Genomic DNA, 92164 nt, shown 5'->3' with positions numbered 1-92164 from the left:
GACTTGTTCGACAACGGCCAATTTAAAGGATAGAGGGTAATCGCGTTGCGTGCGTTTAACGTACTGGTTCATCACATTTTCCTCATAGTACGAGTTAAATGTGTCAACGCTATTTAGGACGGGTCAATGCGTATTTAAAGGGGAAACTCTCGGTGGTCTCCCTCCCGCTAACTCCATGTGTTCGGTCACTGACTTTGATTATCAAATCAAGTATCAGCGCGCTTTTGAAGCGGTGTTGTGCTACATGCCTGCGGTAGCGATTTACAGTTTTCGCCGCGCAGCATTTGAAAATTTGGGGCTAAAGGATAATGACATAATCGCTTACTCAGCCCCGGCAACACCTAAGCTTGAAGCCATTACCGCGAACAGCACTACACCTTACATCACCGCTTTTACCGACTTGCGCAATGGGCCGGTTGTTCTGGAATTACCCGCAGCGGGAAGCGATGGCAGCCTGTACGGGCAGATAGTGGATGCCTGGCAATTCACCATTGCCGACGTTGGCCCGGCAGGGCTTGATAAAGGCAAAGGGGGCAAGTTTTTATTAACTCCGCCAGGCTATAAAGAGACGGTGCCTCCCGGTTATATCCACATCCCGTCGCCTAATTACCGCGTTGCTTTCGCTTTCCGTTCCGTACCTGTTGCAGGCAAAACTTCGCAAGATGCCTACCATTATTCAAAACGCCTGCGGATGTACAATTTATCGCAAGCGGATTCACCGCCCACGCAGCGCTTTGTCGATCCCATTAATGACCGTTACCCGACGCTGCCCTATTACGATGAGCGACATTTCAAAGACCTGCATGCGATAGCCAGCGTAGAGCCTGTGCGGGAACAGGACAAAATCATGATGGGCATGCTTTCTTCGCTGGGCATTAAGCAAGATGAGGCTTTTAATCCCGATGAAAAAACCACAAAAGCATTACGTCAGGCGGCCATTGATGCCTGGTTTTATCTGCAAAACTGGTTCGATAATATTCCCAAAGACAAGCTGTACTGGCCGGACAGGCATTATGCGTCTCTGCTGATGGCCGATAAAAATAAAACATTCACCTTCGTCTACGACGATAAGACCGACATTATTGAACGGGCCGCAGAGTATTTCTGGTGTACTTATATGCCGAAAGAACTGACCGACTCTCCCGCGACGCAATATCTGATGTCGATGGCTGATAAGAATGGAAACCTGCTCGCGGCGGGTAAGTTATATAAAATTAATATCCCTACCAAAATGCCGGTTAAACAATTCTGGGCATTAACCGTTTATAACCGTGACACCATGTCCTTTATTTACAGCCCATCAGAAAGAACCACCTTGTCCTCGTATGACATGGACAAAATGAAAAAAGAAGCCGACGGCAGCGTCAATATTTACGTCGGGCCGCAAGCCCCTCTGGGGCTGGAAAATAACTGGATACCCACCAGCGGGAAGCGTCCATTACCCGCGATGCGCTTTTATGGTCCAACTGAAGAACTCAACAATAAAACGTTTAGGTTGAATGACTTCGAGTTAGTCAGCCTGTGATTCATACAAAACCAGACATCACTGAACATATTTACCTGAAAGGAAATGCCAATGATTAATCTAAAACCTTTAACTAAAGCGATCCTGTTGACCGGATTGCTCGGTACTTCTTCCCTCACGCTGGCACAGACCCAGGCGCAAACCTGGCATGATCCTTTGCTGACATTGCAGGGCACGCCGGACGTGGTTAACAAAGGCCTTGATGTTGACGGTTACAGCTCGGCAATTTCTGCCTGGAGTTGGGGATACCCGATCGTGCGTATGGAACAAGTAGTGCGTGATTACACCAACGTGCCATCACCAAAACCGGCAACCAGTTACCACGCACCTCTTAACCAGATTGGCTGGGCGACGGAACTGGCGACACCTGACGCAAAAGATATGCCTACCGCCAACAACGACACGCTGTACATGAGCGCAGTGGTCAAGCTGGATGAGCCTTACATCCTCACCGTTCCTGATACGCAGGATCGCTATTACGTGGTTGATGTATTCAATATGTGGCAGGAGCTGGAGCACTACATCGGCAGAAGAACCACCGGCACGCAGGCGGGGAAATTCGTCTTAGTCCCACCAGGCTGGAAAGGCGAGCTGCCCGCCGATGCGAAAGTACTGCATGTTTCAACCAACAAAATCTGGCTGTGGGGGCGTTTGCGCGTCAAACAGGGCGAGGACATGGCGCCTCTTCATCAGCTACAAAATGAATTTAAACTCACTTCACTTAGCGGGAAAGTTTATTCCGACACCCTGCCGCCGCTGCCTGAATTGAAAAATGATGGCCTCGATTTCTTCCGCCTGTTAGCCGCTGCGATAAAAGAGAACCCGGTCAAACCTGAGGATAAAGGTTTGTTCGGGCAGTTCAGTCGTATTGGCCTGACGGACAGCGGATTTAACCCTGAAACTGTGCCAAAGGTGATGACAGATGGCGTGAAGCGCGGCCTGGCAGATGCGCCAAGTGTAGCGGCTTCAACGTTGACCAGTACCTCCGAAGACCGAAACGGCTGGAGTTACGTGCGGGGGCTGGATTCCTTTGGCTATAACTACCCACTGCGTGCGTTAGTTTCCGGGCCGTACCTTGGTGGACAGGGTGAGAAAGAGGCCGTCTACCCTATCCGCTATAACGACAGCGAGAATCAGCCGCTGACAGGGGCTAATGATTACACCATCAAGCTGCCGAGCGAGCCTCCGGTGAACGCCTTCTGGTCAATCACCATGTACGATGCCAAAACCAAAATGCTGGTTAACAACGAGCTGAATCGCTACAAAGTGGGGACCGACACGGAAGGCCTGGTTAAGGGTTCTGATGGCAGTATTACTGTTTCTCTTAGCCACAAAAAACCTACCGATCCGAAGGTAAACTGGTTACCGGCACCTGAGGGCAACTTCTATCTGCTATTCCGTATGTATCAGCCGAAGGACGCTGTCATGAAGAATGAATGGAAACTACCGCAGGTGACAAAAAGTCAATGATGATAGTTGGTGTTGATGCAGTGTAAATCCCTCAGAGACAGGCTGAGAGAGTCGCTGTGTAAGGGTCCGTAATATCTTTAATTACGGACCCTTTGGGCTGACTTGTTTTCGAGTATACAGAGTCTGCCAGCAACAACGCTTTCAGACTGCGCTGAGCATGAAGCGGACTTACGCCACTTGCTAAATGAGCTAAAGAACTAGAGTCGTGCAAACATAATTTATTTGTATCCATAAGTGGTGAAATGTAACTCCTTGGTTATATTTAAAAAATAGAAATGGTCAGCGACCATTTTTATTATTTGAATTAACGAATGATTTCCAGAAGTAATTATTCGGTAAGGCTAAGTAGTTAGAAGGTTTTCACATGAGGGATTCAAATGAGACTTACGTTGATCGTCAAAAGTCTTGCACTGGCAGGGTTACTCTCTTCCAGCGCACTGACACCTTTGTTCGCGCAGGAAGCACCAAAAGGTGCCACCGCTTCAACAAAGCAAGCTAACGATGCACTTTATAACCAGCTTCCTTTCTCCGATAACACCGACTTCACGAATGCTCACAAAGGCTTTATCGCCGCTTTACCTCAGGACGTGATTAAAGGCGAACAGGGAAATGTTATCTGGAACCCGCAACAGTATGCATTTATCAAAGAAGGGGAAAAATCCCCTGACACTGTAAACCCGAGCCTTTGGCGGCAGTCTCAGTTGATCAATATCAGCGGTCTGTTTGAAGTGACTGAGGGTGTTTACCAGATCCGTAACCTTGATTTATCCAACATGACTATCATTGAAGGTAAAGAAGGGATTACCGTCGTTGACCCGCTTGTTTCAGCGGAAACAGCAAAAGTCGGCATGGATTTGTACTTCAAAAATCGCGGTAATAAACCTGTTGTCGCCATCATTTATACCCATAGCCACGTTGACCACTATGGCGGCGTGCGCGGTGTGGTCGATGAAGCGGATGTGAAATCCGGGAAGGTCAAAGTTTATGCGCCAGCAGGCTTCATGGAAGCAGCAGTAGCGGAAAACATTATGGCGGGCAATGTCATGAGCCGCCGTGCCAGCTATATGTATGGCAACCTCCTGAAACCTGAAGCCACCGGCCAGGTCGGCGCAGGTCTTGGCACCACCACATCAGCGGGTACCGTGACGCTGATTGCACCAACGAATATCATCGAGAAAGATGGCCAGAAAGAAGTCATTGATGGTCTGACTTACGATTTTATGTTGGCGCCGGGTTCGGAAGCCCCGTCTGAAATGTTGTGGTTCATCGAAGAGAAGAAACTCATCGAAGCCGCAGAGGATGTGACTCACACTCTGCACAATACCTACTCGCTGCGCGGCGCGAAAATTCGTGAACCACTACCATGGTCAAAATACATCAACGAAGCCATCGTGCGTTGGGGTGACAAAGCCGAAATCATTATGGCTCAGCACCACTGGCCGACCTGGGGTAACGAAAACGTTGTTGGCCTGCTGAAAAGCCAGCGTGACCTGTATCGTTATATCAACGACCAGACCCTGCGGATGGCCAACGAAGGCCTGACACGAGATGAAATTGCTGCCAACTTCAAACTACCCGACAGCCTGGCGAAAACCTGGGCTAACCGCGGTTATTACGGCTCCATAAGCCATGACGTGAAAGCAACCTATGTGCTGTATCTCGGCTGGTTCGATGGCAACCCGGCAACGCTTGATGAATTACCGCCGGAAGAAGCGGCTAAGAAATTTGTTGAATACATGGGCGGTGCCGATGCGATTCTTCAGAAAGCGAAAATCGACTTTGACCAGGGTAACTACCGTTGGGTTGCTCAGGTAGTGAGTAAAGTGGTGTTTGCCGATCCAAATAATCAGAATGCGCGTAACCTGGAAGCGGACGCACTGGAGCAACTGGGTTACCAGGCGGAGTCTGGCCCATGGCGTAACTTCTACCTGACCGGTGCTCAGGAGTTGCGGAATGGTGTGGTTAAAGGACCAACACCGAATACCGCAAGCCCGGATACCGTTCGTGCGATGACACCAGAAATGTTCTTCGATTTCCTGGCGGTACATATCAACGGTGAAAAAGCGGGTAATGCCAAGGCGGTATTTAATATCGACCTGGGTAGCGACGGCGGTAAGTACAAGCTGGAGCTGGAAAACGGCGTGCTAAACCATACGCCAAATGCTGAAGCGAAAGACGCTGATGCCACGATTGCTCTGAACCGTGACACGCTCAATAAAATCATCCTGAAAGAAGAAACCCTGAAGCAGGCTGAAGATAAAGGCGAGGTTAAGGTCACAGGGAATGGTGCGAAGCTCGATGAGATGCTGGGCTATATGGACAAGTTCGAGTTCTGGTTCAATATCGTAACACCATAAATAATGCCCCTGCGGCCCCAGTGCTGCAGGGGACTTACTTCAGGTAATGCCATGCGTCTTTCATACTCGATTTTGCCTTCAATATTATGCCTTGGTTCCTCTTATGCCTATGCCGCGCAAGACCATGCCCCGGATGCAGCACAGGCAAATAACCCTCTGGCGAATATGACTGCATTTAATATGCAGAACTATTACATCGGGGATGTGAGCGGTACGGACCAGGATGCCAATCAGTTCTGGTTCCGTTATGCGCAGCCTTTTTCATTAGGCGATAGCAAATGGCTATTACGGGGTTCATTACCGATTAATACCTATCCGGTTGCGCCTGGCGGTGGTCATAAAACAGGTTTAGGTGATCTGAACTTATTTGCGTCATGGCTTATTGATACCGGCAATCCGGCAGTGAGTTTTGGTTTCGGTCCGCAAATTACGGCGCCGACAGCAACTGAAGATGCGCTGGGAACAGAGAAATGGTCTGCAGGTCTGGTTAATGTGCTCTTCGATGCCAGCTCGCCAAAATTCCAGTACGGTTATTTGGCCTCATGGCAGCATAGCTTTGCCGGAGAAGACAACCGCAGTAATGTGAATCTGGGCACTTTACAGCCATTTTTATTCTATCAGTTGGGTGGCGGCACTTACCTGCGAGCGGCCCCTATCTGGGTCTATAACTTCCAGAATGACGGCTACAGTATTCCGATGGGGTTAGGTGTTGGGCAAGTTATTAAACAAGGTAAAACTGTTTATAACTTCTTTGTGGAGCCTCAAGGCTCGGTTGCAGACCGTGGTCCAGGACAACCTCACTGGCAGATTTTCTTCGGATTAAACCTTCAGTTCATGAATTAATCCTTTTGTAGTTAATTCTTTTATTCGAACCAGCTTGGGTCAACGCCAAATTAACGGCATGCAAATTCCGCGGCTAATAGAAAGTAGTGTTGACCTGCTGCCATGTAACTTAGCAATGTCTGCTGTTGGCACGCAGCGGACAGATGCTCGGCGATTATGGTCTGAGTTCAACGGGTCGATGCAACGCTATCATTAATCAAGGGGGACGTTGCCATGAAACGAAGAACTCGAATTAACTACACGCCAGAACAGAAAGCGATTATCTGGGACAGATATAAGTAAGGAGATTCCCTGCATGATATCGTCCCCATGACGAGCAATCTATTTCAGTTAATAACGCCCTAGCTCTGCTGTTACCAAGCCTGTTGCTTCAGAACAAATGCCGAGTACATTCTGCGATGAGCAGACGTTTGGGTTAAGAAAGAGGATATCCAGACTTACGCTACGTATCAGCTGTTACAAACGCGTTAATCTTGTTGATGATCTCTGAGGTATCCATATAAACATACTCCATTACACCTAACCAGATAATGTTACTTTTATCAAAACCTTGATAATGAAACTGGTATTTAAGCCCTGGAGCACAGACAAGCAAATCAACCTTACGGGCAATCAGTACTTCAATATCAGACTCCGTGTCATCTGGGACCACCTCCCAAAGCAACCCCTTTCTGTCGAGCTCTCTTTGCAACGCTTTGATAAACTTCTCGGTAAGAAAGTAAGGAAAATATCCGCCTTGTAACGGCGAACGACCTAACATTGGGCTTGGGCGATGGATAAAGTAAATCGTTCTGTTGGCCATAAGTCTCCCTGAAAACACGATTCTTTAATGCTGCGTCTTCCATTTTATGAGCTTTGAGATTTTTTTTTCAATATCCAAGTAGCTTTATTGGTTAATTGCAGTTACCTGATAAAGGGCCAGTTAATGTTATGTAACCACTCTTCTCCAGCATAAGGCTGACTCCCTTCAACGCTACATTGACAGACAGCTTTTGGCACTCACCAGCCCACCAGGCAGAACCACGTCGTCTATGAGAGACAACTGATTGTTTCCGATTTAAATCGCACAACATGGCTGTTCATATGATCTCATTCAGTCGAGTCAAATAGCCCTTAGCTAGTGCTTTCAGCCAGGCCATAACGTCAGCATCAATAATTCGCGTGCGATATATATGAAATCGTTTGAGAAAGGGTAATGTGATGATTTTAATCCATAATAATCAAACTTCAGGTGTACAAAACCTCACCGCTTCAGATATGTTACTCCCTGACACCCACACTATTCAGAGGGCTTCCGATGACCGATTTCGTTTTTTTCAAAAAGGGTAAACAAATCACCGCACTGGAAAAATCAGATGCTGATGGTGCTGCTCAGCTTGCAAATCAGGGCTATGAAAAACAGTTTGAAGAAATAGACGCGCCCGATCCTGAAAAAGCTCTTCTTCGTTTTGTAGATATCCGAAATGAAGAGGTCGTGACAGGGCATGCCTTCACAACAGGTGCCGTATTCAGTGCTATCTGCAGCGTATTTCTTAAATAGCCTTCATCCGGCGGTTTTTCACCTGACGTCGTCATGAGGTTTATTGCCATAAAGCCTCATTTAACGAAACGTGAGTTACTAATTGTAGTGTTTTACTAAAAGTGGCCACCGCATTACTTCAACGTGAGTCCAGGGCGTTAACGTCCGCTCACAACACGAAGCAGACTGCCAGGCGTTACAGTCCGCTCTGAGCGAAAGATGACTAAATTGTCTAATCACTTATCCAATTCGGTAATTGCCAGCTTAGCAACATTTAGTGCAATTGATGTTGCATCATTACTTTCGAGGGACCATGTTGTTGAAAGCCCACACCATGCAATTATCCATTTCAGAAGACGATCTCTATCTAGATCTGCCGTCTCGGCAACAATACTTAACCGCTGTTTAAATATCGCCGGTACAGTCGCGACACGAGGCACTGGATTACCAAGATCCGGATTAGTGAAAATATTGGCAAAGTCGAATCCCCGTTCCCCTATTAGTCCTTTTGGGTCAATGGCCAACCAGCCAGACGTTTCAAAATCAAGCACGTTACCGTGATGTAAGTCACCATGTAATGCAACCACATCACGTGGAGAAGAAAGCAATTCTTCTAAGATTTCTGCGCAACGTGTCAGGACACCACCATACTTCAGCGCTGCTGGTTTTAGAGGGTAAAACCACTCATGTAGTGATGTAAGCTGGGGTAATGGTTTTTTTGGGAATGTATGAAGCCTGTTCGCAGTAGTACACAAAATACGACAAGCTACATCGTCCTGTCCTTCTCGTGACATCGCTGACAGTGACGCGGTACCTGTAGCTCTTGAGAGAAGAATGGCTTCATTTTCACGTGCAATAACCTGCGCTGCGCCATTTCCTTCCCACCATGCCATTAGTGCATTACCGGATTGTTCATCCTTATCATCCGTAACTTTTAACATGGCTTTAATACCATGTGTTGCTGTTTTAACCGGGAATAACTGTGACGTATGAGTGATGAATGGGGTGCCATCAGGAATGAGATTCCAGCGGTTTAGCCAAGGATTTAACTTGAACGTATCCATAAAACTTTCTTTAGTATCCTAATAATCAAAGCGAGAAACAGACATGCATTCATGCATTTTAACCCAAAGGTGATTAGCTTTCCTGGATGCTGTTTTAAGGCAACGCCCGCTTCACGCCCTGTCAACTCAGACCTCCATGGACTCAAATATCTCCAGAGCATCATCTACTTCAATACCCAGATAGCGGACATAGCTGCTCAGGCCAAAAAATTACAAAATTTTGACTTAGCTCAACACTTTTTTACCAACGAAGAGCTATTTATTTGCCGTTAAATCATATCGTCTCAATACAACAAAAAAGGAGGAATGATGATGTTGACCTATGATTGCTACCGTAACGCTATCACAACTGGCAGCCGTGTTATGGTGTTCAATAAAGGTCTGACTGGTGTTATTAAGACCATTCACGGCGAAGGTAAAACAGCCGAACAAATTCGTCGTTCTGAATGTGTTGAAATCGAAGGTTGCGAAGGTGTGTTCTGCCCGATGGAGTTGGTTAGACTTGAACTTCACTGATAGGGCTTATCGAGTCAACACATTGCTTTTACAAATAAGATAATCCTGAAAACATATTGTTTAAGGCCACCGAATTGGTGGCCTTTTTTGAATTAGGCAACAGAGCATCGACGTTTTAAATATTCCTTTCTAATCCGGGTGATTTATTGCTTCACCCATACCAATTGATCAACTTTGAAGCCCAGGCTGCGCGCAGTGTTCAGGTAATCCTGCTTCACCGCATCCGGAATGGTTGGTGTACGCGACAGTATCCACAGATAGTCACGGTTCGGACCACTCACCAGCGCGTACTGGTACTCATCATCGAGCCTTATCACGTTATAACCGCCGTAGAACGGACCAAAGAATGAAACCTTCAGCGCGGCGGTTGTAGGTGCACCGGTGAATGAGGCTTTCCCTTCACTCTCATTCCAGTTGTTGTTAATCGGATCATAGCCACGATTGAGCACGCTAATAGCGCCATCGCTGCGCGTGCCATAGGTGGCAGTGACCTGCTCAAGGCCTCGTTCGAAGCGGTTTTCAAGGCGAGCGACTTCATACCATTTGCCAAGATAGCGGTTGGCATCAAAGTTCGTTATCGGTTGAACGCCTTTCGGTGGCGTGGGAGATTTACAAGCAACCAGTGTCAGTGCGATAGCAACGCCGGTTACAACGGGCCATAGCTTCATAAGACCTCCTTTCATCTGCGCGGTTGGAAGTAAAGTGTAGTGCAAACACCCTGCTCTTCATTCAGGCTGCAAATATTCGTAGTATATTGAGAATATTCTTTGTCATCAGGTGTACCTCATGCCCTATTCCATCGGTGAATTTGCCCGGCTTTGCGGGATAAACGCGACCACATTACGCGCCTGGCAGCGTCGTTACGGTTTAATCAAACCGTTGCGCACCGATGGCGGGCACCGCTTATATAGTGATGACGATGTCCAGCAGGCGCTTAAAATTCTCGACTGGGTGAAAAAGGGAGTCCCCGTCAGTCAGGTGAAGCCCTTATTGGCCCGTCCGGAAGCTCGCCGCACAAGCAACTGGCTCACCCTTCAGGAGAGCATGTTGCAGAAGTTGAAAGAGGGAAAGATCGAATCTCTGCGCCAGCTGATTTACGATTCGGGCCGCGAGTATCCGCGTCCGGAAATGGTGACCGAAGTATTGCGCCCGCTGCGCAGTAGAGTCTCAGCCAACATCCCTGCAATGATGACGCTGCGCGAAATCCTCGATGGCATCATTATCTCCTACACCTCGTTTTGTCTCGAAGGTGATAAAAAAGCGCCGGGGGATAATTACCTCATCACCGGCTGGCACCTTAGCGACCCATGTGAAATCTGGCTCGAAGCACTTAAACGTACGGGCCAAGGGTATCGCATTGATGTGCTCCCCGTGGCGCCTGCCATGTTGGCACCCGAGATCTTCCCTGAGCGAAACTGGCTGCTGGTCACCACCGGAAAAGTTACCGCTGCCCGCAAAAAACAGATCGAAATTTGGCAGCAGCAGGTCGTTTCGCTCGACGTCATTCCACTCTAAAACCTTTCCCCCCCACCCGTTCCCTTTCCATGATGAGCAGCCGTAAAAAGTTGCGTATCTGGCATGTCTTTATAAAAAACCCATCAAACCAGGTAAAAACAGACATTGATAATCAATTGAAATAATTGATAAATAAAAACACCATCACCACAAAATTGTACAAACATTAGTAATTGTCTAAGTTTTACTTATAAGATTACATCACGTTTTCTACATCCTGGGTGAGACTCATGAGCACAATGCCATCCGTCATCGATCGATTTTTTGATTACTACCCCCCCTGGATAACCAATCGCCTCTGGCGCTAGCGGCGCTACACGCAAAGAGTTGTAAGAGGATTACACCATGAACACTAAACCTATCATTGGGATCAGCGGATGTTTAACCGGCTCGGCAGTCAGATTTGACGGCGGTCATAAGCGTATGGGTTTTGTCATGGACGAGTTGTCTCAATGGGTGACCTTCAAACCCGTCTGCCCCGAGATGGCCATCGGCCTGCCCGTTCCGCGGCCGGCGCTGCGCCTGGTTCAGACTACCGAAGGCGATATCCGGATGCGCTTTAGCCATGCCCCTCACGATGACGTGTCCCAGAAAATGGCCAAATTCGCGGACTCCTGGTTACCACAGCAGGCTAATTTGTCCGGCTTTATCGTCTGCGCGAAATCGCCGAGCTGCGGCATGGAGCGGGTAAGGCTGTATGACGAAAAAGGGAATCGTGGACGCAAAGAGGGAGTGGGTCTGTTTACCGGTGCACTACTGGAAAAATTCCCGTGGCTGCCCGTAGAGGAGGATGGCCGCCTGCATGACGCTGTGCTGCGGGAAAACTTTGTCGAGCGAGTCTTTGCCCTGCACGAATTGAACACTTTACGGGCCAGCGGCCTGACTCGCCGCGCACTTCTGGATTTCCACAGCCGCTACAAACTCCAGTTATTGGCGCACCACCAGCCGGGATATCGAGAAATCGGGCCTTTCGTCGCCTCGTTGCACGAATGGGAAGACCTGGATACTTTCTTCGTCGAATATCGCGAAAAGCTCATGACCATCCTGAAAAACCCCGCGTCACGTAAAAATCACACTAACGTACTCATGCATATTCAGGGCTACTTCCGTAAACAACTGAATACTCGCCAACGCGGGGAGCTGCGCGACGTGATCCTTCACTACCGTGATGGGCTGTTACCGCTCCTCGCCCCACTGACCCTGTTGAATCATTATCTGGGCGAGTACCCAGACAGCTACCTGCTGACGCAAAACTACTTTTCCCCCTACCCCGAAAATTTATGTCTGCGTCTGTCGGTTAACTGAGCGCTTAACGAAATATTCGCTATGGCTCAACGGTTCGGCGTAAAGCCCAATGGCGGCCTATGGTGCAATTTGATGCCCACGGATGGGTAAAACGACATTTCCATTCACATTGACAGTAACTTACTTTCACCGCGCATCTTGTCGGTGCCAGCGTCATTCATCCAGGGTACAATCCCCGCTGTTTTTTAACCGAGCAACATCAAGGAGAGTGCATGTCTATCACGGCAGGTTCTGTGTACCGTGACACGGGGAATTTTCTACGCAATCAGTTTGTTACTGTCCTACTGATCGCTTTACTTTGTGCCTTTATTTCGGTTGTGATCGGTCACGCCTTTTCACCCAGCGACGAGCAAATGTCTATCCTTAGTGAGGGAGATAATTTATCGAATAGCATGGGGCTGTTTGATCTTGTGCAAAACATGACACCTGAGCAGCAGCAAATGTTACTTAAAGCCTCTGCGGCATCGACATTTGCGGGTCTGATTGGAAATGCAATCCTTGCGGGTAGTGTGCTGGTTTTAATTCAGATGGTGAGTGCCGGGCAACGCGTGAGCGCGCTGCGTGCGATTGGTACATCGGCTCCTGTATTGCCTAAGATCTTTATCTTGATGTTCCTGACAACCTTCCTGGTGCAAATCGGCATCATGCTGATTGTGGTACCGGGCGTGCTGTTAGCAATTCTGCTTTCATTCGCGCCAGTTATGGTTGTGCAGGATAAAGTAGGAATTTTCCAGTCGATGCGCGGCAGTATGCGTCTTGCCTGGGGAAATATGCGCCTTGTTGCACCTGCAGTGATTAGCTGGTTACTGGCAAAAACTGCACTCCTGATGCTCGCATCTTCATTTGCAGCACTGTCACCTGCGGTTGGCGGGGTGGTAGCAAATACGATAAGCAACCTGATTTCTGCTGTGTTGCTCATCTATGTATTCCGTTTGTATATGCTGGTACGCCAATAACACTCACTTACTCCTGAACCTCTAACTGAAGGTTCAGGAGTCATTTTACGGAACAGATTATGAAGCAGTTTCTCGACTTCCTGCCCCTGATTGTTTTCTTCGCATTCTATAAAATGTACGACATTTATGTGGCCTCTGGTGCGCTGATCGTCGCCACCGGTTTTGCATTGATCTATAGCTGGTATAAATTCCGCAAGATAGAAAAAATGGCGCTGATCACCTTCCTGATGGTGGCCGTTTTCGGCGGCCTGACGCTGTTCTTCCATAATGATGAATTTATCAAATGGAAAGTCACCGTGATCTACGGCCTGTTTGCTGCCGCACTACTGATTAGCCAGTTGGTGATGGGAAAACCGCTGATTCAACGCATGTTGGGCAAAGAGATCTCTCTACCGCAAGGTGTATGGTCACGGTTGAACGTTGCATGGGCGTTGTTTTTCATCGTCTGTGGCGCACTGAATATTTACGTGGCGTTCTGGCTACCACAAAGCGTTTGGGTCAACTTTAAAGTGTTCGGCCTGACGGCGGCGACGCTGGTATTTACGCTGTTGAGCGGTGTTTATATCTATAAGCACATGCCTCAAGAAGAGAAGTAAATTAAAATTTTTTTATCATTAATATCATATAGATAGATAAAAAAATAAAGACTGAATCAAACAAAAGACACGCTATCGTGTACACATTGCAAATAGTGTTTCTTTTTTGAGCAGGCATTAGCGCAAGGCGGCATTCGTCATCTTGCGCTAATTTTTTTGCCCCACCCATGCCCCATCACATTACCGGCACATCGTCGAACTCTCCAATCCTGGTATCGTCAGTAACCACGTCACGGAAAATGATAACGCCCTGCATTTTTATACTGAGATTGCTCCGTATGATTTCCAACCAGTAGAAGTGAACACCCTACGATAATGTCGCAGATGAACTGCTAAGGTTTGCAGAAAGTTGAACCCTTGATATCGGAGTTGCACTAACGTAGGCACCATTTTCAAATGCATTAATTACACTCATAACTCCTGTATCACCAACGCCCATTGTCGTCGGGGTATTTAGTGAAATTTTAATTTTAGAATCCCTGACCCGCCCGATACGACTTGCCAGATGGCACACCGTTGCAACACCTTCAATATCTGCGTTCTGCACCAGGCTGTTATTGCTCGTAACGCCAAGTCCTTCAGCACCAATGGACATACCAAGCTTAAAGCGTCGAGAGGTAAATCTAACCCTCACACCTAACGCTGCACTGACAGACAGTGCAACATGCTCCCTTTCTGAATAATTTCCGTCTGCCTCCATGTGTGCATTATCAACATTTACAAACATGGCCCCACTGATCATCAAGCACCGGCATGTAGACTCCGTTGTGACTTGCTTCAAAGCCATCTCCTGTGCTTGGATATCGTGACGACGCCGAGCACCTGGCGGATATGCAGGCCGAAGAGTTCAAAAAAGTTGTATTTGATACGCTGAAAACCATTTACAGTAAGGATAAATAAAAGGTTTTTCACTGAGATTTATTCTTACCGAATGGGGATTGAATGAAAAAAATTTTGCTAATTTCTGCTGCCGTATTTGCCTTGGCCGCATGTACCACTACGACTGAGATAAATCGTGGGGAAGGTAAAAAACAGTTCTTGATTGCCTGTGGCGCATCCACTCCATGGAGCATCTGCTATGACAAGGCCAATGAGGTTTGCCCGTCAGGCTATAACGATGTATCAAAATCTGGTGGCTTCAACCGCAAAGAATTAACAGTAGAATGCATAAAATAAGAACATTATAAAATTCAGGTGATAGCAATGAAAAAGATTTTGATTACCGCTTTCGCTGCAATAGCGTTAGCTGGTTGCGCCACGAAAGGCACTCGCATTATGAACATTCAAGCAAAATGTGATGCCGTTAGCCCTGAACCGCAAGACTTCTATAATTTTGTTACCTGCATGAAGTCAGGCATTGCGCAGGATGAAAAACTAGCATCAACGCCAGTGGTCATTAAGTACGTCACAATGGCAGATCGCCTTTCAGCGCGAGCCAAAGCGGGTGATATTTCTCTTGCAGAAGCGCAGTGGGAACTTGACGGGTATTACCGCCAGGCCAATCCACGCGCCCGCCACCGTCGTGCGCCTAAGCCATTACAATCCGTTCAGCAACCGGTTCAAGTTGACAAGCAAGTACAACAATAAAATTAGAGATAGATATGAAATATTTAATGATAGCGCTACTTTCACTTTTATTAACTGCGTGCACGACTGGCGAGAAGATTGGCGATTTGTCACCTGGAATGTCTCGCGAGCAGGTAATAAAAACTCTCGGTAAACCTGATGGTGACGCGGTTAATGGTAAGAATGAACTTCTAACTTACTCTAATCGCCTTATGTCAGGATGGGGTTATGACCGAGCTGATTACAAAGTCGTCCTTGAGGACAATAAAGTCGTGCAATACGGCGCTGATGTAATTCGCCAGGATAATGGAGCCGCTGCAGCAAGAGCGCTTACGGCTCAGCAAAGTCTCTTAATTTGGCAGCAACAGCAAGCATTACAGCAACCAAGAAGTACCACGACAAACTGCTCTCAGTTCGGTAACAATGTGACCGGTAATAGCTACTAGCCGTCCGTGGCTTCATTTATTCAGTCGCTTCCGATTTGGCACCTTGCGCCACTGCGTTCACATGGCGCATTTCCTCACTGACGTTTCGCTCAAATGCACTGCTATCCTTGGGTGTATTGGCAAGCTTTAGCATTGCGTTACGTACCGGCTTGCTTTCGTACAACCTTGCAAGAACGCCAAAACCACCCGCTACGGCAGCCACTTTGGGATTTGCGATAGTTCCCATGCCAAGAATATATTTACTGTTCTCGAGCACACGTTGATAAATCCAAAATTAACGTGTGCTTTTTTTGAATCTTCCAGATGCAAAAATGCCCCGGTGATTACCGAGGCATTGTCATTAAAATTCTGCTTTCAAACATAATTAATGATGGTCGTCATATTGGTGCTCAATCACCATCCCTTCTGCCACGCTGGCAACGTGACGTGCGCGCGGATGATATGCCGCGACAGGCGCTGGAGCCGGGGTGACGTATACTGTTTGAGGCGGCGCGGTTGTAACGTTGATAGCCTGAGAAACAGTGACTGAAGAAGGCACTACCACCACTTTATATCCGCTCGGAACATCTACAGTGACATTTTGCGCCATTGCTGAACCAATCCCGCCAATCATAACAACTGCCAAAAGAAGAAACTTTTTCATATAAACATTAACCCACGAAATAATTAGAGTATGTAATACGCCGAAGGGAGCTTAAATAAACGGATACCGCTCTTTTGTAGGAGCGAGAGTGATGCGGATAGTAGACAGTTTATCAATGTGATTATTAGCTTTGTGTGCTTAAGGTTTTTCACTCATTATTAGCATATATAAACAGTGCTTATGGACATATCCAGGCACAAACCCATACGAGCCATGGGGATCACAAATGTGATAAATTGCTGATATAGCACCATAAGTGCAAAAGCAATGGCCATGCCCGCTGCAAGCGAATTCAATAACGATGAAATCCATGACTACTTTTTGGAAAGTGATATGACTCCACAAGACACTCCCGCAGGCGAACTGGTTCTGCGCACACTAGCCATGCCGGCGGATACCAACGCCAACGGCGATATTTTTGGTGGCTGGCTGATGGCGCAGATGGATATGGGCGGCGCGATTATGGCCAAAGAAATTGCCCAAGGCCGTGTGGTAACTGTCCGTGTTGATGGGATGACGTTTCTTAAGCCTGTCGCCGTTGGTGATGTGGTGTGTTGCTACGCCAATTGCATCAAACTCGGAAATAGCTCCATTACCATTAACGTGGAAGTATGGGTGAAAAAGGTCTCGTCTGAACCGATTGGCCAGCGCTATAAAGCGACAGAAGCCATTTTTATCTATGTTGCTGTCGATAATGACGGTAAACCGCGCCCTATTCCGCGCTAAGTTAGTTTTCAATAAAAAATGCGCCGAATGGCGCATTTTTTATTATCTTTGACCTGATTCAGCTTTTTAAACCACGATTTTCCAGCATCGGTTCGTTGTATGGCGCATGCCCTCGCCATTCGTTATACAACGCTTTCAGTTCCTGACTATTTCCACGCGATAAAATGGCCTCACGGAAACGCTGGCCATTTTGTGCCGTTAGCCCGCCCTGTTCCACAAACCATTGATAACCATCATCGGCCAACATTTGTGTCCAGATATACGCGTAATAGCCCGCCGCATAACCTCCACCAAAGATATGCGCGAAGTAGCTACTGCGATAACGCGGAGGAACGGTTGGCAGATTAATGTACTCACTTTCCAGTGCATGGGCTTCAAACCGCGCCACATCATCCACCGTACTTCCGTCCGGTAAACTGTGCCAGTTCATATCCAGTAGTGCTGCGGCAAGCAACTCTGCCATGTCGTAGCCTTTGTTAAAGCGGGCGGCACGAAATAGCTTCTCTTTCAATGCATCAGGCATCGCCTCGCCAGTTTGATAATGGCGTGCGTAGTTAGCAAACACCTGGGGTTGGCTCGCCCAGTGTTCATTGATTTGCGAAGGGAACTCCACAAAGTCGCGCGGCGTATTCGTCCCAGAAAGTGTTGCATAGCATTGGGTCGCAAATAGCCCATGTAACGTATGACCAAATTCATGGAATAACGTCACCACATCGTCCCAGGATATAAGCGCGGATTCACCGGCTGCCGGTTTGTTGTAATTGCAAACGTTGTAAATCACCGGAGCATTATCCAGCAGCGTGGATTGTTCAACAAAGTTGCCCATCCATGCTCCGCCACCTTTACTGTCGCGAGCAAAGAAATCGCCATAGAACAGCGCCATGCCGCGCCCGTCTTTATCAAAGATTTCCCACACGCGCACGTCATCGTGATAGACAGGGATATCAAAACGCTCGACAAAATTCAGACCAAATAGCTGGCTGGCTGCCCAAAAAACACCATTGCTTAGAACATTGTTCAACTCGAAGTAAGGCTTAATTTGCCCTTCATCAAGGTCGTATTTCGCTCGTCTGACTTGCTCTGCGTAGAATGCCCAGTCCCATGCTTCGGCTTTAAATCCACCCTGTTGTGCGTCAATCACCTGCTGAATATCCACAAGTTCGCGTTGCGCACGTGCGGTGGCTGCAGGCACGATGTCACGCATGAATTGCAGTGCTGCTTGCGGCTTTTCTGCCATTTGGTCGGCAATTTTCCAGGCCGCATAATTCTCGAAACCAAGCAATTGCGCCTGTTCTGCACGCAGTATGGCCAGGCGCGCGACAATAGCTCGCGTATCGTTGCCGTCATTTTGCTGAGTGCGATCCCAACCCGCTTTAAACAGTTTTTCGCGTGTCTGCCGGTTTTGCAGTGATTGCAGCGCGGGTTGTTGGGTGAAATTAAGCAATGAAATTAAGTATTTTCCATTCAGCCCCTTAGCACTGGCATGTTGTGCTGCAGATGCAATTTCTGCCGGCGTTAAGCCCGCCAGTTGCTCTACATCGTCAACCACCAGACCTGCGGCTTTATCTGCTGCATGCAGGCGATTATTAAACTGGCTACTAAGCTGGGCGGCTTCTTTATTCAGCACCTTAAGACGTGCTTTTTTCTCATCACTTAATGTTGCGCCCGAGAACCTAAAACTCTGCCAGACAACTTCAACTAAACGCCGCGATTCTTCATCAAGCCCTGATGAGTTGCGGTGTTGGTAAACGCTATCCAGACGCTCAAACAGCAGGGTATTAAGGCGCATTTCATCAGCAAGCTCTGCCAGTTCTGCGGCAAATTCTTCATCCAACTGTTGCAGATAATCGTTGGTGTGCGCAGATGTCATGGCAAAGAAAACGTTGGTTACTCGCCCTAACATCTGCCCGGTTTTTTCCAGCGCAAGGAAGGTATTTTCAAAAGTGGGTGCCGCAGTGTCATTGGCAATCGCCGCTATTTCTGCGCGCTTGATGCGTTTAGCTTCGTCAAATGCCGGACGATAGTGACTGTCCTGAATGTCATCAAAGTGAGGTGCCTGGTAAGGCAATAAACTGATGTGGTAGAACGGATTTTCCATCTGCATTCTTTAATTCCTGCTGACCGCAAAACTAATTTATAGCTCAACTCGCTACCTGATACACAGCAATAATCTCGGCGGTAATGGCCACGGCGATTTCTGCCGGGAGTTTCCCTTTCACATCCGGCAACCCCACCGGGCAACGCAAAGTGTTCAATTGCTGTTCAGTAATCCCTTTTCCCGCCAGCCGATATTCAAAGCGTTGCCGTTTGGTTTGCGAACCAATCAAGCCCAGATAGCGGTAATCACCACGTTTAAGTATTGCTTCGGTCAGTTCAAGGTCACGCGGATGGTGGTGGGTCATCACAATAAAATAGCTTTGTGCGGCCGCCGATTTCACCGCATCCAGTGGGTCTTCAGCCTGCCAGGTAGTTACCCCTTGGGGAGCCGCTGAAAACATATCAGGTCGTTCATCTACCCAGGTGATGTGACAGGGTAACGTTGATAATAATGCCACCAGCGCTTGCCCTACATGACCTGCGCCGAAAACCATGATTTGTGGCTGCGACTGAATTAACGGTTCAAATAAAACGGTGGTCATGCCGCCACAACACTGCCCTAGCCGCGCTCCAAGATTAAAATGCTCGGTATGCGGAGCTGTAGCCTGCTTTCCCAGCATCTCACGTGCCATCGCAATGCACTGGAATTCAAGATGCCCGCCACCGATAGTCAGGAAGCTCTGATTTCGCCCGACAATCATCTTCGTGCCGCAATTTCTCGGCACTGAGCCTTTGTCAGCCAGCAGCGTGAGTAATACGCACGGTTCGCGGCGATCGTGAAGCTGCATCAGAATGCTGATCCATTCATCATTCATGGCACCTCCTGACAGCCCCAGAAAACACGTTCTGGTGTTGCGGGTGCATCAAGGCGCGGGTGTTTCTGGTAATCCGTGACACTCGCCACAGCATCTTGCAAAGCGCACCACACTGAAATTCCTAACATAAATGGTGGCTCACCCACGGCTTTGGAGCGATAAACCGTGTGCTGCGGGTTGGCATGATTCTCCAGCAACTGGACTCTGAAGTCGGCTGGCGCATCGCTGATAGCCGGGATTTTGTAACTCATCGGGCTGTCAGTCAGCAGCCGCCCTTTTTCATCCCATACCAGCTCTTCACATGTCAGCCAGCCTGCGCCCTGCACAAACCCGCCTTCTATTTGGCCAATATCCAGCACCGGATTCAGAGAGTTGCCAACATCATGCAGAATATCGGTGCGTAGCAGACGATACTCGCCAGTTAATGTGTCGATAACCACTTCTGAACACGCCGCACCATATGAGAAGTAATAGAACGGTTGCCCACGCCCGGCGGCGCGATCGTAGTGGATACCCGGCACTTTGTAGAAGCCCGTGGCTGCAAGCGGCACTTGGTTTAGCCACGCAAGATTCGCGATTTCAGTAAAGGTGAAATGGTGGCCTGGCACTTTGACCACGCCATTGCGGAATTCCACCTGGTCAGCGGTGCATTTGTGCAAGCCGCATAGCATTTCCACCAACCGTTCTTTAATCATCAGCGCCGCAATTTCGGCGGCTTTGCCATTGAGATCAGCACCCGACGACGCCGCCGTTGGCGAGGTATTTGGCACTTTCCCCGTATTGGTTGCCGTAAGCTGAATCTGTTCCACAGGAATTTGCAGCACTTCGGCAACCACCTGTGCCACTTTGGTATTCAACCCCTGTCCCATCTCCGTGCCACCGTGGTTAAGCTGCGCAGTGCCATCGGTATAAATCAGCAACAATGCACCTGCCTGGTTGAGAAAACTGGAGGTAAAAGAGATGCCAAATTTGACCGGCGTAAGCGCCAGGCCACGTTTTAACACAGGGCTAAGGCGGTTGAATTCGCTGATTTGTTCACGCCTGGAGTGGTAATCGGCACTCGCTTCAAGCTGGCGGGTGATTTCCGGCATGATGTTGTGTTCAACAGTCTGATGATAGTGCGTGACGTTTCGCTCAGTATCGCCGTAGTAATTACGTTTACGCACTTCCAGCGGGTCAAGACCGAGTTCACGGGCAATGTGATCCATAATCTGCTCAATGGCGACCATGCCCTGTGGCCCGCCAAACCCGCGATATGCCGTATTGGAAGCCAGATTCGTACGACAGCGGTAGCCCGTTATTCTCGCATCGCCCAGATAGTAGGCATTATCGGCATGGAACATGGCGCGATCGCAGATCGATCCTGAAAGATCCAACGAGTAACCGCAATTAGCCGCCAGATCGATTACTACCCCATTGAGCATCCCTTCATCTGTAAAACCAACATCGTAGCGGACAAAAAATGGATGCCGTTTACCGGTGATACGCATATCGTCACGACGTGAAAGACGCATTTTGGCAGGTCGGCCGGTTAATGCCGCAACCAGTGCTGCATGGCAGGCAATGCCCGCAGCTTGCGTCTCTTTGCCACCAAAACCACCGCCCATTCGGCGCATATCAACAGTGACTTTATTCATCGTTACGCCTAGTACTGACGCCACGAGTTTTTGTACTTCAGTGGGGTGCTGAGTCGACGACCAGACCGTAACGCAGCCATCCTCCCCCGGTTGCACCACAGCAATTTGCCCTTCGAGATAAAAGTGTTCCTGCCCGCCGATATGAAATTGCCCCTGAATACGATGCCCCGCGCAAGCCAGCGCTCGGTCTGCGTCACCACGCTGATGAACGTGTGGTTCTTGCACGTATAGCTCGCGGCGCAAGGCTTCTTCGACATCCAGCACCGGCTCAAGAACTTCATATTCAATGACCGCTTTGAGTGCCGCGGCACGCGCCGCCTCGGACGTTTCCGCAGCCACAGTCAGAACAACCTGGCCATGGTATTCAACCAAATCTCGGGCAAATAGCGGGTCGCCAGGTGCCAATGGGCCAATATCCAGCTCGCCGGGTACATCCTGCCAGCTAAAGACTCGCACCACGCCAGCAATGGAGTAACACTCGGTAGTGTCGATTCTGGTAATTCGCGCATGAGCATGGTGGCTAAGAACCGGGCACAGATACAACATGCCCGGCAATGTCAGCTTGTCGTCAATGTATTCAGCTTTACCACTCACATGCTTATCGGCGCTTTCATGTTTACGGCTCTTACCCGCCGCACCACTCATCTCACGTGAAAATTGCTCGATTAATGCCTGCTCTGAAAGGCGCACCGGGTTAGTTGACATAGTTTTGTACCTCCAGCACATAACCGGATTCGGTTTGTTGCAACAGCAAACGCCTCAGCAGATTTTGCGCAACAGTCAAACGGTAGCGCCCAGAACCCCGGAAATCAGTTAACGGCTGGAAGTCTGCGGCCAATGCATGACATGCCAGGTCTAATGTTTGCTGGGTGAATGGCAAACCAGAAAGAGTTTGCTCAGCGCTTTTAGCCCGCACCGGCACCGCAGCCATGCCGCCAAATGCCAGTTTCGCACTTGTCACAACGCCATGATTAAAATGCAGGTTAAACGCGCCAAATACCGTCGAAATATCATCATCCATACGCTTTGATATTTTCCACGCGGCAAATGTCGGGGAGATAGCAGCACGGTCAATCAGCACCGCACTGATAAATTCACCGGGCTGCAAAGCGGTTTTACGATAGCTCAGGAAAAACTCATCCAGCGGCAATATGCGTACGGTTTCGCCGCAACGCAGCTCAAGTTCAGCACCCAGAGCCAGTAACATCGGTGCACCATCGCCTATGGGCGAGGCATTCGCCAAATTCCCTGCCAGGGTGCCGTGGTTGCGAATTTGCGGAGAGGCAAAACGATCAAGCACCTGTGCAAACGCCGGAATCAAAGGTTGTAAGATGTCCTGACATGCCTGCAACGTTGCCATCGCACCAATACGAATCTGGCTTTGCGTCACCGTAATCGTCTTAAGCTCGTCAATCTGGTTAAGCCCGATAATCAAGGGCAGTGTCTGATACTGCTGGGTAATCGTCAGAGCCAGATCGGTCCCCCCTGCCAGTAATCGTGCCTGAGGATTTTGCTGATAAAGTCCTGCCAACTGGGTAACTGTTTTAGGTAACAGGCAACGGTTGGATTTTGTAAGTTCTCCCACACCCGTTGATTGCAGCGCTTTTAATCGCGATACAGTTTGCGGCTCAGTCTGCGTGAACTGATCTTGCGTGGTTGCGCAGCTTTGCTGCATGGCGTCAATAATTGGGCGATAGCCAGTACAGCGGCAAAGATTTCCCGCAAGACTCTTTTCAATCTCATGGCGCTGTGCGGCTGTGTTCGATTTTTGCAGCGCAAATCCCGACATAACAAAACCTGGAGTACAAAAACCACACTGTGATGCATGACAATCGGCCATCGCTTGCTGCACCGGGTGCAACTCATTGCCTTGCGATAAATCTTCCACTGTCACCAACTGTTTGCCAGCAAGTTGGCTGATGAGCGTGATACAGCCATTTGCCGTCTGGTAACGCATGTTCTCACCGTCTACTTGACCGAGAACTACCGTACAAGCACCACAATCACCAGATGCACATCCTTCTTTGCTGCCGCAGCGCTGTTCACTGCCGCGCAGCCAGTTCAGCACCGTAGTATTCGGGTCCACATCATCGAGGGTTTTTAACGTTTGATTTAGCAAAAATTGAATCATGCTGCGACCTCCAGCGTATCTCGCTGCCACACGCATTTGCCGTTGACCCAGGTGTGCCAGATGTTGCGATCGTCGCCAAGCGTCATCAGCACGAACAGTTTTTCGTAAATGTCGCGGCTATTTGCGTGGCGCATCTTCTGTAGCGGAGATACAGCCAGGTCGAGAACCACGAAGTCGGCCTCTTTGCCGGGTAAGAAATTGCCAATTTTGTCATCGAGATCCAACGCATGAGCTCCGCCAAGAGTTGCGTGATAAAACGCTTCGCTGGCACACAAACGGTAGCCCTGAAGTTGCGCGACTTTGTACGCCTCAGCCAGTGTTTGCAGCATATTAAAAGTCGTGCCTGCGCCAACATCGGTACCAATACCCATCCGAATCCCTCGGTCATGGCACTGCTTTAAGTTAAACAAGCCACTCCCGAGAAACAGGTTAGAGGTTGGGCAAAAGGCGATTGCTGACTCGGTTCGATGCAGACAATCCCACTCGCACTCCTGCAAGTGGATGGCATGCGCAAAAACGCTGCGTTTGCCCGTCAATTGGTACTGGTGATAGACGCCCAAATAGCTTTCGGATTCCGGCCACAGACTTTTTACCCAGGCGACTTCATCGCTGTTCTCACTAAGATGAGTGTGCAGCCAGGTATCGGGAAATTCTTCACGTAACGTTTGGACCGCTGCGAGTAATTCAGGTGATGAGGTTGGAGCAAAACGAGGCGTCAGCGCATAGTTCAGCCGCCCTTTTTTGTGCCAGCGTTGAATAAGCTCACGGGTTTGCAGGTAGCTTTGCTCGGGTGTTTCCGTGAGATAGTCTGGCGCGTTACGATCCATCATCACTTTACCGGCAATAAGCCGCATCGAGAGATGTTCTGCCGCGCTAAAAAGTGCATCGACCGATTGCGGATGCACGGTGCCAAATACCAGTGCCGTGGTCGTACCATTACTCAGTAACTGGCTAAGAAAGAAGGCTGACATTTTTGCCGCATGCGAACTATCCTGATATTGGCTTTCAACCGGGAAGGTATAAGTCTGCAGCCATTCCAATAGTTGTTCACCATAGGCACCAATCATTTCAGTTTGCGGATAATGCAGGTGGGTATCAACGAAGCCCGGAATAATCAGCTTACCGCGATAATCAATGTAATCATTTTCAGCACGCAGATGGCTGCGCCCTTCTTCCCACGGTAACAACGCGACGACAGTGCCTTCATTAAGAAACAGTACTGCATCTTCGTGATGACGAGCATTAGCCAGTAATTCGTCCGGATTCGTCCCGGTTTGAGTAATATCGAAAAACTGACCGCGTAGCGCTTGCGTGTAATTAACTGTCATCGCCGTACCTGTAATTGGTTTGTGAAGAATGAGTTAATAGTTGCAATGTTGATGCCATGTTGGAATTTAGATTTAATCATTTTTATAACAGTAGCTTAGGTCACACACCCTCTTGCTGCGCAACATTTATGCAACTTTTTAGCATGCAAACGATTGCCCACCCATGCAACCGGTTGCCTTTTGGTATCATGAGCTGGATTGTTAAAAATTGAGGAATTGCCCGCACCAACAAGTTGCACTGACATGGCCTTGTTGCACCACTAATGCACAGGTGCTGCCATACTAAAGTTCAATTATCACTAACAGCCTTAGCGTGCTAAGGTATTGCGACATAAAAAGCGTTGAGGAACAGTGAGATGATTATTCTGGTAACCGGCGCCACTGCCGGATTTGGTGAGAGTATTACCCGTCGTTTCGTGCAACAGGGCCATAAAGTGATTGCCACTGGTCGCCGTCATGAACGTCTACAAGAGCTTAAAGAAGAACTGGGCGATAGCATCATTACGCTGCAACTTGATGTTCGCAATCGCGCGGCTATCGAACAAGCGATGGAGCAGTTGCCTGCCGAATGGCGCAATATCGATATTCTGGTTAACAATGCAGGTCTGGCGCTGGGCATGGAGCCTGCACATAAAGCCGACCCGGATGACTGGGAAACGATGATCGATACCAACAATAAAGGTTTGGTCTATATGACTCGCGCCGTGCTGCCTGGCATGGTTGAGCGTAATCGTGGTCATATCATCAATATTGGCTCTACCGCAGGTAGCTGGCCATATGCCGGTGGCAACGTCTATGGCGCGACTAAAGCGTTCGTACGCCAGTTCAGCCTGAACCTGCGAGCAGATCTACATAAAACCGCCATCCGTGTGACGGATATTGAGCCAGGTCTGGTGGGTGGTACTGAGTTTTCTAACGTGCGTTTTAAAGGCGATGACGGCAAGGTTGAAAAAACCTACGAAAATGCCAATGCGCTGACCGCAGAAGATGTCACTGAAGCTGTCTGGTGGGTTGCCACTCTACCGAAGCACGTCAACATCAACACGCTTGAGATGATGCCTGTTAGCCAGTCGTTTGCAGGACTGAGTGTTCACCGCGAAGGTTAATCACCTAGCCCATACCCACAACACGCTTCTGGGTATGGGCGATCGTACAAATAAATGTTAAATTTGCACGGCTCATCAACGATAAGAAAAAATTCATGTCACCGTCAAACTTGCTCAACCCCACACAACCTGTAAACCAACAAATCTACCGCATTTTGCGTCGTGATATTGTTCGTTGCTTAATACCGCCTGGAACGCCCCTTTCTGAAAAAGAAGTGTCGATACGTTTTGAAGTATCACGCCAACCGGTGCGAGAAGCATTTATTAAACTGGCTGAAACCGGGCTGGTACAAATTCGCCCGCAACGTGGCACTTACGTAAATAAGATTTCTGTAAACCAGGTAAAGAATGGTTGTTTCGTCCGTGAAGCAATTGAACGTGCCGTGGTGAAACGTGCAGCGAGTATGGCAACAGATGAACATCTGTATATGCTTGAGCAGTTATTAAACCAGCAACGAACCGCGATTGATCGCAATCAGATGGATGATTTTTTCCAGTTAGACGATGAGTTCCACCAGCAGTTAGCTCTGGTGGCCGATTGCAGCCTGGCGTGGGACACCGTCGAAAATATCAAAGCGACCATGGACCGTGTGCGTTATATGAGCCTTGATCACGTCACACCACCAGAAATGTTGCTTTCACAGCATCACGATATTTTTGAGGCGCTTAAACGCAAAGATGAAGAGAGTGTGGATCAGGCGATGCATCGCCATCTGCATGAGATTAGCCAGTCAATACTGTTGATTCGCAACGAAAAGCGCGACTGGTTTAGCGAAGAGTAATATCTCGCCCGTTTCCGGGCGAGTTTAGAACTTTATATTTAGAACTTAGCAACCGTCGCTTTCGCGCCGTTTTCACGCAGTGCCAGATAAGACTCAGTAACCTGGGCTACGAATTTTTCGTTAGCAGGTAAATCTTCACCAAAGATTGTTTTTAGCCCCAGCAGAGCTTTAACACGGGTTTCCCCTTCCTGGCTTGCGCTAACCGCTTGCTGGATTGCAGACAGCAGCGGGTCACTGACTTCGATTGTATTGCCCTGCTCGTCTACACCGCCAACGTAACGCATCCAACCTGCAACACCCAGTGCCAACAGATCAAATTTGCTGCCGTTTGCCAGATGCCAACGAATGGAGTCTAACCAGCGCTGTGGCAGTTTCTGGCTACCATCCATGGCGATTTGCCAGGTACGGTGGCGCAGTGCCGGGTTGGTATAACGAGCTATCAATGAATCGGCATATTTCGCCAGATCAACACCCTGCACTTTCAGCGTTGGCGCTTGTTCTTGCAGCATTAATGCGTGCGCAGTACGACGATAGTTCTCATCCAGCATGCATTCAGAAATGTGCTGATAACCCGCCAGGTAGCCGAGGTATGCCAGGAATGAGTGGCTGCCGTTCAACATGCGCAGTTTCATTTCTTCGTATGGCAGAACATCTTTAACCAGTTCCGCACCGGCTTTTTCCCACTCAGGACGACCAGCGACGAAGTTATCTTCGATGACCCACTGGCGGAATGGTTCGCATGCGATAGCCACAGGGTCAGCTACACCCGTCGCTTTTGCTACTTGCTCCAGTGTTTCTGCAGTCGCAGCCGGAACGATACGGTCAACCATGGTGGATGGGAATGTTACGTGAGTTTCAATCCACTCCGCCAGCTCTGGGTTAATTGCCTGAGCGTATGCGGTGATAACGTTACGGGTTACGTGGCCGTTTTCTGGCATGTTATCGCAGGACATCACGCTAAACGCAGGCAGACCTGCCGCTTTACGACGAGCCAGCGCTTCAACAATTACACCCGGCGCAGATTTCGGCTGCTGCGGATTGGCCAGGTCGTGTGCAATTAATGGATGATCCAGCAAGATAGTGCCGGTTGCCGGAGTATGGCAGTAGCCTTTTTCAGTCACGGTTAATGAGACAATCGCAACTTCAGGTTGAGTCATTGCGGTAAATACCGCTTCCAGGCCATCAACCTGAGCGTGAATGGCATCTTTCACCACACCTACAACGCGGCAATGCCATGCGTCGGCTGACATTTCAGCCACGCTATAAAGGTTGTCTTGCTGTTTCAAATCAGCAATTTGCTGTTCGCCACCAATCAGGTTGACTTCGCAGTAACCCCAATCGCTACCATGTTCATTTGCCAGGATATCGGCGTAAACCGCCTGATGAGCGCGATGGAATGCACCGAATCCAAGATGAACGATACGGGATACCAGTTTGCTACGGTCGTATTGTGGGAGAATAGCTTTTGCAGATAAGAGCTTGTTTTCCATTTTAAAACTCGCTGAGTAGTTAACTTGGGGACTGCCACAGACTACCTGACATGGTAGTCTGCATATTGATTTGCATTAAACTTTAGTGCTTTTGGTATGACATAACAATAAAGGTGTATAACAACTCACGCTTTGGTGTTTAAACATGCAATCCCTTTACCACGTGATTAACAGGTGCGGGTTCGGCAGCATCTTCCAACAAGCTCAAATCACGGTCTTTCACCTCCGGCATGAGTACTGCCGAAATCAATCCAATTACAGAATAAGAAATCATCATTACTACAATTGGCCACCAGGAATCAGTCATATTGACGAAGATCCCCGCCAGCACCGGGCCAAAGCCGACAGCCACCAGCCCCCCCGCCTCTTTAGATATGGCCATCCGCGTAAAGCGATTACGCGAACCGAACATTTCCGCCATGGTAATGTTTTCCAGAGCAAACAGCCCCAGAACCGCCACGTTATGAATAATAATGATCGAGGCCATAATCACATTCACGCTATTACTCTTGTCCATAATCATCGACAACATCGGATAGGCGAGAATAATCGACGAAATACTGACGATAATATAAGGAACACGGCGGCCTATTTTGTCGGACAGCCAGCCGAGGAATGGAATGGTAAAGAAGCCAATCACGGAGCTTATCATCAGGGCATCAGTTGGCACGCTTTTCTCAAACAGCAGTGTTTGCACGAGGTAACCGGCGAGGAAGGTTTGAATTAACCCAGAGTTACCCGCCTGACCAAAGCGCAAGCCTGTAGCCAACCAGAAGGATTTGCTGGTGAACATTGCTCCCAGAGAATGGGTATTATCAGTTGCTTGTTTAGCCGCAGACGCAGTTCCCGTTTCTTCGTTTACTTTTTCAAATACCGGGCTTTCTTTCAGATTCATTCGCAACCAAATAGCAAAAATCATCACCACTACACTTGCGAGGAATGGCACACGCCAGCCCCAGGCCAATAACTCTTCTTTCGACAGGAAGAAGAACATGATAGCCCAAATGGCGGTTGCCGATAATGTGCCGCAGTTGGTCCCCATGGCTACCAGTGACGAAATAATGCCGCGTTTACCTTTTGGCGCATATTCAGCGAGCATGGTTCCGGCACCGGATATTTCAGCACCTGCGCCCAGGCCCTGAATAATACGCAGTAGAACCAGTAATAACGGGGCGAAAATACCTATTTGAGCGTACGTCGGTAATACGCCAATTAATGTTGTGCAAATTCCCATCATGGTGATGGTAATAAACAACACTCTCTTACGGCCAATGGTGTCACCCATACGGCCAAAGAAAAAGGCACCGGCGATGCGCGCGATATAACCTGCGCCGTAAGTTCCCATCGCCAGAATCAGCGCCATGGCAGCGGATTGTTCAGGGAAAAAGATTTCATGGAAGACCAGTGCTGCCCCGAGGGAATATAACTGGAAATCCATAAATTCCAGCGCTGTTCCTAACCAACCAGAGACGGCGGCTTTAATCAAATCACTGGTGCTTCTTTCAGGTTGTGTATTATCAAGTTTAGTTATTGTATTCATTATTATGTTCTCTGCTATTTGTCGTTGTAGGTACAGCAAATATGCGGGTACAGATTTTAGGACTTAGAACTTCAATAAGACCTTGCAGCACTTCCTCTGGTCTTTCTCGAAGAGTTCCATGGCTTCAAGCACCTGCGTGTAGGCGAGCTGATGAGTGATGAGTTTCTCCGGCTGGATCTTCTTTTCAGTCATCCAGTTAATGACCATTGGGAAGCGGTTGCTGTTAAGGCGCGAACTATAAATAGTCAGCTCTTTGCTAGTTATGGCCTGCTGGCTAATGACACAAGGTTCGGATGAAAACCCCATAATTCCGATACGGGCAGCGGGTGATGCGAGGGTTATCGCTTCCGGTAAAATTGACGGATGACAGGCCGCATCAATGATCAATGTCGGGCGAATACCGAGCGCGTCCAATTCGTTTTTTAAATCACTTTTCGCGTTGTTAATCACCCAATCGGCACCGTTTGCTTTCGCCATGGAGAGGCGTTCGTCAATGCGGTCAGCAACAACTATTTCTTTCACGCCGTATACGCCGCGTAAAGCCTGTATAGAGGTCAGTCCCATCGGGCCTGCGCCGTAGATAAGCACCGTATCCAACGTGCAAGGTTTCATCTGCGAGCAAATATTTGCCGCAATGGTAAAGGGTTCAACCATGGTCGCTTCATTATCGGGAATGGAATCAGGCACGACGTGCGCGTTTTGAGCTGGCAGCGTGATGTATTCACTAAATCCGCCATCACGATGCACACCAATGACCTGAAGTTCAGCGCAGACATTGGGCCGCCCTACCGCACATGGATAACAATGACCGCAACTGACGACAGGATCACCGACTACACGTTCACCGATGCGTGTTTTTTCAATGCCTTCTCCGACCGCATCAATGTGGCCGAAAAACTCATGCCCAATCACACGGGGATATCTGGCAAAAGGATTATGGCCGCGATAAATGTGAACATCAGAGCCACAAATCCCGGCGCATGTAACACGTATTCTTACTTCTCCTGGTAACGGTTGTGGAATGGCACGTTCTTCAATCACCAGTTTTTCTGGTTGCTGTATGGTTACGCTTTTCATGTTTGTCTCTCCTGTTACCAATTCCACAATGTGCCATCTTCAAGGCGAGCGACCGGCAAATAAGCGGGTTCGTAGGGATATTTCGCTGCCAGTTTTTCATCGAACTCAATGCCAATACCTGGCTTATCGCCTGGGTGCATATAACCGTTATCGAACGTCCAGTTATGCGGGAATACCTCCAGCATTTGCTCGGAGTAACCCATATATTCTTGCACGCCAAAGTTAGGCACCCATAAATCAAAGTGCAGTGCAGCGGCCATGCAGACAGGTGAAAGGTCAGATGGCCCATGTGCACCGGTGCGCACCTGGTAGAGCGAAGCAAAATCAGCAATGCGGCGCATACCCGTAATGCCGCCGGCATGGGTAATTGTGGTGCGGATGTAATCAATAAGCTGCTCTTCAATAAGCTGCTTGCAGTCCCAGATGCTGTTAAATACTTCACCGACAGCAATTGGCGTGACGGTGTGCTGCCGAATCAGACGGAAACACTCCTGGTTTTCGGCTGGAGTTGGGTCTTCCATCCAGAACAGACGATGTTCTTCAATGCTTTTACCAAAGCGTGCGGCTTCAATTGGCGTCAGGCGGTGATGCATGTCGTGGAGTAAGTGTTCGTTGAAACCAAATTTGCTGCGTACGGCATCGAACAGCTTCGGCGTGAAGTCGAGATATTTTTCCGTTGACCATAACTGTTCTTCTGGCCAGTCGCCTTTGGTTGCCGGTTCGTAAGACAGCCCTTTGCCTTTTGCCATGCCGTAGGTGGTTTTCATGCCCGGAACGCCACACTGCACGCGTATTGCTTTGAAGCCCATTTCTTTATGGCGCGCGTAATCTTCCAGCACGTCATCGATAGAATGACCAGTGGTGTGGCAATAGACCATGACGCCTTCACGCGATGCCCCACCGAGCAATTGATATAACGGCATGCCAGCGGCTTTAGCTTTGATATCCCACAGCGCCACGTCGACTGCTGAAATCGCGGACATAGTTACTGGCCCACGGCGCCAGTAAGCGCCTTTATAGAAGAACTGCCAGATATCTTCGATACGGTGCGCATCACGGCCAATTAGCTGTGGGCATACGTGATCTTTTAGATACGATGCAACCGGTAGTTCACGGCCGTTTAAGGTGGCATCACCCAAGCCTGTTAACCCATTGTCCGTGGTGATTTTTAGCGTGACAAAGTTTCGCCCTGGGCAAGTGACAAATACTTCTGCTTTTACAATTTTCATTCAGGTTCCCTTACTACACGGTATTCAATGAGTGTGAAATTAACCCTTGAAATACTACCATACAAGTATGCCGATCGAATTTTGGCGGACTGAGTCACAATTATTTTGTGACTCTTGCAAGGAGTTACATCAGAGATGCGGGGGGAATTGAGTGATTTTTAGATAAAAAAGAGAAGACTAATCAGCCCCGGCGCCAACCAGCAACAATGATCAACATGCCGCAGAATGCGACTGCGGCACCAACCCAGTCATAAGTACTTAACTTGACGCCATCCACCCAACGTAACCACAGCAAAGCGGTCACAACGTACACCCCGCCGTATGCGGCATAAACGCGCCCACTGGCAGCTGGATGTAGGGTTAATAACCAGACAAATAACGCAAGGGAGAAGGCGGCGGGGATCAGCAATAGCGGGGAACCTTCGCGCTTTAACCACAGCCACGGTAAAAAGCAGCCGATGATTTCAGCAAGAGCAGTGGCAAAAAAAAGCACGGTTGTTTTGATCATATTGAACAATCTCTGGGATAATGAGGTCAATAATGGGTCGTCTGGTACGTACCCCACTCCATAATTTATTTACTTTAATAAGTCGGGCTTCACCCTAAAAGGAAACAGCAATGAACACAATCCTTCGCAAACGTCTCACCATGGCAACACTGCCGTTGGCGTTGCTGCTGAGTGCATTTGCGTTTGTTCAACCACTCCATGCTCAGACCAATAAGCTGATCATTGAATCTGGTGACAATGCGCAGACTCGCCAGGATGCGGCGATGGACAAAGAGCAATGGAATGACACACGCTCTCTGCGCCAAAAAGTGAACAAACGCGCCGAAAAAGAGTGGGACAAAACCGACACGGCTTTTGATGCCCGCGATAATTGCCAGAAAAGTGCTAACGTTAACGCTTACTGGGAACCTAACACCCTACGTTGCCTGGACCGCCGAACTGGTCGAACTGTCGCACCGTAATTTTGTACTGTTACCCAATAAGGCTTCTTAACAGGAGCCTTATTCACTTTGAAAGGAATTCAAATGAGCCACGATCTACAAATCAAGCTTCGCCCACTTGAGCGCGAAGATCTCCGCTTCGTCCATCAACTGGACAACAACGCAAGCGTGATGCGCTATTGGTTTGAAGAGCCTTATGAAGCGTTTGTCGAGCTGTCGGACCTTTATGACAAACATATTCACGATCAAAGTGAGCGTCGTTTTGTTATCGAGTGTAACGGCGAAAAAGCAGGCCTGGTCGAACTGGTTGAAATTAACCACATTCACCGCCGCGCTGAATTCCAGATAATTATTTCTCCTGACTATCAGGGCAAAGGCCTGGCATCGCGCGCCGCAAAACTTGCAATGGATTATGGGTTTATGGTGTTAAACCTGTACAAGCTCTATTTGATTGTCGATAAAGAAAATGAAAAAGCCGTGCATATATATAAGAAGCTGGGCTTTATGGTGGAAGGTGAATTAATCCATGAATTCTTTATCAATGGCGAATACCGCAACACAATTCGTATGTGTATTTTCCAGCATCAATATCTGGCGGAACACAAAAGTAGTGGCACTATTTTAAAACCGACTGCGCAGTAATCAATGTGGTGGATGTCGCTTACGCTAATCCACCCTACAAATCCCTGTTACGCCAGATTCAACGTAGCACGGTGTTTCGCAGATTCCATACCCAGCTCGATCATTTCCATGACTTGAATCGCCTGTGCCGCAGGAACCGGGTTCTCTCCATGACCGGTCAGTGCATCACGAATCCCCGCATAGTAAGCCGGATAATTACCCGGAACCGTTAGCAAGGTTTGCTCGGTCATCACCTCACCCTGCGCTAACGTTAATACGCCATCACGCATATCGTAGCCCCAATCCTCTTGCGGCAAACGTTCGCCAGATTTGAGGCGATCTTCCTGCGGATCCAAACCATATTTGATATAGCTGCCGCGCGTACCATGCACGATATAGCGAGCAGTTTCTGCCGCAGCCAGCAACGTGCCATGCAGTACAACACGACGCTGTGGATAGGCCAGCACAGCATGGAAGTAGTCTGTCGCTTGCGCGCCTGGACGCAACTGACCTAAATCCACCGTCAGACTAACCGGTAGCCCGAAAAGATTCAGCGCCTGGTCGATAAGATGTGGCCCTAAATCGTACCAAATCCCGCTCCCAACACCCGCCTGTTCACGCCAGCGGTTGCGCACCTGTGGGCGGTAGCGGTCAAAATGCGACTCAAAGTACGCGACCTCACCTAGCGTCCCATCAGCCAGTAACGTTTTCAGCGTTAAGAAATCGCTGTCCCAACGGCGGTTATGGAACACTGAGAGCAATAAGCCGCAGCTTTTAGCCAGCGCATCAAGCTCACGAGCTTGTGACAACGTCACGGTAAAGGGTTTATCGACAACGACATGTTTACCCGCTTCCAGCGCTGCTTTAGCCAGCGGGAAGTGCGTATCGTTTGGGGTAGGAATAACAATTAAATCGATATTTGGGTCATTGAACAGATGATGAGGATCAGAGACTACCGGTATATTTGGCCAGTCAGCATGAACTTTCGTGGCATCGCTGCTCGAGACACCGGCCAGAACCATACCCGGTGTGCCCACAATTAAGGGGGCATGAAACGTCTTGCTGGCGTAACCGTAACCGATTAATCCGACACGAATGTTATCACTCATTTTCTTTCCTCAAATTTTTGGACAACCTATTGGATACTATCCTGGGGATTGTAACAACAGGTAATTATATTGTTGCGTTCTGGTTGCGCATTCATCAGACAACCGTCTTGTAGCAAGCGCTCTTGGGCATCCGTTATGCCACTTACCTGCTCATGAAAACTCCTAAAAAATCAAACATGAGCATTAGGTTATATATATGAATAAGCATTTCCGTTTATTATTCACGCACACCCTACGCACAGCGTGCCCTGGTCATTTACTGCATGGATAACTACACCTCATGACTGCTCTCGATTATTTAATGAAGTTTCGTAAAATCAGCTCGCCTGAAAGCCTTGAAAAACTCTTCGACCATCTTAATTACACTCTTACTGATGATACTGACCTGATGAATATGTATCGCGCGGCCGATCATCGTCGTGCTGAATTAGTTTCTGGTGGGCGGCTGTTTGATTTAGGTTGTGTCCCAAAATCCGTCTGGCGATATGTTGTCTAGTGCCGCGACGGTAGCAAAGTGTTGAAAAAACCTTATAATCCCCCCGCCTTATGAATCGCATAAGGAAAGTCTTATTATTTTCGGGAGGAAACATGGCGACTACCCAAGTCCCTACGCAGGCACCACGTATTGCAGGCTGGCTCCTGGCCCCTCTCGCATGGCTATTAATGACCTTACTCAGCAGCAGTATTGCTCTGGCCATTTATCTTATGATGCTTATCTCCCCAGAAAGCCATCGACTTATGAGCGCACAAGGCCCCAAAATGGTCGTGCTCTGGTACACCTCTATCGCCTGTGCGATTGCCATGTGGGGTTATACCGTGTGGTTGACTATTGCCTTCTTCAAACGCCGTAAGAATGTGGTACGTCATTATATTCTTTGGTTATTGCTGTCTGTGTTGTTGGCGATTAAAACCTTCGCGTTTTCCCCAGTGAGTGACGATCTGGCATTACGTCAGCTGATGTTCCCTCTGTTGGCTGCAGCCTTGCTGGTTCCTTACCTCAAGCGCTCGAAACGTGTGAAGCAAACATTTATTAAGCCTTAACTACGCTGTAATAACCCTATAAACGCCCAGTTGTCGTCATCTTGCGGTTAGACGATAATAGGCGGCTTTTTTTTGTTTCAGGTCTCATTCATGACAGATTATCTGCTGCTCTTTGTTGGTACGGTTCTGGTCAATAACTTCGTATTAGTGAAGTTTCTTGGCCTGTGTCCGTTTATGGGCGTTTCCAAAAAACTGGAGACGGCTATTGGCATGGGGCTGGCGACCACTTTTGTACTGACTCTGGCGTCAATTTGCGCATGGCTGGTCAACGAGTTGATCCTTATTCCTCTTGATTTGGTCTATCTGCGCACCCTGGCGTTTATTCTGGTGATTGCAGTCGTCGTGCAATTTACCGAAATGGTGGTGCGTAAAACCAGCCCGGCGCTCTATCGCCTGTTGGGTATCTTTTTGCCGCTAATCACCACTAACTGCGCGGTACTTGGTGTTGCGTTGCTAAATATCAATCTCGGTCATAACTTCCTGCAATCGGCACTCTACGGTTTTTCAGCAGCGGTAGGTTTCTCACTGGTAATGGTGCTGTTTGCTGCGATTCGCGAACGCCTTGCGGTAGCCGATGTTCCTGCACCTTTTCGCGGTAATGCCATCGCGCTTATCACCGCAGGCTTAATGTCTTTGGCGTTTATGGGCTTTAGCGGGTTGGTGAAGTTCTGATGAGTACGATTTGGATTGCAGTGGTTGCTCTAGGCCTGTTAGGTCTGATATTCGGGCTTATCCTGGGTTATGCCTCGCGCCGCTTTCAGGTCCAGGAAGACCCAATCGTTGATAAAATCGATGAATTGCTGCCACAAAGCCAGTGCGGGCAATGCGGCTACCCGGGTTGCCGTCCTTATGCGGAAGCTGTCGGCAATCAAGGTTCGAAGATCAATCTGTGCGCCCCGGGCGGTGAAGCCGTGATGCTAAAGATCGCCACGTTGCTTAACGTCGAGCCGCAGCCGATTGAAGGCGATACAATAGCCCAGGAGCCTGTGCGCATGTTGGCGGTTATCGACGAACCCAACTGCATTGGCTGCACAAAATGTATTCAGGCCTGCCCGGTAGATGCCATTGTTGGCGCGACCCGCGCAATGCATACCGTTATTAGTGACCTTTGCACCGGATGCAATTTATGTGTCGACCCATGTCCTACGCGCTGTATTGAGCTGCGACCGGTCGAAACCACCACAGAAAGCTGGAAGTGGGATCTGCAAACAATCCCGGTTCGTATCATTCCGGTGGAGCAACATGCTTAAGTTATTTACCCGTTTTAAAAAAGATAAAATCTGGGATTTCGATGGTGGCATTCACCCACCAGAAATGAAAACTCAGTCCAACGGCACGCCACTGCGCCAGGTTCCTTTACCGCAAAAACTGGTTATTCCTTTGAAGCAGCATATTGGTGCTGAAGGCGAACTGTGCGTAAAACCTGGCGATTATGTGTTAAGAGGGCAACCTTTGACTCGTGGGCGTGGCCGTATGTTACCTGTTCACGTACCGACATCCGGAACCGTAACTGCTATTACCCCCCACTCCACTGCCCATCCTTCTGCGCTGGCTGAGTTGAGCGTAATTATTGAAGCCGATGGTGAAGATAAGTGGATTGAGCGTGATGGCTGGCAGGACTACACCTCCCGCAGTCGCGATGAGTTGATTACCCGCATTCACCAGTTTGGTGTTGCAGGCTTAGGTGGCGCAGGTTTCCCAACCGGCAACAAATTACAAGGCGGTGGCGATAAAATCGACACGCTGATTATCAATGCTGCCGAGTGCGAACCGTACATCACTGCTGATGACCGCCTGATGCAGGATTGCGCTGCGCAAATCATTGATGGTGTGCGAATTCTTGCGCATATTCTGCAACCCCAGCGCGTGTTAATCGGTATTGAAGATAATAAACCGCAAGCGATTTCTATGCTGCGTGCCGTGCTTTGCAATACACAGGGTATTGAACTGCGGGTGATCCCAACCAAATACCCGTCCGGTGGTGCCAAGCAGCTGACGCAAATTCTGACGGGTAAGCAGGTTCCACAAGGTGGTCGTTCTTCCGATATCGGTGTACTGATGCAAAACGTCGGTACTGCGTTTGCCGTAAAGCGCGCCATTATAGACGGCGAGCCATTAACCGAGCGCGTGGTGACGTTAACTGGCGGCGCAGTTCAACAGCCTGGTAATGTCTGGGCACGTTTAGGTACGCCAGTTCGCCATTTGTTGGATTTTGCCGGGTTCCGCCCAGGACACGACCAACAGGTGATTATGGGCGGGCCGTTAATGGGCTTCAGCCTACCGTGGCTCGATGTTCCGGTCGTCAAAATTACTAACTGCTTGCTAGCCCCTTCCGCCAGTGAAATGGGCGAGCAACAAGAAGAACAGAGCTGTATCCGTTGTAGCGCGTGTGCTGATTCCTGCCCTGCTGATTTATTACCCCAGCAGCTTTACTGGTTCAGCCGGGGGCAGCAGCACGATAAAGCCCAGGCCCATAATCTTAAAGACTGCATTGAATGCGGCGCTTGTGCCTACGTCTGCCCCAGCAATATTCCGCTAGTGCAGTATTTCCGCCAGGAAAAAGCGGAGATCCGCGAAATTGAGCTGGAAGCCAAACGTACAGCTGAAGCAAAAGTTCGCTTTGAAGCTCGTCAGGCTCGTCTTGAGCGCGAAAAGGCTGCTCGTCTTGAACGCCATAAGCAGGCTGCTGTTCAACCGACAGCGAAAGATAATGATGCCATTCAGGCGGCCCTTGCCCGAGTGAAAAATAAAAAAGCTCAGGGTAGTGAGCCAATTGTTATTAAGCCGGGTAGCCAGCCTGATAACCAGCAAGTGATTGCGACGCGTGAAGCGCGCAAAGCTCAAGCTCGGGCACGTCAGGCTGAAAAAGAAGCGCAAGGCAGCGCGACTGAGACTACCAGCCCGGACCCTCGCAAAGCAGCCGTTGAAGCAGCTATTGCCCGCGCCAAAGCCCGCAAAGCAGTGCAAGCTCAAGTATCGGCTGCAGATGCTGAAGCGGCTGAAGTCGAAACCATCGACCCTCGCAAAGCAGCCGTTGAAGCCGCTATTGCCCGTGCCAAAGCCCGTAAAGCAGTGCAAGCTCAAGTATCGACTGCAGATGCTGAAGCGGCTGAAGTCGAAACCATCGACCCACGCAAAGCGGCGGTTGAAGCAGCTATTGCCCGAGCCAAAGCCCGTAAAGCGGCCCAGGCTGAACAACAATCTGTAGAAACACCTGCCGAAGAACAAGATCCGCGCAAAGCCGCAGTGGCCGCCGCGATTGCCCGTGTTCAGGCACGTAAAGCTGCGCTTCAAATGGCATCAGAGGAATAGATGGTTTTCAAGATAGCAAGCTCCCCTTATACCCATAACCAGCGCAGCACCTCACAGATTATGCTGCTGGTGACCTGGGCCACGTTGCCTGGAATGGCAATGCTTTGGTATTGGTTCGGCTGGGGTAGCCTGGTGCAAATAGCATTAGGCATTCTGACCGCAGTTGCTGCAGAACTGTTGGTACTTAAACTTCGCAAACAACCACTGAGAATCCTCGGTGACAATTCTGCCGCATTAACCGGCCTGCTATTAGGGATGAGCATTCCACCTTTTGCTCCGTGGTGGATGGTGGTACTTGGAACCGTTTTTGCGGTTATTATCGCAAAACAATTGTATGGCGGACTTGGTCACAACCCATTTAACCCGGCAATGGTCGGGTATGTCGTACTGCTGATTGCCTTCCCGGTACAAATGACATCCTGGTTACCGCCACACACACTGGCCGCTACGGTTCCCGGCTTTGCTGATTCGCTGCACGTTATTTTCTCCGGCTCCACTCTGGCTGGTGACACTATGACGCAATTGCGCATGGGTATTGATGGGATAAGTCAGGCAACACCACTGGATACCTTTAAAACAGGCTTACGCGCCGGGCATTCCGCCAACGATCTGTTACAAGAGCCAATTTATAACGGTGTCCTGGCTGGTATCGGCTGGCAATGGGTTAACCTCGCTTTCCTGGCGGGCGGCCTGTTTATGCTCCTCAAAGGTGCCATTCGTTGGCATATTCCGGTTAGTTTCCTGCTCACACTTGCCGTGTGTTCCACGCTCGGCTGGATGTTTGCTCCGGAAAAATGTGCATCTCCGCTGATTCACCTGTTCTCGGGTGCCACTATGCTCGGCGCATTTTTCATTCTCACCGACCCGGTAACGGCATCGACCACCAATCGTGGGCGCCTGATTTTCGGTGCATTGGCCGGATTACTGGTCTGGCTGATTCGTACATTTGGTGGTTATCCGGATGGTATTGCTTTCGCCGTTTTGCTGGCAAACATCACTGTTCCGTTGATCGATTATTACACCCGCCCACGTGCTTACGGGCATCGCTAAGGAGCCGTGATGCTAAAAACGATGCAAAAACATGGCGTTACTTTGGCTCTGTTTGCGATATTGGCAACCGGACTAACTGCGGTCGTCAATGCCTTAACGAAAGACACTATCGAACAGCAAGCTGTTGCACAGCAGAAGCTATTGTTTGATCAGGTGATTTCGACCGATATCTATGACAACAATATTCAGGCCAGTTGTGTCGTCGTCAATGATTCACCGTTAGGTAAAGGCGAACGCCATATTTTTGTGGCGCGTAAAAGTGAACAACCGGTTGCGGTTGTCATGGAAGCCACCGCCCCTGATGGCTATTCTGGCGCCATTCAATTGCTGGTCGCGGCGGATTTTAACGGCAAAGTGTTGGGTTCTCGAGTCACTGAACATCATGAAACACCCGGCCTTGGCGATAAAATCGAAACACGTCTGAGTGACTGGATCACGCATTTTGCCGGTAAGACAATTCAAGGCAATGATGATTCAAGCTGGGCGGTAAAAAAGGATGGCGGTCAGTTTGATCAGTTTACCGGCGCGACCATTACCCCTCGTGCAGTTGTCAATGCGGTAAAACGAGCGGGATTATTCGCCAAAACACTGCCATCGCAAGTTGATAATCCTCCAGCCTGTGGAGCTCAACCATGAGCGAAGTAAAAGATATTGTCGTTCAGGGATTATGGAAAAATAACTCGACTCTGGTGCAGTTATTAGGCCTTTGCCCACTGTTGGCGGTCACCTCTACTGCCACCAACGCCCTTGGGCTGGGACTTGCGACTACGCTGGTGTTGGTATTGACCAACAGTGCCGTATCCGCCCTACGTCGTTGGGTCCCGACAGAAATTCGTATTCCAATTTATGTCATGATCATCGCCTCGGTAGTCAGTACCGTTCAGATGCTGATCAATGCCTACGCTTACGGTCTGTATCAATCGTTGGGGATTTTCATTCCATTGATTGTTACCAACTGCATCGTTATTGGTCGAGCCGAGGCGTTTGCTGCAAAAAGTAGTGTGCCGCTCGCCGCTTTGGATGGTTTAGCTATTGGCATGGGTGCCACCAGCGCAATGTTTGTTTTAGGCTCGTTGCGTGAAATCATTGGCAATGGGACCTTGTTCGACGGTGCCGATGCGCTGCTGGGTAGTTGGGCAAAAGTCCTGCGCATTGAGGTTTTCCACACTGATACCCCTTTCCTGCTGGCAATGTTGCCACCTGGCGCATTTATCGGCCTGGGTTTAATGCTGGCAGTTAAGTATCTTATTGATGAAAAAATGAAAACGCGCCGCGCAGCGCAAGCTGCTGCAATGGAAGGTAATCCAGAGAAAGCGTTATGAATAAGAGCAAACGGTTAGAGATCCTCACGCGCCTGCGTGACAACAACCCTCACCCTACCACTGAGTTACAATTCAATTCTCCATTCGAATTGCTGATAGCTGTGTTGCTTTCAGCTCAGGCGACGGATGTCAGCGTCAATAAGGCAACAGCGAAGCTCTACCCTGTAGCTAATACTCCGCAGGCTATGTTGGATCTGGGTGTTGATGGTATTAAGTCATACATCAGAACCATCGGTCTCTTTAACAGCAAGGCTGAGAACGTCATCAAGACATGCCGGATGTTGATTGAGCTGCATAACGGTGAAGTACCCGAAGACAGGGCTGCACTCGAAGCCTTGCCGGGGGTTGGTCGCAAAACAGCGAACGTGGTGCTTAACACTGCCTTTGGATGGCCCACTATCGCCGTAGATACTCATATCTTCCGTGTATGTAACCGCACCAACTTTGCTCCGGGCAAGAACGTTGAGCAGGTCGAGGAAAAACTACTGAAAGTTGTTCCGGCAGAATTTAAAGTCGATTGCCATCACTGGCTCATTTTGCACGGCCGTTATACCTGTATAGCTCGCAAGCCGCGCTGTGGCTCGTGCATCATTGAAGATCTGTGTGAATTCAAAGAGAAAGTCGATATCTAATCCCCCTCCCACCTGCTGCGTAAGTGGCAGGTTAGGTTCATGTTCATTCCCACATCGCTGTCTGACTCATCTAATCTATTGTTTTATTCTACGAATCATTACCGTTTCGGTTTAATCATGTGGTGAATAATCACCCCAACAGGTTAATCGTTTTTTTACGATAAGAATTTTCCATAACTATGTGACACAGATCACACTGATAACACAGTGTTAAATTTAGGTCATCAAAATGAAACAAATAACCTCGCATTCATCAGTGATTAGCTAACTTAAGCAGTACAATAGGCTGCACAAATCTTTACACCCCGCCCATATCACTACACATTAAGCCATAAAGCAGAATATATAACTAAAATGAATTTTTTTTAGCATTACCAAAGAGAATAAATCGGTAAAGCCCATTTTGATAAAATTTAACGCTGAATAACAATTTGCTTTTTGGAGCTTTATTCCGCGAGAGATATATGTAACAGAGTATTACAAAGCCCTTGCCTGAAGCCGCAGGATAGTGAACATTACCCGCCGTTTCCCCCTTTCTTATAACTAAAAAAGCGAATGCCGCTGGCATGACGCTTAGAAAACTCCTGTTAAATTGGGATGTAAAAAAAGAGGTATATGTGTCGACTGCAAACAAGAAACCAGCAGAAAGCATTAGTCTGAATGCTTTCAAACAACCTAAATCGTTCTATCTGATTTTCTCTATCGAATTGTGGGAGCGTTTTGGCTACTACGGTCTGCAAGGTATTATGGCCGTTTACTTGGTCAAAATGCTGGGTATGTCCGAAGCTGACTCCATCACCCTGTTCTCTTCCTTTAGCGCACTGGTCTACGGAATGGTCGCTATCGGTGGTTGGTTAGGCGATAAAGTCCTCGGCACCAAGCGCGTCATTGTGCTCGGTACTATCGTACTGGCTATCGGTTACGCGCTGGTCGCTTACTCCGGTCACGATGTGGCTGTGGTGTATATGGGTATGGCGACTATCGCTGTGGGTAACGGTCTGTTTAAGGCTAACCCATCCTCCCTGCTTTCTACTTGCTACGATAAAGATGACCCGCGTTTGGACGGTGCATTCACTATGTACTACATGTCCATCAACATCGGTTCATTCTTCTCTATGCTTGCCACTCCATGGCTTGCAGCGAAGTATGGCTGGAGCGTTGCGTTCTCCCTGAGCTTCGTGGGTATGCTGATCACTCTCGTGAACTTCATGTTCTGTAAGAAGTGGGTCAAAAACCACGGTTCTAAACCTGACTTCCAGCCGGTGAATTTTGGCAAGCTGGGCGCCACTATTGTGGGTGTTCTGGTACTGATTACTGCGGCAACCTGGCTGCTGCACAACCAGGGCATCGCACGTATGGTTCTGGGCGTAGTCGCTCTGGGCATCGTGATTATCTTTGCTAAAGAAGCTTTCGCAATGCAGGGTGCTGCTCGTCGTAAGATGATTGTTGCATTCATTCTGATGGTTGAAGCGATTGTGTTCTTCGTGCTGTATAGCCAAATGCCAACCTCTCTGAACTTCTTTGCGATTCGTAACGTTGAACACTCCATTCTGGGTGTGATGTTCGAACCTGAGCAGTTCCAGGCACTGAACCCATTCTGGATTATGATTGGTAGCCCGATTCTGGCTGCTATCTACAACAAAATGGGCGACCGCATGCCGATGCCGCACAAATTTGCGTTCGGTATGATCCTGTGCTCTCTGGCCTTCCTGGTGCTGCCACTGGGTGCGAAATTCGCATCTGATGCCGGTATCGTGTCTGTAAGCTGGTTGATTCTGAGCTATGCACTGCAGAGTATTGGTGAGCTGATGATTTCCGGTCTGGGTCTGGCAATGGTTGCACAACTGGTTCCACAGCGCCTGATGGGCTTCATCATGGGTAGCTGGTTCCTGACTACTGCTGGTGCTGCAATCATTGCAGGTAAAGTTGCGAACCTGATGGCTGTTCCAGAAAACGTAACCGATCCACTGCAATCACTGGCTGTATATGGTCACGTGTTCATGCAGATTGGTATTGCTACCGCTGTTATCGCGGTTCTGATGATGCTCACTGCGCCTAAGTTGAACCGTATGGCACAGCAGGTTGACGAAAAAGCTGAGACCTCTAAGGAAACAGCTACCGCGTAATGTAGCGGGGAACATGTTATTTTCAGCCGTTAGCTTTTATCGCTAACGGCTTTTTTTTTGCCCATATGCGCACTAACATAGGGTATCTTAGCGCCCCATAGGAGTTCAGTAATGAAACTGTATTATAAAGCTGGTGCCTGTTCCCTCTCCCCACATATTATCCTGCGCGAAACCGGTGTTGATTTCTCCCTGGTGAAAGTCGATTTAGCGGCAAAGAAAACCGAAGCTGGTGATGATTACCTTGAAATTAATGCCAAGGGTCAAGTCCCGGCACTGCTGCTAGACGATGGTTCACTGCTGACAGAAGGCGTAGCAATTGTGCAATACCTGGCAGATAAAGTGCCTGACCGCCAGTTACTTGCCCCTTCAGGTAGCATGACGCGCTACCACACGCTGGAATGGTTGAACTACATCGCTACCGAACTGCATAAAGGTTTCTCCCCGCTGTTCAATCCGGCAACGCCTGACGAGTTTAAAACCATTACTCGTGCAGCGCTTGAGAAGAAATTCAAGTACGTCAACGAAGAGCTGAATGACAAGCAGTGGCTGATGGGTCTGCGTTTTAGCGTGGCGGATGCGTATCTGTTTACCGTGTTGCGTTGGGCGGGGGCGGTTAAACTCAATCTGGAGGGGCTTAGCAATATCGACGCGTTTATGGAACGTATGAAAGCGCGCCCGGCTGTTGCGGCGGCTCTAACGGCTGAAGGGATTTAACGAGTCCATAATTGAAAACGCCCTCTGTTGAGGGCGTTTGTGTTTTAAAGCTTCACAGCTGTGAAATAATGCTCTGGTTTCGCAATGCCTTCTTGGGCCGCAACCAGTTGCAGTTCGTACTCTTCCATTTTCTTCGTCACGACCATAATGTCGTAAACCGCAGCAGTAACATGCTCCAGAGCCTCACGAAGCGTTGCACCTTGCAACAATTTCACCAACAGCAGACCACTGGTCACATCGCCAACGCCGACGGGCTGACGATCGCCAAAATCCACCAGCGGACGGTGAATATGCCAGGCTTCGTCTGCAGTCACTAACAACATCTCAAAGCGATCCTGCTGATATGCCGCACGAGCAAGGTGTTTCACCAGCACGATTTCCGGGCCTTTCGCGATGAGTTCTCTCGCAGTCGAAACCGCTTCGTCAACGGAGTTAACCGCATGACCGCTCAGGATCTCAAGCTCGATCAGGTTTGGAGCAATAATATCACTGGCTGGTAATGCGTAGCGCGTATGGAACTCGGCAACACCTGGGGCGACGATGCAGCCTTTTTCAGGATGGCCCATTACCGGATCGCAGAAATACTTCGCCTGCGGATTGGCCTCTTTCGTTTTACGAACAATAGAAAGAATATGTTCGCCCTGCTCAGCAGAGCCAAGGTAACCACTCAACACCGCATCGCAACGTTTAAGCTGCCCGATGTCCGCAATTCCTTGCACAATGTCGCTTAGGTGGCTGGCAGGCATCACGCTGCCCGTCCATTTTCCGTATTGGGTATGGTTGGAGAACTGGACAGTGTTCAGTGACCATACATTGGCGCCCAGACGGCGCATCGGGAATTCGGCGGCACTATTGCCTGCGTGACCGAAAACCACATGGGACTGGATGGCAAGGATGTTTTTCATTTTTCTACTCGGATGGAACGATATTGGTTCTGGTTGTGTGTAAACAAATCGGACAAAAATAAAGGGCGTGGTTTCCCACGCCCTTCTGGTCTTTCTTAATTACTTCCAGCAAACGAGGCAGTAATTTTTCTTACCCCGGCGCAGCAAGGTGTAGCGATTGAACAGAATATCGCTATCAGCAAAAGTATATTCAGGGTCAGACTGCTTCTCACCGTTGATGGTGATAGCATTTTGCGCGATGGTTTTACGCGCCTGGCCACGAGATGGTTGCAGTTCGGAATCAACCAGAGCTTGCTGCAAATCTGCACCACGTTCCATTTCAACCATCGGTACACCATCCTGAGCCAGTTGCTCAAGGTCGGCTTCAGTCAAATCGCTCAGGTTGCCGTTAAACAGGCTGGCGGTAATACGTTTAGCCGCTTCAAGACCTTCTTCGCCGTGAACCAGGCGAGTCACCTGCTCTGCCAGTACGTACTGTGCACGTGGTGCTGTGCCGCTATTTTTATCTTCTTCTTCCAGCGCGTCGATCTCTTCGAGGCTCATGAATGTGAAGAATTTCAGGAAGCGATATACATCAGAGTCAGCGGTGTTGATCCAGAACTGGTAGAACTTGTACGGGCTGGTTTTCTTCGGATCAAGCCATACTGCGCCGCCTTCGGTTTTACCGAATTTGGTGCCATCTGATTTAGTAATCAACGGCACAGTCAAACCAAACGCTTGTTGCTGATGCAGACGGCGAGTTAAGTCGATACCGGAGGTGATGTTACCCCACTGATCGGAACCGCCAATTTGCAGCACTACGTCATGCAGTTTGTTCAGGCATGCAAAGTCATAACCTTGAAGAAGGTTGTAGGAAAACTCGGTAAAAGAGATACCCACATCGTCACGGTTCAGACGCTGCTTCACGGCTTCTTTGTTAATCATCTGGTTAACAGAGAAGTGTTTACCGATATCACGCAGGAAGGTCAGCACGCTCATGCCGCCAAACCAGTCGTAGTTATTCGCAGCAACAGCTGAGTTTTCGCCACAATCGAAATCGAGGAACGGTGCAACCTGGCGGCGAATTTTTTCCACCCACTCTTGCACGGTATCTTCAGTGTTGAGTTTACGCTCAACCGCTTTAAAACTTGGGTCGCCAATCAGACCTGTCGCACCACCCACCAGCGCAACCGGTTTGTGACCAGCTTCCTGGAAGCGTTTCAGGCACAGCAGTGGAACCAGATGGCCCAAATGCAAGCTGTCAGCGGTAGGATCGAAGCCGCAATACAGCGCAATTGGCCCTTGCGCCAGTCGCTGTGCTAACGCTTCTTCATCCGTTACCTGGGCGACTAAGCCCCGCTCTTGCAATTGTTTTATCAAATTGATGCCTGCCATCAAATTCTCCATCTATATACGACTGCACCTTTACCGGTACACGGTTTTTCGCCTGGTGGCGAAAGGAGTTAATTTCTTAGGGGACATATAATAGAGAGCTGGCACGTGGAGTACCAGCGCTTAAGACAACAAATTCCCGATGCTACGGAGCCAGACGGTCTATTTTCCAGGCTTCGCCTTCGCGTTGGTATAAAAAACGATCGTGCAGGCGATGTTCACCACCCTGCCAGAATTCCATTTGGTCAATTGTTACACGATATCCGCCCCAGAAACTCGGTAGTGGAACTTCGCCCTGCTGGAATTTTTGTTTCAGCTCGAGGAATTTACTTTCCAGAATACCGCGCGCGGAAATACGGCTGGATTGTTTTGAAACCCAGGCGCCAATCTGGCTATCGCGCGGGCGACTGTGGAAATATTTCATCACTTCAAGAGTCGATAAACGCTCCGCTGTGCCTTGTACCATCACCTGGCGGTCCAGCATATGCCACGGGAAATGCAGGCTGATGCGCGGATTAGTTTCCAGATGATGTGCTTTGCGGGAGCCGAGGTTGGTGTAAAACACCAAACCCCGGTCATCGAAATGTTTGAGCAACACAATGCGCTGATACGGCTGGCCGCTTTCATCAACGGTTGCCACGACCATCGCGGTAGGGTCGGCAAGTTTTGCATCACATGCCTGAGCTAACCATCGCTCAAACAAAGGCAGAGGTTGTTCGGTAAGATCATTGCGGCGCAAACCACCTTTGGTGTATTCACGGCGCAAATGCGCAATTTGTTGCAAAGAGTCGTTATCAGACATGGCTTTACGTCAGGCAATTGTCAGGTGGAGCTATTGTGCGCTCCACCCTCAAAAATCTCTACTCAAAATAATTCAGGTTGCAGGCAGGCGGCAAACGAACGAGGTCCCAGGAGCTTACTTGAGTAAGTGACTGGGGTGAGTAAGCGCAGCCAACGCCCCTGCAACTTGAAGTATGAAGAGTATCAATGTTTCGGATTTTGAAGCTGGCAATTATCCAGCACGACAGTGTCTTTGCGGTACACCGTTGCGGTATCACCTTTCGACCAGAATACGTACACACCATCGGTATAGCGCGTACCTGATGCGGACAAACCTTGTGTCAGCGACAAATATTCGTTGTCATAAACAAAGTTCACCATCTGCTTTTGGTTATTTAATTTAACGGTAAGCGGTTTTTCATCACACTGATATTGCAGAGTATCCGTCTGCATCTTCTCAACAAAGGTGTTGTAGTAGCTACATCCTGAAAGCATGAAGGGAATGGCGGCAATAAGTAGTTTTTTCATCTGCATGTCCTGAAGTTCTTTTTTTTATAGCGGGGGATAGTACCGTCCCCCATTACCTTCAGTTTAGAGATTTAGTGCGGTAGTGAATTTCAGTTAACTCTGATTATGCTCATCATAATTCAAGTTACCTTTTTATTGGCGACCTTCTAATTAGGATAAGTACAGCGGGTTAGCAGGGAAAATTGCACCAATCACGCTTGCTGCAGACGCCCCGGTAACCGAAGGCAAGTTTCCAGGCAGACCTGACATAGTACGATAAGCAAGCCAGGCGAATGCCAGCGCCTCCATATCGTCACCGCTAATTCCGGCCTCATCAGTCGTCGTGACTTCGATACCCGGCAGCAACCCGCTCAAACGAGCCATCAACAATGGATTACGGCTTCCGCCACCACATACCATCAGCCGCTCACAACCGCCGCTCAGCAATACTTGCTCTGAAATAGTGACGGCAGTCAGCTCCGTGAGCGTTGCCTGGATATCTTCACCAGCAAGCCCTGGGAATGCAGCTAACTGGCGCTCAAGCCATCCATAATTGAAATACTCACGGCCAGTGCTCTTTGGCGCAGGCATGGCAAAGTATGGGTCGCTAAGCATCTGCTGCAATAATGGGAGAATGACTTTGCCGCTACTCGCCCATTGAGCGTCTTTATCATACGCTTTGCCGCGCTGGCGCCAGATCCACGCATCAATAAGCATGTTTCCTGGGCCGGTATCAAACCCTCGAACTGGCTGTTCAGGGATAAGCAGAGAGAGATTAGCGATCCCGCCAATATTTAGCACCATGCGATGCTCCGAGGGATGCGCCAGCAAAGCATGATGGAATGCAGGCACCAGAGGAGCGCCCTGCCCACCCAAAGCCATATCCCGACGGCGGAAATCACCAACCACTGTTACGCCTGTTCGCGCAACGATTTGATTGTTATCCCCTATTTGCATGGTATGCGCCGCTTCACCTTGTGGCTCGTGCCAGACGGTTTGCCCGTGGCAGCCAATTGCGGTGATATCTGTATAGGTAAGGCCCTGGTTGTTCATCAATGTCTGAACAGCTTCAGCAAATAATTTACCAAGGCGATTATCAAGTTGGCCGAGCTGAGAAAGGGTTAATGGCTGCCCCTGGCAAATCGCCAGAATGGCATTTTTTATCTCTAAAGGAATGGGATGGCTGTAACTTGCCTGTTGTGCAACAAGATGTTCATCAATCGCGGCCAGAACGACATCAATCCCGTCCAGGCTGGTGCCTGACATCACACCGATATAACGCCCTGATTTCATCTGTTACTCCTTTCGACTTGCCAAATTGGGGATAAACTCAACCATAAACTAGCATTCTATGCGATGGTTACTTAATAATTTTTAACAAAAATACTCTATAAATAGGTATTCATGGCGCTATTACATTTATTTATGAATGGTTGATACTCGGTTAAGTGAGGCTTTTCTAATATGAATGCTATTAATAGTCTGAACTTATTTTAAATTCAGCACCTAAATACCATATAATTTAGCCATGAAGGATGCTCAGTTGAGCGTTTCAAGTGTTCAGGAGAGTCACAAATGATTTCACGTATACTGGTAGTCTCGTTAGTTGGGTTAACTCTGGCTGGTTGCGCTAACACCAGCTCACTTTCAGGCGACGTATATAGCGCTTCTGATGCTAAACAAGTACAAAGCGTCACTTATGGTACTTTGGTATCTGCACGCCCGGTTCAGATTCAGGCCGGTAATGATTCAAATGTGATGGGCGCAATTGGTGGCGCTGTGCTGGGTGGTTTCCTGGGTAACACTGTTGGTGGTGGCACAGGTCGTTCGCTGGCTACCGCTGCGGGCGCAGTGGCAGGTGGTGTAGCGGGTCAGAGTGTTCAGGGTGCGATGAACAAAACTCAGGGTGTGGAACTGGAAATCCGTAAGGACGATGGCAACACCATTCTGGTCGTTCAGAAACAAGGTGATACCAAATTTACTGTGGGCCAACGTGTAAGACTTGCCAGCAACGGCAGCCAGGTTACCGTTTCGCCAAATTAATTATGAAGGGTGACTTGTTTACAGGTCACCCCTCTTCGCTTCTTTGCTAGCCAAATAATCAAAACAGAAAACCTCACCGAATGATGAGGCTTGCAATAAACAGCTTATTCTTTCGTCTGCAAATCAACGATATTTTTTTCCAGCCGATTTATCAAATTAAGCAACAGCGTCTGTTCTTCAGCGTTGATACCTAACAAAATTTCCTCGCGCGTTTTCTTGATAACCGTCTCCATCTCATTGATGATAGGCTCAGCACGCTCAGTGAGCCTGATGCGTTTTGCCCTACGGTCATTCGCGCAGGTTTGACGAGAAATCAGCCCTTTCTCTTCGAGTTGATCAAGCGTTCTGACCAGTGATGGTTGCTCTATGCCGATCGCTTTGGCCAACTGAATCTGCGACTGCTCGGGCGGCAACTGATGAATATTATGCAGCGTAACCCAATGTGTCTGTGTCAATTCCAGAGGTTTCAGGCGATGGTCAATCAGAGCACGCCAAATGCGCACCAACCGTGCCAGATCTGATCCTAATGGCGATTCCAATTTCATCTCCTTATAATTAGCTTGCTAACTTATTATACTGATTTTAAACTATTGTGCAGGCTTTACTTGAAAAAACAAAATCCTTATTTTTGCTGATGTTATGCAACCAGCTATACTTTTAGTTTACATCTAAGTCTGGGGAAACGGCAGTCTTCCCGCTATTTTAAAGGATTATCTGACGTGAGCTTCGATTTTTTAACATCAGGGCTACCTCTTCAGGACCTGGTGTTTGGCGCTTCTATCTATTTCCCTCCTCTTTTTAAAGCGGTTATCGTTGGCTTTTTTATCTGGCTAATTTTGCATCATCTGCTGCGTGAATGGATGTATTCCGGCGAGATCTGGCATCCAACGTTGATGGATTTGTCATTATTCTCGCTGTCAGTTAGTGCAGCCCTTGTAATTCTGGTGGTGTGGTAAAGCATGAATATGAAAACAATAAAGTACTTTTCCACACTAGTGATTTTCGCAGCAGCCGTAATTGTTGGCTGGCTGTTATGGAATTATTACATGCAATCCCCCTGGACGCGAGACGGGAAAGTCCGGGCGGAGCAAGTCAGCATCACACCGCAAGTGTCCGGAACGATAACTCAGCTGAATATTGAAGATAATCAGTTCGTCAAAGCGGGAACGGTTCTATTTACCATTGATGCAACGCCTTATCACATCGCGCAGCTTAATGCCGAGGCGCAACTCGCTCAGTCTCAGTCCGAACTGTCAAAAGCCAGCAATGAAGCGAATCGCCGCAAAAACCTGCCGCGCAACTACATTTCCGCCGAGGATATGGACACGGCAAATATTAATGTCAAAGCCGCCCAAGCTGCCGTAAAAGCCGCTGAAGCTACCGTTGAACAGGCGAAATGGCAGATTTCTCAAACAACAGTTACCGCACCTGTTGATGGCTGGGTAACCAATCTTTCAACGCGTACCGGTAATTATGCTACATCTGGACAGCCCGTATTTGCGCTAGTCGACAGCCATTCTTTCTATGTCGTGGGGTATTTTGAAGAAACCAAACTGCGCCATATTCAACCCGGCGATCTAGCGGAAATTGTTCTCTATAGCGGGCATGTGCCGTTATCAGGGAAAGTGCAAAGCATTGGTCGCGCTATTTATGACCAAAGCGTTGAAAGCGACAGCGATCTGGTGGCAGATATCAAACCCAATGTGCCGTGGGTGCGCCTTGCTCAGCGCGTGCCGGTGCGCATTCAGCTAAACCAAATCCCACAAGGTATTACGCTGGTTTCCGGTACCACCTGCACCGTTTCAATTAAACACTGAATCTAGCGATGAAACTCTCGTCACTGGCATGGAAAAACACGCCCTGGGGGAAAGCAAACGCCGGGCAATGGCGCTATGCCCTGCGTAATGCCATTGCGATGTGCCTCGCATTAACCATCGCTTACTACCTGGATTTAGATGAACCTTATTGGGCGATGACCTCAGCTGCGGTCGTCAGTTTTCCCACTGTCGGTGGTGTGGTCAGTAAAAGTCTTGGACGAGTCGCCGGTAGCCTGATTGGTGCGATGGCCTCTTTGATTATTGCGGGAAACACACTCAACGACCCCTGGTTGTTTACCTTTGCGATGGCATCCTGGCTCGCACTCTGCACCTGGAGTTCAAGCCATTTCCAGAACAACGTAGCCTATGCTTTTATGCTGGCGGGCTACACCGCTGCGATCATTGCTTTCCCGATGGTCAATACCGTCGAAACAACCCAGCTTTGGGACATCACTCAGGCGCGAGTTTGTGAGGTAATAGTCGGGATTTTGTGCGGTGGATTTATGATGATGGTGCTGCCCAGTACCTCAGATGGCACCACCCTTCTTAGTGCGTTGCGAAATATGCATGCCCGGTTGTTAGAGCACGCATCCATGTTGTGGAAACCGGAAACCACAGATGCCATTCGAACTGCGCATGAAGGTGTTATTGGACAGATTCTAACCATGAATCTATTGAGAATTCAGGCATTCTGGAGCCATTACCGCTTCCGCCGCCAGAATAATTTGCTCAATTATTTAATCCATCAGCAATTACGTCTGACCAGCGTAATCTCAAGCCTTCGACGCATGCTAATGAACTGGCCAAATCCCCCGGAAAATCTGTGGCCGGTTCTTGAAGCATTGATTCATGAGTTGGCACGGGAAGGCACCCATAAATATACCGTTGCCCGGCTGTTGCAACAGATTGCCCCTGGGCCGGAAGCTGATTACCGTCATCAGGCATTCTGGCGGCGCTTGCGTTATTTCTGCTGGTTGTATCTGAACAGTAGCCGCTGGTTGCGTGAACTGGGAAATACCACCCCGGTTTCACAACTCACTCCGCCCAAAACGCCGCCGCTGGCACGTCATACCGATAATACCGAAGCATTGTGGAGCGCGTTACGTACCTTTTGCGTGATAACCGTAACCGGAGCATGGTGCATTAACACTCAATGGGACGCCGGGAGTGGCGCGTTGTCGTTGGCGGCGATCAGCTGCGTGCTCTATTCGTCGGTCGCCTCACCGCTTAACTCACTTACGCTACTGATGCGCACCCTGTTATGGCTGTCGTTATTCAGCTTCCTGGTCAAATTTGGCCTGATGGTACAGATCACCGATCTCTGGCAATTCCTGATTTTCTTGTTGCCGCTGCTGGCGACAATGCAACTGCTAAAGCTGCAACAACCTAAGTTAGCCGGGCTGTGGGGGCAATTAATTGTATTTATGGGGTCATTTATCGCCGTCACTAATCCACCGGTTTATGACTTAGCTGATTTCCTCAATGACAATCTGGCAAAAGTCATTGGTGTAGGTCTCTCATGGGTTGCGTTTTCTGTTCTTCGCCCGGGCTCCGATACACGTAAAGGGCGCCGTCATATTCGTGCCTTACGGCGCGGTTTTGTCGATCAGTTAAGCCGTAAGCCGCAGCACTCCGAGAACCAGTTCGAATCGCTGGTTTATCACCACATCAGCCAATTGAGTAACAGCAAAGATGAAGTGGCGCGCCGCTGGTTGCTGCGCTGGGGGGTGGTATTACTCAATTGTTCTCATGTTGTTTGGCAATTACGAGTATGGGAAACACGTTCCGACCCGCTCTCACAAGTGCGCGATGTGTGTATTCATACCTTGAGGGATGTCATGAGTGAGCGCGGAGTACAACAACGCTCGTTAGCAGCCACGTTACAGGAATTGCAGCGAATGTCCGAGACGCTCGCACATCATCACAATCCGGCAGCACGAGAGCTTGCGGGAATTATCTGGCGGCTCTACTGCTCACTTTCACAGCTGGAACAGGCGCCACCTGCCGGAACTCTGGCAGGTAGCCACTGATTTTATTGAATGACACCGCAAGCGTAACGTGCTCCACCACCACCAAGTGGTTTAGGTTGATCGGACATATTATCGCCGTCAACATGCACCATCAGCGCTTTGCCTTTTACTTCATCAAGTGTTTTCAGGCGAGGTGCGGTGACCGGTTCGGTAGCGCTTCCATCATTATCGACCACAAGTACAGGCAAATCACCCAGGTGCCCAACACCCATCGGCCCCATGTGTTTCCCAGTGTGATCAGGATCCAGGTGGCCACCAGCAGCCTCTGCAGCTGAAGGTTTTCCAGCTTTCATTGCAGGTTCACAGCTGCCATTGGTGTGAACATGAAAACCATGTTCGCCTGGAGGAAGGGTTCTAAGATCTGGTGCAAAGACCAGCCCTTTGTCGGTTTCGGTGATTTTCACGGTACCAAGAGAATGGCCAATCCCTTTAGGCGTGACGAGATTCATTTGAACTTCGGTGCTCGCAGCCTGAACAGCCGCACAGCTAAACAGCGTTAAAAAAGCCAGACTTATTCGCTTCATATTAACTCCCGGATTCACGTTCAACCTGTTAAGCATAGGCCAGACAGGTTGAATCCTCCGGGAGATAACTGTTTTTGCGGGTTATGGCACGTCGTAACCCAATGCAGCTTTACGGATACGGAACCACTGCTGGCGACTCATATCCAGGCTTAAGGAGTGAATTGCTGAACGCACGCGTTCGATTTTACCGGAACCGATGATTGGCAAGGGTTTAGACGGCAATCGCATCACCCACGCATATACCACCTGTTCGATAGTTTCCGCGCCGATTTCATTTGCGACGGCTTGCAGCTCATCACGCAGCGGCTGTAATGCTTCGTCGTTAAACAGGCTACCGCCAGCCAGGCATGACCATGCCATCGGATGTATACGCAACTGTTGGCATTGGTCCAGCGTACCGTCGAGAATAGTAGGCTGATGTACCGGCGAGATTTCTACCTGATTGGTCGCAAGCGTGAATGGCAAACGCGATTGCAACAAAGCAAACTGCGCAGGGGTAAAGTTCGACACACCAAAGTGACGCACTTTTCCACTCTGATGCAGCGAAGTGAAAGCTTCTGCAACTTCATCAGCATCCATCAAAGGATCCGGGCGGTGAATCAACAACAGATCGAGATAATCGGTTGCCAGGTTCTCGAGCGATTTTTCAGTCTGGCTGATGATGTGTGATTTATCGGTAATGTAGTGACCCAGTGCGTGTCCTGGGTTTGCCGTGGTGGCAATACCACACTTGGTGACAATTTCCATTTTGGACCGCAGATGCGGTGCCAGGCGCATCGCTTCGCCAAATGCAGCTTCACACTGGTAACCGCCATAAATATCGGCGTGATCGGCGGTAGTAATCCCTAAGTCGACATGCTCTTCAATAAAACTGGCTAGCTGCGGCGCGGACATGTTCCACTCCATCAAACGCCAATACCCCATGACCAGGCGTGAAAATTCTGGGCCCTGCGGGGAAATCGTAGTGCGCTGTACCATAAAGCCTGTCCTCAGTAGTAAACGAATTCTGCGACTGAGTATAACGGCATCAAGGAATTAAAAAAGTGAGGGTTGTTGGGGTTCTTCAGGGGGAAGCGCCTTGTTTGCTCGCAATTTACGCACTAATCGTTGGCGGCATAACCGAAGCACTTCTTGTTTTTGCCCATCGCTTAATTGCTGCCACTGAAATCGTTCATCACGGCTGCGCATACAGCCACGGCAAAAACCGCGTTCATCTGACTGGCAGATCCCACGACACGGGCTTTGAATCGGGAAAAATTCTAACTGTTCAGACACCCTCACACCTCTTTCGTCGCATTGCTTCAATTGAAGACCGACAAATAAAATGTTGCAAGCGGTGCGGTAAATATTCTTAGTGCTTGTCCCGCACAAAAAGATATGAATGGATTTTTGAAATTAAGGTTCACCTAATCTTTATTCATTAGTCTGTGCGCATTCTTTATGATCATTTATGGCTGTTATGGAATCCCTGAAAAAGTTACAGTGTAACGATTCTAAATTTAATATTTGCTGTGCACTCTTCTTCACATTAATCAATTTCTTGTTCATAAAACGCACCTGGGAAATCATTGCTCCAGTTTCCTTCCATAGCTGGCTCTTCGCAATTTCTGTACCGGTAGTGTTATTCAGCGCCTGGTTGACTATTTTCAGCATGATAAACCTGCCGTGGTTGCGTAAGCCTGTGCTGGTGATACTGATAATTGGCTGTGCTGCCAGTAACTATTTTATGTACACCTACGGTGCCGTCATCGACAAAAACATGATGACGAACGTTTTTGAAACCGACTCCCAGGAAGCCGTAGCACTGGTTACTCCGCAGTTGCTTATTTGGCTCAGCATTGCGGGCATAGTGCCTGCGCTCATCCTGGCTTCAATCAAAATCAAACCTTCACATTGGTGGTATACCCTCCTGACTCGGTTGGTAGGCGTGTTGGCTGGGTTATTGATTATTATTCTTGTCGCATCCGTATTTTATAAAGACTACGCCTCACTGTTCCGTAACAACAAAGGCGTGGTGAAAATGGTGACACCTGCCAACTACATTAGTGCCATAAGCCGCTACAGCTTGACCCGCTGGTTTGCCGGCGATCAAACGCTGGTAAAAATTGGTGAAGATGCGAAAAAAGGCACGTTGATTAGCCAACAGAAAAAGAAAACTGTAGTTGTCTTTGTTGTGGGGGAAGCCTCGCGCGCTGAAAACTATTCACTGAATGGATACACCCGTGATACCAATCCGGAACTGAAAAAACGCGACGTTATTTATTTCCCTAATGCATCATCTTGCGGTACCGAAACGGCTATATCCGTTCCATGCATGTTCTCTAATATGCCACGTAAAAATTACGATGCATCGTTGGCTCGTCACCAGGAAGGCTTGCTTGACGTCATGGCACATGCAGGTATCAATCTGCTATGGCGTGATAATGATGGCGGCTGTAAAGGGGCTTGTTCCCGTATCCCGCATACCGATATGACACAGTGGAATTTAGACGCGTTGTGCAAAGACAAATCCTGTTGGGATGACGCGATTTTACATCGCTTCGGCAACGTGCTGGATGGTTTACAGCAAGACTCCGTCATTGTATTGCATCTGATGGGTAGCCATGGTCCGGCCTACTACCGCCGCTACCCGGATAAATTCCGCAAGTTCACACCAACGTGCGACAGTAACCAGATTCAGGATTGCGATCGCCAGTCGCTCATCAATACCTATGACAACACCATTTTGTACACCGATGATATTGTTAGCCGCACCATCGATGAATTGAACGCACATGGCGACAAATTCAATACCGCACTGGTCTATCTTTCTGACCACGGTGAATCGCTGGGTGAAAACGGTATTTATTTGCATGGCACACCCTATATGCTGGCCCCTTCACAGCAAACGCACATTCCGTTCCTGTTCTGGCTATCGAAAGATTACCAACAAAACTTTGCCGTCAATGCTGATTGTCTGGCCAAGAAAGCGGCTGCCGAGCAAGTTTCTCAGGATAATATTTTCTCAACGCTGCTGGGAATGATGGATATTAAAACCTCAGAATATCAACCTGATATGGATATTCTTGCCACATGCCGTAAAACCTGACCCTTCAGGCGGCAGGAAAATTCTGCCGCCTGAACCTTGCCTTAGACCGACTGGTCTATTACAGTATTCCCCATGAACAGACATCCTGAACATGACACTCGTGAACACCTCCTTGCTACCGGCGAGCAGCTTTGTCTGCAGCGCGGGTTTACTGGCATGGGATTGAGCGAGCTGTTAAGCACAGCTGAAGTACCGAAAGGCTCGTTTTATCATTATTTTCGGTCAAAAGAAGCATTTGGCGTGGCGATGCTTGAGCGTTACTACACTGCTTACAACCTGCGTTTACAGCAGCACTTTTCCCACGATAGCGGTAATTATCGAGAAAAATTGCTGGCCTGGTACCAGGAAACGGTGACATGGTTTTGCCAGCACGGCAGCTTGATCAGTTGTTTAACGGTAAAGCTTTCGGCTGAAGTGTGTGATCTTTCAGAAGATATGCGCGCGGCCCTGAACAAAGGTGCCGCACAAATTGTCTCCCAGATTGCAGATGCACTGGAAAAAGGTGATGCCGAATCAAGCCTGAAATTAACCGGCTCAGCGTTAAGCCAGGCCCAGGTAATTTATGCTTTGTGGCTAGGAGCAAGTCTTCAGGCGAAGATTTCACGTAGCGCGGTACCGCTAGAATGCGCCCTCGCCCACGTAACTCAATTATTAGCGGAGCCTGTCTCCTGACAGGCTTTTTATTTAATCAAATAGTAGACGACCGGTCTATTAGAGGCGTTTTATATGTCAGCAGATAAATTATTTACTCCACTGAAAGTCGGCGCGATTACCACGCCTAACCGTATCTTTATGGCACCATTAACCCGCCTGCGTAGCATTGTGCCTGGCGATATTCCAACGCCATTGATGGGTGAGTACTACCGTCAGCGTGCAAGTTCTGGGTTAATTATCAGCGAAGCAACGCAAATTTCAGCGCAAGCTAAAGGCTATGAAGGTGCTCCTGGTCTGCATAGCGATGAGCAAATTGCAGCATGGCAGAAAATTACCGCAGGCGTTCACGCCGCGGACGGTCGTATTGCAGTACAGCTGTGGCATACCGGCCGTATCTCCCACACCAGTATTCAGCCAGGCCAGCAAGCACCGGTTGCGCCATCTGCAATTTCTGCCGGAACGCGCACCTCATTACGTGATGAAAATGGTCATGCCATTCGTGTCGATACCTCAATGCCACGTGCTCTTGAGCTTAATGAAATCCCAGGTATTGTGAATGACTTCCGCCAGGCTGTCGGTAATGCACGTGATGCTGGCTTTGATATGGTCGAATTACACTCTGCACACGGTTACTTACTGCATCAATTCCTGTCACCAACATCCAACCATCGTACTGATGAATACGGTGGTAGCCGCGAAAACCGCGCACGTCTGGTATTAGAAGTGGTTGATGCTGCAAGCAAAGAGTGGAGTGCCGATCGCATTGGTATTCGCGTCTCGCCAATCGGTTCTTTCCAGAATGTTGATAACGGCCCGGACGAAGAAGCCGATGCACTGTATCTGATTGAAGAATTGAACAAACGTGGCATTGCCTATCTGCACATGTCTGAACCAGACTGGGCTGGCGGTCAACCTTATACCGAAGAGTTCCGTCAGAAAGTACGTGAACGCTTTAACGGTGTGATCATCGGTGCTGGTGCTTACACGCCAGAAAAAGCCGAAACATTAATCGAGAAAGGCCTAATCGACGCAGTAGCCTTTGGCCGTGACTATATTGCTAACCCGGATCTGGTTGAACGCCTGCATCACAATGCAGAACTCAACGCCCAGCGCCCTGAAACTTTCTATGGTGGTGGTGCAGAAGGTTATACCGACTACCCGACTTTATAGACCCCTCTCATTGATAGCGGCGCTAGTTCGCCGCTATACTTACCTCGCATTTAGAAATTAACCCTTTAATTCTAAGAGGATTTTGTAAATATGCGCTTACTTCACACCATGCTGCGTGTCGGCGATCTGCAACGCTCCATCGAATTTTACACTAAAGTGCTAGGCATGACTCTGCTGCGTACCAGTGAAAACCCTGATAACAAATACTCTCTGGCGTTCGTTGGTTATGGCCCGGAAACCGAAGAAGCGGTTATCGAACTGACCTATAACTGGGGCACCGATAGCTACGATTTAGGCAATGCTTATGGTCACATCGCTCTGAGCGTAGATGATGCGGCTGAAGCCTGTGAACGTATTCGTAAAAACGGTGGCAATGTCACCCGTGAAGCTGGCCCGGTAAAAGGCGGCTCCACCGTTATCGCTTTTGTTGAAGATCCTGACGGCTACAAAATTGAGCTGATCGAAAGCAAAGACGCAGGTAAAGGCTTGGGTAATTAATATCCTGTTACGGGTGCTCTCTGCGCCCGTTAGCTTCCCTTGTTAAAATTTGCCATAATGCGCGCTGCTTTTTCCCCGTATTAAGAGATCCTGATGTCTGACAACACGCAACTGCATAGCCTGTGCGACCGTTTTCGTGGTTTTTATCCGGTAGTCATTGACGTTGAAACCGCCGGGTTTAACGCTAAAACCGATGCTTTACTTGAAGTCGCAGCCATCACTTTAAAGATGGATCAAGACGGCTGGTTATCGATTGACGAAACCCTGCATTTCCATGTTGAACCTTTTGAAGGCGCAATTCTTCAACCTGAAGCGCTGGCCTTTAATGGTATCGACCCGCATAACCCGTTGCGTGGTGCAGTGAGTGAATATGACGCGCTACACGCAATTTTTAAAATGGTGCGCAAAGGAATTAAAGACAGCGGTTGTAACCGCGCGATCATGGTCGCCCATAATGCGACATTCGATCACAGCTTTATGATGGCAGCGGCAGAACGTGCTTCTTTAAAACGTAACCCGTTCCATCCATTTGTGACCTTTGACACTGCCGCACTGAGCGGGTTGGCTCTCGGCCAGACGGTACTCGCTAAAGCGTGTATCGCCGCAGGTATGCCATTTGACAGCAGCCAGGCGCACTCGGCTCTATATGATACTGAGCAAACCGCCGAGCTTTTTTGCGAAATCGTTAACCGTTGGAAACGTTTAGGCGGCTGGCCTTTACCGCTGCCAGCGGACCCCGAATCCTGAGCATAAAAAAAGCGACTTTGATAAGTCGCTTTTTTATTTCTGGCAATTACTTAGTCCAGTTGCAAATTACTCTGCGTCTGGCTCTTCGGATTTGTGTTTGGCAGCAGATTCTTTAATCAGTGCCTGCAATTCGCCACGCTGATACATCTCAATGATGATGTCGCAGCCGCCAACCAGTTCACCATCAACCCACAGCTGCGGGAAAGTAGGCCAGTTAGCGTATTTTGGCAGCTCAGCACGGATGTCTGGGTTCTGTAAAATATCAACGTACGCGAAACGCTCACCACAAGCGGATAGCGCCTGCACAGCCTGGGCGGAGAAGCCACAGCTAGGCAGTTTCGGAGAACCTTTCATATAAAGAAGAATTGGGTTCTCTGTAATCTGTTGTTGGATTTTTTCAATAGTGCTCATTGCTTGCTTCCTCAAACCAAGTACTGGCATTAGTCTGCCATTGTAGCGATTGACGCCCTCTTCAGAAAACACCATTTTTTATAGGGCTTTCCTGTCATACGCGATGGAGGGACAACATGTATCAAGAATAACACTTTTCCCGCCACTGAAAATCAGCAAATGACCCTAAGCCTGATCAATAAATAGCCTTGCAACCATTAGTTTGGTTAATTTTTTTGCGTCCGGTAACGAAACAGCAAGACGAATAGTAAAAGGTTATTAACTTTATCGTGCTTAATAGATTAGAATCGGCGGGTTTCGCAAAATCATACACGGGCATGATGGTTTTTCTCATGCATTCATTTTCACCAGGGGATTGTCGAGTGGCGCGGATAACAAAAATTTCTATCACGCTCTGTGCTCTGCTATTTACCTTGCCGTATACACCATTGACGCAGGCGTCTGAGCACGCTCGTCCCGTGGCTGCGCAAAAAGCGCACGTTGTTAAAAGCACAACGAAGAGCACAGAAAAAAGCAGTAAGAGTAAAACCACTACCACCAGCAAAAAAAGCACCACCTCAGTCAAAACAGCCAGCAAGAAAAAAGAAGCAACTGCCGCAAAAAGTAAAACCGCCAAAAATGCCAGCAGCGCTAAAACAAAGAAACTTGCAAAAAACTCCCGCACTAAAACCTCTAAACTCGCAAAAGCTCAGCCTGTTACTTTCACCGAAAAATGCAGCAAGCCGCGTAAAGGCCATAAAGCGCATTGTGTAAAAGTTAAATCAGAGCAGCCAACGACGATTGCTGCGGCGCATAAAGTCCGTGTGCAAAAAGCACAAAAAACGGCAATGAATAAATTGATGGGCCAGATTGGCAAACCGTATCGTTGGGGTGGCACCTCGCCGGTTACCGGTTTCGATTGCAGCGGTCTGGTTTACTACGCATACAAAGATTTAGTGAAGTTCCGTATTCCTCGTACCGCTAACGAGATGTATCACCTGCGTGATGCCTCATCTGTAGATCGTGGGGAGCTTGAAACTGGTGATTTGGTCTTCTTCCGCACCCAAGGTCGGGGCACCGCTGACCATGTTGGCGTGTACGTGGGCAACGGTAAATTTATTCAGTCACCGCGTACCGGACAAGATATCCAGATAACCTCACTAAGCGAAGACTACTGGCAGCGCCACTATGTCGGTGCCAAACGCGTTATGACCCCTAAAACAATTCGTTAAACTCTATTTATCGAAAACCTGCGCCTGCCCTTCCCTGGGCAGGTGAGTTCCCTCTTTTGCTTATCCTTTCAATTTGTTACCCTAAACCCGCACTAAGAGTGATGTTTAACAATAGATACCCAAATTAATTCGAGTTGCATCGCAGCCAACAAAGATGCTGCTCGAAGTATGAAGGGTAATAAGGAGTCAGCAATGTCGTTCGAACTACCTGCACTACCATATGCAAAAGATGCTTTAGCACCGCATATTTCCGCCGAAACTCTGGAATACCATTACGGTAAACACCATCAAACCTATGTCACTAACCTGAACAATCTGGTTAAGGGCACCGCGTTTGAAGGTAAAACTCTCGAAGAGATCGTTCGTACTTCCGAAGGTGGCGTGTTTAACAACGCAGCTCAGGTTTGGAACCACACCTTCTATTGGAATTGCCTGGCACCAAATGCAGGCGGTGAACCAACTGGAGAGCTTCTGGAAGCCATTAATAAGTCGTTTGGGAGCTTTGCTGAGTTTAAACAGCAGTTCACTGATGCAGCTATTAAAAACTTTGGCGCTGGCTGGACCTGGCTTGTCAAACAAGAAGATGGCGCTCTGGCGATTGTCTCTACCTCAAACGCGGGTACCCCACTAACAACAGCGGCAACACCGTTATTGACTGTGGATGTGTGGGAACATGCGTACTACATCGACTACCGCAATGCTCGTGCTGGCTATCTTGAGCATTTCTGGGCGTTGGTGAACTGGGAGTTTGTTGCTAAGAATCTGGCAGCATAAAACCTAAAATATATGGGCCGCGATTGCGGCCCATTTTAATCAGAGCGATGTATCAGTGCAGTACGGCGGTTAACGCGCCACACACAATCAGTGCCAAAACAACAACCGTGGTCATGATTGAAAATTTCAGATCGGTACTCATTAGCAAACTCCTTTTATTACCCTACAATCGGTGTGTCGGCTTGATTTTCCCACAATCAGACATAAAAATCCCCCTGGTTTTAACCTGATATCGCTTTTCCCTCTTTCACTTTTCTCCAGGATAGGCCAAAATCCCACGCTAATTTATTGCGTACCATCTATTCAACACCCTCCTCCCGTTTTATGTCGCAATCCCGGCATACCTGCAACCTTAACGTTGCCTCAGGAGTTAGCGTACGCAAACGTTTAACACATTGGTTATCAGGGGTTTACGATATGGCCCGGAGTGAAATTTAATGGCGACAATCAAGGACGTAGCGAAGCTCGCAAACGTTTCCACCACAACCGTATCACATGTGATTAACAAGACCCGTTTTGTGGCGGAAGAAACACGTAACGCGGTCTGGGCGGCAATCAAACAATTGCACTATTCGCCGAGCGCCGTCGCGCGTAGCTTGAAAGTTAATCACACCAAAACGATTGGTTTGCTAGCCACTTCTAGCGAAGCACCCTATTTTGCCGAGATAATCGAAGCTGTCGAAAATAGCTGCTTTGAAAAAGGCTACACCCTGATTTTGGGTAATGCGCACAATAATTTCGAAAAACAGCGCGCCTATTTATCCATGATGGCGCAAAAGCGCGTCGATGGGCTGCTGGTGATGTGCTCTGAATATCCGGAATCATTACTGACTATGCTTGAAGAGTATCGTCACATCCCAATGGTTGTGATGGACTGGGGCGAAGCCCGCGCAGATTTCACCGACTCCGTTGTCGATAATGCCTTCCACGGTGGCTATCTGGCTGGACGTTATTTGATTGAACGTGGTCACCGCGAAATTGGTGCAATCCCTGGCCAAATGGAGCGTAATACCGGTGGCGGCCGCCATGCTGGTTTTATGAAGGCGCTGGAAGAAGCTGGGATCGCTATTCCTGAGAACTGGATTGTGCAAGGTGACTTTGAACCTGAGTCAGGCTACCGCGCCATGCAGCAGATTATCGGTCAGTCTCAGCGCCCTACCGCAGTATTCTGCGGCGGCGACATTATGGCGATGGGCGCAATTTGTGCTGCTGATGAAATGGGTTTACGCGTACCGCAGGATATTTCCATTATCGGCTATGACAACGTGCGTAACGCTCGTTATTTCACACCGGCATTGACCACCATTCACCAGCCGAAGGACTCGCTGGGTGAAACAGCTTTCAATATGCTGCTGGATAGAATCGTCAATAAACGCGAAGAGTCGCAATCAATTGAAGTACATCCGCGCCTGATTGAACGCCGTTCAGTGGCAGATGGCCCATTCCGCGATTACCGCCGCTAAAAACAGTCAAAGGAGCCTGCCTAAGCAGGCTCCTGCAACCACTCCTGATTCATCGTCTCGCTATCCCCTAAATACTCCAGCAGCCAGGCTAGAGCTGGCGAAGCATCATTTTGCCGCCATGTCAGGCAACATGCCGCGTCCGGGAACGGGTTATTGAGCGTCAGCTCACTCCACTGCCCTGAAGCCAACCACGGCTTTGCTATATGCAATGGCACCATACCAATACATAAACCCGCGCTAAGACAATCAGAGCCAGATTCCCAGTCTGGAACCACAACTCGACGCTGGTTATCCAAAAGCCAGGTAATACGCTTCGGTAGCGAACGGGAGGTATCTTCCAGTACTAACGACGGCCAGGCTCGCAGATCATCATCACTTAAGGTTCCGCCCTGCTGTGCCAGTGGGTGATTTGATGACACCACACAGCGCCAACTCAACGTCCCCATATCGCGGAACGCATAACGCCCCCCGACAGGAATAGCTTGTGTCGCACCAATCGCGACTTCAACTCGCCCATCAGCCAGCGCATCCCACACGCCGTTAAACACTTCCTGGAATATACGCAGTTCGATATCCGGAAAATGACGATAAAAATCCAACACCAACTGACGCGTTCGTTCAGGTTTAACGATGTTATCAACTGCGATAGCCAGGTGCCCGCGCCATCCATTTGCGATCTGTTGACACTGCTGCCGTGTCGTCATCATTTTTTTGATAACAGAGCGGCCTTCTTTCAGGAAAAAGACACCAGCGGGGGTTAATTCAACATCCCGATGGCGACGTTCGAATAACGGAACCGCTAACCAATCTTCAAGTTGCCGTACCGTATAGCTGATAGCTGACGGAACGCGGTGCAGCTCTTGTGCTGCACCACTGAAGCTGCCATTGCGCGCTACCGCATCTATCACTTCCAGCGAATATTCTGACCACATTTCTCTGCTCACAAAATTTTTGAACGCAACCTACAAATATTAGCGTTTCACAAGCCTATTTGCACTCCGTACACTCTCGCGGCGATCAACCTGCAAGATAAAACAAGAGAAAATTATGCAACCATCAAAAGGATTTCTTATCTGGCTGGCTGGATTAAGTGTTCTGGGCTTCCTTGCCACAGACATGTATCTGCCTGCTTTCGCTGCCATTCAGCAAGATTTACAGACCGATGCCTCCGCCGTCAGTGCGAGCCTGAGCCTGTTCCTTGCGGGCTTTGCGTTTGCCCAGTTAATGTGGGGGCCGCTGTCAGACCATTTCGGACGTAAACCAGTTTTGCTGGCCGGTCTGAGTCTGTTCGCCGTCGGTTGTATTGGAATGTTGTGGGTAGAAAGTGCCACCGCTCTGCTGGTGTTGCGCTTCGTTCAGGCCGTTGGTGTTTGTTCTGCCGCGGTAAGCTGGCAGGCACTGGTGACCGATTACTACCCGGCAAACCGCGCAAATCGTATTTTTGCAACGATTATGCCGCTGGTTGGTCTGTCTCCTGCACTGGCTCCACTTTTGGGTAGCTGGATTTTGACCCACTTTGACTGGCAGGCGATTTTCGCCACACTGTTTGCCATCACGCTGGTGCTGATGATCCCAACTCTGCGTCTGAAACCACGTACCCAGCATCACCCGCAAACAGAAGACAATAAAGTCAGCTTTATGTCGTTGCTGCGCTCTCGTGTTTATAGCGGCAACGTGTTGATTTACGCAGCTTGCTCTGCCAGCTTCTTTGCCTGGCTGACCGGTTCTCCGTTTATTCTGAACGATATGGGTTACAGCCCGGCGGCAATTGGCCTGAGCTATGTGCCGCAAACTATCGCCTTCCTGATTGGTGGTTATGGCTGCCGTAGCGCACTGCAAAAATGGCAAGGCAAGCAAATGCTGCCGTGGTTGCTGGCGTTATATACGTTGAGTGTTTTCGGCACCTGGGCGGTATCAATCAGTGGACATGCGAACCTGACCATGCTGCTCATCCCATTCTGTATCATGGCGATTGCCAACGGGGCGATTTACCCAATCGTTGTTGCTTCTGCACTATTGCCTTTCCCGCAAGCCACGGGTAAAGCCGCTGCGCTGCAAAACACGCTGCAATTGGGCCTGTGCTTCCTGGCAAGTTTAATGGTGTCGTGGTTGGTCGCTACACCACTGCTGACAACCACCAGTGTCATGCTGGTAACAATAGCTCTGGCCATGCTGGGTTATCTGCTTCAGCGCCGTAAAAATGCCGAAGTCTGGCAACCGGCTGAATCGGATGCACATTAAGATTAAAATTGCTCAGTCTCAACATGATTAGCTTGCTAAGAATATGTGATTGAATCACCGCTTAAGCGAGCCTATACTCATAAACGGCTCAACAAATAACACCATAATAATCACATTAAAACGGGAGCCTCTTGGCTCCCGTTTTTGTTTTACAGCTGTTTTTTGGGGCGCCAAGCCCCCTTTCTCTGTTCTACGTCGGATATCAGGCACACGGAATTTTCCGTAACATTTCTCACATGCCCAAAATAGCGTCTACGCTGTTTTAAGGTTCCTTTCACATTGGTGATGGAGAAGCTATGAGTTCATCGTGTATAGAAGAAGTCAGAATAAGAAATAACCCGTGGTATCGGATTGTGAACGATATGCTCACGCGAGCAGGGGTAGAAATTAATGGCCCACGCCCCTTCGATATACAGGTTAAGCATCCCGAATTTTTTAAGCGTGTTCTGCAAGAGGGTACACTGGGTCTTGGTGAAAGCTATATGGACGGCTGGTGGGACTGCGAACGACTGGATATTTTTTTCCATAACGCCATTCGCGCCGGACTTGAGCAGCAACTCCCTCACCATTTAAAAGACACGCTACGTGTAGCCGCCGCGCGCTTAGTTAATCTGCAATCCAAAAAACGCGCGTGGATAGTCGGTAAAGAACATTATGATCTGGGCAATGACTTATTTAGCCGTATGCTTGATGAACATATGCAATATTCCTGCGGTTATTGGAAAGACGCTATTACGCTAAGTGATGCACAAAACGCCAAGCTTAAAATGATTTGCGATAAGCTGCATCTTGAGCCAGGAATGACGCTACTTGATATTGGTTGCGGCTGGGGCGGTCTGGCAGAATTTGCTGCCCGGAATTACGGCGTGGCCGTTCACGGTGTAACCATCTCCGCCGAACAACAAAAAATGGCGCAAGAGCGTTGTACCGGGCTTAACGTTAATATTGCGCTGCAAGATTATCGCGAACTGGATATGCAATTTGACCGCATTGTTTCTGTCGGCATGTTCGAACATGTTGGGCCGAAAAACTATGCCACCTATTTTGATGTTGCCGACCGCAACCTAAAACCTGACGGTATTTTCCTGCTGCATACCATTGGCTCGAATAAAACCTTCAATGGTGTTGACCCATGGATAGACAAGTACATTTTCCCTAATGGCTGCCTGCCATCAGTGCGCCAGATTGCCGATGCCAGTGAAGGTCATTTTGTGATGGAAGATTGGCATAATTTTGGCGCCGACTACGACAAAACACTGATGGCATGGCATGAACGCTTCAATAACTTTTGGCCGGAAATTGCAGATAACTATTCAGAACGATTCAAACGCATGTTTAGTTATTATCTGAATGCTTGTGCCGGAGCCTTCCGTGCACGTGATATCCAGCTTTGGCAAGTCGTCTTCACTCGTGGCGTCGAAAACGGTTTACGGGTTCCGCACTGATTTCCACCCCGGCACCGCCGGGGTAAACTCAATCCTCGCAAGCATGTAGCATTTTCTTAACAAAATGTGAGTCTCTTCACGTTTCCTGCGCTCCTTTCTTCACGAGTTTGATCCCGTTAACACTTATCTCTTTATTCATTGGAAACCGGTTTCCATCTTGTTTCACAATCAGTCCACTTTCCAAAAAACAATAGCAAGGATACCGCCATGAGCATGTACCAAAAAATGGTCAATGTGATTGAGCAAAAAGTCACGCCAATGGCAGGAGCAATGGGCTCTCAGCGCCATGTCATCGCTATTCGCGACGGTTTTATCTCCGCCCTTCCGTTTATGATCATCGGTTCATTCTTGTTAGTGTTTATCTTCCCGCCGTTCTCGCCAGACAGCAGTTGGAGTTTCGCGCGATCATGGCTGAATTTCTCTCTCACCTATCGTGAACAGTTGATGTTGCCGTTTAACCTCAGCATGGGGGTGATGACGTTCTTTATTTCTGTCGGTATCGGCGCAAGTCTCGGGAAGCACTATAAGCTCGACCCGATAATGACCGGCTTACTGGCGTTTATGGCCTTTTTACTGGTCGCCGCACCGTATAAAGACGGGCAGATTTCAACGCAGTACTTCTCTGGCCAGGGCATTTTCACCGCGCTGATCACGGCGATTTACGCCAGCGAAATGTACGCGTTCTTAAAACGCCACAACATCACCATCCGTTTGCCGAAAGAAGTGCCGACAGGCGTTGCGCGCTCATTTGAAATTCTGATTCCGGTTGTGGTGATTGTTGCCACCCTGCACCCGCTAAATTTATTTATTGAGTCCACCACAGGGATGATTATTCCCGAAGCGATCATGCATCTGCTGGCGCCGTTAGTATCCGCATCCGACTCGCTGCCGGCGATTTTGATTTCCGTCTTTATTTGCCAGATTTTGTGGTTCGCTGGTATTCACGGCGCGCTTATTGTTACCGGGATTATGAACCCGTTCTGGATGGCGAACCTTTCAGCTAACCAGACCGCTCTGGCTGCGGGCAATGTTCTGCCGCATATCTATTTGCAAGGTTTCTGGGACCACTATCTGTTGATTGGCGGTGTGGGGTCAACGCTGCCACTGGCGTTCTTGCTATTACGTAGTCGTGCGATTCACCTGCGCACCATCGGCAAAATGGGCGTGGTGCCAAGCTTCTTTAATATCAACGAGCCGATTCTGTTCGGCACGCCAATCATCATGAACCCGATGTTCTTCCTGCCGTTTACTTTAGTGCCGATGATTAACGCAACACTTGCTTATATCGCCACCAAATTAGGCTGGGTTGCACAGGTTGTCTCGCTGACACCATGGACCACACCGGCGCCAATTGGTGCTTCATGGGCCGCAAACTGGGCGGTAAGTCCCGTAATCATGTGCCTGATTTGTATGGTCATGTCGGCTGTGATGTATTACCCATTCCTGAAGGCTTATGAGCGCACCCTGCTGAAACAGGATGAAGATCGTAATGCGCAGGAAAGTAACAGCCCGATTACAGCAAACTGATATTTTTTATTGCCTGCCCGGATGGCAGGCACGTCAAACGAGGAACGAAAATGAAATACGTATTTCCTGATAATTTTTGGTGGGGCAGCGCCAGTTCAGCACCGCAAACTGAAGGTGAAACGCTCTCTTTTGGCAAGTCAGCCACCATTTGGGATCAGTGGTTTAAAGAACAACCGACCCGTTTTCATAACGGCGTAGGCCCGGCAGACACCTCCACGTTCTATAAGAACTGGAAGCAAGATATCGCCCTGCTGAAAGAGCTGAATCACAATACTTTCCGTACCTCAATTTCCTGGGCACGCCTGATCCCTGAAGGGCGCGGTGCGGTAAATCAGGAAGCTGTGACCTTCTATAATCAAGTTATTGACGAACTGTTGGCGCAGGGAATTAAGCCATTTATCAACCTGTTCCACTTTGATATGCCGATGGTAATGCAGCAGCAAGGCGGCTGGGAAAACCGTGACGTTGTCACGGCTTATGCTGAATTTGCGAATGTTTGTTTCGAGCTGTTTGGCGACCGCGTGAAGCATTGGTTCACTTTCAATGAGCCAGTTGTACCCGTCGAAGGCGGCTATCTGTACGACTTCCATTACCCGAACGTGGTGGATTTCAAACGTGCAGCCACCGTTGCCTACCACACCATGATCGCCCACTCTCTGGCGGTAAAGGCTTATCACGAGCGTAATGACGGCGGCGAAATCGGTATTATCCTGAACCTCACCCCTTCTTACCCGCGTTCGCAAAACCCTGCGGATGTGAAAGCTGCAAACATTGCTGACCTGATGTTTAACCGCAGCTTCCTTGACCCTGCTTTGCGTGGTGAATATCCGCAAGAGTTGGTGGCCTTATTGAAAGAGCATGGCCAATTGCCTGAATGCCATCCTGGTGACAAAGAGTTGTTGGCGGCAGGTGTCGTCGATTTACTCGGTATCAACTACTACCAGCCGCGCCGCATCAAATGCCGCGATTCACTGGTAAACCCTGACAGTCCGTTTATGCCAGAGTGGTTCTTCGAGTCCTACGAAATGCCAGGCCGCAAAATGAATCCGTATCGCGGCTGGGAAATCTACGAGCAAGGGATTTACGACATTCTCACCAACCTGCGTGAAAATTACGGCAACCCAAATTGCTACATTTCCGAGAATGGCATGGGCGTTGAAAACGAACAGCGCTTCGACGAAAACGGCCAGATTCAGGATGATTACCGCATTGATTTCGTGAGCGATCACTTGAAATGGCTGCATAAAGGCATCAGCGAAGGCAGCAATTGCCTCGGTTATCACATGTGGACGTTTATTGATAACTGGTCCTGGTGCAACGCCTATAAAAACCGTTACGGTTTTGTCTCATTAAACCTTGAGACTCAGCAACGCACCATCAAGAAAAGCGGCGAGTGGTACAGAGCAACCGCCGCAGAAAATGGCTTTAACGATCGTACGTAATCTCAGCATACGGGCCGCAAGGCCCGTTTCTGGCTGAGAAGCAGGAAACTCACACCATGTCGAATATTAATGATGTAGCACGCCTGGCGCAGGTTTCTAAAGCAACCGTTTCGCGTGTTTTAAGCGGCAGTCGCGGCGTGAAAGAAGAGAGTCGCCAGGCCGTTTTACGCGCGGCGGAAATACTTAACTACAAGCCGAATGCTATCGCTCAATCTTTGAGTTCCCAGTCAACTAATTGCATTGGCGTTATCTGCGCAACCGAACATATTCAGCAGTCAACTGGTTATCTACAGGCACTTGAGAAACAGCTTAATCAGCATCAGAAACATTTGCTGTTACGCTTTGCCAATGACCATGACAGTGTGGCCCTTGCAGCTCAGGAGCTTTCAAATGGGTTATGTGATGCATTGGTGGTGGTGGGCGCTCGTTTTCCGTTACCGGAACTTGATGACGAAATCATGTTGATTGATTGCCTAAGCGGCTCACATAACCTCAGTATCCAGTGTGACCATATTTTTGCTGCCGAAACGGCAGTGCATTATTTATGTAATCAAAAGCGGCGACAAATCGCTTTGATTAACTTTGCCAGTGGTGAAGCGGCAGCGCTCACACTTGAAGGTTATCATCAGGCGCTTCACAACCATGTGGTGCCCTTCAACCGCCAACTGGTAATTGACGATGAATCATCGGTGCGCATTGCACTACAACGCTTGATAAACCGTGGAGTGAAGTTTTCTGCGCTGCTGGTCACCGATGATACGCAGGCGCAAGAAGCAGTGATGATGCTCAATCAATACCAGTTAAAAGTACCTGAGCAGGTGATGGTGTTCAGTCTTGACGGCTCAACCCGAATGCCTGGTTCGAATGCTATTCCCGCAATTAAATATCCACTGGAGAGTATTGCCCGTCGGGCGGTAGAGTTGTTGCTTGGTGAACGGCATACCAGTGATTTGGTGCGCGGAAGTTTGTTGATTGCTTAATACAGTCGGATGTCGCTTACGCTAATCCGACCTAACGCTCGAAACTGTAGGGTGGATAAGCCGTAGGCATCATCCACCGTTTCAACCTCACGCCTTCGGTAGTAATGCATCCAAAGTCGCTTCACGCTGCGCCAGCACGCGCTCAACGGTATCTACAATTGCCTGGGTTTGCGGGTCAATTTCGATATTAATACGATTGCCAAGTTTCTTGCTGCCAAGCGTGGTGCGCTCAAGCGTTTCAGGAATTAAATGCACGCAGAAACGCGATGCTGTCACTTCACCCACCGTCAGGCTAATACCATCAATGCCGATATATCCTTTATGCAGGATATATTTCATCAACGTTTTATCGCGCATTTTAAACCAGATTTGGCGGTTATTTTCTGAGGTCAAAATTTTCGCCACTTCGGCGGTGGTCATAATATGACCGGACATAAGATGCCCGCCGATTTCATCATTAAATTTGGCAGCGCGTTCAACGTTGACACTGTCGCCCACCACTAGCTCGCCGAGATTGGTGATGCGCAGCGTCTCTTTCATAAGATCAAAGCTGACGTGGTTGCCATTGATTTCTGTGACAGTCAAACAACAGCCGTTGTGCGCAACCGACGCCCCTGTTTCAAGGCCAGGTAACATCGCATCGGGCATTTCAATGACGTGCGTACGGAAGTTAGGTTTCTCATCAATGGAGACCAGGGTTGCAGTGCCCTGCACAATACCTGTAAACATCGTAAAGCTCCTGGTAATTAAATGGTATTGAACATACCCGTTAGCATTCCAGTTACAGGTAGGCGGCCAGGGAGCAAATCCCAGGAGCTTACTTGAGTAAGTGACTGGGGTTTGTGAGTGCAGCCAACACCCCTGTAGCTCGAAGGATGACGGGTATAATAGATAACGCAACACTTTAACAGTTGGAAAAAATGCTTACCAGCTATCCGCACTACCCCACCATTATTTGGCTGGCGTATTCGTTTTCTGCCGCTACAATAGTCAGGCTAATTCCCCTGCGATTCCTATTTTTCTGCCATTTCTGGCGGTCTTGCTGTCTTTCTAATAACTAAAAATATTCAGGTGTTCAAATGCAGAAGTACATAGTTGAAGCCCGCCAGTTACTCGCACTGGCGATACCCGTGATCCTCGCGCAGATTGCACAAACCTCAATGGGTTTTGTCGATACCGTGATGGCCGGTGGCTACAGCGCAACCGATATGGCCGCTGTGGCAATCGGTACATCCATCTGGCTACCCGCCATTCTCTTTGGTCATGGCTTGTTAATGGCGCTGACGCCAACCGTCGCGCAACTCAACGGTTCAGGCCGTCGTGAGCGTATTGCTCACCAGATTCGCCAGGGCTTCTGGTTGGCGGGATTTGTCTCGGCGCTGATCATGATTGTCCTGTGGAATGCGGGCCATATCATTCATGCGATGAAAAATATCGACCCAGAACTTGCCGATAAAGCCGTGGGTTATTTACGCGCGCTGCTGTGGGGCGTCCCGGGTTATTTGTTCTTCCAAGTGGCACGTAACCAATGTGAAGGACTGGCAAAAACCAAACCCGGTATGGTGATGGGCTTTATTGGTCTGTTGGTCAATATTCCGGTCAACTACATCTTTATTTACGGCCACTTTGGCATGCCAGAACTTGGCGGTGTAGGTTGCGGTGTAGCAACTGCTGCGGTGTATTGGGTGATGTTTTTCTTCATGATTTCTTATGTGCGAAAAGCACGCTCAATGCGCGATTTAAAATTGCCAAAAGGCTTTATCAAGCCCGACTGGAAAGTTATATATCGCCTGACCCAACTAGGCCTGCCGATTGCCCTGGCTCTGTTCTTTGAAGTGACACTGTTTGCGGTTGTCGCACTGCTGGTCGCACCATTGGGGATTGTTGACGTTGCAGGTCACCAGATAGCCCTGAACTTCAGCTCGCTGATGTTCGTTTTGCCGATGTCGCTTTCAGCGGCAGTCACTATCCGCGTGGGCTTCCGTCTGGGCCAGGGTTCAACACTCGATGCGCAAACCGCCGCCTGGACAGGCATTGGTGTTGGTATGTGCATGGCAACCCTCACTGCTATCTTCACCATCGTGATGCGTGAGCACATCGCCCTGCTCTACAACAGCAATCCGGAAGTTGTCGCGCTGGCGGCGCACCTGATGTTACTGGCGGCGGTTTACCAGCTTTCCGATTCCGTGCAGGTTATCGGCAGCGGTGTGCTACGTGGTTATAAAGATACACGCTCCATTTTCTTTATAACGTTTATCGCCTACTGGGTGCTGGGATTGCCAAGCGGCTATATTCTTGCACTCACTGATTGGGTTGTTGAACCGATGGGGCCAGCAGGATTCTGGACCGGTTTTATCATCGGTCTGACGTCTGCTGCGATTATGATGATGCTGCGGATGCGTTGGTTGCAACGTCAGCCTTCAATCACTATTTTGCAGCGCGCCGCACGATAAACCCGAATAGCCGCCGCTTTGGCGGCTATTTTTCCAGCGGGTTGCACAGATGCGCAGCAAACGAGTGAAATATGGAAGAAAATTGCGGTTTAAAGCTTGCAAGGCTCGGGGGCTGCCGCTAATATTCGTCCCCGTTGTCACAGACAACACAGTGCGTCCGTAGCTCAGTTGGTTAGAGCACTACCTTGACATGGTAGGGGTCGGTGGTTCGAGTCCACTCGGACGCACCATTATAAGTTTTACCGCAACAAATAGTGCGTCCGTAGCTCAGTTGGTTAGAGCACCACCTTGACATGGTGGGGGTCGGTGGTTCGAGTCCACTCGGACGCACCATTCATAAAGAAACATTCAAAGCTTTATCTCTCCGGTCATAAAACCCTAACTAATCCAGCTATATTTCGACTGCTCTACTCAATTCCTATTAAAACTCTTTTCTTAGTATCTCTGATTTTTGTTGCTTACCAGAGCAATAAAGACAATGTGTTACTAATGCTCCAGGCAACATTCACAAGATGACTAAATGAGGCTGGAGCCGAAAGATAGCCTCATTGGGCTACCCTTTTTGTTTAATCAGCACGTAGCGGTTGAGCAGCTGATTCAGATGCATATCAGTCTGAGTAGTCAATGCCTGTGATGGAGTCTCATCAAGCTGCCGTAACTGCTCTTCCACAGGAATCGTTTTGTTGAACGACTGTTGGATGCCAAACACCATCGTCTTAAGCTCACTGACCGTCATGTATTTGCCATGCTGCTCGTCCAATCCGTTCAGGCGGCTAGCGAGTTGCTGGAGTTGCTCCATTCCCTGATGCCAGTCATTCATTTTTTCCGGCGGCAGTGCTGACTCCTTTAATTGCTGCTGCCAGCGTGAGGATATTTGCAGCGCAAGCGGTGTTTTTGGCCACAATGCCTTTACCTGCCCAACGAGCTGATTACCATAATTCAGCGCCCAGTCTGGTTGGAGCATAGTGAGCTGTTTCAATCGCTGCTCTACCGCCTCGGGATAAGCGTTATCGCTAAGCCATTCGGGTTTCTTCTGCTGTAAACTTTGGATTTTCCCGGCCGAAAGAGCTGCTGGCCATGGCGCGATAGATGCCTGTAACTGAGCCAATTCAGGATCTTGTCGATGCATATAATTCCAACCGTACAGCGACATCCCACCGACCACCAGCATAGTGACGACCCCAGAAATAAATGGCTTCCACGGTTTTACCGGCACAGAAATACTCACGGTTTCGCCCTTCGCTTGCGGCTCTGCCTGAGCAACGTACACCCATGTTGTGCGCGAACTGTTACTTGCTGTCGTTGCACAAGTGTTCGCTGGCAGGACAATACCTGTAGTAGTCGCGTCGTTGTTACCTGCTTTAACATCACTATTTTCCAGCCGTATGGCCGCCGCCTGTAACTGGTTACGTAATACGTCCATCTGGCTTAAATGTTTTAGCTCCAGGCGTTGCAGCACATCACCCAGATTTGCGAGGTGTTTTTCTGCCTGATAAAGCTCGCCGAGATCAGCATATTCCAACGTAAAACTACGAACCATCTGCTGCACTCTTTGGCTTAAACCGCTGAGAACTTCCATCCGTGCATGCGTGGCTTGCGGCCATATTGCGCCCCACTGGTGGGTAATCAGCGCCACCACTATCGCCAGTCCTTCATTTAGCCCATAAAGCCCAGCAAGACGAGTGCGCGCCTGGGTGTACCAGGCCGCCGTCTGAAGGTCTACGCCGTTACGCTCAAACAAATTCAGGCACAACGTTTCCACAAGCTGCCAGTTCACATCCGGCCGAGCCGGATGAGTAAGTTTGCTCAGTTCTTCGCGCAGTGCCGCAAAATCGGCAAGCCCACGCGGGTCGCCGCCGGTTTTCAGCGTGTGTGGGTTTTTATCATTCATGGTTTTATTCTTGAGAAGAGGAAAAGAGAACGAACCCACTACATCCGGGTAGTGGTATTGAGGTAGTTCTGCTGTTTAAGATGGCGGATAAGCACCCGCCCTTCCGGCATAAAATCAGTGCCATAGCGCACCAGACCAATACCCTTCAACTCAGCATCAATGGCATAAGCCAGTTCACCCGGCATTTTTTGCTCAAGCAGCGTAATCGTCAGGCTTTTTAGACGTGGCTCGTATTTCAACAGCACGCTGGAAAGTGTGTTCATCAACTGGTGCGCGGTCCCCGGCAAACCCTGCAGAATTTTGCTCATATCTGGCAGACCATAATCCGGCAAGTGGCTTAATGTCCCCTGGCGGGCATTGAGAATGCGCTGCATATTGTCGAGTACCGAGAGAATGACCTGGTTTTGCTCGCTGACCTGATGGAGCTCAAGACCACCGGTGAAGTTCCCCGTGAGCATTTCATAAAGCGAAGGCTGCGCCATATTATTTATCCTTCAACGCGGTCAGTGTCATACCCTGGTTATTCAGCTCAATCTGGCGCGCGTTTTCCGGGTCCAGGTCATCGCGGCTTAATACCACACGCCAGGTGTCGTTGGTAAAATCCGGAGCCAGGAACATCCCCGCCACCGCTACAAACTGAGCTTTCTCATCCAGCGGCACATCAATAGTTACAGCCGCTCCCGGGCGAATACGGATATCCTTTTCGGTGATTAAATCAGCCTTAATCGCCTGGCTGTCGTCAGCAAATAGCGACGGATAATCCGTACCATCAAAAACCTTGCGGTCTTTTAACTGATAGATACGCACCACCATGGCCAACGGTGCGCCACCTGCGTTGTTGTTGATCGCGTCACGCGCTGTGATATCCAGATGCAGCATTTTTACCTGCTTATAAAAAATGGATTTCGTCATAGCCACAGTGCTATCGCTCACTTTCTGAGTCAGGCCACAGCCACTCAAGGTGGCAACTATTGCCAGCGGAAGTAGCACGCCATATTTTTTACCAGCGATAATCGCCATGCTCATCGGTATCCCTCCGGTTAAGGTTTTCCTGAACGCGCTGATAGCGACCCAGGTTAATAGTGATCAGTTCATCTTTATGATGCGTTGTGATGTCACGCGCTGCGCGCATCACCGCAGTTCTGCCGAGCAGTACGCCACTGTGCTGTGGCTGGCAGGAGAGTTGTGCATCCGGCAGCAAACTGCGCAGCACCGAAAGCTGAAAACGCACATTTAGCCGCGAGCCAAGATAGACCTGCAACAGTGCCTGCAAATCTGTGTACAGTTGCCCGCCTGGCAGCCATTCATGGGCTTCGTCGGCATTGTTTGTCTGCAGTCTCAGTAGCACCTGGCTATTCACATCAAGCGCGTGGCTGCCCATAACCGGGCTGTTGCTCATACTGACAGGATTACGCGCACTCATTGCAAGCTGCTTACGCAGCGGAATACGGCAGCGATCATGAGCAATTACACGCGCTTTGGTATCCGGAGCCAATAACTGCACAAGCGCGATAATCCCTTCGCTGGTACGGGTCGGCAAACGCATCATGCCGGTCAGCGCAAGAAAACGAGAAACAGGCGTGGCGATATTCCCCGCGCAGCCTTTAATTCCCAGGCCGCACAAACTCAGTAGATAGCGAGATGTTCTGTCCGTACCACCAGGAGCGAAGGTGGCCGGATAAGAGTATTTACGCCAGATGCGGTAGTGTTGGGTGATTAACCGGTGATTAAAAATATCCAGAAAATCGCTGACCGCCTCATGTCCATCGCGGCGCTGAGTAATATCGTCGATATAGGCAGTAGGCAGCGGTGACTCCACACCATACAGCCCCATAAAAGTGGTGCGGATAGTAGGCGGTAGATGCGCTTGTTCCGGTATTTCCACTCGCTTAAATTCACTGGCCGGAAACCCCATGCCCGGATGAGGACGAAAACGCACCGGGTCATGTTTAACCTCCCAGTGGCTTCCCAGGGCTGGCGCTTCAGGCTGGCTGCGCTCCAGTAGCTGGCAAAAACGATAAAACTGGGTATAGGGCAGTTTATCCTGGAGCTGTGCGATTAACCGGGCAGACGCTGGTTGTGATTCTCGTTCCATCGGATACATTTCCCGGCAGGCTGGACAATAAGGGTGAGCTGATTAAACAGGTGAATATCGGCATACAGTGCAAGGAAGCGGTTGAGCATTTCACCAAACAGGTGGATATCACCCTCACCTGTAAAGCCATTGCTATCCAGCGTCACTTCGATATCAAGACCGCGTAGCAAGAAGCCTTTTTCAAAACGCTGAATCTGGTGATGCTGAACTTCAAGAATGGCGTCCAGACGGCGGTTATTGAGTTCATCGCCCTGCCAGTTGTACAACTCTAGCGTGCCACGCAACACTTCAGCGCTGCTCATCAGGTTCAGATAACTCGAACCCAGATGACTCAGCACACGCCACTGGAAACTGTCTTCAGCGGGAGGATACGACGGCAAAGTTGGTTTACAGAGATTGCGAACTTTCAGCGGTGTTTGCAGTACGACCTCGCAACGATCAAGCAATGTGCTCTGAAGTGCTTTACGCGGTAACTGGCCATTGGTGCCGGTGATTTTTAGCGAGACAGGTTCGCGGGAAATCAGTTTATCTGCTTCCCACATCTCACCGCCGAGAATAAGCCATGTGTCATGCAACCCGGTAACACCTCGCCTCACACGAGTATGGAAGTAACGCTCCGGTGCATGGCGGCGCTGCATTCCCCCCCGATGGCGGAAACTGGTAAACGGGACATAAGTTGCGTCCGATGTTCGGTTTGAACCGGTCACGGAATCCACGGAGTAAATCTCAGTATGCCCGTCCTGCAGGCGGCGTGGACGCAACAGGTATTCATTTTCCAGACCGTTGATAATCAACGGGTCCGCTTCAAGTGAGAACAGGTTTACCACCGGCACGCAGTGCAGCATCAGGGCATCATCCGTCACCGGTAAATCGCTCGGCCACTGACTGTTTAACACCACTTCGATATCCAGATGCGTGATTCCGGCAGGCAATGTCACGGTTTCCAGACCATTGAGATGCACAAACATAAACTTCTCGCGGAAGGTGAAATACTCCAGCAGTAGCTGATACCCACTGAATGCGCTTTCCCCTTTTGGCCACAGTAAGTCTTCATCGGCAAATCCGCCGGGTGAAAACCAGCCATCCACTTTTATGCGACCTGTCTGATTAGGCAGGCGCAAATAAAATGCCGCCTGCCGACGAGTTAGCGCCAGATGTAACGCGCTACTTACCGCCGCTTCACCCGACAGATAGAAACACAGACGCTTCAAATCCACCTGTGCCCAGTCAGCCTGCGTGCTGCATGCGAGACGCAGGCGTAACACAGAGCGTCCATCAGGTTCCGTTGTCATCACCACTTTTGAAACTTCAAGCGGGTTCAACACCATATCGCGCGTGGTGCGGTACTGGCAGACGGTTTTCTTCGGCCCAACTGGTCGAGAATAAACTTCCATACCAACAGGTACCGTTTCGGCCATTTTCATCGCCGGAACATCTGGTGTGAGCGCCACAATCGCAAGCGATGGAATGGTACGCAGATAATGGGGCCACAACATGCTCACCAACCCTTCGGTAAGTTCCGGAAGGTCGTCATCAATTTTTTCGCGCAGCCGCCCCATTGAGAAGGCGAAACCTTCGAACAGGCGCTCAACGTAAGGATCGGGAATACCGGGCTTATCGAGATCGAGCATTGCTGCCCTGTCAGGGTGAGTTTGTGCAAATTCTTTTGCCGCATCGCGCAGATAGCGCATTTCGGCATCGTAATAACGCAGGGTTTGGTCTTTCATATGTGCACTCTTAAATAAACGCTATGACGGCTGTCTAACCAATTAAAAAATAAAGATCAGTTATAGATGTCTATGAAGCATATAGTTCAAAAGTCTTCCAAACTGGAAACATCAGTGTAGTTTGATGGTTTTTATTATCTCATCCCAGACCGCCAAAATCCCGGCGTCCGTTATATTTTCATTGGTTCCTTTTTGTTCCCATTTCAAATTTAAAAATAAAACAGGTTTACTCTCTGATGCCTGCTGACCATTAATAAGAAAATAAAAATCAAATTCCTCTTTCTTTTCATGATTGTTACTTTTAGCCAGCCATTCTTGTACATGTAGATTACTAATATCCTTCTCCCCTTTTCTGATAACATACCCACCATTATCATGAATGGAAGATTCAGCGTAACGCCTGAATGAAAGCAAACTTTCACTATCAGGATCATAGTTTCTGGACTCAAGGGTTACAGACAACTGAGGGTTGTCATTTGATGCCAGATTAACCACGATATCTTGTTGGACACCACTCAGCACTGATATATCCAGGAAACCATTTGGGATACATAAACCAGAGAATGAATTAGGTAGCCCATCATCGCGCCCATGAATATGAGCTATGAGATTATTTAATTCAATCAGCTTTTTAGGAATATTATTGGCATATAGTGCAGGGTATTCATTTCTGTATTTATCATAACGGGTGCTTTCTCCATTCCGGCCATTCATCTCTAACAAAAAAGCTGTGTTATCTTTGTAAAAATGCGCCTCCAGAATTCTGGCAGAGTCAGGTACCGAAACAGATTCCATTCTTTCAAAAACAATACCTTTCATACCACTTCCAAGTGGGTGTATTGCTTTCAGGTAATCACCATTATTAGGATCTATCGGACTGGTTTGTTTAAGCTCATTCTCGCGCAGCCGGATTCGCTGCTCAAAAGCAGGATAATACATACGTTTACTGGTAAGAGTACTGCCATCAAAACGAACAACGGGTTTTGTTTTTTCATCCAGCACCATACCATCAGGCAGTTCAATATTATAATTACCAATACAGTATGTTTTTCTATTTTTTAGTATTGTATCCACTGCTCTTTTCTCCTGAGTATCCAGAACCACGGTTTTCTGTTGTTTTTCTGTCAAGGTATGCCAGGTATAATACGCACTACCTACCAGCATAACTGTACCAACAATGGCAGCCTGTAATTTTATTCTCATTATTTATATGCCAGTGAAGTTTCATTTATTGACTGTGTTATTTTAACCACTGCGCGTAATACAAAATTCCTGGCCTTCTCGCTATCCTTATAGGCAGGTTCATGACCAACCGATACCTCCAGACAAGATTTAAGGTAATCAAACGGAATATGTCCTGAACGGAACGGAACAGTACCATCTCCTGGTTCTTCCGGTAGTGACATCTGGAATGTATTCAAAAAATGGATTGACTCTTGATTATAAGCAACAACCCCACTAGTCTGGCGGGTATAAGATATATCAGTAAGTACAGCTAATGGTGCATCCAATATATAATCCATGTGCTCTTTAGTTTCTACTAAAGGTGATGCCGCATGCCATTTCACATCTCCATAAGAAAGAAATGAATCACCACCACTGTAAAATGCATAAGTGTTTTTATGATACTTACTTTGTAAATCGTTAATAACCGGTTGCACTTTTTCAGTCAATATAGAGAAATACGACTCCCAATCTTTATCCATCTGAATTTTATTATGTGTCGTGTTATTTGGATTAATTAAATGGTCTTCACATAAGCTCCACCATTTCCCCCGTACTGAATAGATATCTTCAAAGGGTTCGGTTTCTGGTTTGCTGCATATTTGGTTCCCGGCTTTGAACTTTAACCAATGCATTCCATATTCAACACTGGGTAATAACTGTAAAGGTCCAGGCGACTGAGACAAAACAGCGGTCATTTCGGCAGCATTTTCTCCGAGAATTTTGGCTCCAATTGCGTTAGTAATACTATCGGTTTCTGTTTTTCCCATAGCTGTCGTCGCCATATGTGAAACAACACCATTCCCTTCAGCCCCTGATTTCATTCGGGTGTAGGTTGCCGCCGCACCAATAGAAGGCATAACACCATGCACAATACCCAGAATATTTTGTTCACCACTCAAATATTGTGAATAATATCGTGCAACTAGTCCACCCATTGAATGGGTGATAATGATTACTTTTTCACACTTTTTTCCTTTTGCCAGATAATCATTTTTTATTTCCGTAATTCGGTTCTTCAGCCTCTCGGCAGATACAGCATTAGAATCAAGCCAGTTATACCCACAGGCATGAACTGGGTATAAATATTTATAGCTCAACGCAACTTCATCTTTCGTTAAAGGGGTTTCATTCCAGTCAGCTTGTAAATCGACGGAGATTAATTTATCGCGTACTCCCCCCTGACAAGAATCAAAGTCATTCAATGCTCCCTGTAGCCAGATAAGAAATTCACCATAGCTCATCCAGGCAACTTCGCCCCAGTATCTGTTTCGTCTGCTGGGGAATAAGGCATTATCAGTCTCATCTTCATGGTCAATGAATCCCCCATCATCCACTTCCGTAACGTTTGGCGAAAGCAGATTTCTCCTCATGGTTGCCCCTCGCCCTAGCCACCAGAGCAGAGTATTACTGCTATCCAGACGCCACAAATCGCCAGGGACTTTGTATTTTTGCTTTACCGCCTTCAGATTTGTTCCCATTACTCCAGGGACAAATACTACCGGAATAATGCGATCTGGAGTTTTATAACAAACGCCCGTCAGGTTTGTATCAGTTGCACCGGTTACTATGGAATAACTGTAATTTCCATTCTCATCTAGAATCGGTGGCGGTATAATTATATTTAAAGATTGTGACATAAATTATCCTTCTTACTGTGGGAGTAAATATAACCTTTGCCATAAATAAGACACGAAAACATCTATTTCATTAATTTATAATAATATTATTTTAGCCGTACAATAATAGTGCCCGAACTGGCTCAATAGTGATTTACCACGCCAGTAGGCTTTCCATTTCACCCTGAAGGTGGGATTTATCCGTATCCGCTCGCCCCGCTTTCATGCGCAGCAGCCATGCCAGCAATATTATCCACGTTTATCAGTAAGCATTGGGTCGGTAACGTATTGTACTCACCAGTTTGTCCCAGATTTCCACCATCTGAGCTTCAGAATATTTACTCAGTTTATCCGTATTACTTAGTCCCACACTCAACCTGGGTTTTGTCAGGGAGGCAATGGATTCGTTAGCATATAAAGTAAAATCGTACGTCGGGAATAATCCGTCAATGCTGTTACTTGCCTGCATTCCGCCACTCAACCATTCCTGTGCCGGTATCCCTCCGGGATGTAGCTCGCCATATTTAATCGTATGATGATGAGCTTCTTCCAGCTCCTCCTTAATGGCTGCGCTTCGGCTTAACAAAGTATTTTCAGAACCTATATAGGTGTTATTCATATACACGCCAACAATAAAGTCATCAGTTTCATAACTGAATGTTACTTTTTCTTGTTGTTTACCCCCTTCATCCTTGATAAAACCATCTGGTATACAGACACCTTTATCAACAGGAATTTCCTCATCCTTACGCCCGCTTAAACGTGAAATCAAAGACTTCATTGCCGATAATGTTGCCGGTTTAATGTTTGCCTCAGCTTCTGTAAAACCTTGGCTTATATATTGATTTTTTTTCTTCAGGTTTTTTGGATCTGAATAATCACGAATTTTAGCTGTAATAATAAATGCCGTCATGCCAGAATACACATGCGCTTCAAGCTTCCTGTATATGTCTGGTGTGCCTAGCTCATTATAATCAAAAATAACCCCTTTTTCATCGGATAGGCGAATTGTTTCCTTCAAAGAAGAGGGGTATTTAGTCTTGCTTATCTTATTCTTCGTCTGATCACTTAATTCCTGTTCTCTTAACCTAGTCCGTTGTTCAAAAGAGGGTAGATACAACCGCTGGGTTTCAATTTTAAAATCGTCAATAAAAACCATATCCTTAAGTTTATTATTAAATGACTGAGGTACATCAATAAGATAACGCCCGATACACTGAGGTTTGGTCTGTGCGAATAATGTATCAATCATTACATCGTCCTTATGAGTTAATGCATTTGCTGATGTGATTTGTACAATAAATAATATTGCTGGAACTACTAGCATATTCATACATAATTTCGTTTGGGCTTTTAGTCTGGTTGTCAAGGGGAAGGTACCTCCTGCACCATTTTTACAATTGCCCGCAGCGTAAACTGGACTGCCGGGCGTTTAGCAATGTCTGCCATATTTTCAACATCATAAGCTTCCTGGTGACCGACATTGGTAGCGAGCACGCCTTTTATTCCGCTATGAGCGCGAATGATATTTAGTGATTCTATCGGGACGGTTCCGTCACCGGGTGTCTTCGATGAGGTTAGCTGGTATTTCTGTGACTTATTATAAGGCAGTGGAATATCGCGATAATCATTTGGTATTTTGTGGTCACTTTCATGGCTATTTTTAGGGTAGGAAATGGATGTTTTTATCCAGGCCAGTGAACCATCTGAGTTAATTTTCTTTCCATAAAATAGATAAGTATTGGAGTGATATACATCGTCAAGTTCTTCAATAAAAGGGAGTACAGTATTTTGAATTAGATCATTATATTCAGACCAGTTTTTATCACTGCTGGTTCTATCCTTATCAAGGATATCAGACTCATAAAGCCGCCACCACAGGGTTTTATTAAGATAAATTTCACTGAATGGATCTGCCGTTTTTGGCAATCGCAAATCACTACCATCCGTTCCTCCCCCTTCGATTGTTAACCAGGGTGCACCATTGATATATTTGGCTGATGGCAATAATTGTAATGGTGCAGGTGCCCGTGCTAAAACTGGCATTAACTCGGTGGCTGATTTTCCCAGTACAATCCCGGCGCCCCCTTCTTGTTTGGCGCCAATTTTCATTCTGCGGTACGCTGCTGGTGAGCCGAGATCCGGAATGACTCCGTGGACAATACCCAAAATCTTATCTTTGCAACCTAGTACCTCTGATGCATAGCGTGCAACCAAGCCTCCCATTGAATGGGTCACAAGAATGACCTTTTCTACCGCCAGGCCATGTCCTTGCAAATGCTTATAAGTCTCCAGCACTTCATCAATATAGTTAATCAGTTTTTCTGCAGACTTTTTATTATCCTCGAGCCAGTTATAACCAAATACATGCACCGGAAATAAAAATTTCTCAAAGTGATTGCATTCGTCTGTTGTTAAAAAAACACCTTCAATTTCTTTGGTCGCAGCAGGGTTATTTATCAGTTGGCTAAGTATGCCATCCCCTAAAGCACAACCACCTTGATCAGGTAATCGTTTGATTAGATCCTTTTGCCAGTCATCCAGTAATGCGCCTTGCAAAACAGTCAGAAACGACCCATAGCAAAAAGAGAGTGCCGCCCCCCATTTTCGCGCTTTGCGGCTGGGGAATATACCCCCTTCATCCGAGATGGGGGAATATACCGTCTTGTTGATATCCCCACGATCATCGACCTGTGTACTATCAGGGTTTAGTAATTCACGTCGAGCCTTGCCATCTTTTGTCGCCCATCCAAAATAAGTGTCAACTATATTATCTCCGCGCCAAATTTCGTCATCGTACCCCTCTTCATTAGTCATTAAGTTCGTCCCCATTACCCCGGGGAGAAATATAACGGGAATCGCTTTTGTCGGTGGTTTAAGGAGCTTTGATTTAGCATTTTTAGAAACTTCCTGAAGCGATATTCCTTCCCAGAAAACATTGCCGTTTTCGTCCCATTGCGGAAGGTGGCAGGTGAAGTTGTCATTTGACATGGCCGTTGTCCTTATTTTAAAAGATGGAGGCGATGACCTGATTAAGGCCAATAGCATTTATGCCACTCGGTTGCTTGAGGTTCTGTTATCCGCCCCCCTGTGAACCGTCCCGGAAAACCGGTGGGTGTTGAATGTGAAAACAGTGTGCTTATTGCATGATTTATAGGCGCTAGTGTTGATTCCATTACCGCTACATCCGCATGGAATGGTGGTTTGCATTTAAGTCTAGTTATCATAACTAAGCACCTCCTGTGCCATGTTTTAGCGTGGCTCAATAAGCATTTGGGTGGTAACGCAACGAACTTACCAGCCGATCCCAGATTTCAACCATCTGAGATTCAGAGTATTTACTCAGCTTATCCGTATTACCGAACTCCACGCTAAGCCACGGTTTTGTTGGGCTGGCGATAGTTTCGTTGGCATATAAAGTAAAATCATACGCTGGGAATTTCCCTTTTATGCTGTTACTTTCTTGCATTCCTGCACTCAGCCACTCCTGAGCAGGTATTCCACCCGGCTGTAGTTCTCCATATTTAACCGTATGGTAGTGAGCTTTTTCTTGTTCTTCCTTAATGGCCTCACCGCGACTTAATAATGTACTACTTGACCCGACATAGGTGTTATTCATATACATGCCAAAAATAAAGTCCGGGTTTCCAAAACTGAATGTCACTTTTTCCTTCTGCTTCTCACTATTATCTTTAATAAAACCATCCGGAATACAGACGCCTTTATCGACAGGGATTTCGTCATCTTTACGCCCGCTTAATCTTGAAATCAAAGATTTCATCGCCGATAACGTTGCTGGTTTGGTGTTCGTTTCAGCCTCTGTAAAACCCGCACTCAAATATTCATCCTTTCTCTCTTTATTTTTTGGATCAGAGTAATCATTTATCTCAGTAGTAATCATAAATGCCGTCATGCCGGAATAAATATGTGCCTCTAATTTCCTGTATGTATCAGGTGTACCGAATTCATTGTAATCAAAAATAACTCCATTTGCATCAGGTAGATGAATTACCTCCTTCAAAGAGGCAGGGTATTTACTCTTGCCTTTCTTATTTTGTATCGGATTATATAATTCCTGCTCCCTTAACTTGATCCGTTGTTCAAAAGAAGGGCGATATAACCGTTGGCTTTCAATTTTAAATTCATCGATAAACACCATATCCTTAAGGATGTTATTAAAAGATTCCGGTACATCAATCAGATAGCGCCCAATACACTGCGGTTTGGTATGCGAGAATAATATTTGTGCGATGACATTATTCTTCTTGTTTAATTCAGTTGCCTGTGTGGGAAGGGTGAGAAAAATAATTACTGTCACAGTAATTAGGTTTACAAAGGATCGTGTTTTATATTTTCGTCTGGTGGTCATAGAAAAGGTACCTCCTGTACCCTGTTGACACTTGCTCGTAGCGTTAGCTCAAAAGCTGGTAGCAACCATGCCAGCAATATTATCCACGTTTATCAGTAAGCATTGGGCCGGTAGCGTATTGTACTCACCAGTTTGTCCCAGATTTCCACCATCTGAGCTTCAGAATACTGACTCAGCTTATCCGTATTACCGAACTCCACGCTAAGCCACGGTTTTGTTGGGCTGGCGATAGTTTCGTTGGCATATAAAGTAAAATCGTAATCCGGGAATTTCCCTTTTATGCTGTTACTTTCTTGCATTCCTGCACTCAGCCACTCCTGAGCAGGTATTCCCCCCGGCTGTAGTTCTCCATATTTAACCGTATGGTAGTGAGCTTTTTCCTGCTCTTCCTTAATATCCTCACCTCGACTTAGTAATGTACTATTTGACCCAGCATAGGTGTTATTCATATATACTCCAAAAATAAAGTCCATGTTTTCAAAACTGAATGTCACTTTTTCTTGCTGCGTCTCACCATTATCTTTAATAAATCCATCAGGAATACAGACCCCTTTATCGACAGGGATATCTTCATCTTTGCGTCCGCTTAATCTTGAAATCAAAGATCTCATCGCCGATAACGTTGCTGGTTTGGTGTTTGACTGCTCCTCTGTAAAGCCCAGACTTAAGTACTCACTCTTTCTCTCCTTATTTTTGGGAGCAGAATAATCACGAATATCAGCTGTAATAACAAATGCTGTCATCCCCGAATAGACATGAGCTTCCAACTGGCGATAGCTATCTGGCGTACCGGGTTCATTACGATCAAAAATCACCCCTTTCTCATCAGGCAGTCGAACTACTTCTTTTAGAAAAGGAGCATCTATAGGATCGTTACCCGGTTTATTCGTTGAATCATGTAATTCCTGCTCTCTTAACTTGATCCGTTGTTCGAAAGCTGGTTGATATAATCGCTGGCTTTCAATTCTAAAATCATCGATGAAAACCATATCATTGAGCTTATTATTAAGCGATTCCGGCACATCAATCAGATAACGCCCGATACACTGAGGTTTGGTATGCGAGAATAATGTTTCAGCAATGGCATTATTCTTCTTGTTTAATTCAGTTGCCTGTGTGGGAAGGGTGAGAAAAATAATTACTGTCACAGTAATTAGGTTTACAAAGGATCGTGTTTTATATTTTCGTCTGGTGGTCATAGAAAAGGTACCTCCTGTACCCTGTTGACACTTGCTCGTAGCGTTAGCTCAAAAGCTGGTAGCAACCATGCCAGCAATATTATCCACGTTTATCAGTAAGCATTGGGCCGGTAGCGTATTGTACTCACCAGTTTGTCCCAGATTTCCACCATCTGAGCTTCAGAGTAGCGAGTGTTTTTATAGATACTACTTAACTCTACATTGGTCCATGGTTTGTTAGGTGCAGCAATGGATTCATTGGAAAATAAAATAAATGAATATAAAGGGGCAGTTTTATCACCTTCATCTGATAGAGACTGCACCCCGCGAAACAACCATTCTTGAGAAGGTATGCCCCCGGGTGACAACTCATTTTTTCTAATAGTCTGCTTGCCTAATGAATGTGCCGATTCATTGATGTTATCGCTGCGACTAAAAAACGTATCATCCGATTTTTTTATGGTATTATCTATTTTCATCCCGAATGAAAAATCATCATTGACATATCTGAATGTTAACTTTTCTTTTTGAATACCTCCATTATCCTTAATAAAACCATCAGGAATACAGACCCCTTTATCGACAGGGATTTCGTCATCTTTACGCCCGCTTAATCTGGAAATCAATGATCTCATCGCCGATAATATGACTGGTTTGGTGTTTGACTGAGCCTCTGTAAAGCCCAGACTTAAGTACTCACTCTTTCTCTCCTTATTTTTGGGAGCAGAATAATCACGAATATCAGCTGTAATAACAAATGCTGTCATCCCCGAATAAACATGAGCTTCCAACTGGCGATAGCTATCTGGCGTACCGGGTTCATTACGATCAAAAATCACCCCTTTCTCATCAGGCAGTCGAATCACTTCTTTTAGAAAAGGACCGTCTATCGAATCGTTACCCGGCTTATTAGTCGAATCATATAATTCTTTCTCCCTTAATTGGATCCGTTGTTCAAAAGAAGGGCGATATAATCGTTGGCTTTCAATTTTAAATTCATCGATAAACACCATATCCTTAAGGATGTTATTAAATGATCCCGGTACATCAATCAGATAGCGCCCAATGCACTGAGGTTTGGTTGTGGAAAACAGAGTTTGTGTCATCGAGTCATCCTTGTGAACTAATGTAGAAGCCAGTGTGCTTTGTGTAATTAATAATATGCCTGCTATTACCAGCGAGCAGATGCATAATTTCAGTTTATATTTAATTTTCGAGATCATGATGAAGGTACCTCCTGTACCATTTTTGCAATAGCTCGCAGGGTAAACTGCACTGATGGCCGCTCCATAATATCCGCCATATTCTCAACATTATAGGCTTCCTGATGACCCACATTTGTGGCAAGCACACTTTTGATTGCGCTAAAACGACGAATAATACTCAATGATTCAACCGGGACGGTACCATCGCCGGGTGTGGCTGATGATTTTAGCTGATACAGTTGGGATTTATTAAAACTCCCTGGGACGTCACGATGATCGTTAGGCAGTTTTTTATCACTTTTGAGAGTGTTTTTTGAATACGTGATTGACGTTTTCTTCCACGTCAGTGACCCATCGGAACCAATTTCATTTCCATAAAAAAGAAACGTATTGGGATGGTAAGTACCATCTAATTTTTTTATAAAAGGCTCTACTTTCTTATAAATCAGATCGCTATATTCAGACCAATTATTTTCTATAGTTGCTTTATCCTTATCAATAATATCTGATTCATACAATCGGAACCATTCCTTCTGATTAAGATAAATTTCCTTAAATGGATTTCCTTCTTTTGGTAATCTTAAATCACTGCCATCTGCTTCCCCCCCTTTTATCGTTAGCCAGGGAGCACCATTGATATATTTGGCTGATGGCAGTAACTGCAATGGTGCGGGAGCGCGGGCTAACACTGGCATTAACTCGGTCGCCGATTTGCCTAATACAATGCCCGCAGCCCCTTCCTGCTTGGCCCCTATTTTCATTCGTCGGTACGCTGCCGGTGAGCCAAGATCGGGGATCACTCCGTGCACGATACCCAATATTTTATCCTGGCAGCCTAAGAGTTGTGAGGCATAGCGAGCAACCAGTCCCCCCATTGAATGGGTTACAAGAATGACTTTCTCTACTGCCACACCATGGCCGTGAAGGTGTTTATAAGTCTCGATCACTTTATCAATATACTCGGCCAGTGATGCCGCTGATTGCTTGTTATCCTGCAGCCAGTTATAGCCAAAAACATGCACCGGAAATAAAAATTTCTTAAACTGATCCAGTTCGCTGCGGGTTAAAACGGCTTCACCGGCTTCCTCGGTACCCAGTGGTTTTTCCAGTAGTTGGCTTAGTGTGCCACTCCCAACGACACAACCGCCTTGATCCGGCAATCCTTTTATGAGGTCTTTTTGCCAGTCATCCAGTAATGCACCTTGCAAAACGCTTAAAAAATCCCCGTAACAAAATGCCAGCGCCTCTCCCCATTTCCGTTCTTTACGGCTCGGAAACAGCTTTCCTTCATCGGAGATGGGAGAGTATAGGTTGTTATTGATTTTTCCGCGGTCATCAACTTGTGTACTATCAGGGTTTAGTAGTTTTCGCCGAGCTTCCCCACCAAGTGTTGCCCATCCAAAATAAGTACTTACTTCACTATCTCCTCGCCAAATAGCACTATCTTCACTTGTAGTGTCGCTAGTCATTAAATTCGTCCCCATTACGCCAGGGAGAAATATTACCGGGATCGCTTTTGTCGGAGGTTTAAGAAGTTTAACTTTGGCATCTTTAGAGATTTGTTGTAGCGAAAATCCGTTCCAGAAAACGTTTCCGTTCTCATCCCATTGAGGTAGCTGGC

At 48.2% G+C, this 92164-nt stretch carries 91 protein-coding genes, 2 tRNA genes and 3 pseudogenes; 51 read left to right on the top strand and 45 right to left on the bottom strand.

Annotation, left to right across the window (positions count from 1 at the left end; genetic code table 11):
* The first annotated feature begins 175 nt into the window (after nt 1-175).
* The 5 genes and pseudogenes from GC128_RS20910 to GC128_RS23330 form a co-directional block, all read left to right on the top strand.
* The gene (locus GC128_RS20910) at nt 176-1525 is read left to right on the top strand and encodes a DUF1254 domain-containing protein (RefSeq protein WP_151995909.1); all 1350 of its coding nucleotides are present in this window, start codon (nt 176-178) and stop codon (nt 1523-1525) included.
* A gap of 51 nt (nt 1526-1576) precedes the next feature.
* Nucleotides 1577-2995, top strand: a complete 1419-nt coding sequence (locus tag GC128_RS20905; RefSeq protein ID WP_151995908.1) for a DUF1254 domain-containing protein — start codon at nt 1577-1579, stop codon at nt 2993-2995.
* Nucleotides 2996-3372: 377 nt separating this feature from the next.
* Nucleotides 3373-5352, top strand: a complete 1980-nt coding sequence (locus GC128_RS20900) for an alkyl/aryl-sulfatase (RefSeq protein WP_151995907.1) — start codon at nt 3373-3375, stop codon at nt 5350-5352.
* A gap of 51 nt (nt 5353-5403) precedes the next feature.
* Nucleotides 5404-6195, top strand: a complete 792-nt coding sequence (locus GC128_RS20895) for a hypothetical protein (RefSeq protein ID WP_151995906.1) — start codon at nt 5404-5406, stop codon at nt 6193-6195.
* A gap of 213 nt (nt 6196-6408) precedes the next feature.
* Nucleotides 6409-6537 (top strand): annotated as a pseudogene (locus GC128_RS23330) (IS30 family transposase); the annotation flags it as partial.
* A 100-nt stretch (nt 6538-6637) separates the two neighbouring features.
* On the opposite strand, the gene GC128_RS20890 reads toward GC128_RS23330, so the two are convergent.
* Complete coding sequence (locus tag GC128_RS20890) at nt 6638-6997, bottom strand: hypothetical protein (protein ID WP_151995905.1); 360 nt, start codon at nt 6995-6997, stop codon at nt 6638-6640.
* Between the two features lie 277 nt (nt 6998-7274).
* On the bottom strand, nt 7275-7349 hold the full coding sequence (locus tag GC128_RS23190; RefSeq protein ID WP_407643542.1) for a BrnA antitoxin family protein: 75 nt from the start codon (nt 7347-7349) through the stop codon (nt 7275-7277).
* A 143-nt stretch (nt 7350-7492) separates the two neighbouring features.
* Between GC128_RS23190 and GC128_RS20880 the strand changes: the two genes are divergently transcribed.
* A complete protein-coding gene (locus tag GC128_RS20880; RefSeq protein ID WP_151995904.1) occupies nt 7493-7735 on the top strand; it encodes a hypothetical protein in 243 nt (80 codons plus the stop codon).
* 215 nt (nt 7736-7950) lie between these two features.
* Here the strand turns inward: GC128_RS20880 and GC128_RS20875 are convergent, their stop codons facing one another.
* Both GC128_RS20875 and GC128_RS20870 read right to left on the bottom strand, forming a co-directional pair.
* Nucleotides 7951-8778, bottom strand: a complete 828-nt coding sequence (locus tag GC128_RS20875; RefSeq protein WP_151995903.1) for an aminoglycoside phosphotransferase family protein — start codon at nt 8776-8778, stop codon at nt 7951-7953.
* Between the two features lie 126 nt (nt 8779-8904).
* Nucleotides 8905-8979, bottom strand: a pseudogene (locus tag GC128_RS20870) (integrase); the annotation flags it as partial.
* A 111-nt stretch (nt 8980-9090) separates the two neighbouring features.
* Here GC128_RS20870 and ydfZ point away from each other — a divergent pair.
* A complete protein-coding gene (gene ydfZ, locus GC128_RS20865) occupies nt 9091-9294 on the top strand; it encodes a putative selenium delivery protein YdfZ (RefSeq protein WP_064511879.1) in 204 nt (67 codons plus the stop codon).
* Between the two features lie 143 nt (nt 9295-9437).
* Here the strand turns inward: ydfZ and GC128_RS20860 are convergent, their stop codons facing one another.
* Nucleotides 9438-9962 (bottom strand): lipocalin family protein, encoded by a 525-nt coding sequence (locus GC128_RS20860; protein ID WP_151995902.1) that lies wholly within the window; start codon nt 9960-9962, stop codon nt 9438-9440.
* Between the two features lie 118 nt (nt 9963-10080).
* On the opposite strand from GC128_RS20860, the gene GC128_RS20855 reads away from it, so the two are divergent.
* From GC128_RS20855 to GC128_RS20840, 4 genes are all read left to right on the top strand, one after another.
* Nucleotides 10081-10809 (top strand): MerR family transcriptional regulator, encoded by a 729-nt coding sequence (locus tag GC128_RS20855; protein WP_151995901.1) that lies wholly within the window; start codon nt 10081-10083, stop codon nt 10807-10809.
* Between the two features lie 345 nt (nt 10810-11154).
* Nucleotides 11155-12114 carry a YbgA family protein gene (locus tag GC128_RS20850; protein ID WP_151995900.1) on the top strand — a complete coding sequence of 320 codons (960 nt, stop codon included), beginning with the start codon at nt 11155-11157 and terminating at the stop codon, nt 12112-12114.
* Nucleotides 12115-12326: 212 nt separating this feature from the next.
* Nucleotides 12327-13070 (top strand): YciC family protein, encoded by a 744-nt coding sequence (locus GC128_RS20845; RefSeq protein WP_151995899.1) that lies wholly within the window; start codon nt 12327-12329, stop codon nt 13068-13070.
* Between the two features lie 59 nt (nt 13071-13129).
* Entirely contained in the window at nt 13130-13666 is a 537-nt protein-coding gene (locus GC128_RS20840) for a septation protein A (protein ID WP_064511702.1), read from the top strand.
* Between the two features lie 307 nt (nt 13667-13973).
* Here GC128_RS20840 and GC128_RS20835 read toward each other — a convergent pair whose 3' ends face one another.
* Nucleotides 13974-14408, bottom strand: a complete 435-nt coding sequence (locus GC128_RS20835) for a hypothetical protein (protein ID WP_151995898.1) — start codon at nt 14406-14408, stop codon at nt 13974-13976.
* A 35-nt stretch (nt 14409-14443) separates the two neighbouring features.
* Here GC128_RS20835 and GC128_RS23245 point away from each other — a divergent pair.
* The 4 genes and pseudogenes from GC128_RS23245 to bamE all read left to right on the top strand — a co-directional run.
* Nucleotides 14444-14566 (top strand): annotated as a pseudogene (locus GC128_RS23245) (hypothetical protein); the annotation flags it as partial.
* A 42-nt stretch (nt 14567-14608) separates the two neighbouring features.
* Nucleotides 14609-14842 (top strand): hypothetical protein, encoded by a 234-nt coding sequence (locus GC128_RS20825; protein WP_151995896.1) that lies wholly within the window; start codon nt 14609-14611, stop codon nt 14840-14842.
* 27 nt (nt 14843-14869) lie between these two features.
* Complete coding sequence (locus GC128_RS20820; protein WP_151995895.1) at nt 14870-15253, top strand: membrane lipoprotein lipid attachment site-containing protein; 384 nt, start codon at nt 14870-14872, stop codon at nt 15251-15253.
* A gap of 14 nt (nt 15254-15267) precedes the next feature.
* Nucleotides 15268-15678, top strand: a complete 411-nt coding sequence (gene bamE / locus GC128_RS20815) for an outer membrane protein assembly factor BamE domain-containing protein (RefSeq protein WP_151995894.1) — start codon at nt 15268-15270, stop codon at nt 15676-15678.
* A gap of 16 nt (nt 15679-15694) precedes the next feature.
* Here the strand turns inward: bamE and GC128_RS20810 are convergent, their stop codons facing one another.
* Nucleotides 15695-15934 carry a hypothetical protein gene (locus GC128_RS20810; protein ID WP_151995893.1) on the bottom strand — a complete coding sequence of 80 codons (240 nt, stop codon included), beginning with the start codon at nt 15932-15934 and terminating at the stop codon, nt 15695-15697.
* Nucleotides 15935-16042: 108 nt separating this feature from the next.
* Nucleotides 16043-16321, bottom strand: coding sequence for a hypothetical protein (locus GC128_RS20805; protein ID WP_151995892.1), 279 nt, complete (start codon nt 16319-16321; stop codon nt 16043-16045).
* Between the two features lie 333 nt (nt 16322-16654).
* Between GC128_RS20805 and yciA the strand changes: the two genes are divergently transcribed.
* Complete coding sequence (yciA, locus tag GC128_RS20800) at nt 16655-17047, top strand: acyl-CoA thioester hydrolase YciA (protein ID WP_151995915.1); 393 nt, start codon at nt 16655-16657, stop codon at nt 17045-17047.
* 58 nt (nt 17048-17105) lie between these two features.
* Here yciA and dcp read toward each other — a convergent pair whose 3' ends face one another.
* From dcp to guaD, 5 genes are read right to left on the bottom strand one after another with little or no spacing between them, the layout of a single operon-like run.
* Nucleotides 17106-19151: a peptidyl-dipeptidase Dcp gene (gene dcp, locus GC128_RS20795; RefSeq protein ID WP_151995891.1), complete on the bottom strand. Its 2046-nt coding sequence runs from the start codon at nt 19149-19151 to the stop codon at nt 17106-17108.
* A gap of 37 nt (nt 19152-19188) precedes the next feature.
* Nucleotides 19189-19959: a xanthine dehydrogenase accessory protein XdhC gene (gene xdhC, locus GC128_RS20790; protein WP_151995890.1), complete on the bottom strand. Its 771-nt coding sequence runs from the start codon at nt 19957-19959 to the stop codon at nt 19189-19191.
* Nucleotides 19956-22301 (bottom strand): xanthine dehydrogenase molybdopterin binding subunit, encoded by a 2346-nt coding sequence (xdhB, locus tag GC128_RS20785; RefSeq protein ID WP_151995889.1) that lies wholly within the window; start codon nt 22299-22301, stop codon nt 19956-19958. The genes xdhC and xdhB overlap by 4 nt, the downstream gene beginning before the upstream one ends.
* A complete protein-coding gene (xdhA, locus tag GC128_RS20780; protein ID WP_151995888.1) occupies nt 22291-23727 on the bottom strand; it encodes a xanthine dehydrogenase small subunit in 1437 nt (478 codons plus the stop codon). The genes xdhB and xdhA overlap by 11 nt, the downstream gene beginning before the upstream one ends.
* Nucleotides 23724-25055 (bottom strand): guanine deaminase, encoded by a 1332-nt coding sequence (gene guaD, locus GC128_RS20775; RefSeq protein ID WP_151995887.1) that lies wholly within the window; start codon nt 25053-25055, stop codon nt 23724-23726. The genes xdhA and guaD overlap by 4 nt, the downstream gene beginning before the upstream one ends.
* 356 nt (nt 25056-25411) lie before the next feature.
* Here guaD and ydfG point away from each other — a divergent pair, with 356 nt between their 5' ends.
* Both ydfG and GC128_RS20765 read left to right on the top strand, forming a co-directional pair.
* Nucleotides 25412-26161, top strand: a complete 750-nt coding sequence (gene ydfG / locus GC128_RS20770) for a bifunctional NADP-dependent 3-hydroxy acid dehydrogenase/3-hydroxypropionate dehydrogenase YdfG (protein ID WP_064511729.1) — start codon at nt 25412-25414, stop codon at nt 26159-26161.
* A 95-nt stretch (nt 26162-26256) separates the two neighbouring features.
* Nucleotides 26257-26943 (top strand): GntR family transcriptional regulator, encoded by a 687-nt coding sequence (locus GC128_RS20765; protein ID WP_151995886.1) that lies wholly within the window; start codon nt 26257-26259, stop codon nt 26941-26943.
* Nucleotides 26944-26981: 38 nt separating this feature from the next.
* Here the strand turns inward: GC128_RS20765 and GC128_RS20760 are convergent, their stop codons facing one another.
* The 5 genes from GC128_RS20760 to GC128_RS20740 form a co-directional block, all read right to left on the bottom strand.
* Nucleotides 26982-28433: a mannitol dehydrogenase family protein gene (locus GC128_RS20760; protein WP_151995885.1), complete on the bottom strand. Its 1452-nt coding sequence runs from the start codon at nt 28431-28433 to the stop codon at nt 26982-26984.
* Nucleotides 28434-28572: 139 nt separating this feature from the next.
* Nucleotides 28573-29973 carry an MFS transporter gene (locus GC128_RS20755; protein ID WP_151995884.1) on the bottom strand — a complete coding sequence of 467 codons (1401 nt, stop codon included), beginning with the start codon at nt 29971-29973 and terminating at the stop codon, nt 28573-28575.
* Between the two features lie 63 nt (nt 29974-30036).
* Complete coding sequence (locus tag GC128_RS20750) at nt 30037-31050, bottom strand: Zn-dependent oxidoreductase (protein WP_151995883.1); 1014 nt, start codon at nt 31048-31050, stop codon at nt 30037-30039.
* A 14-nt stretch (nt 31051-31064) separates the two neighbouring features.
* The gene (manD, locus tag GC128_RS20745) at nt 31065-32279 is read right to left on the bottom strand and encodes a D-mannonate dehydratase ManD (RefSeq protein ID WP_151995882.1); all 1215 of its coding nucleotides are present in this window, start codon (nt 32277-32279) and stop codon (nt 31065-31067) included.
* 181 nt (nt 32280-32460) lie between these two features.
* Nucleotides 32461-32787 (bottom strand): YnfA family protein, encoded by a 327-nt coding sequence (locus GC128_RS20740; protein ID WP_151995881.1) that lies wholly within the window; start codon nt 32785-32787, stop codon nt 32461-32463.
* A gap of 110 nt (nt 32788-32897) precedes the next feature.
* Between GC128_RS20740 and GC128_RS20735 the strand changes: the two genes are divergently transcribed.
* Both GC128_RS20735 and speG read left to right on the top strand, forming a co-directional pair.
* Nucleotides 32898-33248 (top strand): DUF1283 family protein, encoded by a 351-nt coding sequence (locus tag GC128_RS20735; protein ID WP_134182297.1) that lies wholly within the window; start codon nt 32898-32900, stop codon nt 33246-33248.
* Between the two features lie 63 nt (nt 33249-33311).
* Nucleotides 33312-33869 carry a spermidine N1-acetyltransferase gene (speG, locus tag GC128_RS20730; RefSeq protein WP_151995880.1) on the top strand — a complete coding sequence of 186 codons (558 nt, stop codon included), beginning with the start codon at nt 33312-33314 and terminating at the stop codon, nt 33867-33869.
* A 47-nt stretch (nt 33870-33916) separates the two neighbouring features.
* On the opposite strand, the gene GC128_RS20725 is transcribed toward speG, so the two are convergent.
* Nucleotides 33917-34957 (bottom strand): oxidoreductase, encoded by a 1041-nt coding sequence (locus GC128_RS20725; protein ID WP_151995879.1) that lies wholly within the window; start codon nt 34955-34957, stop codon nt 33917-33919.
* A 280-nt stretch (nt 34958-35237) separates the two neighbouring features.
* Between GC128_RS20725 and ydgT the strand changes: the two genes are divergently transcribed.
* The 11 genes from ydgT to gstA all read left to right on the top strand — a co-directional run bounded on the left by ydgT (nt 35238) and on the right by gstA (nt 45154).
* Complete coding sequence (gene ydgT / locus GC128_RS20720) at nt 35238-35453, top strand: transcription modulator YdgT (RefSeq protein ID WP_134182293.1); 216 nt, start codon at nt 35238-35240, stop codon at nt 35451-35453.
* A 92-nt stretch (nt 35454-35545) separates the two neighbouring features.
* Nucleotides 35546-35998, top strand: coding sequence for a DUF2569 domain-containing protein (locus GC128_RS20715; RefSeq protein ID WP_151995878.1), 453 nt, complete (start codon nt 35546-35548; stop codon nt 35996-35998).
* Between the two features lie 90 nt (nt 35999-36088).
* On the top strand, nt 36089-36670 hold the full coding sequence (gene rsxA, locus GC128_RS20710; RefSeq protein ID WP_034455395.1) for an electron transport complex subunit RsxA: 582 nt from the start codon (nt 36089-36091) through the stop codon (nt 36668-36670).
* On the top strand, nt 36670-37248 hold the full coding sequence (rsxB, locus tag GC128_RS20705; protein ID WP_151995877.1) for an electron transport complex subunit RsxB: 579 nt from the start codon (nt 36670-36672) through the stop codon (nt 37246-37248). Before rsxA ends, rsxB begins: the two co-directional genes overlap by 1 nt.
* Complete coding sequence (rsxC, locus tag GC128_RS20700) at nt 37241-39310, top strand: electron transport complex subunit RsxC (protein WP_151995876.1); 2070 nt, start codon at nt 37241-37243, stop codon at nt 39308-39310. The genes rsxB and rsxC overlap by 8 nt, the downstream gene beginning before the upstream one ends.
* Nucleotides 39311-40360, top strand: a complete 1050-nt coding sequence (gene rsxD / locus GC128_RS20695) for an electron transport complex subunit RsxD (RefSeq protein WP_151995875.1) — start codon at nt 39311-39313, stop codon at nt 40358-40360.
* Between the two features lie 9 nt (nt 40361-40369).
* The gene (rsxG, locus tag GC128_RS20690; protein WP_151995874.1) at nt 40370-40996 is read left to right on the top strand and encodes an electron transport complex subunit RsxG; all 627 of its coding nucleotides are present in this window, start codon (nt 40370-40372) and stop codon (nt 40994-40996) included.
* On the top strand, nt 40993-41682 hold the full coding sequence (locus GC128_RS20685; protein ID WP_151995873.1) for an electron transport complex subunit E: 690 nt from the start codon (nt 40993-40995) through the stop codon (nt 41680-41682). Before rsxG ends, GC128_RS20685 begins: the two co-directional genes overlap by 4 nt.
* Nucleotides 41679-42314: an endonuclease III gene (gene nth, locus GC128_RS20680; protein WP_151995872.1), complete on the top strand. Its 636-nt coding sequence runs from the start codon at nt 41679-41681 to the stop codon at nt 42312-42314. Before GC128_RS20685 ends, nth begins: the two co-directional genes overlap by 4 nt.
* 617 nt (nt 42315-42931) lie before the next feature.
* Entirely contained in the window at nt 42932-44440 is a 1509-nt protein-coding gene (gene dtpA / locus GC128_RS20670) for a dipeptide/tripeptide permease DtpA (protein ID WP_151995870.1), read from the top strand.
* A 111-nt stretch (nt 44441-44551) separates the two neighbouring features.
* Complete coding sequence (gstA, locus tag GC128_RS20665; protein ID WP_151995869.1) at nt 44552-45154, top strand: glutathione transferase GstA; 603 nt, start codon at nt 44552-44554, stop codon at nt 45152-45154.
* 44 nt (nt 45155-45198) lie between these two features.
* Here gstA and pdxY read toward each other — a convergent pair whose 3' ends face one another.
* The 5 genes from pdxY to anmK all read right to left on the bottom strand — a co-directional run bounded on the left by pdxY (nt 45199) and on the right by anmK (nt 50010).
* The gene (pdxY, locus tag GC128_RS20660) at nt 45199-46059 is read right to left on the bottom strand and encodes a pyridoxal kinase PdxY (RefSeq protein ID WP_151995868.1); all 861 of its coding nucleotides are present in this window, start codon (nt 46057-46059) and stop codon (nt 45199-45201) included.
* Between the two features lie 99 nt (nt 46060-46158).
* On the bottom strand, nt 46159-47433 hold the full coding sequence (tyrS, locus tag GC128_RS20655; RefSeq protein WP_151995867.1) for a tyrosine--tRNA ligase: 1275 nt from the start codon (nt 47431-47433) through the stop codon (nt 46159-46161).
* Nucleotides 47434-47575: 142 nt separating this feature from the next.
* Nucleotides 47576-48232 (bottom strand): pyridoxamine 5'-phosphate oxidase, encoded by a 657-nt coding sequence (gene pdxH, locus GC128_RS20650; RefSeq protein WP_151995866.1) that lies wholly within the window; start codon nt 48230-48232, stop codon nt 47576-47578.
* Between the two features lie 182 nt (nt 48233-48414).
* A complete protein-coding gene (mliC, locus tag GC128_RS20645; RefSeq protein WP_151995865.1) occupies nt 48415-48738 on the bottom strand; it encodes a C-type lysozyme inhibitor in 324 nt (107 codons plus the stop codon).
* Between the two features lie 150 nt (nt 48739-48888).
* On the bottom strand, nt 48889-50010 hold the full coding sequence (anmK, locus tag GC128_RS20640) for an anhydro-N-acetylmuramic acid kinase (RefSeq protein ID WP_151995864.1): 1122 nt from the start codon (nt 50008-50010) through the stop codon (nt 48889-48891).
* 282 nt (nt 50011-50292) lie between these two features.
* On the opposite strand from anmK, the gene slyB reads away from it, so the two are divergent.
* Entirely contained in the window at nt 50293-50760 is a 468-nt protein-coding gene (gene slyB, locus GC128_RS20635) for an outer membrane lipoprotein SlyB (protein ID WP_064511755.1), read from the top strand.
* A gap of 104 nt (nt 50761-50864) precedes the next feature.
* Here the strand turns inward: slyB and slyA are convergent, their stop codons facing one another.
* Nucleotides 50865-51305, bottom strand: a complete 441-nt coding sequence (slyA, locus tag GC128_RS20630) for a transcriptional regulator SlyA (protein ID WP_193216293.1) — start codon at nt 51303-51305, stop codon at nt 50865-50867.
* Between the two features lie 174 nt (nt 51306-51479).
* Between slyA and GC128_RS20625 the strand changes: the two genes are divergently transcribed.
* Genes GC128_RS20625 through GC128_RS20615 form a run of 3 tightly spaced genes read left to right on the top strand, consistent with a single transcriptional unit; the run spans nt 51480 to nt 54607 of the window.
* Nucleotides 51480-51716: a DUF1656 domain-containing protein gene (locus GC128_RS20625; RefSeq protein WP_151995862.1), complete on the top strand. Its 237-nt coding sequence runs from the start codon at nt 51480-51482 to the stop codon at nt 51714-51716.
* Between the two features lie 3 nt (nt 51717-51719).
* Nucleotides 51720-52577: an efflux RND transporter periplasmic adaptor subunit gene (locus GC128_RS20620; protein ID WP_151995861.1), complete on the top strand. Its 858-nt coding sequence runs from the start codon at nt 51720-51722 to the stop codon at nt 52575-52577.
* 8 nt (nt 52578-52585) lie between these two features.
* Nucleotides 52586-54607 carry an FUSC family protein gene (locus GC128_RS20615; protein WP_151995860.1) on the top strand — a complete coding sequence of 674 codons (2022 nt, stop codon included), beginning with the start codon at nt 52586-52588 and terminating at the stop codon, nt 54605-54607.
* Between the two features lie 2 nt (nt 54608-54609).
* On the opposite strand, the gene sodC is transcribed toward GC128_RS20615, so the two are convergent.
* From sodC to GC128_RS20600, 3 genes are all read right to left on the bottom strand, one after another.
* Nucleotides 54610-55131 (bottom strand): superoxide dismutase [Cu-Zn] SodC, encoded by a 522-nt coding sequence (sodC, locus tag GC128_RS20610; RefSeq protein ID WP_064511759.1) that lies wholly within the window; start codon nt 55129-55131, stop codon nt 54610-54612.
* Nucleotides 55132-55212: 81 nt separating this feature from the next.
* On the bottom strand, nt 55213-56109 hold the full coding sequence (locus GC128_RS20605) for an aldo/keto reductase (RefSeq protein WP_151995859.1): 897 nt from the start codon (nt 56107-56109) through the stop codon (nt 55213-55215).
* A 57-nt stretch (nt 56110-56166) separates the two neighbouring features.
* Nucleotides 56167-56406, bottom strand: a complete 240-nt coding sequence (locus GC128_RS20600; protein ID WP_151995858.1) for a DUF1289 domain-containing protein — start codon at nt 56404-56406, stop codon at nt 56167-56169.
* Between the two features lie 184 nt (nt 56407-56590).
* On the opposite strand from GC128_RS20600, the gene eptA reads away from it, so the two are divergent.
* The 5 genes from eptA (at nt 56591) to rnt (ending at nt 61288) form a co-directional block, all read left to right on the top strand.
* Nucleotides 56591-58219 (top strand): phosphoethanolamine transferase EptA, encoded by a 1629-nt coding sequence (eptA, locus tag GC128_RS20595; RefSeq protein WP_151995914.1) that lies wholly within the window; start codon nt 56591-56593, stop codon nt 58217-58219.
* A 72-nt stretch (nt 58220-58291) separates the two neighbouring features.
* Nucleotides 58292-58891, top strand: coding sequence for a TetR/AcrR family transcriptional regulator (locus GC128_RS20590; protein WP_151995857.1), 600 nt, complete (start codon nt 58292-58294; stop codon nt 58889-58891).
* A gap of 54 nt (nt 58892-58945) precedes the next feature.
* Nucleotides 58946-60043, top strand: a complete 1098-nt coding sequence (nemA, locus tag GC128_RS20585; RefSeq protein ID WP_151995856.1) for an alkene reductase — start codon at nt 58946-58948, stop codon at nt 60041-60043.
* A gap of 90 nt (nt 60044-60133) precedes the next feature.
* Nucleotides 60134-60541, top strand: coding sequence for a lactoylglutathione lyase (gene gloA / locus GC128_RS20580; RefSeq protein ID WP_151995855.1), 408 nt, complete (start codon nt 60134-60136; stop codon nt 60539-60541).
* A 93-nt stretch (nt 60542-60634) separates the two neighbouring features.
* A complete protein-coding gene (gene rnt, locus GC128_RS20575) occupies nt 60635-61288 on the top strand; it encodes a ribonuclease T (RefSeq protein WP_151995854.1) in 654 nt (217 codons plus the stop codon).
* A 66-nt stretch (nt 61289-61354) separates the two neighbouring features.
* Here the strand turns inward: rnt and GC128_RS20570 are convergent, their stop codons facing one another.
* Entirely contained in the window at nt 61355-61699 is a 345-nt protein-coding gene (locus GC128_RS20570; protein ID WP_064511765.1) for a Grx4 family monothiol glutaredoxin, read from the bottom strand.
* Nucleotides 61700-62061: 362 nt separating this feature from the next.
* Here GC128_RS20570 and GC128_RS20565 point away from each other — a divergent pair, with 362 nt between their 5' ends.
* Together GC128_RS20565 and sodB are read left to right on the top strand one after the other, a co-directional pair.
* On the top strand, nt 62062-62910 hold the full coding sequence (locus GC128_RS20565; RefSeq protein ID WP_151995853.1) for a C40 family peptidase: 849 nt from the start codon (nt 62062-62064) through the stop codon (nt 62908-62910).
* A 192-nt stretch (nt 62911-63102) separates the two neighbouring features.
* Nucleotides 63103-63684 carry a superoxide dismutase [Fe] gene (gene sodB, locus GC128_RS20560; RefSeq protein WP_034455367.1) on the top strand — a complete coding sequence of 194 codons (582 nt, stop codon included), beginning with the start codon at nt 63103-63105 and terminating at the stop codon, nt 63682-63684.
* A 52-nt stretch (nt 63685-63736) separates the two neighbouring features.
* Here the strand turns inward: sodB and cydH are convergent, their stop codons facing one another.
* Nucleotides 63737-63826, bottom strand: a complete 90-nt coding sequence (gene cydH / locus GC128_RS20555) for a cytochrome bd-I oxidase subunit CydH (RefSeq protein WP_034455366.1) — start codon at nt 63824-63826, stop codon at nt 63737-63739.
* Between the two features lie 295 nt (nt 63827-64121).
* Between cydH and purR the strand changes: the two genes are divergently transcribed.
* Entirely contained in the window at nt 64122-65147 is a 1026-nt protein-coding gene (gene purR, locus GC128_RS20550; protein ID WP_064511768.1) for an HTH-type transcriptional repressor PurR, read from the top strand.
* A 20-nt stretch (nt 65148-65167) separates the two neighbouring features.
* Here the strand turns inward: purR and punR are convergent, their stop codons facing one another.
* Nucleotides 65168-66079 carry a DNA-binding transcriptional activator PunR gene (punR, locus tag GC128_RS20545; RefSeq protein ID WP_151995852.1) on the bottom strand — a complete coding sequence of 304 codons (912 nt, stop codon included), beginning with the start codon at nt 66077-66079 and terminating at the stop codon, nt 65168-65170.
* A 115-nt stretch (nt 66080-66194) separates the two neighbouring features.
* Here punR and punC point away from each other — a divergent pair, with 115 nt between their 5' ends.
* The 5 genes from punC (at nt 66195) to GC128_RS20520 (ending at nt 72782) form a co-directional block, all read left to right on the top strand.
* Nucleotides 66195-67388 carry a purine nucleoside transporter PunC gene (gene punC / locus GC128_RS20540; RefSeq protein WP_151995851.1) on the top strand — a complete coding sequence of 398 codons (1194 nt, stop codon included), beginning with the start codon at nt 66195-66197 and terminating at the stop codon, nt 67386-67388.
* 296 nt (nt 67389-67684) lie between these two features.
* Complete coding sequence (cfa, locus tag GC128_RS20535; RefSeq protein WP_151995850.1) at nt 67685-68833, top strand: cyclopropane fatty acyl phospholipid synthase; 1149 nt, start codon at nt 67685-67687, stop codon at nt 68831-68833.
* 207 nt (nt 68834-69040) lie between these two features.
* Nucleotides 69041-70360 carry a PTS sugar transporter subunit IIC gene (locus GC128_RS20530; protein ID WP_151995849.1) on the top strand — a complete coding sequence of 440 codons (1320 nt, stop codon included), beginning with the start codon at nt 69041-69043 and terminating at the stop codon, nt 70358-70360.
* A 50-nt stretch (nt 70361-70410) separates the two neighbouring features.
* Nucleotides 70411-71802 carry a glycoside hydrolase family 1 protein gene (locus GC128_RS20525; protein WP_151995848.1) on the top strand — a complete coding sequence of 464 codons (1392 nt, stop codon included), beginning with the start codon at nt 70411-70413 and terminating at the stop codon, nt 71800-71802.
* 56 nt (nt 71803-71858) lie between these two features.
* Entirely contained in the window at nt 71859-72782 is a 924-nt protein-coding gene (locus tag GC128_RS20520; RefSeq protein WP_151995847.1) for a LacI family DNA-binding transcriptional regulator, read from the top strand.
* A gap of 87 nt (nt 72783-72869) precedes the next feature.
* Here the strand turns inward: GC128_RS20520 and GC128_RS20515 are convergent, their stop codons facing one another.
* Nucleotides 72870-73511, bottom strand: a complete 642-nt coding sequence (locus GC128_RS20515) for a riboflavin synthase (RefSeq protein WP_064511775.1) — start codon at nt 73509-73511, stop codon at nt 72870-72872.
* A gap of 350 nt (nt 73512-73861) precedes the next feature.
* Between GC128_RS20515 and mdtK the strand changes: the two genes are divergently transcribed.
* The 3 genes from mdtK (at nt 73862) to GC128_RS20500 (ending at nt 75568) form a co-directional block, all read left to right on the top strand.
* Complete coding sequence (gene mdtK, locus GC128_RS20510; protein ID WP_064511776.1) at nt 73862-75235, top strand: MdtK family multidrug efflux MATE transporter; 1374 nt, start codon at nt 73862-73864, stop codon at nt 75233-75235.
* Between the two features lie 153 nt (nt 75236-75388).
* Nucleotides 75389-75465 (top strand) — tRNA-Val (locus GC128_RS20505).
* Nucleotides 75466-75491: 26 nt separating this feature from the next.
* Nucleotides 75492-75568 (top strand) — tRNA-Val (locus GC128_RS20500).
* Between the two features lie 220 nt (nt 75569-75788).
* Here GC128_RS20500 and GC128_RS20495 read toward each other — a convergent pair.
* The 13 genes from GC128_RS20495 to GC128_RS20435 all read right to left on the bottom strand — a co-directional run.
* The gene (locus tag GC128_RS20495; protein ID WP_151995846.1) at nt 75789-77126 is read right to left on the bottom strand and encodes a VasL domain-containing protein; all 1338 of its coding nucleotides are present in this window, start codon (nt 77124-77126) and stop codon (nt 75789-75791) included.
* Between the two features lie 38 nt (nt 77127-77164).
* Nucleotides 77165-77608 (bottom strand): type VI secretion system baseplate subunit TssE, encoded by a 444-nt coding sequence (gene tssE, locus GC128_RS20490; protein WP_151995845.1) that lies wholly within the window; start codon nt 77606-77608, stop codon nt 77165-77167.
* A gap of 1 nt (nt 77609) precedes the next feature.
* Nucleotides 77610-78146 (bottom strand): type VI secretion system lipoprotein TssJ, encoded by a 537-nt coding sequence (gene tssJ / locus GC128_RS20485; protein WP_151995913.1) that lies wholly within the window; start codon nt 78144-78146, stop codon nt 77610-77612.
* A complete protein-coding gene (tssG, locus tag GC128_RS20480) occupies nt 78127-79230 on the bottom strand; it encodes a type VI secretion system baseplate subunit TssG (RefSeq protein ID WP_226812223.1) in 1104 nt (367 codons plus the stop codon). The genes tssJ and tssG overlap by 20 nt, the downstream gene beginning before the upstream one ends.
* Nucleotides 79185-80948, bottom strand: a complete 1764-nt coding sequence (gene tssF / locus GC128_RS20475; RefSeq protein WP_151995843.1) for a type VI secretion system baseplate subunit TssF — start codon at nt 80946-80948, stop codon at nt 79185-79187. Before tssF ends, tssG begins: the two co-directional genes overlap by 46 nt.
* A gap of 111 nt (nt 80949-81059) precedes the next feature.
* Nucleotides 81060-82151, bottom strand: coding sequence for a T6SS immunity protein Tli4 family protein (locus GC128_RS20470; protein WP_151995842.1), 1092 nt, complete (start codon nt 82149-82151; stop codon nt 81060-81062).
* On the bottom strand, nt 82151-83812 hold the full coding sequence (locus GC128_RS20465; RefSeq protein ID WP_151995841.1) for an esterase/lipase family protein: 1662 nt from the start codon (nt 83810-83812) through the stop codon (nt 82151-82153). The genes GC128_RS20470 and GC128_RS20465 overlap by 1 nt, the downstream gene beginning before the upstream one ends.
* A 241-nt stretch (nt 83813-84053) precedes the next feature.
* Nucleotides 84054-85124 carry a T6SS immunity protein Tli4 family protein gene (locus tag GC128_RS20460; RefSeq protein ID WP_151995840.1) on the bottom strand — a complete coding sequence of 357 codons (1071 nt, stop codon included), beginning with the start codon at nt 85122-85124 and terminating at the stop codon, nt 84054-84056.
* A gap of 32 nt (nt 85125-85156) precedes the next feature.
* A complete protein-coding gene (locus GC128_RS20455; protein ID WP_151995839.1) occupies nt 85157-86782 on the bottom strand; it encodes a lipase family alpha/beta hydrolase in 1626 nt (541 codons plus the stop codon).
* 271 nt (nt 86783-87053) lie between these two features.
* Nucleotides 87054-88160, bottom strand: a complete 1107-nt coding sequence (locus GC128_RS20450) for a T6SS immunity protein Tli4 family protein (protein WP_193216292.1) — start codon at nt 88158-88160, stop codon at nt 87054-87056.
* A gap of 92 nt (nt 88161-88252) precedes the next feature.
* The gene (locus GC128_RS20445; protein WP_193216291.1) at nt 88253-89359 is read right to left on the bottom strand and encodes a T6SS immunity protein Tli4 family protein; all 1107 of its coding nucleotides are present in this window, start codon (nt 89357-89359) and stop codon (nt 88253-88255) included.
* A 92-nt stretch (nt 89360-89451) separates the two neighbouring features.
* Nucleotides 89452-90444, bottom strand: coding sequence for a T6SS immunity protein Tli4 family protein (locus tag GC128_RS20440; RefSeq protein ID WP_193216290.1), 993 nt, complete (start codon nt 90442-90444; stop codon nt 89452-89454).
* 113 nt (nt 90445-90557) lie between these two features.
* On the bottom strand, nt 90558-92164 hold a 1607-nt coding region (locus GC128_RS20435; RefSeq protein WP_226812222.1), incomplete at its 5' end, for a lipase family alpha/beta hydrolase.

It is taken from the genome of Buttiauxella massiliensis (assembly GCF_902500225.1).
Classification (GTDB): Bacteria; Pseudomonadota; Gammaproteobacteria; order Enterobacterales; family Enterobacteriaceae; genus Buttiauxella; species Buttiauxella massiliensis.
The sequence above is the reverse complement of the archived record's forward strand: the minus strand, read 5'-3'. Positions and strand labels throughout refer to the sequence as shown.

Bases quoted from the DNA above. Each gene is read 5' to 3' on its own strand.
- pdxY (WP_151995868.1), bottom strand. From the start codon at position 46,059: ATGAAAAACATCCTTGCCATCCAGTCCCATGTGGTTTTCGGTCACGCA.
- rsxG (WP_151995874.1), top strand. From the start codon at position 40,370: ATGCTAAAAACGATGCAAAAACATGGCGTTACTTTGGCTCTGTTTGCG.
- GC128_RS20855 (WP_151995901.1), top strand. From the start codon at position 10,081: ATGCCCTATTCCATCGGTGAATTTGCCCGGCTTTGCGGGATAAACGCG.
- nemA (WP_151995856.1), top strand. From the start codon at position 58,946: ATGTCAGCAGATAAATTATTTACTCCACTGAAAGTCGGCGCGATTACC.
- GC128_RS20725 (WP_151995879.1), bottom strand. From the start codon at position 34,957: ATGAGTGATAACATTCGTGTCGGATTAATCGGTTACGGTTACGCCAGC.
- GC128_RS20470 (WP_151995842.1), bottom strand. From the start codon at position 82,151: ATGAGAATAAAATTACAGGCTGCCATTGTTGGTACAGTTATGCTGGTA.
- guaD (WP_151995887.1), bottom strand. From the start codon at position 25,055: ATGACAGTTAATTACACGCAAGCGCTACGCGGTCAGTTTTTCGATATT.
- GC128_RS20440 (WP_193216290.1), bottom strand. From the start codon at position 90,444: ATGACACAAACTCTGTTTTCCACAACCAAACCTCAGTGCATTGGGCGC.
- GC128_RS20805 (WP_151995892.1), bottom strand. From the start codon at position 16,321: ATGAAAAAGTTTCTTCTTTTGGCAGTTGTTATGATTGGCGGGATTGGT.
- GC128_RS20590 (WP_151995857.1), top strand. From the start codon at position 58,292: ATGAACAGACATCCTGAACATGACACTCGTGAACACCTCCTTGCTACC.
- ydfG (WP_064511729.1), top strand. From the start codon at position 25,412: ATGATTATTCTGGTAACCGGCGCCACTGCCGGATTTGGTGAGAGTATT.
- GC128_RS20685 (WP_151995873.1), top strand. From the start codon at position 40,993: ATGAGCGAAGTAAAAGATATTGTCGTTCAGGGATTATGGAAAAATAAC.
- GC128_RS20910 (WP_151995909.1), top strand. From the start codon at position 176: ATGTGTTCGGTCACTGACTTTGATTATCAAATCAAGTATCAGCGCGCT.
- GC128_RS20450 (WP_193216292.1), bottom strand. From the start codon at position 88,160: ATGACCACCAGACGAAAATATAAAACACGATCCTTTGTAAACCTAATT.
- anmK (WP_151995864.1), bottom strand. From the start codon at position 50,010: ATGAAATCAGGGCGTTATATCGGTGTGATGTCAGGCACCAGCCTGGAC.
- GC128_RS20740 (WP_151995881.1), bottom strand. From the start codon at position 32,787: ATGATCAAAACAACCGTGCTTTTTTTTGCCACTGCTCTTGCTGAAATC.
- xdhC (WP_151995890.1), bottom strand. From the start codon at position 19,959: ATGAATGATGAATGGATCAGCATTCTGATGCAGCTTCACGATCGCCGC.
- punC (WP_151995851.1), top strand. From the start codon at position 66,195: ATGCAACCATCAAAAGGATTTCTTATCTGGCTGGCTGGATTAAGTGTT.
- gstA (WP_151995869.1), top strand. From the start codon at position 44,552: ATGAAACTGTATTATAAAGCTGGTGCCTGTTCCCTCTCCCCACATATT.
- yciA (WP_151995915.1), top strand. From the start codon at position 16,655: ATGACTCCACAAGACACTCCCGCAGGCGAACTGGTTCTGCGCACACTA.
- nth (WP_151995872.1), top strand. From the start codon at position 41,679: ATGAATAAGAGCAAACGGTTAGAGATCCTCACGCGCCTGCGTGACAAC.
- speG (WP_151995880.1), top strand. From the start codon at position 33,312: ATGAGCCACGATCTACAAATCAAGCTTCGCCCACTTGAGCGCGAAGAT.
- GC128_RS20880 (WP_151995904.1), top strand. From the start codon at position 7,493: ATGACCGATTTCGTTTTTTTCAAAAAGGGTAAACAAATCACCGCACTG.
- ydfZ (WP_064511879.1), top strand. From the start codon at position 9,091: ATGTTGACCTATGATTGCTACCGTAACGCTATCACAACTGGCAGCCGT.
- gloA (WP_151995855.1), top strand. From the start codon at position 60,134: ATGCGCTTACTTCACACCATGCTGCGTGTCGGCGATCTGCAACGCTCC.
- GC128_RS20840 (WP_064511702.1), top strand. From the start codon at position 13,130: ATGAAGCAGTTTCTCGACTTCCTGCCCCTGATTGTTTTCTTCGCATTC.
- GC128_RS20755 (WP_151995884.1), bottom strand. From the start codon at position 29,973: ATGAATACAATAACTAAACTTGATAATACACAACCTGAAAGAAGCACC.
- dcp (WP_151995891.1), bottom strand. From the start codon at position 19,151: ATGCAGATGGAAAATCCGTTCTACCACATCAGTTTATTGCCTTACCAG.
- GC128_RS20835 (WP_151995898.1), bottom strand. From the start codon at position 14,408: ATGATCAGTGGGGCCATGTTTGTAAATGTTGATAATGCACACATGGAG.
- ydgT (WP_134182293.1), top strand. From the start codon at position 35,238: ATGACTGCTCTCGATTATTTAATGAAGTTTCGTAAAATCAGCTCGCCT.
- manD (WP_151995882.1), bottom strand. From the start codon at position 32,279: ATGAAAATTGTAAAAGCAGAAGTATTTGTCACTTGCCCAGGGCGAAAC.
- GC128_RS20455 (WP_151995839.1), bottom strand. From the start codon at position 86,782: ATGTCAAATGACAACTTCACCTGCCACCTTCCGCAATGGGACGAAAAC.
- GC128_RS20620 (WP_151995861.1), top strand. From the start codon at position 51,720: ATGAATATGAAAACAATAAAGTACTTTTCCACACTAGTGATTTTCGCA.
- cydH (WP_034455366.1), bottom strand. From the start codon at position 63,826: ATGAGTACCGATCTGAAATTTTCAATCATGACCACGGTTGTTGTTTTG.
- GC128_RS20515 (WP_064511775.1), bottom strand. From the start codon at position 73,511: ATGTTTACAGGTATTGTGCAGGGCACTGCAACCCTGGTCTCCATTGAT.
- GC128_RS20750 (WP_151995883.1), bottom strand. From the start codon at position 31,050: ATGAAAAGCGTAACCATACAGCAACCAGAAAAACTGGTGATTGAAGAA.
- rsxD (WP_151995875.1), top strand. From the start codon at position 39,311: ATGGTTTTCAAGATAGCAAGCTCCCCTTATACCCATAACCAGCGCAGC.
- mliC (WP_151995865.1), bottom strand. From the start codon at position 48,738: ATGAAAAAACTACTTATTGCCGCCATTCCCTTCATGCTTTCAGGATGT.
- tssG (WP_226812223.1), bottom strand. From the start codon at position 79,230: ATGTATCCGATGGAACGAGAATCACAACCAGCGTCTGCCCGGTTAATC.
- GC128_RS20760 (WP_151995885.1), bottom strand. From the start codon at position 28,433: ATGGAAAACAAGCTCTTATCTGCAAAAGCTATTCTCCCACAATACGAC.
- GC128_RS20615 (WP_151995860.1), top strand. From the start codon at position 52,586: ATGAAACTCTCGTCACTGGCATGGAAAAACACGCCCTGGGGGAAAGCA.
- GC128_RS20860 (WP_151995902.1), bottom strand. From the start codon at position 9,962: ATGAAGCTATGGCCCGTTGTAACCGGCGTTGCTATCGCACTGACACTG.
- GC128_RS20845 (WP_151995899.1), top strand. From the start codon at position 12,327: ATGTCTATCACGGCAGGTTCTGTGTACCGTGACACGGGGAATTTTCTA.
- pdxH (WP_151995866.1), bottom strand. From the start codon at position 48,232: ATGTCTGATAACGACTCTTTGCAACAAATTGCGCATTTGCGCCGTGAA.
- rsxC (WP_151995876.1), top strand. From the start codon at position 37,241: ATGCTTAAGTTATTTACCCGTTTTAAAAAAGATAAAATCTGGGATTTC.
- xdhA (WP_151995888.1), bottom strand. From the start codon at position 23,727: ATGATTCAATTTTTGCTAAATCAAACGTTAAAAACCCTCGATGATGTG.
- GC128_RS20735 (WP_134182297.1), top strand. From the start codon at position 32,898: ATGAACACAATCCTTCGCAAACGTCTCACCATGGCAACACTGCCGTTG.
- GC128_RS20890 (WP_151995905.1), bottom strand. From the start codon at position 6,997: ATGGCCAACAGAACGATTTACTTTATCCATCGCCCAAGCCCAATGTTA.
- GC128_RS20465 (WP_151995841.1), bottom strand. From the start codon at position 83,812: ATGTCACAATCTTTAAATATAATTATACCGCCACCGATTCTAGATGAG.
- tssJ (WP_151995913.1), bottom strand. From the start codon at position 78,146: ATGGCGATTATCGCTGGTAAAAAATATGGCGTGCTACTTCCGCTGGCA.
- sodB (WP_034455367.1), top strand. From the start codon at position 63,103: ATGTCGTTCGAACTACCTGCACTACCATATGCAAAAGATGCTTTAGCA.
- rsxA (WP_034455395.1), top strand. From the start codon at position 36,089: ATGACAGATTATCTGCTGCTCTTTGTTGGTACGGTTCTGGTCAATAAC.
- slyA (WP_193216293.1), bottom strand. From the start codon at position 51,305: ATGAAATTGGAATCGCCATTAGGATCAGATCTGGCACGGTTGGTGCGC.
- GC128_RS20905 (WP_151995908.1), top strand. From the start codon at position 1,577: ATGATTAATCTAAAACCTTTAACTAAAGCGATCCTGTTGACCGGATTG.
- GC128_RS20900 (WP_151995907.1), top strand. From the start codon at position 3,373: ATGAGACTTACGTTGATCGTCAAAAGTCTTGCACTGGCAGGGTTACTC.
- GC128_RS20825 (WP_151995896.1), top strand. From the start codon at position 14,609: ATGAAAAAAATTTTGCTAATTTCTGCTGCCGTATTTGCCTTGGCCGCA.
- GC128_RS20875 (WP_151995903.1), bottom strand. From the start codon at position 8,778: ATGGATACGTTCAAGTTAAATCCTTGGCTAAACCGCTGGAATCTCATT.
- eptA (WP_151995914.1), top strand. From the start codon at position 56,591: ATGGAATCCCTGAAAAAGTTACAGTGTAACGATTCTAAATTTAATATT.
- bamE (WP_151995894.1), top strand. From the start codon at position 15,268: ATGAAATATTTAATGATAGCGCTACTTTCACTTTTATTAACTGCGTGC.
- tyrS (WP_151995867.1), bottom strand. From the start codon at position 47,433: ATGGCAGGCATCAATTTGATAAAACAATTGCAAGAGCGGGGCTTAGTC.
- GC128_RS20460 (WP_151995840.1), bottom strand. From the start codon at position 85,124: ATGAATATGCTAGTAGTTCCAGCAATATTATTTATTGTACAAATCACA.
- GC128_RS20605 (WP_151995859.1), bottom strand. From the start codon at position 56,109: ATGGTACAGCGCACTACGATTTCCCCGCAGGGCCCAGAATTTTCACGC.
- GC128_RS20530 (WP_151995849.1), top strand. From the start codon at position 69,041: ATGAGCATGTACCAAAAAATGGTCAATGTGATTGAGCAAAAAGTCACG.
- rnt (WP_151995854.1), top strand. From the start codon at position 60,635: ATGTCTGACAACACGCAACTGCATAGCCTGTGCGACCGTTTTCGTGGT.
- cfa (WP_151995850.1), top strand. From the start codon at position 67,685: ATGAGTTCATCGTGTATAGAAGAAGTCAGAATAAGAAATAACCCGTGG.
- tssE (WP_151995845.1), bottom strand. From the start codon at position 77,608: ATGGCGCAGCCTTCGCTTTATGAAATGCTCACGGGGAACTTCACCGGT.
- punR (WP_151995852.1), bottom strand. From the start codon at position 66,079: ATGTGGTCAGAATATTCGCTGGAAGTGATAGATGCGGTAGCGCGCAAT.
- GC128_RS20765 (WP_151995886.1), top strand. From the start codon at position 26,257: ATGTCACCGTCAAACTTGCTCAACCCCACACAACCTGTAAACCAACAA.
- GC128_RS20715 (WP_151995878.1), top strand. From the start codon at position 35,546: ATGGCGACTACCCAAGTCCCTACGCAGGCACCACGTATTGCAGGCTGG.
- xdhB (WP_151995889.1), bottom strand. From the start codon at position 22,301: ATGTCAACTAACCCGGTGCGCCTTTCAGAGCAGGCATTAATCGAGCAA.
- mdtK (WP_064511776.1), top strand. From the start codon at position 73,862: ATGCAGAAGTACATAGTTGAAGCCCGCCAGTTACTCGCACTGGCGATA.
- rsxB (WP_151995877.1), top strand. From the start codon at position 36,670: ATGAGTACGATTTGGATTGCAGTGGTTGCTCTAGGCCTGTTAGGTCTG.
- tssF (WP_151995843.1), bottom strand. From the start codon at position 80,948: ATGAAAGACCAAACCCTGCGTTATTACGATGCCGAAATGCGCTATCTG.
- GC128_RS20820 (WP_151995895.1), top strand. From the start codon at position 14,870: ATGAAAAAGATTTTGATTACCGCTTTCGCTGCAATAGCGTTAGCTGGT.
- slyB (WP_064511755.1), top strand. From the start codon at position 50,293: ATGATTTCACGTATACTGGTAGTCTCGTTAGTTGGGTTAACTCTGGCT.
- GC128_RS20445 (WP_193216291.1), bottom strand. From the start codon at position 89,359: ATGACCACCAGACGAAAATATAAAACACGATCCTTTGTAAACCTAATT.
- GC128_RS20570 (WP_064511765.1), bottom strand. From the start codon at position 61,699: ATGAGCACTATTGAAAAAATCCAACAACAGATTACAGAGAACCCAATT.
- GC128_RS20495 (WP_151995846.1), bottom strand. From the start codon at position 77,126: ATGAATGATAAAAACCCACACACGCTGAAAACCGGCGGCGACCCGCGT.
- GC128_RS20525 (WP_151995848.1), top strand. From the start codon at position 70,411: ATGAAATACGTATTTCCTGATAATTTTTGGTGGGGCAGCGCCAGTTCA.
- GC128_RS20520 (WP_151995847.1), top strand. From the start codon at position 71,859: ATGTCGAATATTAATGATGTAGCACGCCTGGCGCAGGTTTCTAAAGCA.
- sodC (WP_064511759.1), bottom strand. From the start codon at position 55,131: ATGAAGCGAATAAGTCTGGCTTTTTTAACGCTGTTTAGCTGTGCGGCT.
- purR (WP_064511768.1), top strand. From the start codon at position 64,122: ATGGCGACAATCAAGGACGTAGCGAAGCTCGCAAACGTTTCCACCACA.
- GC128_RS20895 (WP_151995906.1), top strand. From the start codon at position 5,404: ATGCGTCTTTCATACTCGATTTTGCCTTCAATATTATGCCTTGGTTCC.
- GC128_RS20850 (WP_151995900.1), top strand. From the start codon at position 11,155: ATGAACACTAAACCTATCATTGGGATCAGCGGATGTTTAACCGGCTCG.